Source organism: Maricaulis sp. B-26 (assembly GCF_056857855.1).
This window is the reverse complement of record NZ_JBSXNX010000026.1, coordinates 1-114,506: the sequence shown is the minus strand read 5'-3', so window position 1 is coordinate 114,506 and position 114,506 is coordinate 1. Positions and strand designations below refer to the sequence as shown.

102 protein-coding genes and 3 tRNA genes (1 of these 105 running past the window's edge) are annotated in these 114,506 nt (G+C 63.7%); 79 read left to right on the top strand and 26 right to left on the bottom strand.

The window, feature by feature from the left end; translation table 11 throughout:
• The 3 genes from AC13HB_RS12875 to AC13HB_RS12865 all read right to left on the bottom strand — a co-directional run.
• Positions 1-2,961, bottom strand: partial view of an autotransporter domain-containing protein gene (locus tag AC13HB_RS12875; protein ID WP_482950171.1) — the 5' portion only. 402 nt of this gene lie to the left of the window's left edge; 2,961 of the gene's 3,363 nt are visible here — the first part of the coding sequence; the start codon lies at positions 2,959-2,961; the stop codon falls past the left edge of the window.
• 168 nt (positions 2,962-3,129) lie between these two features.
• On the bottom strand, positions 3,130-4,533 hold the full coding sequence (gene glnA, locus AC13HB_RS12870; RefSeq protein ID WP_482950170.1) for a type I glutamate--ammonia ligase: 1,404 nt from the start codon (positions 4,531-4,533) through the stop codon (positions 3,130-3,132).
• Positions 4,534-4,566: 33 nt separating this feature from the next.
• Positions 4,567-4,905, bottom strand: coding sequence for a P-II family nitrogen regulator (locus AC13HB_RS12865; protein ID WP_482950169.1), 339 nt, complete (start codon positions 4,903-4,905; stop codon positions 4,567-4,569).
• Between the two features lie 109 nt (positions 4,906-5,014).
• Here AC13HB_RS12865 and AC13HB_RS12860 point away from each other — a divergent pair, with 109 nt between their 5' ends.
• The 3 genes from AC13HB_RS12860 to AC13HB_RS12850 all read left to right on the top strand — a co-directional run bounded on the left by AC13HB_RS12860 (position 5,015) and on the right by AC13HB_RS12850 (position 10,443).
• Entirely contained in the window at positions 5,015-6,553 is a 1,539-nt protein-coding gene (locus AC13HB_RS12860; protein WP_482950168.1) for an NAD(P)H-hydrate dehydratase, read from the top strand.
• Between the two features lie 81 nt (positions 6,554-6,634).
• Entirely contained in the window at positions 6,635-8,914 is a 2,280-nt protein-coding gene (locus AC13HB_RS12855) for an NADP-dependent malic enzyme (protein WP_482950167.1), read from the top strand.
• Positions 8,915-9,018: 104 nt separating this feature from the next.
• On the top strand, positions 9,019-10,443 hold the full coding sequence (locus tag AC13HB_RS12850; RefSeq protein WP_482950166.1) for an MATE family efflux transporter: 1,425 nt from the start codon (positions 9,019-9,021) through the stop codon (positions 10,441-10,443).
• A gap of 2 nt (positions 10,444-10,445) precedes the next feature.
• On the opposite strand, the gene AC13HB_RS12845 is transcribed toward AC13HB_RS12850, so the two are convergent.
• On the bottom strand, positions 10,446-11,060 hold the full coding sequence (locus AC13HB_RS12845; protein WP_482950165.1) for a methyltransferase domain-containing protein: 615 nt from the start codon (positions 11,058-11,060) through the stop codon (positions 10,446-10,448).
• A gap of 147 nt (positions 11,061-11,207) precedes the next feature.
• Between AC13HB_RS12845 and AC13HB_RS12840 the strand changes: the two genes are divergently transcribed.
• The 6 genes from AC13HB_RS12840 to pheA all read left to right on the top strand — a co-directional run bounded on the left by AC13HB_RS12840 (position 11,208) and on the right by pheA (position 19,315).
• Positions 11,208-11,292, top strand: a tRNA-Leu gene (locus tag AC13HB_RS12840).
• A 214-nt stretch (positions 11,293-11,506) separates the two neighbouring features.
• A complete protein-coding gene (gene tig / locus AC13HB_RS12835; protein ID WP_482950164.1) occupies positions 11,507-13,081 on the top strand; it encodes a trigger factor in 1,575 nt (524 codons plus the stop codon).
• Between the two features lie 194 nt (positions 13,082-13,275).
• On the top strand, positions 13,276-13,911 hold the full coding sequence (locus tag AC13HB_RS12830) for an ATP-dependent Clp protease proteolytic subunit (RefSeq protein WP_482950163.1): 636 nt from the start codon (positions 13,276-13,278) through the stop codon (positions 13,909-13,911).
• A gap of 160 nt (positions 13,912-14,071) precedes the next feature.
• Entirely contained in the window at positions 14,072-15,343 is a 1,272-nt protein-coding gene (gene clpX / locus AC13HB_RS12825) for an ATP-dependent Clp protease ATP-binding subunit ClpX (protein ID WP_482950162.1), read from the top strand.
• Positions 15,344-15,482: 139 nt separating this feature from the next.
• The gene (lon, locus tag AC13HB_RS12820) at positions 15,483-17,888 is read left to right on the top strand and encodes an endopeptidase La (protein ID WP_482950161.1); all 2,406 of its coding nucleotides are present in this window, start codon (positions 15,483-15,485) and stop codon (positions 17,886-17,888) included.
• A gap of 272 nt (positions 17,889-18,160) precedes the next feature.
• Positions 18,161-19,315, top strand: a complete 1,155-nt coding sequence (gene pheA / locus AC13HB_RS12815) for a prephenate dehydratase (protein ID WP_482950160.1) — start codon at positions 18,161-18,163, stop codon at positions 19,313-19,315.
• Between the two features lie 48 nt (positions 19,316-19,363).
• Here pheA and AC13HB_RS12810 read toward each other — a convergent pair whose 3' ends face one another.
• Both AC13HB_RS12810 and AC13HB_RS12805 read right to left on the bottom strand, forming a co-directional pair.
• Positions 19,364-19,627 carry a YiaA/YiaB family inner membrane protein gene (locus AC13HB_RS12810; RefSeq protein ID WP_482950159.1) on the bottom strand — a complete coding sequence of 88 codons (264 nt, stop codon included), beginning with the start codon at positions 19,625-19,627 and terminating at the stop codon, positions 19,364-19,366.
• A gap of 11 nt (positions 19,628-19,638) precedes the next feature.
• Positions 19,639-20,340, bottom strand: a complete 702-nt coding sequence (locus AC13HB_RS12805; RefSeq protein ID WP_482950158.1) for a PspA/IM30 family protein — start codon at positions 20,338-20,340, stop codon at positions 19,639-19,641.
• A 114-nt stretch (positions 20,341-20,454) separates the two neighbouring features.
• On the opposite strand from AC13HB_RS12805, the gene AC13HB_RS12800 reads away from it, so the two are divergent.
• Positions 20,455-21,093, top strand: a complete 639-nt coding sequence (locus tag AC13HB_RS12800; protein WP_482950157.1) for a TetR/AcrR family transcriptional regulator — start codon at positions 20,455-20,457, stop codon at positions 21,091-21,093.
• 55 nt (positions 21,094-21,148) lie between these two features.
• Positions 21,149-21,224: transfer RNA gene (locus AC13HB_RS12795), tRNA-Val, on the top strand.
• A 60-nt stretch (positions 21,225-21,284) separates the two neighbouring features.
• Here AC13HB_RS12795 and bioD read toward each other — a convergent pair.
• Together bioD and bioF are read right to left on the bottom strand one after the other, a co-directional pair.
• A complete protein-coding gene (gene bioD / locus AC13HB_RS12790) occupies positions 21,285-21,938 on the bottom strand; it encodes a dethiobiotin synthase (protein ID WP_482950156.1) in 654 nt (217 codons plus the stop codon).
• On the bottom strand, positions 21,935-23,113 hold the full coding sequence (gene bioF / locus AC13HB_RS12785; RefSeq protein WP_482950155.1) for an 8-amino-7-oxononanoate synthase: 1,179 nt from the start codon (positions 23,111-23,113) through the stop codon (positions 21,935-21,937). The genes bioD and bioF overlap by 4 nt, the downstream gene beginning before the upstream one ends.
• Before the next feature lie 43 nt (positions 23,114-23,156).
• Between bioF and AC13HB_RS12780 the strand changes: the two genes are divergently transcribed.
• Both AC13HB_RS12780 and AC13HB_RS12775 read left to right on the top strand, forming a co-directional pair.
• The gene (locus tag AC13HB_RS12780) at positions 23,157-24,464 is read left to right on the top strand and encodes an adenosylmethionine--8-amino-7-oxononanoate transaminase (RefSeq protein WP_482950154.1); all 1,308 of its coding nucleotides are present in this window, start codon (positions 23,157-23,159) and stop codon (positions 24,462-24,464) included.
• A 166-nt stretch (positions 24,465-24,630) separates the two neighbouring features.
• A tRNA-Asp gene (locus AC13HB_RS12775) sits at positions 24,631-24,707 on the top strand.
• A gap of 88 nt (positions 24,708-24,795) precedes the next feature.
• Here the strand turns inward: AC13HB_RS12775 and AC13HB_RS12770 are convergent.
• Entirely contained in the window at positions 24,796-25,308 is a 513-nt protein-coding gene (locus tag AC13HB_RS12770; RefSeq protein WP_482950153.1) for a protoglobin domain-containing protein, read from the bottom strand.
• A gap of 369 nt (positions 25,309-25,677) precedes the next feature.
• Between AC13HB_RS12770 and AC13HB_RS12765 the strand changes: the two genes are divergently transcribed.
• Positions 25,678-27,018: a DEAD/DEAH box helicase gene (locus AC13HB_RS12765; protein WP_482950152.1), complete on the top strand. Its 1,341-nt coding sequence runs from the start codon at positions 25,678-25,680 to the stop codon at positions 27,016-27,018.
• 23 nt (positions 27,019-27,041) lie between these two features.
• Here the strand turns inward: AC13HB_RS12765 and AC13HB_RS12760 are convergent, their stop codons facing one another.
• Together AC13HB_RS12760 and AC13HB_RS12755 are read right to left on the bottom strand one after the other, a co-directional pair.
• Complete coding sequence (locus AC13HB_RS12760) at positions 27,042-27,791, bottom strand: EAL domain-containing protein (protein WP_482950151.1); 750 nt, start codon at positions 27,789-27,791, stop codon at positions 27,042-27,044.
• A 135-nt stretch (positions 27,792-27,926) separates the two neighbouring features.
• Complete coding sequence (locus tag AC13HB_RS12755) at positions 27,927-29,462, bottom strand: AbgT family transporter (RefSeq protein WP_482950150.1); 1,536 nt, start codon at positions 29,460-29,462, stop codon at positions 27,927-27,929.
• A 375-nt stretch (positions 29,463-29,837) separates the two neighbouring features.
• Here AC13HB_RS12755 and AC13HB_RS12750 point away from each other — a divergent pair, with 375 nt between their 5' ends.
• The 20 genes from AC13HB_RS12750 (at position 29,838) to AC13HB_RS12655 (ending at position 48,874) form a co-directional block, all read left to right on the top strand.
• Entirely contained in the window at positions 29,838-30,206 is a 369-nt protein-coding gene (locus AC13HB_RS12750; RefSeq protein ID WP_482950149.1) for an NADH-quinone oxidoreductase subunit A, read from the top strand.
• Between the two features lie 3 nt (positions 30,207-30,209).
• Positions 30,210-30,776 (top strand): NuoB/complex I 20 kDa subunit family protein, encoded by a 567-nt coding sequence (locus AC13HB_RS12745; RefSeq protein ID WP_482950148.1) that lies wholly within the window; start codon positions 30,210-30,212, stop codon positions 30,774-30,776.
• Positions 30,777-30,788: 12 nt separating this feature from the next.
• On the top strand, positions 30,789-31,391 hold the full coding sequence (locus AC13HB_RS12740; protein ID WP_482950147.1) for an NADH-quinone oxidoreductase subunit C: 603 nt from the start codon (positions 30,789-30,791) through the stop codon (positions 31,389-31,391).
• Between the two features lie 15 nt (positions 31,392-31,406).
• Complete coding sequence (locus tag AC13HB_RS12735; protein ID WP_482950312.1) at positions 31,407-32,603, top strand: NADH-quinone oxidoreductase subunit D; 1,197 nt, start codon at positions 31,407-31,409, stop codon at positions 32,601-32,603.
• Positions 32,600-33,289: an NADH-quinone oxidoreductase subunit NuoE gene (nuoE, locus tag AC13HB_RS12730; RefSeq protein WP_482950146.1), complete on the top strand. Its 690-nt coding sequence runs from the start codon at positions 32,600-32,602 to the stop codon at positions 33,287-33,289. Before AC13HB_RS12735 ends, nuoE begins: the two co-directional genes overlap by 4 nt.
• Before the next feature lie 3 nt (positions 33,290-33,292).
• Complete coding sequence (gene nuoF / locus AC13HB_RS12725; RefSeq protein WP_482950145.1) at positions 33,293-34,603, top strand: NADH-quinone oxidoreductase subunit NuoF; 1,311 nt, start codon at positions 33,293-33,295, stop codon at positions 34,601-34,603.
• A 76-nt stretch (positions 34,604-34,679) separates the two neighbouring features.
• Positions 34,680-35,069, top strand: coding sequence for a hypothetical protein (locus tag AC13HB_RS12720; RefSeq protein WP_482950144.1), 390 nt, complete (start codon positions 34,680-34,682; stop codon positions 35,067-35,069).
• Positions 35,066-37,171 (top strand): NADH-quinone oxidoreductase subunit NuoG, encoded by a 2,106-nt coding sequence (gene nuoG / locus AC13HB_RS12715; protein WP_482950143.1) that lies wholly within the window; start codon positions 35,066-35,068, stop codon positions 37,169-37,171. The genes AC13HB_RS12720 and nuoG overlap by 4 nt, the downstream gene beginning before the upstream one ends.
• Before the next feature lie 3 nt (positions 37,172-37,174).
• Positions 37,175-38,248, top strand: a complete 1,074-nt coding sequence (gene nuoH, locus AC13HB_RS12710) for an NADH-quinone oxidoreductase subunit NuoH (protein ID WP_482950142.1) — start codon at positions 37,175-37,177, stop codon at positions 38,246-38,248.
• A gap of 5 nt (positions 38,249-38,253) precedes the next feature.
• Entirely contained in the window at positions 38,254-38,742 is a 489-nt protein-coding gene (gene nuoI / locus AC13HB_RS12705; protein WP_482950141.1) for an NADH-quinone oxidoreductase subunit NuoI, read from the top strand.
• A gap of 44 nt (positions 38,743-38,786) precedes the next feature.
• Complete coding sequence (locus tag AC13HB_RS12700; protein ID WP_482950140.1) at positions 38,787-39,398, top strand: NADH-quinone oxidoreductase subunit J; 612 nt, start codon at positions 38,787-38,789, stop codon at positions 39,396-39,398.
• Positions 39,398-39,706, top strand: a complete 309-nt coding sequence (gene nuoK / locus AC13HB_RS12695) for an NADH-quinone oxidoreductase subunit NuoK (protein ID WP_482950311.1) — start codon at positions 39,398-39,400, stop codon at positions 39,704-39,706. Before AC13HB_RS12700 ends, nuoK begins: the two co-directional genes overlap by 1 nt.
• Before the next feature lie 7 nt (positions 39,707-39,713).
• Positions 39,714-41,882 carry an NADH-quinone oxidoreductase subunit L gene (gene nuoL, locus AC13HB_RS12690; protein WP_482950139.1) on the top strand — a complete coding sequence of 723 codons (2,169 nt, stop codon included), beginning with the start codon at positions 39,714-39,716 and terminating at the stop codon, positions 41,880-41,882.
• Positions 41,883-43,397 carry an NADH-quinone oxidoreductase subunit M gene (locus AC13HB_RS12685; protein WP_482950138.1) on the top strand — a complete coding sequence of 505 codons (1,515 nt, stop codon included), beginning with the start codon at positions 41,883-41,885 and terminating at the stop codon, positions 43,395-43,397. It abuts the gene before it with no gap.
• Between the two features lie 12 nt (positions 43,398-43,409).
• A complete protein-coding gene (gene nuoN, locus AC13HB_RS12680; protein WP_482950137.1) occupies positions 43,410-44,852 on the top strand; it encodes an NADH-quinone oxidoreductase subunit NuoN in 1,443 nt (480 codons plus the stop codon).
• A 3-nt stretch (positions 44,853-44,855) separates the two neighbouring features.
• Positions 44,856-45,611, top strand: a complete 756-nt coding sequence (locus AC13HB_RS12675; RefSeq protein ID WP_482950136.1) for a biotin--[acetyl-CoA-carboxylase] ligase — start codon at positions 44,856-44,858, stop codon at positions 45,609-45,611.
• A gap of 50 nt (positions 45,612-45,661) precedes the next feature.
• Positions 45,662-46,438, top strand: coding sequence for a type III pantothenate kinase (locus AC13HB_RS12670; protein ID WP_482950135.1), 777 nt, complete (start codon positions 45,662-45,664; stop codon positions 46,436-46,438).
• 47 nt (positions 46,439-46,485) lie between these two features.
• Positions 46,486-48,102, top strand: coding sequence for a ribonuclease J (locus tag AC13HB_RS12665; protein WP_482950310.1), 1,617 nt, complete (start codon positions 46,486-46,488; stop codon positions 48,100-48,102).
• An 11-nt stretch (positions 48,103-48,113) separates the two neighbouring features.
• Positions 48,114-48,530, top strand: a complete 417-nt coding sequence (gene mce, locus AC13HB_RS12660; RefSeq protein WP_482950134.1) for a methylmalonyl-CoA epimerase — start codon at positions 48,114-48,116, stop codon at positions 48,528-48,530.
• Complete coding sequence (locus AC13HB_RS12655; protein WP_482950133.1) at positions 48,530-48,874, top strand: DUF1467 family protein; 345 nt, start codon at positions 48,530-48,532, stop codon at positions 48,872-48,874. The genes mce and AC13HB_RS12655 overlap by 1 nt, the downstream gene beginning before the upstream one ends.
• 10 nt (positions 48,875-48,884) lie before the next feature.
• On the opposite strand, the gene AC13HB_RS12650 is transcribed toward AC13HB_RS12655, so the two are convergent.
• Positions 48,885-49,364, bottom strand: a complete 480-nt coding sequence (locus tag AC13HB_RS12650) for a DUF1203 domain-containing protein (protein WP_482950132.1) — start codon at positions 49,362-49,364, stop codon at positions 48,885-48,887.
• Between the two features lie 203 nt (positions 49,365-49,567).
• On the opposite strand from AC13HB_RS12650, the gene AC13HB_RS12645 reads away from it, so the two are divergent.
• The 20 genes from AC13HB_RS12645 to lpxB all read left to right on the top strand — a co-directional run bounded on the left by AC13HB_RS12645 (position 49,568) and on the right by lpxB (position 72,153).
• Positions 49,568-49,909 (top strand): 5-carboxymethyl-2-hydroxymuconate Delta-isomerase, encoded by a 342-nt coding sequence (locus AC13HB_RS12645; RefSeq protein ID WP_482950131.1) that lies wholly within the window; start codon positions 49,568-49,570, stop codon positions 49,907-49,909.
• 102 nt (positions 49,910-50,011) lie between these two features.
• Complete coding sequence (gene proS, locus AC13HB_RS12640) at positions 50,012-51,346, top strand: proline--tRNA ligase (RefSeq protein ID WP_482950130.1); 1,335 nt, start codon at positions 50,012-50,014, stop codon at positions 51,344-51,346.
• On the top strand, positions 51,339-52,685 hold the full coding sequence (locus tag AC13HB_RS12635; protein WP_482950129.1) for a lipoprotein-releasing ABC transporter permease subunit: 1,347 nt from the start codon (positions 51,339-51,341) through the stop codon (positions 52,683-52,685). Before proS ends, AC13HB_RS12635 begins: the two co-directional genes overlap by 8 nt.
• Entirely contained in the window at positions 52,678-53,367 is a 690-nt protein-coding gene (locus AC13HB_RS12630; protein WP_482950128.1) for an ABC transporter ATP-binding protein, read from the top strand. The genes AC13HB_RS12635 and AC13HB_RS12630 overlap by 8 nt, the downstream gene beginning before the upstream one ends.
• A 303-nt stretch (positions 53,368-53,670) precedes the next feature.
• Entirely contained in the window at positions 53,671-57,114 is a 3,444-nt protein-coding gene (dnaE, locus tag AC13HB_RS12625) for a DNA polymerase III subunit alpha (RefSeq protein ID WP_482950127.1), read from the top strand.
• 203 nt (positions 57,115-57,317) lie between these two features.
• Positions 57,318-58,178, top strand: a complete 861-nt coding sequence (rpsB, locus tag AC13HB_RS12620) for a 30S ribosomal protein S2 (protein ID WP_482950126.1) — start codon at positions 57,318-57,320, stop codon at positions 58,176-58,178.
• 36 nt (positions 58,179-58,214) lie between these two features.
• Entirely contained in the window at positions 58,215-59,150 is a 936-nt protein-coding gene (tsf, locus tag AC13HB_RS12615; RefSeq protein WP_482950125.1) for a translation elongation factor Ts, read from the top strand.
• A gap of 61 nt (positions 59,151-59,211) precedes the next feature.
• The gene (gene pyrH / locus AC13HB_RS12610; RefSeq protein WP_482950124.1) at positions 59,212-59,991 is read left to right on the top strand and encodes a UMP kinase; all 780 of its coding nucleotides are present in this window, start codon (positions 59,212-59,214) and stop codon (positions 59,989-59,991) included.
• Between the two features lie 15 nt (positions 59,992-60,006).
• Positions 60,007-60,573 carry a ribosome recycling factor gene (frr, locus tag AC13HB_RS12605; protein ID WP_482950123.1) on the top strand — a complete coding sequence of 189 codons (567 nt, stop codon included), beginning with the start codon at positions 60,007-60,009 and terminating at the stop codon, positions 60,571-60,573.
• A gap of 25 nt (positions 60,574-60,598) precedes the next feature.
• Positions 60,599-61,336: an isoprenyl transferase gene (locus tag AC13HB_RS12600; RefSeq protein WP_482950122.1), complete on the top strand. Its 738-nt coding sequence runs from the start codon at positions 60,599-60,601 to the stop codon at positions 61,334-61,336.
• Positions 61,320-62,132 (top strand): phosphatidate cytidylyltransferase, encoded by an 813-nt coding sequence (locus AC13HB_RS12595; protein WP_482950121.1) that lies wholly within the window; start codon positions 61,320-61,322, stop codon positions 62,130-62,132. Before AC13HB_RS12600 ends, AC13HB_RS12595 begins: the two co-directional genes overlap by 17 nt.
• A complete protein-coding gene (gene dxr, locus AC13HB_RS12590; RefSeq protein WP_482950120.1) occupies positions 62,132-63,319 on the top strand; it encodes a 1-deoxy-D-xylulose-5-phosphate reductoisomerase in 1,188 nt (395 codons plus the stop codon). The genes AC13HB_RS12595 and dxr overlap by 1 nt, the downstream gene beginning before the upstream one ends.
• An 18-nt stretch (positions 63,320-63,337) precedes the next feature.
• A complete protein-coding gene (gene rseP, locus AC13HB_RS12585) occupies positions 63,338-64,786 on the top strand; it encodes an RIP metalloprotease RseP (RefSeq protein ID WP_482950119.1) in 1,449 nt (482 codons plus the stop codon).
• A 38-nt stretch (positions 64,787-64,824) separates the two neighbouring features.
• Positions 64,825-67,236: an outer membrane protein assembly factor BamA gene (gene bamA, locus AC13HB_RS12580; RefSeq protein ID WP_482950118.1), complete on the top strand. Its 2,412-nt coding sequence runs from the start codon at positions 64,825-64,827 to the stop codon at positions 67,234-67,236.
• A 2-nt stretch (positions 67,237-67,238) separates the two neighbouring features.
• Positions 67,239-67,835: an OmpH/Skp family outer membrane protein gene (locus tag AC13HB_RS12575; protein ID WP_482950117.1), complete on the top strand. Its 597-nt coding sequence runs from the start codon at positions 67,239-67,241 to the stop codon at positions 67,833-67,835.
• A gap of 12 nt (positions 67,836-67,847) precedes the next feature.
• Positions 67,848-68,879, top strand: a complete 1,032-nt coding sequence (gene lpxD / locus AC13HB_RS12570; RefSeq protein ID WP_482950116.1) for a UDP-3-O-(3-hydroxymyristoyl)glucosamine N-acyltransferase — start codon at positions 67,848-67,850, stop codon at positions 68,877-68,879.
• A 5-nt stretch (positions 68,880-68,884) separates the two neighbouring features.
• Positions 68,885-69,328 (top strand): 3-hydroxyacyl-ACP dehydratase FabZ, encoded by a 444-nt coding sequence (gene fabZ, locus AC13HB_RS12565; protein ID WP_482950115.1) that lies wholly within the window; start codon positions 68,885-68,887, stop codon positions 69,326-69,328.
• Positions 69,328-70,122 carry an acyl-ACP--UDP-N-acetylglucosamine O-acyltransferase gene (gene lpxA / locus AC13HB_RS12560; protein ID WP_482950114.1) on the top strand — a complete coding sequence of 265 codons (795 nt, stop codon included), beginning with the start codon at positions 69,328-69,330 and terminating at the stop codon, positions 70,120-70,122. The genes fabZ and lpxA overlap by 1 nt, the downstream gene beginning before the upstream one ends.
• A complete protein-coding gene (locus AC13HB_RS12555; protein WP_482950113.1) occupies positions 70,115-70,996 on the top strand; it encodes an LpxI family protein in 882 nt (293 codons plus the stop codon). The genes lpxA and AC13HB_RS12555 overlap by 8 nt, the downstream gene beginning before the upstream one ends.
• Positions 70,993-72,153 carry a lipid-A-disaccharide synthase gene (gene lpxB / locus AC13HB_RS12550; RefSeq protein WP_482950112.1) on the top strand — a complete coding sequence of 387 codons (1,161 nt, stop codon included), beginning with the start codon at positions 70,993-70,995 and terminating at the stop codon, positions 72,151-72,153. Before AC13HB_RS12555 ends, lpxB begins: the two co-directional genes overlap by 4 nt.
• Positions 72,154-72,237: 84 nt before the next feature.
• Here lpxB and gltA read toward each other — a convergent pair whose 3' ends face one another.
• A complete protein-coding gene (gene gltA, locus AC13HB_RS12545) occupies positions 72,238-73,542 on the bottom strand; it encodes a citrate synthase (RefSeq protein WP_482950111.1) in 1,305 nt (434 codons plus the stop codon).
• A 30-nt stretch (positions 73,543-73,572) separates the two neighbouring features.
• The gene (gene gltX, locus AC13HB_RS12540; RefSeq protein ID WP_482950110.1) at positions 73,573-75,003 is read right to left on the bottom strand and encodes a glutamate--tRNA ligase; all 1,431 of its coding nucleotides are present in this window, start codon (positions 75,001-75,003) and stop codon (positions 73,573-73,575) included.
• A gap of 67 nt (positions 75,004-75,070) precedes the next feature.
• Here gltX and AC13HB_RS12535 point away from each other — a divergent pair, with 67 nt between their 5' ends.
• Complete coding sequence (locus AC13HB_RS12535) at positions 75,071-77,161, top strand: ComEC/Rec2 family competence protein (protein ID WP_482950109.1); 2,091 nt, start codon at positions 75,071-75,073, stop codon at positions 77,159-77,161.
• A gap of 221 nt (positions 77,162-77,382) precedes the next feature.
• Here AC13HB_RS12535 and lexA read toward each other — a convergent pair whose 3' ends face one another.
• From lexA to AC13HB_RS12515, 4 genes are all read right to left on the bottom strand, one after another.
• A complete protein-coding gene (lexA, locus tag AC13HB_RS12530; RefSeq protein ID WP_482950108.1) occupies positions 77,383-78,084 on the bottom strand; it encodes a transcriptional repressor LexA in 702 nt (233 codons plus the stop codon).
• Between the two features lie 91 nt (positions 78,085-78,175).
• Positions 78,176-78,988, bottom strand: a complete 813-nt coding sequence (gene trpC, locus AC13HB_RS12525) for an indole-3-glycerol phosphate synthase TrpC (RefSeq protein ID WP_482950107.1) — start codon at positions 78,986-78,988, stop codon at positions 78,176-78,178.
• Between the two features lie 3 nt (positions 78,989-78,991).
• On the bottom strand, positions 78,992-80,011 hold the full coding sequence (gene trpD / locus AC13HB_RS12520; protein ID WP_482950106.1) for an anthranilate phosphoribosyltransferase: 1,020 nt from the start codon (positions 80,009-80,011) through the stop codon (positions 78,992-78,994).
• A gap of 354 nt (positions 80,012-80,365) precedes the next feature.
• Entirely contained in the window at positions 80,366-80,956 is a 591-nt protein-coding gene (locus AC13HB_RS12515; RefSeq protein ID WP_482950105.1) for an anthranilate synthase component II, read from the bottom strand.
• 108 nt (positions 80,957-81,064) lie between these two features.
• Between AC13HB_RS12515 and AC13HB_RS12510 the strand changes: the two genes are divergently transcribed.
• Positions 81,065-82,087: a divergent polysaccharide deacetylase family protein gene (locus tag AC13HB_RS12510; protein WP_482950104.1), complete on the top strand. Its 1,023-nt coding sequence runs from the start codon at positions 81,065-81,067 to the stop codon at positions 82,085-82,087.
• Positions 82,088-82,090: 3 nt separating this feature from the next.
• Here AC13HB_RS12510 and trpE read toward each other — a convergent pair whose 3' ends face one another.
• Together trpE and AC13HB_RS12500 are read right to left on the bottom strand one after the other, a co-directional pair.
• Positions 82,091-83,590, bottom strand: coding sequence for an anthranilate synthase component I (gene trpE, locus AC13HB_RS12505; RefSeq protein ID WP_482950103.1), 1,500 nt, complete (start codon positions 83,588-83,590; stop codon positions 82,091-82,093).
• Positions 83,587-85,530, bottom strand: coding sequence for a peptidylprolyl isomerase (locus AC13HB_RS12500; protein ID WP_482950102.1), 1,944 nt, complete (start codon positions 85,528-85,530; stop codon positions 83,587-83,589). The genes trpE and AC13HB_RS12500 overlap by 4 nt, the downstream gene beginning before the upstream one ends.
• Before the next feature lie 190 nt (positions 85,531-85,720).
• Between AC13HB_RS12500 and tpiA the strand changes: the two genes are divergently transcribed.
• The 4 genes from tpiA to AC13HB_RS12480 all read left to right on the top strand — a co-directional run bounded on the left by tpiA (position 85,721) and on the right by AC13HB_RS12480 (position 89,741).
• Positions 85,721-86,461, top strand: coding sequence for a triose-phosphate isomerase (gene tpiA / locus AC13HB_RS12495; RefSeq protein ID WP_482950101.1), 741 nt, complete (start codon positions 85,721-85,723; stop codon positions 86,459-86,461).
• Between the two features lie 78 nt (positions 86,462-86,539).
• Positions 86,540-87,619 carry a response regulator gene (locus AC13HB_RS12490; protein ID WP_482950100.1) on the top strand — a complete coding sequence of 360 codons (1,080 nt, stop codon included), beginning with the start codon at positions 86,540-86,542 and terminating at the stop codon, positions 87,617-87,619.
• A gap of 62 nt (positions 87,620-87,681) precedes the next feature.
• On the top strand, positions 87,682-88,008 hold the full coding sequence (gene secG, locus AC13HB_RS12485) for a preprotein translocase subunit SecG (protein ID WP_482950099.1): 327 nt from the start codon (positions 87,682-87,684) through the stop codon (positions 88,006-88,008).
• Positions 88,009-88,112: 104 nt separating this feature from the next.
• A complete protein-coding gene (locus AC13HB_RS12480; protein WP_482950098.1) occupies positions 88,113-89,741 on the top strand; it encodes a CTP synthase in 1,629 nt (542 codons plus the stop codon).
• Between the two features lie 136 nt (positions 89,742-89,877).
• Here the strand turns inward: AC13HB_RS12480 and AC13HB_RS12475 are convergent, their stop codons facing one another.
• Both AC13HB_RS12475 and AC13HB_RS12470 read right to left on the bottom strand, forming a co-directional pair.
• Positions 89,878-90,567, bottom strand: coding sequence for a CBS domain-containing protein (locus tag AC13HB_RS12475; RefSeq protein WP_482950097.1), 690 nt, complete (start codon positions 90,565-90,567; stop codon positions 89,878-89,880).
• Positions 90,568-90,815: 248 nt separating this feature from the next.
• Entirely contained in the window at positions 90,816-92,216 is a 1,401-nt protein-coding gene (locus AC13HB_RS12470) for a pyridoxal phosphate-dependent decarboxylase family protein (RefSeq protein WP_482950096.1), read from the bottom strand.
• A gap of 138 nt (positions 92,217-92,354) precedes the next feature.
• Here AC13HB_RS12470 and AC13HB_RS12465 point away from each other — a divergent pair, with 138 nt between their 5' ends.
• From AC13HB_RS12465 to AC13HB_RS12440, 6 genes are all read left to right on the top strand, one after another.
• On the top strand, positions 92,355-93,008 hold the full coding sequence (locus tag AC13HB_RS12465; RefSeq protein WP_482950095.1) for a head GIN domain-containing protein: 654 nt from the start codon (positions 92,355-92,357) through the stop codon (positions 93,006-93,008).
• 124 nt (positions 93,009-93,132) lie between these two features.
• Entirely contained in the window at positions 93,133-93,315 is a 183-nt protein-coding gene (rpmF, locus tag AC13HB_RS12460) for a 50S ribosomal protein L32 (RefSeq protein WP_482950094.1), read from the top strand.
• A 176-nt stretch (positions 93,316-93,491) separates the two neighbouring features.
• The gene (locus tag AC13HB_RS12455; RefSeq protein WP_482950093.1) at positions 93,492-93,866 is read left to right on the top strand and encodes a hypothetical protein; all 375 of its coding nucleotides are present in this window, start codon (positions 93,492-93,494) and stop codon (positions 93,864-93,866) included.
• Positions 93,867-94,053: 187 nt separating this feature from the next.
• Positions 94,054-95,325, top strand: a complete 1,272-nt coding sequence (eno, locus tag AC13HB_RS12450) for a phosphopyruvate hydratase (RefSeq protein WP_482950092.1) — start codon at positions 94,054-94,056, stop codon at positions 95,323-95,325.
• Positions 95,326-95,395: 70 nt separating this feature from the next.
• Positions 95,396-95,860, top strand: a complete 465-nt coding sequence (locus AC13HB_RS12445) for a hypothetical protein (RefSeq protein ID WP_482950091.1) — start codon at positions 95,396-95,398, stop codon at positions 95,858-95,860.
• 106 nt (positions 95,861-95,966) lie between these two features.
• The gene (locus AC13HB_RS12440; RefSeq protein ID WP_482950090.1) at positions 95,967-96,317 is read left to right on the top strand and encodes an FtsB family cell division protein; all 351 of its coding nucleotides are present in this window, start codon (positions 95,967-95,969) and stop codon (positions 96,315-96,317) included.
• Between the two features lie 55 nt (positions 96,318-96,372).
• Here AC13HB_RS12440 and AC13HB_RS12435 read toward each other — a convergent pair whose 3' ends face one another.
• Positions 96,373-97,044 (bottom strand): hypothetical protein, encoded by a 672-nt coding sequence (locus tag AC13HB_RS12435; RefSeq protein WP_482950089.1) that lies wholly within the window; start codon positions 97,042-97,044, stop codon positions 96,373-96,375.
• A gap of 150 nt (positions 97,045-97,194) precedes the next feature.
• Between AC13HB_RS12435 and AC13HB_RS12430 the strand changes: the two genes are divergently transcribed.
• From AC13HB_RS12430 to AC13HB_RS12400, 7 genes are all read left to right on the top strand, one after another.
• Complete coding sequence (locus AC13HB_RS12430; RefSeq protein WP_482950088.1) at positions 97,195-97,878, top strand: winged helix-turn-helix transcriptional regulator; 684 nt, start codon at positions 97,195-97,197, stop codon at positions 97,876-97,878.
• Between the two features lie 97 nt (positions 97,879-97,975).
• Positions 97,976-98,992: a pyruvate dehydrogenase (acetyl-transferring) E1 component subunit alpha gene (gene pdhA / locus AC13HB_RS12425; protein ID WP_482950087.1), complete on the top strand. Its 1,017-nt coding sequence runs from the start codon at positions 97,976-97,978 to the stop codon at positions 98,990-98,992.
• A 118-nt stretch (positions 98,993-99,110) separates the two neighbouring features.
• A complete protein-coding gene (locus AC13HB_RS12420) occupies positions 99,111-99,521 on the top strand; it encodes a nuclear transport factor 2 family protein (RefSeq protein WP_482950086.1) in 411 nt (136 codons plus the stop codon).
• 39 nt (positions 99,522-99,560) lie between these two features.
• Complete coding sequence (locus tag AC13HB_RS12415; protein WP_482950085.1) at positions 99,561-100,991, top strand: pyruvate dehydrogenase complex E1 component subunit beta; 1,431 nt, start codon at positions 99,561-99,563, stop codon at positions 100,989-100,991.
• A 5-nt stretch (positions 100,992-100,996) separates the two neighbouring features.
• Entirely contained in the window at positions 100,997-101,404 is a 408-nt protein-coding gene (locus tag AC13HB_RS12410) for a GFA family protein (protein WP_482950084.1), read from the top strand.
• 16 nt (positions 101,405-101,420) lie between these two features.
• Positions 101,421-102,758 carry a pyruvate dehydrogenase complex dihydrolipoamide acetyltransferase gene (locus AC13HB_RS12405; RefSeq protein WP_482950083.1) on the top strand — a complete coding sequence of 446 codons (1,338 nt, stop codon included), beginning with the start codon at positions 101,421-101,423 and terminating at the stop codon, positions 102,756-102,758.
• Positions 102,759-102,766: 8 nt separating this feature from the next.
• Positions 102,767-103,549: an acyl-CoA thioesterase gene (locus tag AC13HB_RS12400; RefSeq protein WP_482950082.1), complete on the top strand. Its 783-nt coding sequence runs from the start codon at positions 102,767-102,769 to the stop codon at positions 103,547-103,549.
• Positions 103,550-103,555: 6 nt separating this feature from the next.
• On the opposite strand, the gene AC13HB_RS12395 is transcribed toward AC13HB_RS12400, so the two are convergent.
• Together AC13HB_RS12395 and AC13HB_RS12390 are read right to left on the bottom strand one after the other, a co-directional pair.
• A complete protein-coding gene (locus AC13HB_RS12395; protein WP_482950081.1) occupies positions 103,556-104,254 on the bottom strand; it encodes a 2OG-Fe(II) oxygenase in 699 nt (232 codons plus the stop codon).
• A gap of 36 nt (positions 104,255-104,290) precedes the next feature.
• Positions 104,291-104,707: an ACT domain-containing protein gene (locus AC13HB_RS12390; RefSeq protein WP_482950080.1), complete on the bottom strand. Its 417-nt coding sequence runs from the start codon at positions 104,705-104,707 to the stop codon at positions 104,291-104,293.
• Between the two features lie 82 nt (positions 104,708-104,789).
• Here AC13HB_RS12390 and AC13HB_RS12385 point away from each other — a divergent pair, with 82 nt between their 5' ends.
• Together AC13HB_RS12385 and lpdA are read left to right on the top strand one after the other, a co-directional pair.
• Positions 104,790-105,161 carry a cupin domain-containing protein gene (locus AC13HB_RS12385; protein ID WP_482950079.1) on the top strand — a complete coding sequence of 124 codons (372 nt, stop codon included), beginning with the start codon at positions 104,790-104,792 and terminating at the stop codon, positions 105,159-105,161.
• A 257-nt stretch (positions 105,162-105,418) separates the two neighbouring features.
• Positions 105,419-106,822, top strand: coding sequence for a dihydrolipoyl dehydrogenase (lpdA, locus tag AC13HB_RS12380; RefSeq protein WP_482950078.1), 1,404 nt, complete (start codon positions 105,419-105,421; stop codon positions 106,820-106,822).
• Between the two features lie 81 nt (positions 106,823-106,903).
• On the opposite strand, the gene AC13HB_RS12375 is transcribed toward lpdA, so the two are convergent.
• Positions 106,904-108,562, bottom strand: a complete 1,659-nt coding sequence (locus tag AC13HB_RS12375) for an AMP-binding protein (protein ID WP_482950077.1) — start codon at positions 108,560-108,562, stop codon at positions 106,904-106,906.
• Between the two features lie 256 nt (positions 108,563-108,818).
• Here AC13HB_RS12375 and AC13HB_RS12370 point away from each other — a divergent pair, with 256 nt between their 5' ends.
• The 4 genes from AC13HB_RS12370 (at position 108,819) to AC13HB_RS12355 (ending at position 114,035) form a co-directional block, all read left to right on the top strand.
• Positions 108,819-109,592 carry a macro domain-containing protein gene (locus AC13HB_RS12370; RefSeq protein WP_482950076.1) on the top strand — a complete coding sequence of 258 codons (774 nt, stop codon included), beginning with the start codon at positions 108,819-108,821 and terminating at the stop codon, positions 109,590-109,592.
• Between the two features lie 58 nt (positions 109,593-109,650).
• The gene (locus AC13HB_RS12365; protein WP_482950075.1) at positions 109,651-110,976 is read left to right on the top strand and encodes a hypothetical protein; all 1,326 of its coding nucleotides are present in this window, start codon (positions 109,651-109,653) and stop codon (positions 110,974-110,976) included.
• Between the two features lie 95 nt (positions 110,977-111,071).
• Complete coding sequence (locus AC13HB_RS12360; protein WP_482950074.1) at positions 111,072-113,507, top strand: M1 family metallopeptidase; 2,436 nt, start codon at positions 111,072-111,074, stop codon at positions 113,505-113,507.
• 21 nt (positions 113,508-113,528) lie between these two features.
• Positions 113,529-114,035 (top strand): DUF6702 family protein, encoded by a 507-nt coding sequence (locus AC13HB_RS12355; RefSeq protein WP_482950073.1) that lies wholly within the window; start codon positions 113,529-113,531, stop codon positions 114,033-114,035.
• Positions 114,036-114,506 lie beyond the last annotated feature (471 nt).

The following is a 114,506-nucleotide window of genomic DNA, read 5'->3' as shown; positions in this document are numbered from 1 at the left end:
CGACAGCGCCGGGCTGACATAGTAGCGGCCGAACTCGAAATTACGCGAAACGCGTGCCGAACCGGTAAGGTGATAGCCGGTCCATTCGGCAGAAGGCGTGGCGTCGAATTCACCGATCAGGACGCGGCGATTATGCTCGAAGCTGTCGAAACCGGCGCCGCCGTAGATATCAAGATTGATACCGGCCGGACCGCGCGCGCCGGCATAGGCGCCGAGCTGAGCCGACAGGGCTGACATCGGATCGTCGACACCGTCGACTTCGGAAACCTCGCTGGCAGAACCAACGAAATTCACGCCCGCGGCGTAGAAGGGACCCGCGGGTCGGTCGAAACCGACGGCTACGCCGATACCCTGACCGCGATAGCCAGGGCCAAAGGACGATCCCGCGCGATCCGCGAAATAACCGAACTCCTGAATCCAGAGACCGCCGGTTTCCTCGGGGCTCCGGCGCACCGCCTCGAGACGGTTCGCCAGGGCGCCGACGGCGCTGTCATTGCTCGCCAGAGCGAACTGGATGGCGCTTGCGGCATATTCCGGAAGCAGCTGGTCGTAAGCCGCGAAAAAATCTTCCTGGGAGGTGAGGGAGGCGATCGCCGCGCCCAGCTCACTGCCTTCCCAGGTGTTGAACGCGGCCTGGTAGGCAGAGGCCTGGTTGGCCGTCATGCCCAGTTCCTCGGCCGTCTTCCGCTCGAGATTGAGGCGGATGACATTGTCGTCGGCCGGGTCGAATTCGAGCGAGGCCGTGTAGAGGTAGGGCGACTCGGCATCGCGCAGCTCGTCGAGGCTGTCCTCGACGGTGAGATTGCCTGCACGGATGAGCTCGAACGAACCGCCATTGCCGATGATATCGGACAGGGAGACAGTCAGGCGAGAGCCGCTCTCGAAGGTGATGTCGCCGCTCGCGACAAGGTTTCCGGCTTCGCCGGTACCCGCGTCGATCCGCAGCACCAGAACGGAACCTTCACCGAAGCGTGCATTGGTCAGACCCAGCTGCTCGGTTCCCTGCAGGTTCAGGGTCGCATTGTCGACCTCGATATCGAGCAGGCCGTCGCTGTCCGTGAGCGCTCCGAGAATTACGGGCAGCTCGGCGTAAAGCTCTTCGGCATCCAGAGCATCGATAAGGCCCTCATCGACGAGCCGGTCGATCTCGGCGCGAACGGTCGTCCCGTCGAGGATCAGAAGATCGGCGCCGTCGCCGAATGCGATGTCGCCCGTGACGTCGCCGGCTTCCACGCGGAACGTGTCCGCGCCGCTTCCCAGACGTACATCGCCGAAGACTCGGATGTTTTCCTGGGTGACATTGAGTGCCGGAATATCGTCGTCCGGATTGCTGTCTTCAGCCTGCACCCAATACTGATGGAAGCTGGTTCCGGTCGTGTTGGCGCTCAGATCGATCGCCACGCGGTCATGGGGGACATCGTCCGGTTCGATCAGATTGCCGTCCTCGTCGACATAGGCGAGCGGCGCTGTGTGTTCCGCGAAAATGGCGCCCGTATTCTCGACGGAACCGAGAGTCCCCGACCGGTCCAGAATTGTAATGCTGCTCGCTCCGCCGGCGCCCGTCGCCGACATGCGACCGTGGTTCGCGAAGGCATTAAGGATCGCGCCCTCGTCGATCAGCAGGCTGTAGGCCGTGCCGTAGGCACCATCGACCGCAACCGTCGTGGTCACGGCATTGACATTGCCGGTATTCGTCAGGACCGGGAGCACGGCGCCTTCGGCCAGGTGCATCGCGGTGGCATCGGCTTCCGTCGTATCAGAATAGGCGGTGACGGTGATGATTCCGTCGTTGAGCATGCCCTCGGACAGGGTGGCCGTATAGAAACCTCCTAAACCATCGTCGGAACCGCCGATCCTGATGCCTGTCGCTGACACATCATTGAGCTCGCCTGCGGCCGTCAGACCCGCGCGGGTCACGAATGAATAGCCCAGCGGGGTCGCCGGGATGCTTTCATCGGTGTCGGTCGTGTCGGGATCGTCCTCGACGGCTGGCTGGATCGCTTCACCGATTACGATGTCGCCATCGGTGGCGGAAATGAACACCGCGGGTGCGCTGCCACGTTGGGAGATAGCTGAATCACTGCCGATCCCGTTGCTGCCCGTCGCGCCCTCGAAAAGAATGCCGTTCGCGATATTCGCCTGAACGAGCACCACTGGCCCGCCTTGGAAAACATCGTCTTCATCAAGCGTTTCGATGTATTCGGGAACAAGCGGGCGACCATTGAACTGGTAGCCTGTGCCCGTTGCGGAGCCAAGCAGGTAAAAACTGCCGCCGAGATCGGCGTTGATATTGATCGCCGACGTGTCTTCGCCTCGAACATTGACCGCGCCGGTAATCTGCACGTCGCCGGAAACCGGTGCCTGTACGTCGAGACCGTAGGATCGGTCGCCGACCATGGTGATCGTACCGTTCGAAATGATATTGCCGGTTACATCGGTAAGAATGCGGATGGATGCCGAGTCATTGCCCCGGACCGCGATGCGGCCGCCATTGGTGATGACGATATCGCCGACGAAAGCGCCCGTGCCGTCGACTAGAATGCCGACGCGGTCGCCTCCCACAGCACTGGGGCCGTCGAGGTCCTGAACGAGTTCGTCTTCGCCGAGGTCCTGCGGATCGCTTTCCGAATCCACGCTCACGCTACCAGATACTTCGAGGCCGCCGGTCGTGCCGCCTTCCAGGAGCACGCCGACGCCGCCGTCATCGTCGCTGGTGACATCCACCGAGCCTTCGACGGAAACCGTATGGTCGCTGTCCGCTGTTACTGCGGTACCCGCGGTCGTCAGCGTCACGCGGCCGGTGCTCGTGATAACGATATTGTCGGCGGTTCCGCCATCCCCGGCGGTAGACGTCGTCAGCGGCGTGGTCACTTCGTCGGTGACTTCGCGATCGGCCAACGCGGCCGGGGCTGCAACGGTCAGTGAAACCAGGGCACTGGCATACAGAAAACGGCGGCGCATACGAACTCCTGACGCGAATTCCCGGTGGGATTTGCCGAACGGTACGGAATTTGTAGCGAAAGCGACGGCGCTCGTCGACCGTGCAAGGTGTGCTTGTGACAAAAGAAAACGGCCGGACATCGCGCCCGGCCGTGATCCGTGTCCTTCAGACGAAGCGAAATGCTCCGGTCAGCAGGAGTAGTACATGTCGAACTCGACCGGGTGGGGATGCATCTCGAAGCGGAGCACCTCTTCCATCTTGAGGTCGATATAGGCGTCGATCTGGTCGTCATCCATGACACCGCCCTTCTTGAGGAAGTCACGGTCGGCGTCGAGCGATTCGAGCGCTTCGCGCAGCGACCGGCAGACTGTCGGGATGTCCTGGAGTTCTTCCGGCGGCAGGTCGTAGAGGTCCTTGTCCATCGGATCGCCCGGATCGATGCGGTTCTCGATACCGTCGAGGCCGGCCATGAGCAGGGCGGCATAGGTCAGGTACGGATTGCCGGCCGGATCCGGGAAGCGCGTCTCGATGCGCTTGGCGTTCGGCGAGGCGACCCACGGAATACGGATCGATGCGGAACGGTTGCGGGCCGAATAGGCCAGCAGGACCGGGGCTTCGAAGCCCGGGACCAGGCGCTTGTAGGAGTTGGTCGACGCATTGGCGAAGGCGTTGATCGCACGCGCATGCTTGATGATGCCGCCGATATAGTGGAGGCAGGTTTCCGAAAGGTCGGCATAGCGATCGCCGGCGAACATCGGCTTGCCGTCCTTCCAGATCGACTGGTGAACGTGCATGCCGGTGCCGTTGTCGTTCCAGACCGGCTTCGGCATGAAAGTGGCGGACTTGCCGTAGGCGTGAGCCACCATGTGGACGGTGTACTTATAGAGCTGCATGCGGTCGGCCATCGTGGTCAGCGAGGCGAATCTCATGCCGAGCTCATGCTGCGCCGGCGCCACTTCGTGGTGATGCTTCTCCGGCTGCAGGCCGAGCTCCTCCATGACGGCGAGCATCTCGGTGCGCATGTCCTGGCCGCTATCGATCGGGTTCACCGGAAAATAGCCGCCCTTGGCGCCTGGACGGTGACCCAGGTTTCCGCCTTCGAACATGGCGCCGGTATTGTGCGGCATCTCTTCGCTGTCGACTGAATAGCCGGTCTCGCCCTGGCTGGTATTCCAGCGGACGTCGTCGAACACGAAGAATTCCGCTTCCGGACCGAAATAGGCCGTGTCGCCGATGCCGCTGGACTTCAGGAAGGCCTCGGCCTTCTTGGCCGTTGTGCGCGGATCGCGGTTATAGGCGTCGCCCGTGCCCGGCTCGAGGATGTCGCAGAGCATGACAAGGGTCGGCTGCTGATAGAAGGGATCCACTTCCGCGAAGCCGGCATCCGGCTTGAGCACCATGTCGGACTCGTTGATGGCTTTCCAGCCGGCGATCGACGAGCCGTCGAACATGATTCCGTCCTCGAAGAAGTCCTCGTTGACCTCGGAACGGTCGAAGGTGACGTGCTGCAGCTTGCCGCGCGGGTCGGTAAAGCGCAGATCGACATACTTGATGTCTTCGTCTTTGAGTTTCTTCAGAATTGCGTCTGACATGGACCAGGCTCCGCTTGGTAGGTCAAGGAATGATCAAAGGGCATCCCGGCCGGTTTCGCCGGTCCGGATGCGGATAACGCTTTCGATCGGGCTGACGAATATCTTTCCGTCGCCGATACGGCCTGTCTGGGCCGCATTCTGGATGGCTTCCACCGCGGCGTCGACGCGCTCGGCAGGCAGGACCAGCTCGATCTTGATCTTGGGAAGGAAGTCGACGACGTACTCGGCGCCGCGATAGAGTTCCGTATGGCCCTTCTGTCGCCCGAAGCCCTTGGCTTCGATGACGGTAAGGCCCTGGACGCCGATTTCCTGAAGGGCTTCCTTCACGTCGTCCAGTTTGAACGGTTTTATGATGGCTTCGATTTTCTTCATCACCGACTCCATGATCTTGCCGCGACGCTATCGCCGGGTCCGGGTGTGACAAGCGAGAAACGGCAGTCCCGATGAGAGGAGCAGGCAATTGCTACTCAATAAGGCAGGCATGCCACACAATGATGCATCCATCCGGCACCCCGTCCGGAACGCGATTCTGAGCACGGGCGACTGCGGTGTGTGCGATCGTCATGCCGCTGAAAAAGGCGTGTCGGGCAAAGCGCTTATGGACCGTGCCGGTCATGCCATGGCGCGGGCCATCATGCAACGTTGGGCGCCTCGACCCGTCAGCGTCCTGTGCGGGCCCGGAAATAATGGCGGCGATGGTTTCGTATGTGCGCGCAACCTGCACGAAGCCGGTTGGACCGTCGCGGTTTTCCTCGCGGGTAAGACCTCGGATCTGAAAGGCGACGCCAGAGCAGCCTGCGAGGCCTGGGGAGGGCCCGTCCAGCCACTTTCACTCGCTGCGCTGGACGGAGCGGGGCTCGTCGTGGACGCGATTTTCGGGGCGGGACTCAACCGGGCGCCGGACGGCGAGATCGCAAGGGTCATCGATGCGGTGGCAAACTCCGACAGGCCCGTGATCGCAGCGGATCTCCCCAGCGGTGTTTCAGGGGACACGGGCCGCCCGCTTGGCGTCGCCGTGAGGGCCGACCTCACCGTGACTTTCCATCGCGCGAAGCCGGCTCACATCCTCGAGCCCGGAGCGGGACTGTGTGGTGAAGTCGTGCTGGCCGATATCGGTATTCCCGATAGCTGGCGGCAGGTCGTCGAGCCGGTGGCCCGTTTGAATACGCCGGATATTTGGAGTGGCCATCTACCTGTGCGGTCGTCGCAAAGCCACAAGCATGGACATGGGCGTCTCGCAGTCTTCACCGGTCCTGCCAGCGCGACCGGTGCGGCCCGCCTTGCGGCTCGGGCAGGGCTTCGGGCGGGCGCAGGTCTCGTCACGCTGGTGAGCCCGCCGGGGGCGGTCCTCGTCAATGCGACAGCGTCGACAGCCGTCATGGTTCGCAGTCGCGCCTCGGAGGTGCGAGCCGGGAATGCCCTGGGAGAGCTGAAGGCGAGCTGTGCCGTCATGGGGCCTGCCATGGGGGTGGGCGAGGACACGCGCGACGCGGTGTTGTCGGCGCTCGGCTCGAACGCATCGCTCGTACTCGACGCGGATGCTCTGACCAGTTTCGAGGCGGCACCCGGACCATTGTTTGCCGCGTTGCGGGCAGAGGATGTGCTGACGCCGCACCCCGGCGAGTTCCGGCGTCTTTTCCCCGATATCGCGGATGAGACCGGGAGCCGGGTCGACGCCGCACGGTCGGCCGTCGAACGGGCGGGTTGCACGATCCTTCTCAAGGGCGCTGATACCGTCATCGCGTCTCCGGGGATATGCCCGGTCGTGAACCGCCATGCGTCCCCATCCCTGGCGACTGCGGGCAGCGGGGACGTGCTGGCCGGCCTTATCGGCGGTCTGATGACGCAGGGGATGAGCGGGTTCGAAGCCGCCTGCGGGGGCGCATGGCTGCACGGCGATACGGCTCTGCGCCTGGGGCAGGGGCTGATCGCGGAAGATCTGGTGGAAGCCACTCCGGCGAGCCTTCAGGCCTTGCACCGGCATCTGCGCCGGAACCGCGCACTTAGCCATCTGCTTTAGCATACGAGCCAAGCGCCTGCGGGGCTTGGCTCAGGCCCCGGCGCGGTTCATGTTCGACCGGATCGAATTCGAAGGCCCTCCATGCCGCAAGACACATCCTACCGCCCCGACCAGCAGCTCGATTTCGATGCGCTGCGCTTCCACATGAAACCGACCCCGGGCAAGCTCGGCGTTACGGCGACCAAGCCGATGGCGACGCAGCGCGATCTGGCGCTGGCCTACAGCCCGGGCGTGGCAGCGCCCGTGCGGGCGATCGCCGAGGATCCGGAGACCGTCTACGACTATACGTCGAAGGGGAATATGGTCGCCGTCGTGTCTAACGGCACGGCCATCCTCGGTCTGGGCAATCTGGGTGCGGCGGCGTCCAAGCCGGTGATGGAAGGCAAGGCGGTCCTGTTCAAGCGTTTCGCCGATATCGACGCTGTCGATGTCGAGGTCGACTACACGGACCCGGACAAGTTCATCGAGTGCGTGCGCGGCTTCGGCAACACGTTCGGCGGAATCAATCTGGAAGACATCAAGGCACCGGAATGTTTCGAGATCGAGCGCCGGCTTCGCGAAGAACTCGATATCCCGGTCTTCCATGACGACCAGCACGGAACCGCGATCATCGCCGCTGCGGGCCTGATCAATGCCTGCGACCTGACCGGCCGCAAGTTCGAGGATCTCAAAGTGGTGCTCTGCGGGGCAGGCGCGGCTGGCCTGTCCGTTCTCGAGCTCATCGAATCGATGGGTGTGAAGTCGGAAAACACCATCGTCGTCGATATCGAGGGCGTGGTGTATGAGGGTCGTCCGGGCTGCCACGAGCGCCTGGCCCGCCATGCGATCAAGACCGACAAGCGTACGCTCGCAGAAGCGGCGGAAGGCGCTGACTGCCTGCTGGGTCTGTCGGCCGCAGGGGCTTTCACCAAGGAGATCGTGGCCTCGCTGGCGCCGAACCCGATCATCTTCGCCATGGCCAATCCGACGCCGGAAATCACGCCGGAAGAGGTCAAGGCGGTTCGCTCCGACGCGATCATGGCCACCGGGCGTTCCGATTACCCCAACCAGGTCAATAACGTCCTCGGGTTTCCTTACATCTTTCGGGGTGCGCTCGACGTGCGCGCGCGCACTATCAATGAGGAAATGAAGATCGCCGCCGCGCGGGCGCTGGCCGCGCTGGCGCGCGAGGATGTGCCGGACGAAGTGGCGCAGGCCTACAAGGTCGAGCGCCTGCGCTATGGCCGCGAATACATCATTCCGACGCCCTTCGATCCGCGCCTCATTTCCTGGGTGCCGCCCTTCGTCGCCCAGGCTGCGATCGATACCGGGGTGGCACGGCGCCCGATCGAGGAGACCGAGGGATACAAGCAGGTCCTCGCCCGTCGTCTCGACCCGACCGCCGCCTTGCAGCAGCGGATATCGGCCTCGATCCGCAACGAGAACAAGCGCATTATCTTCGCCGAAGGCGAGGAACCGTCCGTGATTCGTGCGGCCTATGCCTTCCAGACACAGGGACTGGGACAGGCGGTGCTGGTCGCGCGCGAGGATATCGCCGAAGCGAATATGCGAGAGCTGGGCATTCCCACCGGCGTACTGGAAATCGCCAATGCACGGATTTCCGATCACACGCATGAGTATGGCGACTATCTCTACGAACGCCTCCAGCGACGCGGCTATTTGCGCCGCGATGTGCAGCGCCGGGTCAATAACGACCGGAACGTCTTCTCCGCCTGCATGCTGAAGATGGGGCATGCGGACGGTATGGTGACCGGCGTGACGCGCCACTCGAATGTCTGCATGAACGATGTCGAGCTCGTGCTGGATGCGGTCGATGGAAGTCGTGCGGTCGGCGTGACCGCTGCTGTCACACGCGGCCGGACGCTGGTGATCGGCGATTCGAGCGTCACCGAGTTTCCCGACACCGAGGCTCTGGCCGAGATCGCCGTGGCGACCGCGAATGCCGCTCGCCGGCTCGGGCTGACGCCGCACGTCGCCTTCATGTCCTATTCCAGTTTCGGCAATCCGCCGGGCGAGAGATCGGAAAAAATCCAGCAGGCGGTGGCCCGACTGGACGCGATGGGTGTCGAATTCGAATATGAGGGCGAGATGGCGGCGGACGTCGCGCTCGATCCCGAGCATCATGCGCTCTATCCGTTCTCGCGCCTGAGCGAGCCTGCCAATGTGCTGATCATGCCGGCCGTTCACTCGGCCTCGATCGCCATTCGCCTGCTCAAGGCGGCCGGCGGTGCGACGGTGATCGGGCCGATGCTGGTGGGGCTGGAGAAGCCGGTCCAGATTGCCCGGCTTGGCGCCAGCGTGACCGATATCGTGAACCTCGCCGGAATCGCGGCATTCGACCTCAACAAACCGGCCATATAAGACAGACACATAGCCGCCATTCACAGGGAATTGACGGCATGGGGGTGCAGACAGTGCCCCGGCATCCTATCTAGGCTGTCTTGCGAGGTGAGGGACGAGACAGCATGGCCGGACGATCGACACGCGACATGACCGAAGGTCCTGTCTTCGGGCATATTTTCCGCATGCTGTTGCCCATGAGCTTCGGTATCCTGGCGATGATGCTGGTGGGTATCGTGGATACTTACTGGGTGGGCACGCTGGGTACGGCACAACAGGCTGCCGTGCAGATGAGCTTCCCCGTGACCATGCTGGTGATGAGCGTCTCCATCGGCCTTGGTGCCGGTGCCGTTTCCGCCGTTTCGCGTGCCGCCGGCCGCAAGGATTCGTCCTCCATTCCGCGTATCGCGACCGATGCGATGATGCTCGCCCTGCTTTCGGTCGGTGCAGTCTCGGCGGTGGGCGTGCTGACCGTGGAACAGATCTTCGTCGGGCTCGGCGCCAGCGAGACCATGTTGCCGCACGTGGTCGACTACATGACGGTCTGGTTCGGCGGGATCGTGCTGATCGTGGGGCCCATGGTGGCTAGCAATATCCTGCGCGCGCTCGGCAATGCGATCATTCCCAGCCTGATGATGATCGCTGCGGCCTTTGTGAACCTGATCCTCGACCCGATCTTCATCCTCGACGACGTGTTCGGGATCATGCCCGGTCTTGGCTGGGGCGTGTCCGGCGCGGCGCTGGCAACCGTTGCGGCGAATGCTGTCACCTTCGCTATGGTCGGGTCCTATCTCGTCTTCAAGGAAAAGCTGATCGACTTCAATTTCGAGGACTGGGGCGAGGTCCTGCACCATTGGTACGACGTCGCGCGCGTCGGTGCACCGGCCTGCGTGTCCAATATCTTCAATCCCTTCGCCATGATGGTGGCGATGAGCGGGCTGGGCATGGCCCGCTTCGGAGACGCAGCTGTCGGCGGTCTCGGCGTAGCCGGGCGGGTCGAGGCCTTTGCCATCGTCCCGCTGTTCGCGCTCTCCGCCTCGATCGGTGCCGTGACCGGTCAGAATGGCGGTGCGGAACGGATCGATCGGGTGCGCGAGGCCTTCCGGTCCAGCTTCCTCTTTTCAGTAGGCTGGGGGCTCTTCATTGCCCTGGTGCTCTTCCTGACGTCCGACCTCCTGGCCGCGACCTTCCTGCCCAGCGAAGAAGGACAGGCCATTGCGCGGGCCTATTGGCACATCGTGCCGGTGACGATCGCCGGATACGGCATCACAATCGCGGCGAGCGCCGGGTTCAACGGACTGGGGCGCCCCGGTCGCGGGATGATGATCACGGCCGGCCGGGCGCTGGGCCTGATGGTGCCCTTCGTACTTCTGGGCAGCTGGATGATCGGCGCCCCGATCGGCGTGATCGCGGGCGTGGCTCTGGCCAATCTTGTAGCGGGTCTGGCAACGGTGACTTTCGTCCTCGTCCGGGCGCCCATGACCGCCAAGCACGGACGCGCGCGTCAGCGCAAGACGGTCGAGCCGGCACCGGCCGAAGATCCGGCCTAGTCTCAGGATGCGCGGAGGGTCAGGATTCCGGCCAGTTCCGGCTTGCCGTTGAGAGACGGGTGAGGGCAGGGGCGGAAGTCCGTGTCGGACGGCCAGTCCCATCGATCCGCCGGAAATAGCGAACGCATAGCGTCCAGCGAGCAGCCATAGGGCGGGCCACCCATTTCGTCCTTCTGCATGAACAGGGCAAGCAATTGTCCGCCCGGCTTCAGCCAGCGGCGCAGCGCAGCCTCGTAATCGGTCCGCAGGCTCGGATGAATGGCGCAGAGGAAAGTCTGTTCGTGGACCAGATCGACGGGTTCGTCCGGTGTCCAGGCGAGACTGTCGCCCTCGACGAAATGGCCGCTCAGGCCGAGTTGGTCGAAATGCGCCTTCTGCCAGGCGATGGCGGTTCCGGAGAGGTCCATCGCAGTGACCTCGAGACCAAGTCCGGCAAAGAAGGCCGGCTCCGGCGAACGTCCGCAGCCGGGCACGATAATGCGCCGTCCCGCTTCCAGCGCCCCCGCTTGCTGCCAGAGTGCGATCGCCGGATGCAGGTCGCCTCGTTCCCAGGGGGTCTCATTGTCGCGAAATCGCGCTTCCCAATCGAGAGCGGTCCTGTCCTCGCTCGCACTCATGGCCGCCGTCCTTACTTGCAAAATCGCGAGAATATTTGGCGACCCGGGCGAAAACGTCCAGAGGCGTGCTGCAAGCGGTGTGTTGGGTGCTCTGCCTCAGCCAGCTTGCGCATCGCCGTGCCTCATGCCAATACGCCGGCCCGGCTCGCGGATGTGGCGGAATTGGTAGACGCGCTGGATTTAGGTTCCAGTGCCGCAAGGCGTGGAGGTTCGAGTCCTCTCATCCGCACCAGCCTTCGCCCTTCGGGCTTCGGGTGCAGGCCCCCCGAAGCCTCGGCGAAGGGGGAGGGTTCGAGAATGAAGTACTTCACCATTACTCGTCTCACCTCCATCTGCACACACCAGCCGCTTCCCGGCGTTGCACGTCGCGAATCCGCGTGACATAACGCGCGCTCGATTTTCCATGCGGACCCGTCCGCCTATCTAATGAACGTCAAGGCCAACCCATGAATGTCATCGAGAAAGCCTCCGAAGGCTTGAGCCGCACCTTTGAGATCGTCTTCCCGGCTGACGATCTGCAAGCTCGCCTGGATGCGAAGATCGAAGAGATCCGTCCGGAAGTCCGCCTCAAGGGCTTCCGTCCGGGCAAGGTTCCCTCCAGCCACATCCGCAAGATGTTCGGCGAGTCCATCATGGGCGACCTGCTGAACGAGCTGGTTCCGGAAACCACGCAGAAGACGCTGGACGAAAAGAATATCCGTCCTGCTTCGCAGCCCGATATCGAAGTCACCAGCGAGGCGAAGGACGTGATCGCCGGCAAGGCCGACTTCAAGTTCGAGATCAGCCTTGAAGTCATGCCGGAATTCGAGCCGGCCGACCCGGCCAAGATCAAGGTCGAGCGTCCGGTCGCCGAGGTTGCCGACAGCGATCTGGACGAGACGCTCGAGCGTCTGGCCAATGAAAACCGCGAATTCGCGGCCAAGAAGGGCGGCAAGAACGCCAAGGCGGAAGAGGGTGATGTCGTCGTCGTCGATTTCGTCGGCAAGATCGATGGCGAGGCCTTCGAGGGCGGTTCCGCCGAGGATGCCCGTGTCGCCATCGGCGACGGTGCCTTCATTCCGGGTTTCGAAGAGCAGCTCATCGGTGCCAAGGTCGGCGAAGAGCGCGAGCTCAAGGTGACCTTCCCGGAAGAGTATCAGGCCACGCACCTGGCCGGTAAGGACGCGATCTTCGAGACCACGGTCAAGGCGATCGAGTCCGCCCAGGACGCCAAGGTCGACGACGATCTGGCCAAGCGCCTCGGCCTCGACGATCTGAACGCCCTCAAGGACGCGCTGCGCAAGAATTTCGAAGGCGAGTATGCCAAGCAGTCGCGGATGAAGGTGAAGCGCGCAGTGCTCGATGCGCTGGACACTGAGCACCAGTTCGACCTTCCGCCGAAAATGGTCGATGCCGAATTCGAGAACATCTGGCGTGAAGTCGCTCACGCGATCGAGCACGACCACCTCGAGGAAGAGGACAAGGGCAAGTCGGAAGACGAGCTCAAGGAAGAATATCGCGGTATTGCCGAGCGCCGCGTGCGCCTCGGTCTCGTGCTGGCCGAGATCGGCCGCCGCAACAATATCGAGGTGACGCAGGAAGAACTCTCCCGCGCCATCAATGCCGAAGCGGTCAAGTATCCGGGCCAGGAGCGCCAGGTCGTCGAGTTCTATCAGAAGAACCCGAATGCCGTCGCCCAGATGCGCGCCCCGATCTATGAAGAGAAGGTCGTCGACTACATCCTCGAGCTTGCCGATGTGAGCGAGAAGACGGTTTCTCGCGACGCGCTCTTCGCGGACGAGGACGAAGCGCCGGCCAAGAAGAAGGCTCCGGCGAAGAAGAAAGCCGCAGCCAAGAAGGCTCCGGCCAAGAAAGCGGCTGCCAAGAAGGACGAGGGCGAGAAAAAAGCTCCGGCCAAGAAGCCCGCCGCGAAGAAAACCGCCGCCAAGAAGGATGAGGGCGAGAAGAAGGCTGCCGCCAAGAAGCCGGCCGCCAAGAAAGCCCCGGCCAAGAAGAAGGCTGCAGCGAAAAAGGCCGACTGAGCCGACGCTGATCCGGAATGAAACAACGCCGGCGCTCGATGGGCGCCGGCGTTTTTCTTTGCCGGAATCTTTCCCGGGATTTCACAGGGCTTGCTGCACGGCGCGCCTTGCCTACAACTTCAACGACCGCGATAGTTCGCTATCCCGTCTGATGTGAATCGGCCGAAACCGGCCGAAACCCCAAGGAGCGCGACATGTATGATCCCCAGGACGTAGCGATGAATCTGGTTCCGATCGTCGTTGAGCAAACCAGTCGGGGCGAACGGTCCTTCGACATTTATTCGCGTCTCCTCAAGGAGCGCATCATCTTTGTGACCGGTCCCATCGAGGACCACATGGCGAGCCTGATCGTTGCCCAGCTTCTCTTTCTGGAGTCGGAGAACCCCAAGAAAGAGATCTCGATGTACATCAACTCGCCGGGCGGCGTGGTCTCGGCCGGTCTCGCGATCTACGACACGATGCAGTATATCCGCAGCCCGGTCTCGACGATGTGCATGGGCATGGCGGCCTCGATGGGCTCACTGCTGCTCACGGCCGGCGAGAAGGACATGCGCTATGCGACGCCGAATGCGCGTATCATGGTGCACCAGCCCTCCGGCGGCTTCCGCGGCCAGGCTTCGGATATCGAGCGACACGCAGCGGATATCCAGAAGATCAAGCGCCGGCTCAACGAGATTTATGTGCATCACACCGGACGCAAGTATGACGAGATTGAAACTGCCCTCGATCGGGACAATTTCATGTCGGCAGAAGAAGGCAAGGATTTCGGTCTCATAGACCACGTATTCGCCCGCCGTGGCGAAGGCGATGCGGAATCCGAGAAGGAATAAGGTTCGGTCAGACAAGCGTTTGACGCTTGATCGATGCTGCATCGATATGATCGAATGAACATCGAAAGAAACCTTTCGCTAAAGTTCGGCGCCGATTTTGCGTAGGACGTTAAGCGAAAGCGGGTATGATCCACGACCCGCGGGTTGAATTGGAGCGGTCATGAGTAAGACGACGGGCGGAGACAGCGAGTCGAAAAATACCCTCTACTGCTCTTTCTGCGGAAAGAGCCAGCACGAGGTACGCAAGCTGATCGCCGGACCGACGGTGTTCATCTGCGATGAATGCGTAGAACTCTGCATGGACATCATCCGCGAGGAGAACAAGTCCTCTCTGGTGAAGTCCAAGGAAGGCGTCCCGACGCCGCAGGAGATCTTCAACGTTCTCAATGACTACGTGATCGGTCAGTCGCATGCCAAGCGCGTGCTGGCCGTCGCCGTGCACAATCACTACAAGCGCCTGAACCATGCGGCCCAGAATGCCGATGTGGAGCTGGCCAAGTCGAATATCCTGCTGATCGGTCCGACCGGTTGCGGCAAGACGCTGCTGGCCCAGACCCTGGCGCGGATTCTCGACGTGCCCTTCACGATGGCGGACGCCACGACACTGACCGAAGCCGGTTATGTCGGCGAGGACGTCGAGAACATCGTGCTGAAGCTGCTGCAGTCGGCGGATTACAATGTCGAGCGTGCCCAGCGCGGCATCGTCTATATCGACGAGATCGACAAGATTTCCCGCAAGTCGGACAATCCGTCCATAACGCGCGACGTGTCGGGCGAGGGCGTGCAGCAGGCACTTCTGAAGATCATGGAAGGCACGGTCGCGTCCGTGCCGCCGCAGGGTGGCCGAAAGCATCCGCAGCAGGAATTCCTGCAGGTCGACACGACGAATATCCTCTTCGTGGTCGGCGGTGCATTCGCGGGCCTCGACAAGGTGATCTCCCAGCGCGGGCAGGGCTCCTCCATCGGCTTCGGAGCCGATGTGCGCGAACCCGATGCACGCCGTACGGGCGAAATCCTCCGCGGGGTGGAGCCGGACGATCTTCTGCGCTTCGGCCTGATCCCGGAATTCGTCGGCCGTCTGCCGGTGATCGCGACTCTGGAAGACCTCGACGAGGGCGCCCTGGTCCAGATCCTGACCGAGCCGAAGAACGCACTCGTGAAGCAGTATCAGCGCCTCTTCGACATGGAAGGCGTCGGGCTGACCTTTACCGAGGACGCGCTCAAGGCCGTGGCCACGCGTGCGATCCAGCGCAAGACGGGAGCTCGTGGTCTCCGGTCGATCATGGAGGGCATCCTGCTCGAGACCATGTTCGAACTGCCGAGCATGGAAGGCGTGGAAGAGATTGTCGTCAACGCGGAAGTCGTTGAAGGCAATGCGAAACCGCTGTCCATCTACGCAGAGCGCAAGGACGACAAGCGCACGGGTGCTTGACCTTCGGCTTTCGGATCGCCACCTCATGATCAACCGGACGCTGCTCGGCGGCGGTTGAGCCGACCAAGCGAACGTCCCGAATCGAGTCACGATCTCTTGAAGATCTGAACGCGCCCTGATGGGCGCGAATGGAGAATGAATGTCTACTTCGAAGACACTGCCGCTTCTGCCGCTGCGAGACATTGTCGTATTCCCGCACATGATTGTGCCGCTCTTCGTGGGACGCGAGAAATCCGTCAAGGCACTCGAAGAGGTGATGAAGGCGGACAAGCAAATCCTGCTCGCGGCGCAGCGCACGGCGTCCGACGACGAGCCGTCGCCCGATGCGATCCATTCGACAGGTGTCATCGCGTCCGTCCTCCAGCTGCTGAAACTCCCGGACGGGACGGTCAAGGTCCTGGTCGAGGGCGGCACGCGTGTTGAAATCACGGGTTATGTGGATCAGCCGGAGTATTACGAAGCGGTCTGCGAGCCGGTGATCGAGGATCCGGGCGACGAGGCCGAGCTGGAAGCGCTGATGCGCACGGTGGCGTCGAAGTTCGAAGACTATGTGAAGCTGAACAAGAAGGTTCCGCCTGAGGCGCTCGCTTCGCTGGCCCAGATCAACGAGCCGGGCAAGCTGGCCGATTCCATTGCTGCTCATCTCGCCGTGAAGCTGGATGAAAAACAGTCCCTGCTCGAGGATCCTGATGCCTCCAGCCGGCTCGAGCGCGTGCTCGGCCTGATGGAAGGCGAGATCGGGGTGCTCCAGGTCGAGAAGAAAATCCGCTCGCGCGTGAAGCGCCAGATGGAGAAGACCCAGCGCGAGTATTATCTCAACGAGCAGATGAAGGCGATCCAGCGCGAGCTGGGTGAGGGCGATGACAGCCGCGAGGAACTCGCAGAGCTGGAAGAGAAGCTGGCCGAGGCCAAGCTCTCCAAGGAAGCCCGCACCAAAGCGGAAGCCGAGTTCAAGAAGCTGCGCCAGATGAGCCCGATGTCGGCGGAAGCGACCGTCGTGCGGAATTATCTCGACTGGATCCTTGCGGTGCCGTGGGGCAAGCGCAAACGCCTGAAGAACGATCTGGAGCGTGCCGAAGGCGTGCTCGAGTCGGATCATTACGGCCTGGAGAAGGTCAAGGAGCGTATCCTGGAGCACCTCGCCGTGCAGGCGCGGACCCGCAAGCTCAAGGGGCCGATCCTCTGCCTCGTCGGACCGCCCGGCGTCGGCAAGACCTCGCTCGGCCGGTCCATTGCCAAGGCCACCGGCCGCGACTTCGTTCGCATGTCGCTGGGCGGCGTGCGCGACGAGGCCGAGATTCGCGGACACCGGCGGACCTATATCGGATCCATGCCGGGCCGCATTATCCAGTCCATGAAGAAGGTGAACTCCTCCAATCCGCTCTTCCTGCTCGACGAGATCGACAAGCTCGGCGCGGACTATCGCGGCGATCCGGCCTCGGCTTTGCTCGAAGTGCTCGATCCGGAGCAGAATTCGACCTTCAACGACCATTATCTGGAAGTCGATTACGACCTGTCCGACATCATGTTCGTCACCACGGCGAACACGCTGAACCTGCCGCAGCCGCTCCTCGACCGGATGGAGATCATCCGTATCGCCGGCTACACGGAGGACGAAAAGGTCGAGATCGCCAAGCGTCACCTCATCCCCAAGCAGATGAAAAATCATGCGTTGAAGGATGCCGAATGGACGCTCGAGGAGGACGCGCTGCGCGACCTCATCCGTTACTACACCCGCGAGGCGGGCGTACGTAATCTCGAGCGCGAGATTGCCAATCTGGCCCGAAAATCCGTCCGCCAGCTGCAGACGGGCAAGGCGGACAAGGTCACGCTCACGCCGGAAAACCTTGGTGATTTCGCCGGTGTGCGGAAATTCCGCTTCGGCGAGACCGACAAGGACGACCAGATCGGTATCGTGACGGGCCTCGCCTGGACGGAAGTCGGCGGCGATCTCCTGACCATCGAAGCGGTTCGCATGCCGGGCCGCGGCAAGATGACCGTGACAGGCAATCTGCGGGACGTGATGAAGGAATCCATCTCTGCGGCGAACTCCTTCGTGCAGTCGCGGGCGCCGTCACTCGGCATCAAGCCCACCATCTTCCGGGCCGCGGATATTCACGTCCACGTACCGGAAGGCGCGACGCCGAAGGACGGTCCGTCCGCCGGTATCGCCATGATGACGGGTATCGTATCGGTGCTCACGGGCATTCCGGTGCGCAAGGACATCGCCATGACCGGCGAGATTACCCTGCGTGGCCGTGTCCTGCCGATCGGCGGCCTGAAGGAGAAGCTCCTCGCCGCCCTGCGCGGTGGCGTCAAAACCGTGCTGATCCCGAAGGAAAACGAGAAGGACCTCGCGGAGATTCCGGACAATGTGAAGGAAGGCCTCGAGATCATTCCGGTCGAGACCGCGGACGAAGTGCTCACCCGGGCCCTTGTCGAACCGGTCGAGCCGGTCGAATGGACCGAAGCCGACGAAGCGGCTCTGGCCGCGATGGCCGCACAACAGCCTGGCGACCCGACCAATCCGCAGGTCGCGCACTGATCAGCGTGACATCGAGGACACGATCATGGCCGGAGCAGACAGCTCCGGCCATTTTTGTGCAAGCAATGTGCAATTGTCACGAATATGCGCATTGACCTTGCGTCAAACTCTGCCCAGAGTTCCGTCATGACTTTCGCGAGCCTTTATTTTGCCGGCTACTTTACCAGCGCAACCCGTTCGGGGGCGATGGCCGGCTGACGCGTGCGAAAGCGACGAGTTGAACGGGCCTCCCCTCGGGGAGGCCTTTTTTATTGCCTGGAAGGAAAAGTGACATGTCGACGGTGAAGACACGCGACGAAATCAGGGCGGAAATAGCGGCGATCGACCGGACGATCGTAGAGACCATCGCGCAGCGCTCGGCGCTGGTCGACGATATCGTGCAAGACAAGGTGAGGGCGGGCCATCCGGTCAGAGACCGCGACCGGGAACAGGCCCTGCTGCGCGATGCCGTCGCGCTTGGCCGCGAGAAGGGCCTTGCGCCGCAAATCGTCGAGACTGTCTTCCACACCTTGTTCGAGGACTCCATTCGCCGCCAGCGTCAGCGCTTCGACTCCATGCGCGACGACGAGCTCAACGAGGTCAATGTCGCTTATCTCGGCGGGCCGGGCAGTTACAGCCATATTGCCGCGCAGAAGCTCTTCGAGCGTCGCAACGCCACCGTGGTGCCGGCGCCGAAGCGGGATTTCGTCTCGATCTTCCGGGCGGTCGAGAACGGCGAAGTCGATTACGGCGTGGTGCCGATCGAGAACACGACGACGGGCTCCATCAATGAGGCGCTGGATATTCTCCTGAACGGGCGAACGCATATCGTCGGCGAGTTCATGCTGCGCGTGGACCACTGCCTGGTCGGCCGGGCTGGCGGGCAGGGCCGTGTGACGCGTGTCTACGGCCACCCGCAGGCGCTGGCGCAGTGCAAGCGCTATCTCGGTGCTCATCCGGAGATCGAGACGCATATGGCGGCCAGCACGACTCGGGCCCTGGAGCGGATACTGGAGGAAGACGAAACGGCCGCGGCCGTGGCGGGCGAGGATGCGGCGCGCCTGTTCGGGTATGACATCCTGTCCCGCGATATCGGGGATCACGAGCAGAACATCACCCGCTTCATCGTGATCGCCCGCAAGGCGAAGACGCCGGCGCGAGAAGTGGAGTGCAAGACCTCGATGATGTTTACCACGCGCGACGCGCCAGGCGCCCTTGTCGATGCCCTGCTGGGTTTCCGCGACAATGGCATCAACCTGGTGAAACTCGAATCTCGTCCGATCGCCGGCAATCCCTGGGAGGAGATGTTCGTGATGGATGTCGAGGGACATCTCGACGACACGAAAATCCGGGCCAGCCTGTCCGTGCTCGAGGAACATACGCGGGAGATCAAGATCCTCGGCTGTTATGCGGCTGATGCGGTCGATCCCGTCAGCCTTGCCGAATAATACGGGGGTACCTGCGCCGCGATCCGGGCCGCGGCGCAGGGCCAGACGTCAATCGGTGCTGACATATTCGCTGAGCAGTTTTTCCTGCCGGGCGCGTTCGACCTTCGAGGTGAACTGGTCGTTGATGCGCTGTTCCTGGAGCGTCTTTACCAGCGTGATCAGCGACCCGGTCAGGAAAAGCACGCCCATTGCGACATAGCCCTTGGTCGAGAGATTGACGGGCATGAGGAGGAGCGACAGGCCCAGCATGCCGTAGGCGATGGCTACGCAGGCATAGTTGAAGCTTATCCAGAGTTTAGATTGTCCCAGCATGATGGTCTCCTTCAGGCTGCGGTTTCAGATGTGTCGCCGGCGGTCTTGCGCAAGCGTTCGAGGACGTCTTCCGGCCGCGTTCGCCGGGCATCTCCGAAGCCTTCCTTGGCCATCCGGTCCACCAGGGCATCGCCCGAGAGGCCGTCATTGATCTCGTCGAGAATGTCCATTTCCGCGACCGGATCGGCGCCGTCGAGAACCCGGGCGAGTACGGCTTCACCCTCGGAGATGGCCGCAGCGCCGGCGAAATCAGTGCGGGTTTCGCGCAGGCCGTCGCGCTCAGCCTCCATGGCACGTGCTGTGATCAGGCCCTGTCGCAGATCGACCAGGCGCCGCTCGCTTTTCTCCACCATCAGGCGGAGCCGCTCCACGGCAAGCCGGGTACGGTCGAGGGCGTCCTCTCGCGTCGTTTCCTCATTGCAGAGATCGGCCACGGCCTGGGCGCCTTCCTTCGCGAGCGCATCCATGGATGCAGCGAGAGCCTGACGCGTCCGGTCCTCGAGGTCCTTGCGGCGAGCCTTGAGACCGGACAGGGCGCGGGTCTCGTTGCGCTCGCGCAAGATCAGCGCCGCAAGCGAGCGCTTGGCCCGGTCGTGGCCACGTTCGGCTTCGCGGATTTTCTGCTCGATGATCAAGGCCGCATTGGCCGCCTCGATCCCTTCACGGGCACGTTCGGAACGTCCGCGCATAATCGTTATCAGTGTCGAGAACATGGAACTCTCCTGTTACGAACATTGTTCACTTATTCGACGCTAGAGGGGAATCGCATTCACGCAAGAGAGAAAACGAACGTTGTTCATCGAGCTCGGATCGGTTAGAAGAGACGCATGGATGCCCAGCCGAAAACGAAACGCCCCAGGGGACGACCGGCTCTGGGACAGGATGTGCGCGACGCTGCCTTCAAGGCCTGCGGCGCCTTGCTTGCCGAAAGCGGGCTGGAGGGCATGAAGGCCCGTAACGTCGCCAAACGGACCGGTCTGAGCATCGGTTCGATCTACAAGATGTTCGGCGATATCGACGACCTCATCCGCGAGATCAATCTGGAGACCTATGCGCTGCTCGAGGCGCATCACCGGTCAGCGCTGGATGCCGCCGATCTGCCCGAGAGCGAGGTACAGGCGCGCCTCATGGTGCTGGCCAAGGCCTATATCGAATTCATCATTGCCAATGAGCGACGCTGGATGGCGCTCTTGAGCTTCAACCGGGCCAAGGGCGGAGGGGGCAAGCGCTACGCCCAGACCGAGAATGCGCTCTACGGGATTATCGAGACGGTCCTGGCGCCGGCCCCGGGCTTCGCCGATGCCCGCTTCCGGGCGCGGGCCGCGCGCGCGCTGTGGGCGTCGGTGCACGGCATTGTCACGATCACCCTGCCGAACAAGGCACACAAATATCCGGTCCGCGAAGCGATCGCCCAGATCGACCTGATCGTCGGCGGCGTGATGCGGGATGCAGCGCGCAGCGGGTGACCGCACTTGCCGAGGTCCGGGGAGTTCGACTAGATAGCGGCCTCACCGACGGGACGGGCGGTTAGCTCAGTTGGGAGAGCATCTCGTTTACACCGAGAGGGTCGGGGGTTCGAGCCCCTCACCGCCCACCATCGTCCCGCATGCCGCGTGAACGGCCATACGTGCTCGAACAAGGGTTCGAATCGAGTGGACTAGGATGCTGGGCGGAAGATATCCAGCAGATCGTCGGCATTCCCTTCGCGATAGATACGCACGTCGGTGCGCGGCGCGAAGCGGCGGATGGATTGTACCGTTTCCTCGACCTCAACCGGCGCCTCTCCGTGATCATTGACGATGACGACGCAATTGCTGTCCAGCACGCGCAATGCGGTGAGCGTGTGCGAGATCGTGCCGAGATAGGCGCCTGTTACCAGCACGATCCGGGCGTCGAGCTCGCGGATGAGGTCGAGATTGAGACCATCCTCGGCGAGCGGCGACATGATGCCCCCGGCCCCCTCGATAATGGTCGGCATGTCACGGCTGACATGGTCGAGGCACCAGTTCACCACGGCCTGGATCGGCAGGGATCGTTTCTCGCGCCGGGCGGCCATATCCGGCGAAAGCGGGGCTTCGAACCGCCAGGGCGAGACGGACTGGAGCGCGTCGCCCGTGAGCGCCATCCCGTTGGCGCGCATGAGGCGGATCGTATCCGTCGCGTTGAGGGCAGACTTGTCGAATCCCGAGATTACGGGCTTGAGAATACAGGCCTCGCCACCGGCGGCGCGCCAGGCTTCGAGCATGGCGCAGAGGATATGCGTCTTTCCGACATCGGTTCCGGTGCCGGTGAAGAAGATGGGACGCATCATTCGGCGGCCTCGCATTGTTCCAGGACCGGCGCCAGTGCGGCGGCGAGCCGGTCCACATCCGCCTCATCATGGGATGCCGAGAAGGTGATACGCAATCGCGATGTGCCCCGCGGCACAGTCGGCGGTCGGATGGCCGTCACGAGGAAGCCGTTTTCCTGCAGGTGTTTCGAGGCTGCGAGCGTGGCGTCTTCCCGTCCCAGAACCACTGGCACGATGGGTGAAACAGGCTCGTCGAGTCCCAGCGCCGCCGCGAATCGCCGTGCCAGCGCGACCGGCCGCCCGCACCGGGCCGTGTCCTGTTCGACAATGTCGAGCGCCGCGAGCGCTGCGGCGGCAGAGGCGGGGGGCAAGGCCGTCGTGAAGACGAGCGAGCGCGCCCGCGTACGCAGCAGGTCGCAGACCGCGCGTGAGGCGCACAGATACCCGCCATAGCTTCCCAGAGCCTTGGACAATGTACCCATCTGCAGGGGGGCTCGCGCTGGAGGCGTGAAGGCATGGGCCGAGCCTGCGCCCCGACCGATGACACCGACTCCGTGCGCATCGTCGACGAGTGTCCACGCGTCGTAGCGATCGGCGAGAGCCAGCAATTCCGGTATCGGCGCGATATCACCGTCCATGGAGAAAACCCCGTCCGTCAGGATCAGGGCGTGGCGGCTTTCGGCCCGGTAAGCGTCGAGCAGGCTTCGGAGATTGTCGAGGTCATTGTGCCGGAAGGTCTCGACCCGTGCGCCGGACAGCCGTGCGCCAGCATGGAGGCAGGCATGGCCCAGCGCGTCCACCAACACCAGATCGCCGGGACCGGTAAGGGCGGGCGTGATGCCCAGATTGGCCAGATATCCCGATCCGAACAGAAGTGCGTCTTCGGTGCCTTTGAGCTCAGCGAGGCGGCGCTCAAGCTCGAACAGGAGTGGATGTCCGCCCGTCACCAGGCGTGAGGCGCCGGCACCAGTGCCGTAAAGGGCGACGGCATCGGCCGCAGCCGCCTTGATCGCCGGATCGTGTGCGAGCCCGAGATAGTCGTTGGAACAGAAATTGAGCAGCGTCCGACCATCGCGCTCGACACGAACCGCATCGAACGGGCGTGTTTCGACGGTCCGGCGCCGGAGGTTTCGGCGCTCGAGGCCTGCCAGCTTGGTGGCGGCAAAGCGTTCCAGCGATGCTGCGGTCGATGTCATGACTGCCCTGTTGCACAGAATGCGGGGCTGCTAAAGGCCAAGTATGACACGTACCGCACCCCTGAATAGCCAGCCGGACTGGTTCGAGCCGGAGCGTTATCACCTCTGGCGCCCCTATACCCAAATGAAAACAACGCCGAATGCGATCCCCGTCGTGTCCGGCGAAGGTTGCTGGCTGGAACTGGCCGACGGTCGGCGGCTGATCGACGGCGTCTCGTCCTGGTGGACGGTGTGCCACGGATACCGACACCCGCACATCGTCGAGGCTGTGAAGCGCCAGCTCGACCGCCTGCCGCATGTCATGCTCGGCGGTCTCACGCACGAGCCGGCAGAACGCCTCGCAACGCGGCTCGCCGATCTGGCACCCGGCACGCTCGATCACGTCTTCTTCTGCGAGTCAGGATCGGTCTCGGTCGAGATCGCCATGAAGATGGCGGTCCAGTCCTGGATCAATCGCGGCGAAAGGGGGCGCAGCCGGTTCGTGTGTTTCCGTGGCGGCTATCACGGCGACACGCTGGCCACGATGTCGGTCTGCGACCCGGAAGAGGGGATGCACAGCCTGTTCGCGGGCAGCCTGCAGCGCCAGATCGTGGCCGACTTGCCGGTCGATGCGGACACTATGAGCCGCTTCGAGGCTCTGCTGGACGCACACAGTAACGAGATTGCCGGCGTTATCACCGAGCCGCTCGTGCAGGGCGCAGGCGGGATGCGGTTCCACGCCCCGGAGACGCTGCAGCGGGTCCGTGCCGCCTGCGATTCCCGTGGGCTGCCGCTGATATTCGACGAGATCATGACCGGGTTCGGACGGCTCGGAAAGATGTGGGCGTCGGAAAAGGCAGGCGTCGTCCCGGACATCATGACGGTATCGAAAGCCCTGACCGGCGGCACATTGCCGCTCGCGGCCGCGATCGCCTCTACGGAAATATTCGAGGCGTTCTGGAGCGACGATGCCGGCGCGGCCCTGATGCACGGGCCGACCTATATGGGCAATCCGGCGGCATGTGCGGCGGCGAACGCCTCGCTCGACTTGTTCGAGCAGGAACCCCGGCTGGAGCAGGTGGCCGGGATCGAATCGACCTTCGCTTCGCGTCTGCCCGAAGCGGCCGCGATTCCCGGCGTCGTCGATGTTCGCTGGCAGGGGGCGATCGGCGTGATCGAGATGGCGGACCTGCCGGACCTCGACGGATTGAAGGCCGCCTTCGTGGAGGCCGGTGTCTGGGTGCGCCCCTTCAACAACATCATCTATCTGATGCCGCCCTATGTCATCCCCGACGCGGAATTGACCCGGCTGATCGACGCGGTCCTTGCCGTGACTCGTGACTGGGCGGAACGACATTTCGGCACAACATAGCTGTACTGGCTCTGGTGAAGGAGCGCCGGAAACATCCTGTAGCGGGCACGGCCGGGAGGCGAACTGCAGGGGATGTGCAATCGGGCTGCAAAGCGTGCTGAAACCCGCTTGACCGCCGAACGCTCTGCTCATAAACAACGCACCTCGCTGAGGCGAGACGCATCGAGCGGGTGTAGCTCAGTTGGTTAGAGCGCCGGCCTGTCACGCCGGAGGTCGCGGGTTCGAGTCCCGTCACTCGCGCCACTTTTTTCGAAGTGGTCACACGATGCGCAGAAAAAGCCGCTCCATCCGGGGCGGCTTTTTTCTTTTCGGCCTTCGCGTCGTGCTCTGCTCAGATCTCGACGGTGTGCGCCGTGTCGACCCAGAATTCGCGGATATAGACCGAGATGGCGAAATCCATGTCGAGGCTGATCACCCGGGTGATTGCGCCGAGCATGTCGGGCAGGGCGGAATCGCTGCGATACTTCTCGGAGAGGATGCGCAGGAGCTCGCACTGGAAGAAGTTGTAGCCCGCTATGTAGATATAGGGGGCCACACGGCGCTCGTAGTGGACCTGACCGACGCGCATGGCGCGAAAGACATAATCCGTGTCGAGCGCTCCGCGGAACAGGTTGAGCCAATGTTCGCGCTGGGCGCGTTTCAGCCCTGCCACCATCGCACGGTCGGCGAAGATGCGTCGGCCTTCCGGGAAGGTCTGCATATGGGCGTAGAAGCGATCGACGATGCCGTCCATCTGCGTCTCGACGAAGGGGTGGATGCCACGAAGGGTCGAGAGGACGTGAGGTGTGATCCCCAGCATGCGAATTTTGCGAGCCAGAAGATCCCTATGTTGATCCGTTTTCATGATAATTTACTAGTAGTTATGGGCGTTACTTCATTTCGCGGGGAGTCGGTGGGGGTGTGCAAGACCCCGGGGCCGCGCGGTCATAAGAAATCCCAGTGTGAGCAATCATTTGCCTTTGCCCGTCATTCATGGGACAAGCCGCGCGTGACGTCGGTGGACCGCAACCCATCAACCGGTTCGGTGCCGACGCGCTGGCGCGACAGTCCCGCCGCACTCCTTCAAAGGAGGCGGGACAGATTGCTGCCACCCGGTGCTTCGGCACCGTTCGAGTTGGCAGCTTAGCGACGCAAGCTTCCACAACCTGTTTTTCGTCGTGACGCCCGATCCTTTCGGTTCGGCGCGCGCGACCCCTGATTGAAAGTAATTGTTTTGACCGCATTCAAGGATCTCGGCCTCGCCGAGCCCATTCTCCGAGCGCTCGCCGACGAGGGCTATGACGCGCCGACCCCCATCCAGGCTGAGACCATCCCGGCCATGCTCGCCGGGCGCGATGTTCTCGGCATCGCTCAGACCGGTACCGGCAAAACCGCCGCATTCGTGTTGCCGATACTCAACGGCATAGCTGGTGAGTCGAACCGCCCAGCTCCAAAAACCTGCCGCGCGCTCATCCTGTCGCCGACGCGCGAGCTTTCCGCACAGATTCTCGAGAATCTCCGGGCCTATGCCCGGCATATGCGCCTGTCCTCGACCCTCGTGGTCGGCGGAGTGAAGCCCGGACCGCAAGTGCGCTCGCTCGCCAAGGGCGTGGATGTGCTGGTGGCGACGCCGGGGCGCCTGCTCGATCTCATGCAGTCCGGCTTTGTACGCATCGATCGTACGACGACCCTGATTCTCGACGAGGCCGACCAAATGCTGGATCTCGGCTTTCTGCCGGCGATCCGGCGAATCGTCTCGCATCTGCCCGAAAAGCGACAAACGGCGCTCCTGTCGGCGACCATGCCGAAACCGATCCGTGCGCTGGCGCACGATCTGCTCGACGATCCGAAACAGATTTCGGTCGCTCCGGCTTCCCGGCCGATCGAGCGCATCGAGCAATCCGTCGTCATGCTGCCCAAGGAAAGCAAGAAGGATCTTCTGCTTGAGCTCATGTCCGACCGTGCGGTCGAGCGGGCCATCGTCTTCTCACGGACCAAGCACGGCGCCGACAAGATCAACAAGCATCTCGTGAATTACGGGCTCAAATCCGCCGCCATTCACGGCAACAAGTCTCAGTCCCAGCGCGTAAAGGCACTGGACGGCTTCAAGACGGGCAGTGTGAAAATTCTCGTCGCGACCGATATCGCGGCACGAGGGATCGATGTGGACGGCGTATCCCATGTGATCAACCACGATCTGCCCAATATCGCGGAAGCCTATGTCCACCGCATCGGGCGGACGGCGCGGGCCGGTAAGAGCGGCGTTGCGGTCTCCATGTGCGAGCCGGGCGAGTATGGCTATCTGCGTGATATCGAAAAGCTGACGGGTCTTGACATAGAGCGCGTCTGGTTGGGCGAGGAGGCCGATTTCCTGGCCGAGGCCAAGCGCGCAACGCCGGCCGCGTCGCAGAAGAAGAAATCGCGTCCGCCGCGCCGAAATCGCGACGGCAATTCCGGCGGGCGGCCGCAACGAAACGGCAATTCTGCGCCGGCGCAGGCGCGTGGCACGGGAGGCGGGCGGAAACGGTCGCGCCGGCGATCCGGACAAAGCCGTCCGGGTGCGCTCGCCGGCTAGACCGCAGGGGAAAGGCTGCGCGGCTATCCGGCTGCGCGGTCTTCCTGATCCCCGAAGGCGCACCGGTTATCCGGTGTGTCGACGAAGGCCTTGAGAATTTCGCTGTCGCGATACACGGCTTCGAGGCGTGGCGCGCTGAACAGATAGCCCTGGATAAGGTCGATCCCCAGATCGCGGACTGCGGCCAGCTCGCCGACGGTCTCGATCCCTTCGGCGATCACAGTAATTCCGAGTTCCCGGCACATCTGCGCCGTGTGACTGACGATTGTCTGGCGGCGCTTGTCCTTGTCCAGGTTCCGCGTCAGGGCCATGTCGAGCTTCACATAGTCCGGTTTGAGATCGGCCAGCTTGTTCAACCCGGAATGACCGGCCCCGAAATCATCGATCGCGGTGCGCAGGCCATGCCGGGCATATTCTTCGACGATCGCCTGGAGCTTGCCGGTTTCGGCGACATCCTCGCTTTCGGTAAACTCGAATATGATCCGGTCGAGCGGAAAACCGGTGCGTTCTGCAGTACGCAGGGTCGCCTTGATGCAATTGGCCGGCTCATAGACGGCATTCGGCATGAAATTGATGCTGAGCGGCGTCTCCATGCCGATCCGGCTGGCGGTCGCGATGGCTGTCACCCGGCAGGTCTGGTCGAAACTATACCGGTTCTCGTCATTGACCATGGCGAGGACGTGCCCTGCGCCTTCGCCCTCGGGACCGCGTACCAGGGCTTCATGCGCGAACACCTTTCCCCGGGCCGTATCGACGATGGGCTGGAACGCCATCTGAATGCACGCGCCGAACCGCGTTCTTCCGCGTTGGCTGCACAGCGTGCAGGGTTTTTCCGCTTTGGTCATCGCACTCACCAGGCCAAGTTTTCCTGGAGACTAGCGAAGGAGCATTAAGAGACCGTATTCGAATCAGTCGTTTGGTGCGACAGATTGCGGCATCTCGTAAAGGAAGCTGGCGTCTCCCGGGCCGAGCGGCAGGTCGAAAACGAACCAGACACCGAGCATCGCCATCGAGGTAAGCAGAATGGCGATCGAGTAGGGGAGCATGATCGCGATCAGGCTGCCCAGACCGAACTCAGGTACATAGCGCTGCGCGAAGATCAGGATCAGCGGGAGATAGGGCATGAGCGGCGTGATGATGTTCGTCGCCTGATCGCCCATGCGATAGGCCAGGGTCGCGCCTTCCGGTGAAATCCCGAGCAGCATCAGCATAGGTACGAAAACCGGAGCGAGAAGGGCCCATTTGGCGGATGCGGATCCCATGAAGAGGTTCAGCACGGCGACCAGGAGCACCATGCCGACGATCAGCAACGGCGCGGGCAGGTCGAGTGCACGCAGGCCTTCCGCGCCGCTGATGGCGATGACGGTATCGATCTCCGAGGCCCCGAAGAGTGCGATGAAGTGAGCCATGGCGAAGGCCAGGATGATGTAGCTGCCCATATCCGCCATGGACCGGCTGCCGAGCTGGACGACGTCGCGATCCGACTTCACCTCGCCGACGGCGATACCGTAGAGCGTGCCGGAAACGAGGAAGGCAATCATCAAAATGGCGACGATGGAGCGGAAGAAGGGGCCGAGACCGCCGTTTGCGTCGCGCAGAATGCCGCTCTCCGGGACGGTCATCCAGAGCACGATGGCGGTCATGACGAGGAGAGACCAGCCCGCCCAGGCAAGTCCCTTCTTCTCGGCGGTCGAAAGGCCGTCATCGGAATCGGGGGCGGCGAAGTCGTCGGGGCGGACCCATTCGCCGAGACGCGGCTCGACAATGCGGTTGTTCACGAAAGTGCCGACGAGGACGAGAATCGGCGTCAGGGCCAGTGTGAAGTAGTAATTGTCCAGATTGTTCAGCGTCCAGCCCGGTTCGATGCCCTGGGCGGCGGTCTGGGTAATGCCGAACAGGAGCGGTTCGAGAGCGGTAACGACCAGATTGGCGGAGAAGCCGGCGGAAACGCCTGCAAAGGTGGCGGCAAGGCCCGCGACGGGGTGTCGCCCGGCCGCCATGAAGACGACGGCGCCCAGCGGCACGAGCACGATATAACCGGAATCGACAGCGAGATTGCCCATGACGCCGGCGAAGACGAGGGTCGGGGTCAACCAGGACGCCGGGACACCGCGGACCATGGCACGCAGACCTGCGGCGAGGAGGCCGGTCTTCTCGGCTATGCCGGCTCCGATCATGACCACCAGCACCATGCCGAGCGGGGCGAAGCCGGTGAGTACGCCGGGCATGCCGACGAGAATATTCTGGAGCTGGGAGCCGGTGAGCAGATTCTGGACCGTCACGGAGTCGCCGCTGACCGGGTGCACCACAGAAGTCCCGAGCGCGGCCAGTCCGAACGAGGCGAGGAGAATGATACCGATCAGCGCGACGAATATTGTCACCGGATCGGGCAGACGATTGCCGGCGCGTTCGACCGCATTGAGAATGGACGTTCCGATGCTCATGAAATCCCCCCGAAATTACCGTTCGGCTTACCGGGCCAGAGAGTGCCCGCATTCGCACATGCGACGCAAGCGAGATCGTAGTCATCGTTTTGGCGGTTTGCTTCAACGGGTATCCGATAGCTTCGGCGATGATGATCCGCACGGCACTTGTTGCAAGTCATTCTCAAATATTATTGATTATCCCCGGATCGAGGTGCCGCCAACTGATTTCAGGCCGCTCTTAGGCCTTGCCCGCAGCGCCGCTGCGCTCTAGCTTCCGCGCGAAATCGGGCAGGGGCCCCTTTTGGCGTTTCCGATTCGCCTTTTTGCGTATCGCGCCTACCCTTTTAAAGGGTGTCCCGCACCGAAACGGACACAAGAAGGCGAGGCCCGGCGATGGACGCATTGCTTCTCGATTACCTGCCCATCCTGATCTTTTTCGGAATTGCAGCGGCGATAGGCCTGGGCTTCATGCTCGCGGCCTTCGTGATCGCGCCGTCCAAGCCGGACCCGGAAAAGGTCTCGACCTACGAATGCGGTTTCAACGCCTTCGACGACGCCCGGATGAAGTTCGACGTGCGCTTCTACCTCGTCGCCATCCTCTTCATCATCTTCGACCTCGAGGTCGCCTTCCTCTTCCCCTGGGCCGTGACCCTGAAAGAGCATCTGGGCGTGTTCGAGTTCTGGTCGATGATGGTTTTCCTCGCTGTTCTCACCATCGGCTTCATTTACGAGCTGAGAAAAGGCGCGCTGGACTGGGAGTGATCCATGACCTCTGACCTGACCCCCCATGCCGGCATGGCCGGCCGCGCCGCCGTTCCCGGCTATGATCCGAAGAAGCACGATCCGTTCTTCGACGGCGTCAGCGACGCGTTGGCCGACAAGGGCTTCGTCGTCGCGGCTGCCGACGATCTGGTGACCTGGGCCCGGACGGGCTCGCTGATGTGGATGACCTTCGGTCTCGCCTGCTGCGCGGTCGAGATGATGCAGGCCTCCATGCCGCGCTACGACGTCGAGCGCTTCGGCTTCGCGCCGCGGGCGTCCCCGCGCCAGTCGGACGTGATGATCGTGGCGGGTACGCTCACCAACAAGATGGCTCCGGCGCTTCGCAAGGTCTATGACCAGATGCCCGAGCCTCGCTACGTCATCTCGATGGGGTCGTGCGCCAATGGCGGCGGCTATTACCACTATTCCTATTCCGTCGTGCGCGGTTGCGACCGGATCGTCCCGGTCGACGTCTACGTGCCGGGCTGCCCGCCGACCGCCGAAGCGCTGGTCTACGGCATTCTGCAACTGCAGAAGAAGATCCGCCGTGAAGGCTCGATCGAGCGCTAGGAGAGACTGTCTATGAGCGAAGCTCTCAAACTCCTCGGCGAGCACATCGCATCGGCCCGGGAAGACGCCGTCACCGGATGGCATATCACGCATGGCGAGCTGACCGTGGAAATCCACCGCGATCAGATCGAGGGCATGCTGACCTTCCTGCGTGACGATCCGGCCTGCCGCTTCACCACGCTGATCGATATCTGCGGTGTCGACTACCCGCAGCGCTCCGAGCGTTTCGAGGTTGTCTATCATCTCCTGTCGATGCACCAGAACCACCGCATCCGCGTGAAGCTGTCGACCGATGCCGAGACCGCCGTACCCAGCGTGATCCCGGTCTATCCGGTTGCCGACTGGTTCGAGCGCGAGGCCTTCGACATGTACGGCATCGTCTTCTCCGGTCACCCGGACCTGCGCCGCCTGCTCACCGATTACGGTTTCGAGGGGCATCCGCTGCGCAAGGACTTCCCGCTCACCGGCTTCGTGGAAGTGCGGTGGGACGAGGAGCAGAAGCGGGTGGTCTACGAACCCGTCGAGCTCGTTCAGGAATATCGCGACTTTGATTTCATGAGCCCGTGGGAAGGCGCGAAATACGTCATCCCGGGCGACGAAAAGGCGGAGGGCTGAGTCATGGCTGACGATATGACCAAGGCCCAGGGCGCCGAACGCAATTTCACCATCAATTTCGGTCCGCAGCACCCGGCTGCGCACGGTGTGCTGCGCCTCGTGCTGGAGCTGGACGGCGAGGTTGTCGAGCGTGTCGACCCGCATATCGGCCTTCTGCACCGCGGCACCGAAAAACTGCTCGAGCACAAGACCTATCTCCAGGGCATCGGCTATTTCGACCGTCTCGACTACGTCGCGCCGATGAACCAGGAGCATGCCTTCTGCATGGCGGCCGAGCGGCTCGCCGGCATCGAGGTGCCCAAGCGCGGCCAGTATGTCCGCGTGCTCTATTGCGAGATCGGCCGTATCCTGAACCATTTGCTGAACGTGACGACCCAGGCCATGGACGTCGGCGCCCTGACGCCGCCGCTCTGGGGTTTCGAGGAGCGCGAGAAGCTGATGGTCTTCTACGAGCGCGCTTCCGGTTCGCGCATGCACGCCCACTATTTCCGTCCGGGCGGCGTGCACCAGGACCTGCCGCCGAAGCTGATCGAAGACATCCGCAAATGGTGCGACGAGTTCCCGAAGGCGCTCGACGATATCGACAGCCTCCTGACCGAGAACCGCATCTTCAAGCAGCGCAATGTTGATATCGGCGTCGTGACCAAGGAAGACGTGCTCGCCTGGGGCTTTTCCGGCGTGATGGTGCGCGGTTCGGGCCTCGCCTGGGATCTGCGCCGTTCGCAGCCCTACGAAGTCTATAACGAGCTCGATTTCGAGATTCCGGTCGGCAAGAACGGCGACTGCTACGACCGTTATCTCTGCCGCATGGAAGAGATGCGCGAGTCGGTGAAGATCATGATCCAGTGCTGCGACTGGCTCATGAAGCCGGAGAATACGGGCGAGGTGCTGGCCACCGACTCCAAGTTCTCGCCGCCGCGCCGCGCCGAGATGAAGCGCTCCATGGAAGCGCTCATCCAGCACTTCAAGCTCTATACCGAGGGTGTGCGCGTCGAAGAGGGCGAGTGCTATGCCGCCGTCGAGGCGCCCAAGGGCGAATTCGGCGTCTACCTCATCGCCGACGGATCCAACACGCCTTACCGCGTTAAGATCCGCGCACCGGGCTTTGCCCACCTTGCCGCCATGGATTTCATGAATCGCGGGCACATGCTCGCCGACGTCTCGGCCATTATCGGATCGCTCGACGTCGTCTTCGGGGAGATCGACCGATGAGCGTTCGCCGTCTCGCGAAGGAACAGCCGGACAGCTTCGCCTTCAACAAGAAGAGCGAGGACGAGATCAAGTTCTGGCTGGCCAAATATCCCGAGGGCAAGCAGGCCTCGGCGGTCATCCCGATGCTGTGGATCGCGCAGAAGCAGGAAGGCTGGGTCTCCGAACCCGCCATCCGCGAGATCGCGGACCGGCTGGGCATGCCCTATATCCGCGTCTACGAGGTCGCGACCTTCTACACCATGTTCAACCTGGAGCCGGTCGGCGAGCACCTGATCCAGGTCTGCGGCACCACGCCCTGCATGCTGCGCGGCTCGGACGATCTCATCTCCGTCTGTAAGAACCGCATCGGCAAGCAGCACGAGATGTCCGAGGACGGCAAGTTCACCTGGGTCGAGGTGGAGTGCATGGGCGCCTGCGCCAATGCCCCGATGATCCAGCTCGCCAACAAGGACGGCGACCACTACATCGAGGACCTGGACGGCGAAAAGTTCGAGAAGCTCCTCGACGACCTCGCTGCCGGCAAAAAGGTCGAGTACGGCCCGCAATCGGAGCGCAATGCCTCCGAGCCGCACGGCACCAAGGTCCTCTCCGATCCGTCGCTCTATGACGGCTCCAAGGCCAAGAAGATCAAGCTGCCGAACGCTGCCCCCAAGGGCAAGGCGAAGTCGGCAAAGGCGGAGGGCTAGACCATGACCCAGCTTCTCCAGGACAAGGACCGTATCTTCACGAACCTGTTCGGCCACCACTCGCCGGACCTCGAGGCTGCCAAGCAGCGCGGGGCGTGGAACGGTACCAAGGAAATGCTCGAGCAGGGGCGCGACTGGATCATCGACCAGATGAAGGCGTCCGGCCTGCGCGGTCGTGGGGGCGCCGGTTTCCCGACCGGGCTGAAATGGTCCTTCATGCCCAAGGAAGTGGGCGCCCGCCCGCACTATCTCGTCGTCAATGCCGACGAATCCGAGCCGGGCACCTGCAAGGACCGCGAGATCATGCGGCACGATCCGCATCTTCTCATCGAGGGCTGCCTGCTCGCCTCGTTCTCCATGCAGGCTCACGCCTGCTATATCTATCTGCGCGGCGAATACGTCACCGAACGCCTGGCGATGGAGAAGGCGGTCAAGGAGGCCTATGAGGCCAAGCTGATCGGCGAGAAGAACGTCCATGGCTGGCCGTTCCACGTCTATATCCATCACGGCGCCGGCGCCTATATCTGCGGCGAGGAGACGGCCTTGCTGGAAAGCCTGGAAGGCAAGAAGGGCCAGCCGCGCCTGAAGCCGCCTTTCCCGGCCAATGCCGGCCTCTACGGCTGCCCGACCACGGTCAATAATGTCGAGTCCATCGCCGTCGCGGGCACGATCCTGCGCCGCGGCGCCGAATGGTTCGCCGGCTTCGGCCGCGAGCGCAATGTCGGCACCAAGATCTTCTCGATCTCCGGCCATGTGAACAATCCGTGCAATGTCGAAGAAGTGATGGGCATCCCGCTCAAGACCCTCATCGAGACCCATGCGGGCGGCGTGCGCGGCGGCTGGGACAATCTCAAGGCGGTCATTCCGGGCGGTTCGTCCGTCTCGCTTCTGCCGAAGGACATCTGCGACGACGTGCTGATGGATTTCGACGCCCTTCAGGCGCACAAATCCGGTCTCGGCACCGCTGCCGTCATCGTCATGGACAAGTCCACCGACGTCGTGAAGGCGATCGCGCGGATTTCCTACTTCTACCGGCATGAGAGCTGCGGCCAGTGCACGCCGTGCCGCGAGGGCACCGGCTGGATGTGGCGTGTGCTCGAGCGGATGGCGCGTGGCGAGAGCTCGATCGAGGAGATCGACATGCTGCTCGACGTCGCCGGCCAGGTCGAAGGTCACACGATCTGCGCCCTCGGCGACGCGGCCGCCTGGCCGGTCCAGGGCCTCATCCGCCATTTCCGGTCCGAAATCGAGGACCGCATCAACAATTATCGCGCCGGCAAGCCGGTGTTCGTGTCGCAAGTGGCAGCGGAGTAGGGCGGACGTGAGAACTTTCCTCACATACGTTCTGGCTGCCCTTGTCGCCGCTCTCGTCCTCTCAGGGCCGGAGTTCATGTCTGCATTGACGTCTGGCGATCCGCGTTTGGTTGCCGGCGGGCTCGCAGCGGCGATGGTCGGCTTTCTGATCGATCTGCTCGTCGCGTTTCATGTTTTCGGTCTTGTATGGTTGATCGCGAGCAGCCTCTTCAAGCGCTTCGGGCACGAAGTCAGGAAGATGGGCAATCTCTTTCTGGGAGCGGCAGTCTACGCACTGCCTCCAATGGTCTTTTTTGTGCTCTCAAGGCTCACGACCGTGGAAACGGGCTCCGGGCCGAACTTTATTCCTTTCTCGGACCCCGGCTTTCTGGTTGCGCTGGCCACGACTGTGCTCGCTGGCGCCGCCTGGGGCACAGTTTTTTGGATTCGGGCGCCTAAGCCCACAACAGCAGGGATCGCAGCATGAGCGACGACCTTCGCAAAATCATTATCGACGGCGAGGAAATCGAGGTTCCGAATTCCTACACGCTGTTGCAGGCGGCCGAGGCAGCCGGGCGGGAAATTCCGCGCTTCTGCTATCACGAGCGCCTGTCCGTGGCCGGCAATTGCCGCATGTGCCTCGTCGAGCTCGTCGGCGCGCCGAAGCCGGCTGCGTCCTGCGCGATGAATGTGCGCGATATGCGCGGCGGGCCGAATGGCGAACCGCCGGCGATGAATACGCTCTCGCCCATGGTCAAGAAGGCCCGCGAAGGGGTGATGGAGTTCCTCCTCATCAACCACCCGCTCGACTGCCCGATCTGCGACCAGGGCGGCGAATGCGACCTGCAGGACCAGTCTCTCGTCTATGGCCGTACCGGTTCCCGTTTCCCGGAGAACAAGCGCGCGGTCGAAGACAAGGAAATGGGCCCGATCATCAAGACGGAGATGACGCGCTGCATCCAGTGCACGCGCTGCGTCCGCTTCGTCACCGAGGTCGCCGGCGTGCCGGAGATCGGCATGATCGGCCGCGGCGAGGATGCCGAGATCACGACCTATCTCGAGAACGCGGTGACGTCGGAGCTGTCCGGCAATGTCATCGATCTCTGCCCGGTCGGTGCGCTCACCTCCAAGCCCTATGCCTTCAACGCCCGCCCGTGGGAGCTGAAGAAGACCGAGACCATCGACGTGATGGATGCGGTCGGCTCGAATATCCGCGTCGACGCCCGCAGCGGCGCCGTGCTGCGCATCCTGCCGCGCGTCCATGAGGGCGTGAACGAGGAGTGGATCTCCGACAAGACGCGCTATGCCTGGGAAGGTCTCGGACGTCAGCGTCTCGACAAGCCCTATGTCCGCGAGAACGGCAAGCTGCGTCCGGCGAGCTGGCCGGAAGCGCTCGAGATCGCGTCCAAGCGCCTGTCCGGCGATGCCTCCAGGATCGGCGCGATCGCCGGCGATCTCTGCTCGGCCGAGGAAATGAAGGCCGCCAAGGACCTGTTCGACGCACTCGGCATCGCGTCCTACGACTGCCGTCAGGACGGCGCGAAAGTTGGTGCCAAAAACGGGGACGGCAAGCGCGAAGAGTATCTCTTCAATTCCACGATTGCGGGGATGGAGGACGCCGATGCGATCCTCATCGTCGGTTCCAACCCGCGCACCGAAGCGGCCATCATCAATGCCCGCATCCGCAAGACCTGGCTTCACAACGACACCAAGGTGGGTCTGATCGGCGAGCCGGTCGACCTGACCTATGACTACGAGCATGTCGGCACGTCTGCAGCCGACCTGGCCGGGCTCAAGAAGAAGCGTTCCGGCTTCATCAAGACCCTCAAGGACGCCAAGCGTCCACTCATCCTGCTCGGCGCGGGTGCCCTGACGGGTGCCGATGGCGCCCAGGTGCTGCGCGCGGCGGGCGAGCTGGCTGCCGCCGTCGGCGCCGTGAGCGAAGAGTGGAACGGCTTCTCCGTGCTGCACACGGCTGCCAGCCGCGTGGCGGGTCTCGATCTCGGCTTCGTGCCGGGCGAGGGCGGTCACGATGTGGCGGGCATGCAGTCCACGGCGATGGATACGGTGATCCTGATGGGCGCGGACGAGCTGGACATGTCCAGCTTCGGCGATGCCTTCGTCATCTATGTCGGCAGCCATGGCGACAATGGCGCCCACCGGGCCGACCTGATCCTGCCGGGCGCTGCCTGGACGGAGCAAGACGGTCTCTTCGCCAATACCGAAGGCCGCGTCCAGCTGGCCTTCCGCTCGACCTTCCCGAAAGGCGAGGCGAAGGAGAACTGGGCCATCTTCCGCGCGCTGTCCGACCGGCTCGGCAAGACGCTGCCCTATGACAATATCACCGAGCTGCGTCACAAGCTGTTCGAGGACGTTCCCGTTCTGGGCGGAATCGATCATGCCCCGGGCGCGGCCACGGCTGCGGAGTTCGATGCCAAGACGATCGGTGCCGCCGGCGATGTCGCCGACACGCCGTTCAAGCCGGCCGTCGAGAACTTCTATTTCACGAACCCGATTGTGCGGGCTTCCAGGACGCTGGCGGAATGCTCCGCCATCGCCCAGGGGCCGGCCGAGATGGCTGCGGAGTAAGCGATGAGCGATTTCGTCTCACAATTCGGCCCGCTCTGGGGCACGCTGGCGGTTCTTGGCCAGATCCTGGCCTTCGTGATTGTCCTGCTGATCTCGCTGGCCTTCCTGCTGCTGATGGACCGCAAGGTCTGGGCCGCCGTGCAGATGCGCAAGGGCCCGAACGTGGTCGGCGCCTTCGGTCTGCTGCAATCCTTCGCCGACTTCTTCAAGTTCGTGTTCAAGGAAATCGTCGTCCCCGCAGGCGCGGACCGTTCGCTCTATCTGCTGGCGCCGCTACTGACCCTGATCCTCGCCTTCGTGACCTGGGCTGTCGTGCCGGTCGCGCCGGGCTGGGTGATCGCGGACATCAATGTCGGCATCCTCTATCTCTTCGCCATGAGCTCGCTGGGCGTCTACGGCATCATTATCGGCGGCTGGGCCTCCAACTCGAAATATCCCTTCCTGGGCGCGCTTCGCTCGGCGGCTCAGATGGTCTCCTATGAAGTCTCCATCGGCTTCATCATCGTGACCGTTCTGCTCTTCGCCGGCTCCATGCGCCTGTCGGACATCATCGAGCTGCAGGCGGGCGGGTTCTGGAACTGGAACCTGCTGGCCTTCCACGCCTTCCCGCTGCCCATGTTCCTGGTGATGATCCCGATGGCGGCGATGTTCTTCATCTCCGCGCTGGCCGAGACCAACCGCCCGCCCTTCGACCTTCCCGAAGCGGAATCGGAGCTCGTGGCCGGCTACCAGGTCGAGTATTCCTCGACCCCGTACCTGCTCTTCATGGTCGGCGAGTATCTCAACATCGTGCTGATGTGCGCGATGACGACGATCCTTTTCTTCGGCGGCTGGAACGCGCCCTTCCCGGACGGCTTCGTGGCCGACTGGCCGTACCTGGTGACGCAGGCCTGGTACTTCTTCTGGTTCGCCATCAAGGTCGTCTTCTTCTTCTTCATGTTCGCGATGGTGAAGGCCCTGGTGCCGCGCTACCGCTACGACCAGCTGATGCGTCTGGGCTGGAAGATCTTCCTGCCCGCCTCCCTGGCCGCGGTCGCGCTGGTCGGCGCCGCCGTCGTCTACGGCCCGCAAGGATAAAGCCCATGAGCCGTTTGCAGCAGACCATCCGTGGCGCCCTCCTGATGGACTTCTGGTCCGCTTTCGGGCTGGGCATGCGCTACTTCTTCAAGAAGAAGGCGACGCTGAACTATCCCTTCGAGAAGGGACCGCTCAGCCCGCGCTTCCGTGGCCAGCATGCGCTGCGCCGCTATCCCAACGGGGAAGAGCGCTGCATCGCCTGCAAGCTGTGCGAGGCGATCTGTCCGGCCCAGGCGATCACCATCGAGGCCGAACCGCGCGAGGACGGCTCCCGCCGCACGACGCGCTACGACATCGACATGACGAAATGCATCTATTGCGGCTACTGCCAGGAGGCATGCCCGGTGGATGCAATCGTGGAAGGCCCGAACTTCGAGTTCGCCGCCGAAACCCGCGAAGAACTATTCTACGACAAGGCAAAACTTCTCGAGAACGGCGATCGCTGGGAACGGGAAATTGCCAAGAACCTTGAACTGGATGCGCCGTACCGCTGAGGCGGCACGTTCGCTAAGGACGCATTTGAGAGGAAGAGGGCGCCATGCTCGCAAACCTGGCCTTCTGGGCCTTTTCCGGAGTGGCGATACTGTCGGCCCTGATGGTCGTTATCGCACGCAACCCGGTGAGGTCGGTTCTGTTCCTGATCCTGGCCTTTATCTCGGCCGCGGGACTCTTCGTGCTGCTGGGCGCCGAATTCCTGGCGATGCTGCTCATCGTCGTCTATGTCGGCGCGGTCGCGGTGCTCTTCCTCTTCGTCGTGATGATGCTCGACGTGGACTTCACCGAGCTGAAGCAGGGTTTTCTGAGCTATCTGCCGCTGGGCGGCCTGATCGCGCTCGTGCTGGCGGCTGAACTCGCCATGATCGGCATGACATGGCAGGTCTCCCCGCAGGCTGAAGCGCTGCGCGCGGCTGCCATGCCGGAGGGCATGAGCAATATCGAGGCGCTCGGTCTCGTGATCTACGACCAGTACATCTACTTCTTCCAGACGGCCGGCCTCGTGCTGCTGGTCGCCATGATCGGCGCCATCGTGCTGACCCTCCGCCACAAGCCGGGCGTCAAGCGCCAGAGCGTGACGGCCCAGGTCGGCCGCGACCGCAAGGACGCCATCGAAATGCACGACATCAAGCCGGGACAGGGGATTGGAGAATGATCGAGGTGGGCCTTGGGCATTATCTCGCCGTCGCAGCGATGATCTTCACGATCGGTGTGTTCGGCATCTTCGTGAACCGGAAGAACGTCATCATCCTCCTGATGTCGATCGAGCTCATCCTGCTCTCGGTGAACATCAATCTGGTGGCCTTCTCCAGCTTCCTCGGGGATCTGGCCGGACAGGTGTTCGCACTCTTCGTTCTGACCGTGGCCGCGGCCGAAGCCGCCGTGGGCCTCGCCATTCTCGTCGTCTTCTTCCGCAACCGGGGTGACATCTCGGTTGAGGGCGTCAACCTGATGAAGGGCTAGGGGAACCATGGCACCCATTATCGTCTTCGGGCCGCTCCTGGCCTCGATCTTTGCCGGGTTGTTCGGGAATTATATCGGGCACCGCGCCGCGCAGACCGTGACCACGGCTTCCGTGCTGCTGGCCGCTATACTGTCCTGGATCGTCTTCTTCGACGTCACCATGGGCGGCAATACCCAGACCATCCATCTCGCCACCTGGATGAGCGTCGGGGCCTTCGACGTCTCCTGGGCCATCAAGCTGGACAGCCTGTCCGCGGTGATGCTGGTCGTGGTGACCACGGTCTCCTCGCTGGTGCACGTCTATTCCTGGGGCTACATGTCCCACGATCCGCACCGCGCGCGCTTCTTCTCCTACCTGTCGCTCTTCACCTTCGCCATGCTGGCCCTGGTGACCGCCGACAACTTCCTCCAGCTCTTCTTCGGCTGGGAAGGGGTGGGCCTGGCGTCCTATCTCCTGATCGGCTTCTGGTACAAGAAGAAGTCGGCCAATGACGCGGCCATCAAGGCTTTCGTGACGAACCGCGTCGGCGATTTCGGATTCGCGCTCGGCATCATGGCGCTCTTCCTCGTCTTCGGCTCGGTGAGCTTCGACGACGTGTTCGGCGCCATCGGCGGCCATGGCGAGGATGTGCTGGCCTTTGCGGGCATGCAGTTCAATGCGATCGAGCTGATCGCCTTCCTGCTCTTCATCGGCGCCATGGGCAAGTCGGCCCAGTTCTTCCTCCATGTCTGGCTGCCGGACGCGATGGAAGGCCCGACGCCGGTCTCCGCGCTGATCCACGCCGCGACGATGGTGACGGCCGGCGTCTTCCTCGTCGTGCGCTGTTTCCCGATCTACGAAGCGGCGCCGGCAGCGTCGGCTTTCGTGACGGTGATCGGTGCCGTGACGGCGCTGTTCGCGGCGACGGTCGGCCTGGCCCAGAACGACATCAAACGTGTCGTGGCCTATTCGACCTGTTCGCAGCTCGGCTACATGTTCTTCGCGGCGGGCCTCGGTCTCTATTCGGCCGCCATGTTCCACCTCTTCACGCACGCCTTTTTCAAGGCGCTGCTCTTCCTCGGATCGGGCGCCGTCATTCACGGCCTGCACGACGAGCAGGACATGCGGAAGATGGGTGGTCTGCACAAGATGATGCCCATGACCTGGGGGCTGATGCTGATCGGTACGCTCGCGCTTACCGGCGTCGGCCTGCCGCCCTTCACGCTGTTCGGCGTCGAGCTGGGCGGCATCGGCTTCGCCGGCTTCTACTCGAAGGACATGATCATCGAGGAAGCCTTCATGATGGGGCAGGAAGGTCTCTTCTTCGGCATGCCGGCCTTCTGGATCGGCGTCGTGGCGGCGCTGCTGACCAGCTTCTATTCCTGGCGCCTGATCTTCATGACCTTCCACGGTTCCTTCCGTGGCGAGCAGAAAGACTATGACCACGCCCATGACAGCAACTGGGTGATGACCGGTCCGCTGGTCCTGCTGGCGATCGGTGCGGTCTTCGCCGGTGCCATGTTCAAGGACGACTTCGTCGGCAAGGGCGCGTTCGGTTTCTGGGGCGACGCCGTCCCGGCTGGTCCCTATGCGGAAGGCAATTATCCCGAATATGCCGAAGGTTATGCCGTCGAGGGTACTTATGCCGATGCTGAGCACGCCGCGGACGAGCAAGCGACCGGGGATCATGCTGTCGCAGACGACTCGCACGGTGAGACCAGCACTGCCGATGCCGGGCACGCAGTCGCGGCGCAGGCCGATGATGCGCATGGCGCAGAGGAACACCATGGCGGGCACCATCCGCCCACCTGGGTCCTCTGGGCACCTTTCATCGTGACCTGGGTCGGCTTCTTCGGTGCGGTCTGGTTCTACATCGTCAAGGAAGGCATCGGGGCGCGCATCGCTGCACGTGGCGGCCCGCTGCACAGCTTCCTCTACAACAAGTGGTATTTCGACGAGATCTACCAGTTCGTCTTCGTTCGCGGCGCCAAGGGGCTCGGCGACCTGTTCTGGAAGATCGGCGATGTTCGCATCATCGACGGTCTCGGCCCGGACGGGTTCGCGGGAACCACGCTTGCAGCGGCCCGCCGGCTGGCCAAGGCCCAGTCCGGATATCTCTACCACTACGCATTCGTCATGCTGATCGGCGTTCTGGGCTTCACGCTCTGGATCGTTACCGGCGCAGGAGGCCAATAGATGTTCGGCGAGTTCGAAGCCTTCATTTCGATCCTGACCTTCGTCCCGGCCGTCGGTGCGCTGGTCATTGCGATCTTCCGGTTCGCAGCCCGGTCCGAGGACCAGGCCCTGATCGACCGGAATTCACGCGTCGTCGCCTTCCTGACGACGATGGTCACGCTACTGCTCTCTGTCCTGCTGGTCTTGAACTTCGACCCGGAGAACACCGGCTTCCAGTTCGTGCACGAGATCACCTGGCTCGACCAGATCGGCCTCGGCTACCGCATGGGCGTGGACGGTATTTCGGTGCTCTTCGTGCTGCTGACGGCCTTCCTGATGCCGATCTGTATTCTGGCATCCGGATCGATCCAGAAGCGGGTGGCGGACTACATGATCGCTTTCCTGCTGCTGGAGACGCTGATCATCGGCGTGTTCACGGCACTCGATCTGGTCCTGTTCTACGTCTTCTTCGAAGGCGGCCTGATCCCGATGTTTCTCATCATCGGCGTCTGGGGCGGTCAGAACCGCGTCTATGCGGCCTTCAAATTCTTCCTCTACACCCTGCTCGGCTCCGTGCTGATGCTGGTCGCGATGATCTACATGTTCCTGCAGGCGGGAACGACGGACATCACGGTCCTGCTGGAAACGGAGTTTACGCGTAACGCCCAGATGTGGATGTGGCTGGCCTTCTTTGCCTCCTTCGCGGTGAAGATGCCGATGTGGCCGGTCCATACCTGGCTCCCGGACGCGCACGTGCAGGCACCGACGGCCGGCTCTGTGATCCTGGCCGGCGTGCTGCTGAAGCTGGGCGGTTACGGCTTCCTTCGCTTCTCGCTGCCGATGTTCCCTGAGGCGAGCGACTATTTCGCGCCGCTGGTCTTCATCCTGTCGATCATCGCCATCGTCTACACCTCGCTGGTCGCCTTCCGGCAGACCGACATCAAGAAGCTGATCGCCTATTCCTCGGTCGCCCATATGGGCTTCGTGACGATGGGCCTGTTCGCGATGAACGATGTCGGCGTGCAGGGCGCGATCTTCCAGATGATCTCGCACGGCGTGATCTCTGGCGCGCTCTTCCTCTGCGTCGGCGTGATCTACGATCGCATGCACACCCGCGAAATCGCCTTCTATGGCGGTCTCGTGCACAAGATGCCGGTCTATGCCGCTGTATTCGCCCTGTTCGCCATGGGTAATGTCGGCCTGCCGGGCACGTCGGGCTTTATCGGCGAGATCATGACGATGGTCGGCGCCTTCCAGGTCGACTGGTGGATCGCCACCGGCGCGGCTGCCGGCGTCATCCTGTCGGCTATGTACATGCTGACCGTCTACCGCAATGTGGTCTTCGGCGAGATGACCAATCCGAAGCTGGAGAATATCAGCGACCTCAATCTGACCGAATGGATCATCTTCATTCCGCTCATCATCGGTACGCTGGTTCTCGGCTTCTTCTCGACCCTGATCACCGACGTGACGGCGGCTTCGGTCGACCATCTGATTTCCAACTATGACGCGGCGATCGCCGTGCTGGCACAGTAGGAGCCGCGAGCCATGACGGCGGACATGCTTTCCCAGGATTTGTCGCTTCTCATTCCCGAGCTGATGCTGGCCGGCGGCGCCATGGCGTTGTTGATGCTGGGCGTCTTCCTGAAGGGCGAGGGCGTCAACAAGCTGGTTCAATGGCTGACGGTTGCGCTGCTGGCCGGTGCCGGTTTTGCGACTCTCTTCCTCGTCGGCGGCGAGGGGCAGGCCTTCAACGGCAGCTTCGTCTTCGACGGGCTTGCGCGTTTCTCCAAGGTCGCCGTGACCCTCGTGGCCGCGATCGCCATGCTGCTGGCCATGCCGTATCTGCAGGCGGAGAAGCTCGGCAAGATCGAGTATCCGATCCTGGTCGCGCTGGCCGTCACCGGCATGATCATGATGATCTCGGCCAACGACCTGATCGCCATGTATATGGGCATCGAGCTGCAGTCGCTGGCGCTCTACGTGCTCGCCGCCTTCAACCGTGACAGCCTGCGCGCCTCGGAAGCCGGCCTGAAGTATTTCGTGCTCGGTGCCCTGTCCTCGGGGCTGCTGCTCTACGGTGCGTCCCTGGTTTACGGCTTTACCGGCGCGACCGGCTTCAACGAAATCGCCATTGCGGTTGCCGGCGGCCCGTCCGTCGGCCTGATCTTCGGCCTCGTCTTCGTGATCTCGGGCCTGGCCTTCAAGGTCTCTGCCGCGCCCTTCCACATGTGGACGCCGGACGTCTATGAAGGCGCACCGACCCCTGTCACGGCCTTCTTCGCAACGGCGCCGAAATTCGCCGCCATGATCCTGCTCGCCCGCCTCCTGACCGAGCCCTTCGGCGAGATGGTCGATCAGTGGCGGGACATTGTCTGGGTGCTGGCGGTCCTGTCCATGGCCGTGGGCGCCTTCGGCGCGCTGACCCAGCAGAACATCAAGCGTCTGATGGCCTATTCCTCGATCGGCAATATGGGCTACGCCCTGGTAGCCGTCGCAGCGGCCAGCCAGACCGGTCTGTGGGCGCTGCTCGTCTATCTGACGCTCTACATGATCAGCGTGATCGGTTCATTCGCCGGCATCCTGTCCATGCGGACGCGCGAAGGCATGGTCGAGCAGGTCGATGATCTGGCCGGTCTCGCCCAGCGCAATCCGGGCCTGGGCTGGTCGATCACGGCGCTGATGTTCTCCATCGGCGGTCTGCCCTTCATGGTCGGCTTTTTCGGGAAATTCTTCCTGATCTATGCCGCCGTGCAGTCAGACCTGATGATCCTTGCCGTGCTGGCCGTACTCTTCTCCGTCGTGGGCGCGGCCTATTATCTGCGCGTCGTGAAGGTGATCTGGTTCGACAGCTCCGAGATCGAATTCGTTCCGGCCGCGCCGAGCATCTACTGGGTGACGCGTCTCGCCGGCCTTTCGACCGTGGTCCTGCTGCCGGTTCTTGGCTGGCTGGTCTATCGCGCCTATTCGGTCGGTCTGGCGACGCTCTAGGCCTTGGCCCCGCTCGCGCCCCGTATCGACTGGCTGGACGAGACCGCCTCGACCAACCAGGACGCGCGCGAGCGGGCGATCGGCGGCGAGCGCGGTCCGCTCTGGATTGCCGCGCGCCGGCAGACTGCGGGCCGGGGACGCCGCGGCCGCGCCTGGACCGGCCTCGACGGCAATCTCTTCACTACCGGCCTCTATACGCTGCAGGTCGATGCCGCCCGTGCGTCGGAGCTTTCCTTCGCGGCGGCACTTGCCGTGGCGGCGGTCTGCGACAGAGCGCTTGGCGACACGGCCCGGACCCGTCTGAAATGGCCCAATGACGTGCTCGTGGACGGTCGCAAGGCGGCTGGCATTCTGCTCGAGTCGGGCGAGGCGCCCGGCGGCGGCCTGTGGATCGCCATCGGGATCGGTATCAATCTCGCCGCCGCGCCGCAGGATGTGGAGCGTCCGGCGATCTCGCTCGCCAGTGCTGGCGAAACCCTCGACCGCGAAACCGCGCTGGATGTCCTGATCGACGCCTTCGAGAAAGAACGGGCGGCCTGGCAGCTCGACGGGTTCGGCCCGATCCGCGATCGCTGGCTCAGCCGGGCTCACGGCCTGGGCGATATCTGCGAGGCGCGCCTGTCCAACGAGACGCTTCGCGGCACATTCGCGGACCTCGGTCCGGACGGCGCACTGAGACTGGACTTGGACGGCGGCGGTCGACGGTATATCTCCGCAGGCGAAGTGTTTTTCCCGGACGCCGTGCCTGCGCGCGGCTAGGATCAGCCGGGCCGTCGCTCCGCACCGATGCGGGGCAGGAAAGGACGCACATGCTGCTGGCAATCGATTGCGGCAATACCAATACGCTTTTCGCCATCCATGACGGCAAGAGCTGGGTCGCGCAGTGGCGCTCGGGTACCGACAGCACCCGCACCGCCGACGAGCATGCCGTCTGGCTCTCCCAGCTGATGGCGCTGCAGGGCTTCAAGTTCGACGACATCAATGCGTGTGTGATCTCGACCGTGGTGCCGCAGGCCCTGTTCAACCTGCGCAATCTCTCGCGCCGCTATTGCCATTGCGAGCCTGTGATCGTGGGCGAGCCGGGCGTGAGAATGGATATCGAGGTCCGTCTCGACCGGCCCCAGGATGCCGGTGCCGACCGCCTCGTGAACGCGCTCGGCGCCCGGGCGGCCTATGAGGGCGCGCTGATCATCATCGACAGCGGGACGGCGACGACCTTCGACGTGATCGCCGCGGACGGCGCTTTCGAGGGCGGTGTAATCGCGCCCGGCATCAATCTGTCCATGCAGGCCCTTCACGCCGCAGCGGCGAAACTGCCGCGGGTCGCCATCGCCAAGCCTTCGAACGTGATGGGCAAGGATACGGTCACAGCGATGCAGTCCGGCGTGTTCTGGGGCTATATCGACCTCATCGACGGCCTGGTCGAACGGCTCAAGGCTGAAATCACCGGCCCCGTCACGGTCATCGCGACCGGCGGCGTGGTCTCCCTGTTCGAAGGCGCCTCGCGCACCATCGATCATTACGACGCGGACCTGACAATCCGCGGTCTTCTCGAAGTCTGGAAACGCAATGGCGGTGGTCAGTGACCGATAGCCTCTACTTCCTGCCGCTCGGCGGCTCCGATGAAATCGGCATGAATCTGAACCTCTACGGCTACGGCCCCGAGGATCGCCAGAAATGGGTCATCGTCGATTGCGGCGTCACCTTCGGGGACCTGTCGACGCCGGGCGTCGACCTGATCATGCCGGACCCGGCATTCATCGAGGAGCGCGCGGAAGATCTTCTGGGCATGGTGCTCACGCACGCCCACGAGGACCATATGGGGGCTGTCGCGCATCTCTGGCGCCGTCTGCGCTGTCCGATCTGGGCGACGCCCTTCACCGCCTGGCTGGTCCGCGACCGGTTGCGTGAATACGGCCTGGAGGATGAGGTCGAGCTGCATGAGATCGCGCTCGACAGCCGGTTCGATCTCGGGCCGTTCGATTTCCAGCTGGTCACGCTGACCCATTCCATTCCCGAGCCCAATGGTCTTGCCATTCGCACGCCGGCGGGTCTCGTCCTGCATACGGGCGACTGGAAGATCGATCCCGATCCGTTGATCGGCGAGACGACGGACGTCTCTGCGCTCACGGATCTGGGCGAAGAGGGCGTGCTGGCCATGGTCTGCGACAGCACGAATGTGTTCTCGCCGGGCGAAGCCGGTTCGGAAGCGGGCGTGCGCGAGGAGCTGATCAAGGTGGTCGGCGAGCACAAGGGCAAGGTTGCCATCGCCGCCTTCGCCTCCAATGTCGCGCGTCTGCAATCCGCCATCGAGGCCGCCGAGGCGAATGGCCGGCGTGTCTGCCTGGTCGGGCGATCCATGCACCGCATGACGGCCGCGGCCAAATCCGTCGGCCTGTTGCAGCATGTTCAGGACTTCGTCGGCGAAGAGGAGGCGGGCTTCTTCCCGCCCGAGAAAATTCTCTATCTCTGCACAGGCAGCCAGGGTGAGCCGCGGGCCGCTCTGTCGCGCATCGCCGAGGGCAATCATCGCAATGTGACGCTGGGAGACGGCGATACGGTGATCTTCTCCAGCCGCGTCATTCCCGGAAACGATATCGGGATTTTCCAGCTCCAGAACCGGCTGGCCGAGCGTGGCGTCAATATCATCACCGAGAAGGACCGGCCGATCCACGTGTCGGGCCATCCCTGCCGCGACGAGCTCGCCCAGATGTACCGCTGGGCCCAGCCGCAGGTCTCGATCCCTGTGCATGGCGAGCGCCGTCATCTGATCGAGCACGCGAAATTCGCGCGCGAGCTGCAGGTGCCGGAGGCCGTGACCGTGCGCAATGGCGACATGGTCGAGCTGAAAGCCGGTCAGAAGGCTCGCATCGTCGACGAGGCGCCTGCCGGACGTCTCCATGTCGACGGTAACTTCATCACCGATGCCGACGCACTCTCCATGCGGGAGCGCCGCAAACTCGCCTATGCGGGCCAGATCGTCGTCTCGATGGCGGTCAGCGGGAAGGGCGAGGTCGCCTCGGGCCCGGAAATCCGCTTCTCCGGCGTGGCCGAGGATGCGCGCTACAGCCTCGAGGATTTCGAGGAAGCCCTCGCGGACGCCGCCGAGCGCCGCTACGACAAGCTGGGCCGTCGCGAGCGTCGCGATATCGACGTCGCCGAAGAGGAAATCCGCCGCGCCGTGCGCCGCGAAGCCAACCAGATCTGGGGCAAGAAGCCCTGGGTCGAAGTCATTCTTCTGGAAGTGTGAGGAGATCGGGCATGAAGATCGGACGTCTCAATCATGTCGGCGTGGCCGTACCGGACATCGAGGCCGCCAAGGCGACTTACGCCAATCTCTACGGCGCGGACGACGCGACCGAGACCAAGGATTTCCCGAAACTCGGCGTGCGCGTCGCCTTCGTGAAGCTCGCCAATTCCGAGATCGAGCTGCTCGAGCCGCTAGGCGATGAAAGCCCGGTGCACAAATTCCTCGAGCGCAATCCCAAGGGCGGTCAGCACCATCTCTGCTTCGAGGTGCCCGATATCGTCGCCGCGCGCGACGACATGGTCGCCAAGGGCGCGACGGTGCTGGGTACGGGCGAGCCCTATATCGGGGCGCATGGCGTTCCGGTCATCTTCATCCACCCGAAGAACTCCAACGGCCAGCTCATCGAACTGATGCAGGAGCCGAAGTGATGTCCCGCTGGCTCAAGGCGGCACCGGTCGCCATCGCCTTCCTGCTCTGGCTGACCCGCTTCTTCATCCGCGACAGCGGCGCCGGCATCGCCAATGGCGTCGTGGTCTTCCTGATCGCCTGGTGGCTGGTTTTCTTCACCATGCTGCCGATCGGCGTGCGTTCGCAGGAAGAAGCGGGCGACGTGCTCGAGGGCTCGGAGCCCGGCGCGCCCGAGGCGCCGAACCTCAAGCAGAAGGCCTGGTGGACGACCTCGATCACCTCGGTGATCTGGATAGGCTATTTTATCCTCGTCACCACAGTCGACATCAACGACCTGCTGCCGACCGACGGGTATTGGGGCTAGGCGGGGCGCTTCAGCCAGCCCGTTCCGTGCGGGTCACCCGGGCAGCGAAACATCCGTACGCCGCATTGTGGACGTCGATATAGGCGATCGCGTCCCGTTCCAGCGCACGCTCGATCGCCCCGCGCGGATTTCCGTCGAGAACGAGGTCGGCTCCGGCCAGCATGCCGCGCGCGTCGAAGAGGCGCAGCGCCAGCGGGCGTCCCCTCATGACCGGCGGGATGTCGCCGGTATAGACCGCCGCATCGCGGGCCAGTTCGCGGACATAGATCGCATAAGCGGAGCGGTAGGGCGTCGGTGCGGAATGGCTCTCATGATTGAGCAGAAGCAGGGTTTCGCCCGGTTCGGCATCGTCCAGCGTGACTCGGCAGGGAAAGCCCGGCCTGGATGTCGCTTCCGTGCGGACGATGCCGCGGCGGGCGAGGACCGCATCGCTCAGTTCGAACAGGGGCAGGAAAGGTGCCGGCGAAAGGCCGGAAATCTGGAAGGTCATGGCGAGGCTCCGGTGGTTTGACCGGGCTGTCTTGCCTGACGGGGAAGTTTGAGCCCACCCGCTTCTTGCGGCGACGCGTAATCGCATATCCGCGTGCAGACGCGCGCTTGCAACGGCCTCCGGACGGAGCAACTTAACGCATCCAGGTGTTGCGGGCACGTTCGGGCCCCGACCCATATTTCCGGGACGACAGGGAGACCGTCATGCCTCATGCCATCATCGAACATTCCGGCGCCGGCCGGCTGACCGTTTCCGACCAGGTCCTGGCCGATACGGTTTTCGCCGCCATGGATGTGGCGGGCCTGTTCGACAGCGAAGACATCAAGGTCCGCGTTCACCCGGTTACGGCCAGCCATAACGGCGCCGCCGACTACACCTTCGTACACGTCGATATCCGCATCATGCCGGGGCGAACCTCGCTGCAGAAGAAAGACTGCGCCCGGCGCGTCGCGGACGCGCTCCATGCGTTGGAAGGCGGGGTGAGTTCCATCACCGTGGAAGTCAACGATATCGACGCCGAGGTCTATGGGAAGATCGTGGTCTAGACGGAGATGCCGCGAGGCGGTGAAAAGCTCCGCAGTCGCGCCTTGTAAACGCTTGCCAACCCGGTCTAATGGGGGACGAGTCTCCAGCCCGGATTTGAACCGATGCGCCTGTCCCGCTTTTTCCTGCCCGTCCTCAAGGAAACGCCCGCCGACGCGGAAATCGTCTCGCACCAGCTGATGCTGCGGGCGGGCATGATCCGCCAGCAGGCGGCCGGCATCTATTCCTGGCTGCCGCTCGGCCACAAGGTGCTGAAGAAGATCGAGCAGATCGTCCGCGAGGAACAGGATCGCGCGGGTTCGGTCGAGATGCTGATGCCGACCGTCCAGCCGGCCGATCTGTGGCGCGAGAGCGGACGCTATGACGATTACGGCGCCGAGATGCTGCGCATCACGGACCGCCGCGAGCGCGACATGCTCTATGGGCCCACCAATGAGGAAATGATCACCGAGATCTTCCGGGCCTATTGCCGCTCCTACAAGGATGTTCCGAAACTCCTCTACCACATCCAGTGGAAGTTCCGGGACGAGATCCGTCCCCGTTTCGGCGTCATGCGCGGCCGCGAATTCCTGATGAAGGACACCTATTCCTTCGATCTCGACGAGAGCCAGGCGCGCAAATCCTACAACCGCATGTTCGTGGCCTATCTCAACACCTTCGCCCGGCTGGGCCTGAAGGCGGTGCCGATGCGCGCGGACACCGGTCCGATCGGCGGCGATCTTTCCCATGAATTCATCGTCCTCGCCGAAACCGGCGAGAGCGAGGTCTTCTGTCACGCCGATCTCGTCGAGATGGGCGCGCCGGGACCGGACGTCGATTTCGAGGGCGATCTCCAGCCGCTCGTCGACAAGCGCACGGCGCTCTACGCCGCGACCGAGGAAATGCACGATGCCGACGCCTTCGCGCAGGTGCCGGCGGATCGGCAGCTCTCCGCGCGGGGTATCGAGGTCGGCCACATCTTCAATTTCGGCACCAAGTATTCCGAGCCCATGAAGGCTTTGGTGACCCATCCGGACGGCAAGGACCGCCCGGTGCATATGGGCTCCTACGGCGTCGGCGTGTCGCGTCTGCTCGGGGCCATCATCGAGGCGCATCACGACGAGAAGGGCTGTATCTGGCCCGAGAGCGTCGCGCCCTTCGGCGTGGGCATCATCAATATGCGTACGGGCGACGAGGCTTGCGATGCGGCCTGCGAGGACGCCTATGCGAAGCTGACCGGAGCCGGGCTCGATCCGCTCTATGACGACACGGACAATCGCGCCGGCGCCAAATTCGCCACGGCGGACCTGATCGGTCTGCCCTACCAGCTGGTGATCGGGCCGCGCGGCCTGAAAGAGGGCAAGGTCGAGCTCAAGATCCGTCGCACCGGCGAGACGCACGAGCTTTCGCCGGAAGACGCCGTGAACCGCCTCGCAGAACGGGCCTTTGCCGATGGCTGAGGCGGACGCGCAGGCCGCACCGGAAACGCCGGGTGAGGGCAGGTCCCGCGGGGCCATGCCCTTCAGCCCGTTCGAGTTCACCATTGCCCTGCGCTATCTGCGCGCCAAGCGGCGTCATGGCGGCGTCGCCCTGATCGCGATCATCTCTTTCCTGGGAATCATGCTGGCCGTGACGGGCCTGATCGCCGTCATGTCGATCATGAATGGTTTCCGCAATCAGCTCTTCGACCAGCTTCTCGGCTTTCAGCCGCATGTCTATGTGGATACTCGCTATCTCGACCCTGGCGATATCGACGATCTGGTACGCGACCTGGAAGCCATGCCGGGCGTGAAGAGCGCCGATCCGGTCGTCCAGGGCCAGGTCATGGCGACAGCCGGCAGCTACCAGACTTTCCTCCAGGTGCTCGCCATCGCGCCGGAAGATCTTGCGGCTCTGGATGTGATCCGCAGCGGCGATGACCCGCAAAGTCCCACCGGTCTCACACATGGCGATCTCGCCGAGTTCGGGGCCGGGCGCAATGGCGGCGATGTCATCGTTCTCGGCGCCGGCGTGGCTAGGCGTCTTGCGGTCAATGTCGGCGACAGCGTGACCTTTACCTCGGCCCGGGCGGCGCCGACCGTCTTCGGGGCGCGCCCGCAGCAGAAAGCCTATTATGTCGGGGCGATCCTGGCGGCCGGCGTCTCCACCATCGACGACAGCGTCGCCTTCATGCCGCTGGATCAGGGCCAGCTCTTCTTCGTGCGCAATGGCGCCGTCGACATGGTCCATATCCGCCTGGACAATCCGGACGTGGCGGCGAGTTTCGTCGAGCCGGTGAGCGCGCGCGCCGGCCCGAACGCCTCCGTCTACGATTACACGCGGCTCGATCCGGCCTTCTACAACGCGCTGCAATTCGAGCGGACGGCAATGCGCCTCATCCTCACCATCGTGGTGGCGATCGCGGCGATGAACATCATCTCAGGCCTGGTCATGCTGGTGAAGAACAAGGGGCGGGATATCGCCATCCTGCGGACCATGGGCGCGACCCAGTCTTCCATCCTGCGTATCTTCCTCATCGTCGGCGCGGCGATCGGCATGGCGGGCACGTTCGCCGGGATCGTTCTCGGCATTCTCTTCGTCATCAATATCGGCCCGATCCAGGACCTGATCACCTTCGTGACCGGAGCGCAGGTCTGGGATCCGAGCGTCTATTATCTCTATCGCATTCCGGCCGAGCTCGACTGGGGCGAGGTGGTTTTCATCTCCGTCTTCGGATTCCTGATTTCCCTGCTCGTAACGCTACCGCCGGCCTGGCGCGCGGCCCGTCTCGATCCGGTGGAGGCGCTGCGCTATGAGTGAGGCCGTTCTCCAGCTCCAGGCGATCGAGCGCACCTATGTGACGGAAGCGGGCGCGCTGCCGGTGCTCCGGGGCATCGATCTGGACTTGCGGCCGGGCGAGATCGTCGGCCTCGTCGGTCCGTCCGGGTCGGGCAAGTCCTCGCTGCTGCACGCGGCGGGGCTTCTGGAGCGACCTGACAGCGGCGACGTGGTCGTTAGCGGCGTGGCGACGCGGGCTTTGACCGATCGGCAACGCACCGCCATCCGGCGCTGGGAGATCGGTTTCGTCTATCAGTTCCACCATCTCCTTCCGGAATTCGATGCCTGCGAGAACATCATGCTGCCGCAACAGATCGCCGGCATGTCACAAGCCGTGGCGCGGAAGCGGGCGAACCAGCTGCTCGACATGCTCGGCCTGGGCGATCGCGCCTTGCATCAGCCCTCCCAGTTGTCCGGCGGCGAGCAGCAGCGTGTCGCCATAGCGCGGGCGCTCGCCAATCGGCCGCATGTCCTGCTAGCCGACGAGCCCACAGGCAACCTCGATCCCGCGACTGCGGATACGGTGTTCGAAGCCTTCCAGCGCAGCGTGCGGGAGGAGGGCGCTGCGGCGCTGGTCGCAACGCACAATCACGAACTCGCCTCGCGCATGGACCGTGTCGTCACCTTTGCGGACGGGCATCTGACCGCCTACACGCCGGACTGAAACCACACGGAACACAAGCGGAACATTTTGCTTGACCCCTGACGTGGGAATAATTAGAACAAAACGCGAACTCGAATTGGGGAGTGAGTTATGCGTCAGGTTCTTCAGGATGTTTCCGCCGCCACCGCCATTCTCGGCTTTGCCTGGATGATCGCCATGTGGGGATCGGTTCTCGGGCCGGTCTGATCGCGTTAGTCTGGCTGCTTGCGACTCGCCGTCCGGCGAGGGGCGCGGCCGGCGGTTAAACAATCCGGCGAGGGCGCGCCGACAGGAATTATCCGGGCAGCAGGAGACAGCCGGGTCATGAGCGCCAGTCATCCCTTCGTGCATTTGCGGGTCCGCTCGCCTTACTCGCTACTCGAGGGGGCTATCCGAATTCCGCAAATGGTGGAGGCCTGCCGGAATTACGGCATGCCCGCCATCGCTCTGACCGATACCAATAATCTTTTCGGCGCCCTCGAATTCTCTGAAGTCATGGCCGGTGCGGGAATCCAGCCCATCATCGGCTGCACGCTGTCCATTCGTACTTCCCAGCCGCACCCGGGCGAGCGGGCGGAGCCGGAGGGGACGCTGGTTCTTTTCGCCCAGAACGAGGCCGGCTATCAAAATCTCATGGCGCTTTCCAGCGCCGCCTATCTGGATGTGGACGGGGCGGAAGAGGCTCATGTCCCGCTTTCCCTCGTTCTCGATCATGCCGATGGCCTGATCGCACTGACCGGAGGTCCTGACGGCGCGCTCAACCGGATGATCACCGGTGGCCGTCACCCGGAGGCGAGCGGCCTGCTCAAGGCGCTCGAACGGGCTTTCGGCGACCGGCTCTATGTCGAGCTCCAGCGTCACGGATTGCCGGAAGAACTGGAGGCCGAGAACTGGCTGGTCGAACAGGCCTATGCGCGCCATCTGCCGCTGGTCGCAACGAACGAGGCCTATTTTCCGGATGCCTCCATGCACAAGGCTCACGACGCCTTGCTGTGCATTTCCCAGAGCTCCTACGTCTCCGTAACGGACCGCCGGCGGGTTACGGCGGACCATTACCTGACCTCGCGCGAGGAAATGGCAGAGCGTTTTGCCGATCTGCCGGAGGCCCTGGCCAATACGGTCGAGATCGCGCGGCGTTGCGCCTTCCGGGTGCGGACGCATCCGCCGATCCTTCCCAGTTTCCCGACCGAGGGCGGCCGCGACGAGGCCGAGGAGTTGACGGCCCGGGCCCATGAAGGACTGACCGAGCGGCTGGCAGCAGGGACGAACGCCGCGCCGGAAGAGGAATACCGCGAACGGCTCGATTTCGAGCTGGGCATCATCAAGCAGATGGGCTTTCCCGGATACTTCCTGATCGTTTCGGATTTCATCCAGTGGGCCAAGTCGCACGACATTCCGGTCGGTCCCGGGCGGGGTTCGGGTGCTGGCTCGCTCGTCGCCTATGCGCTGACCATCACCGATCTCGATCCGCTCCGTTTCGGTCTGCTCTTCGAACGCTTCCTCAATCCGGAACGCGTTTCCATGCCCGACTTCGACGTCGATTTCTGCCAGGAGCGGCGCGGCGAGGTGATCCGCTACGTCCAGGAACAATACGGGCATGATCGAGTCGCGCAGATCATCACCTTCGGCACCCTCCAGGCCCGGGCCGTGGTGCGCGATACAGGCCGCGTCCTGCAATTGCCCTTCGGTCTCGTCGACAAGCTGGCCAAGCTCGTCCCGTCCAATCCGGCCAATCCCGTCACACTCGCCGAAGCGCTCGAGATCGAGCCTCGCCTGCAGGAAATGCGGCGCGATGATGATGCGGTGGACAGCCTTTTGACGATCGCGCTCAAGCTGGAGGGCTTTTTCCGGAACGCCTCCACACATGCCGCCGGCGTTGTGATCGGCGACCGGAAGCTTTCCGAACTCGTTCCGCTCTATCGCGATCCGCGCTCCGACATCCCGGCGACCCAGTTCAACATGAAATGGGTCGAGCCGGCCGGCCTCGTGAAATTCGACTTTCTCGGCCTGAAGACGCTCACCGTGATCGCGCGGGCGCTGCAATACATCGAATCCGCCGGCAAGGAAGTGCCCGATATCGAGGGCATCGATTTCGACGACAAGCCCACTTTCGAACTGCTTCAGTCCGGTCATGCGATCGGCGTGTTCCAGCTGGAAAGCTCGGGCATGCGCGATACGCTGAAGAAGATGAAGCCGGATGCGATCGAGGATCTGATCGCGCTCATCTCGCTCTACCGTCCCGGCCCGATGAAGAATATCGACGTCTATGTCGACCGGAAGTTCGGCCGGGCCGAGGTCGATTGCCTGCATCCCGACCTGGAAGGCGTGCTGTCGGAAACCTACGGCGTCATCATCTACCAGGAACAGGTGATGCAGATCGCGCAGATTCTGTCCGGCTACTCGCTCGGCGAAGCCGACCTGCTGCGCCGCGCCATGGGCAAGAAGAAGAAGGAGGAAATGGACAAGCAGAAGGTCCGTTTCCTCGAAGGCGCCGAAAAGAAGGGCGTGAGCCGGGAGAAGGCGTCCTACATCTTCGAGCTGGTCGCCGAATTCGCCGGTTACGGCTTCAACAAGTCTCACGCTGCCGCCTATGCCGCGATCGCCTACCGGACGGGCTATCTCAAGGCGAACTACCCCGTCGAGTTGATGGCGGCCCTGATGTCGCTCGACCGGGCCAATACCGACAAGCTGGCCGCCTTCTTCCAGGAAATCCGTCGCATGCAGATCGAGGTGCGTCCGCCGGACGTGAATGCCTCGCAGGCCGATTTCTCGGTCGAGGAGGGCACGATCCGCTTCGCCCTCGGCGCCATCCGCAATGTCGGCTTTCTGGCCATGGAGCACATCGTCGCCGAACGCGATGCGAACGGTGCCTTCAAGGACCTCTATGATTTCGCCGAGCGCATCGATCCGCGTCACGTCAACAAGCGCACTTACGAGAATCTCGCCCGTGCCGGCGCTTTCGACACTCTTGATCCCGATCGGGCACGCGTCTTCGCCTCCGCCGAAACGCTTCTGTCCATGGCCCAGCATGCCGCCCAGCAGCGCGAAAGTGCGCAGGCCAGCCTGTTCGGCGGGGGCGGGGAGGAGGCTCAGCTCGAGCGGCCGCGCCTGCCCGAGCCCGATCCCTGGACCGCCACCGAACGCCTCGACAACGAGCTTGCCGCCATCGGCTTCTATCTCTCGGGCCACCCGCTCGACGATCTGGCCGAGCATCTCGCGGATCGCGGTGTGGTCTTCTTCGCCGAGGCGCCTGCCCGGGTGGCGGACGGCGCCACCGCCGCGCGTCTGGCCGGCATGGTCCGGCGGCGCCAGGAGCGCGTCTCAAACAAGTCCGGCGAACGCTTTGCCTGGGTGACGCTGTCCGATCCGACCGGCGAATTCGAGGTCTTCGTGGCGCCGGAATTGCTGCGAACCGAGCGCGATCTGCTGGAAAGCGGGCAGGCCATTCTGGTCAATTGCCGCGTCGACGAGCGCGAGGAACAGATTTCCTTCTTCGCGGACCGGATCGAGGCGCTCGACACGCGGGTCATGGCGGACAAGCTGCGCATTCGCGTCGACGATGCGTCGGCCCTCCCGGCGATCCAGTCTCGTCTGGAGCGGGCGAACAATCGCGCCGATGCGTCCCGCAATGCGGTAATCGATCTTTTCCTGCCGCTGGAGGACGGCGGCGAGGTGGAATTGCGCCTGCCGGGACGGCACAGTGCAGACAGTGCCCTTCAGGCTGCCCTCAAAGGGGTTTCAGGCGTCGCATCCGTGGAAAGCGCCTGATCCGGGTGCCTGCTATCGCCAGACGCATGGCCGGGCTGCATCGGCAGCGGTCTGCACCGCTTGCCAAACAGGCGAAGTTGGGCCTATAAGCCGCGCCATTACGCACACGGGGCTACGGCCTGTCTTCGGACAGTCCGCTCCGGTGTCGCCCGGCGGTTCGGGTGACTCCGCTCCGTGGAGGCCAACCGGAAAAGGACACATCGATGGCTCTCCCTGAATTCAGCATGCGCCAGCTGCTCGAAGCTGGCTGCCACTTCGGCCACCAGACCCACCGCTGGAACCCCAAGATGAAGGATTTCATCTTCGGCGAGCGTTCCAACATCCACATTATCGACCTCTCCCAGTCGGTTCCGCTGCTTCACCAGGCCCTGGTGAAAGTGCGCGATACGGCTGCCAAGGGTGGCCGCATCCTCTTCGTCGGCACCAAGCGACAGGCGCAAGAGCCGCTCGCGAACGCTGCCGGCCGTTGCGCCCAGTACTACATGAACCAGCGCTGGCTCGGCGGTACGCTGACCAACTGGCGCACCATCTCCAACTCGATCGCCCGTCTGCGCGAGCTGGAAACCATGTTCGAGAGCGAAGGCGGTCTGTCCGGCCTGACCAAGAAAGAACAGCTGATGCTGACGCGCGAGCGCGAGAAGCTCGACCGTTCGCTCGGCGGTATCAAGGATATGGGCGGTACGCCTGACCTGATGTTCGTGATCGACACGAACAAGGAAGGCATCGCCATCCAGGAAGCCAAGAAGCTTGGCATTCCGGTCATCGCCGTGGTCGACACCAACTGCGACCCGGATCCGATCGACTTCCCGATCCCGGGCAATGACGACGCCAGCCGCGCCATCGGCCTGTACTGCGACCTGATCGCCGACGCCGTCCTCGACGGTATGGCCGACAGCCAGATGGCGATGGGCGTGGATCTGGGCGCTTCCGAAGCGCCGGTCGAGACGCTCGTCGAAGCCGAGGCTCCGGCCGAGGAAGCCAAGGCCGAGGAAGCCAAGGCCGAGGAAGAAAAGTCCGGGGATGCCACGGAAGCGTCGTCCGACACTGACAAGACCGAAGCGTAAGCTTCGATTTCACAGCGAGAATCCCAGGAGATACCGATGGCTGCGATTACTGCCGCTCTCGTGAAGGAACTGCGCGAAAAGACCGGCGTAGGCATGATGGACTGCAAGAAGGCGCTGAACGAGACGGACGGCGACTTCGAAGCCGCCGTTGACTGGCTGCGCAAGAAGGGCCTGTCCAAGGCTGCCAAGAAAGCCGACCGCGTCGCCGCGGAAGGCCTGGTGGCGGTTGCCACCGAAGGCGGCAAAGGTGCTGTCGTCGAGGTCAATTCGGAAACCGATTTCGTGGCCCGGAACGAGAAGTTCCAGTCGGCCGTGACGGAAATCGCCGGCCTTGCCATCGGCACGGGTGCCGATGTCGAGGCGCTCAAGGCCGCCAAGACGGCGTCCGGCGAAAGCGTCGACGAAAAGCTGACCAATCTGATCGCCACGATCGGCGAGAACATGTCCGTGCGCCGCGCCGCCGTCGTGACGGCCGAGCCGGGCGTGGTCGCCAGCTATGTCCACAATCCGGCCGCCGACAATATGGGTGCCATCGGCGTTCTGGTCGGCCTCAAGTCGGACGGTGATTCCGCCAAGCTGGCCGATCTCGGCCGCAAGCTGGCCATGCACGTCGCTGCCGGTTCGCCGGCCGTGGCCGTCGCCGTCGACGTTGACGGTGTGGACAGCGCGATCGCCGACAAGGAGCGCGAAGTCTTCGCCGACCAGGCCCGTCAGTCAGGCAAGCCGGAAAACATCGTCGAGAAGATGGTGGAAGGCCGCATGCGCAAGTTCTACGAGGAAGTCGTGCTGCTGAAGCAGGCTTTCGTCATGGACCCGGACAAGACCATCGAGCAGGTGCTCGCCGACGCGTCCAAGGACCTCGGCAGCCCGGTCGAGATCGCCGGCTTCGTGCGCATGGCGCTCGGCGAAGGCGTCGAGAAAAAGGAAGAGGATTTCGCTGCCGAGGTGGCTGCTGCCACCGGCCAGGCGTGATCGTTCTGACAATGAGCGGCGGCGCTTCCCAGCGCCGCCGCTTTCTATATGCTGTGGCGCCGTGACTGATTCATCTGCATCCGAGCCGTCAGGGCCTGAGAAATCGCCGAAATACCGGCGTGTTCTCCTCAAGGTTTCCGGTGAAGCCCTGATGGGATCCCAGAATTACGGGATCGATCTGGAAACCGCCAATCGAATTGCCAGGGAAGTCGCGCAGGCGGTCGAAGCGGGCACCGAGATGTGCCTGGTTATCGGCGGCGGGAATATCTTCCGCGGACTCTCCGGGGCCGCCAAGGGCATGGACCGCGCCGCTGCCGACTATATGGGCATGCTGGCGACCGTGATGAACGCCCTGGCCATGCAGACCGCGCTGGAGAGCATCGGCGTACAAACGCGCGTACAATCCGCCATTCCCATGACCACGGTCTGCGAGCCCTATATCCGGCGGCGCGCGACGCGGCACATGGAAAAGGGCCGGGTGGTCATTTTTGCGGCCGGCACCGGCAATCCGTTCTTCACGACCGATACGGCCGCGGCGTTGCGCGCGGCTGAAATGGGCTGCGACGCGCTGCTCAAGGGCACGCAGGTCGACGGCGTCTATTCGGCCGATCCGCGCACCAATCCGGATGCCGATCGCTACGACCATCTCGATTATCTCGACGTCCTCACGCGGGACCTCAAGGTGATGGATGCGTCGGCGGTGACGCTGATGCGCGAAAATGCGATACCGATTGTCGTATTCGACATCCACAAGACCGGGGGCCTCGCCCGCGTGCTCGCCGGGGAGGGCGTGTGCACCGTGATCGGAACCGATCCGTCCAAGGCACGCGCAGGCGAATAAGGGAAAAGACAAGCCATGAGCGACGAAACCGATTTCGACGAAGCCGACCTCAAGCGGCGCATGAATGGCGCGATCGATGCGCTGGGCAAGGAATACGCCGGCCTGCGCACCGGCCGTGCGAGCGCCAGCCTGCTCGACCCGATCAAGGTCGAGGCCTATGGCAGCCCGACCCCGCTCAACCAGGTCGGTTCGGTCTCCGTGCCGGAGCCGCGCATGATTTCGGTCCAGGTCTGGGACAAGACCATGGTGCCGGCCGTCGACAAGGCCATCCGCAATTCCGGCCTGGGTCTGAACCCGGTCGTGGAAGGCCAGCTCCTGCGCATTCCGATCCCGCCGCTCAACGAGGAGCGCCGGGCCGAGATCGCCAAGCTCGCCGGCACCTATGCCGAGCATGCTCGCGTCGCGGTTCGCAATGTCCGTCGCGACGGAATGGAAGCCTTGAAGAAGATGGAAAAGGATGGCGTCCTGTCAGAGGATGAGCACAAGTCCTTTGCCGATGACGTTCAGAAACTCACCGACGACGCGATCAAGCGCATCGATGAGTCGCTGAAGACCAAGCAAGAAGAGATCATGCAGGTCTGATCACCCCGATTGGCGGAGCGAGACCATGAGCGAAGACGCTTCCGCTGACCAGCCGGGTCCGTGGCACGTTGCCATCATAATGGATGGCAATGGCCGCTGGGCGAAGCAGCGCGGACGGCCGCGGGCCTTTGGTCACAAGCGCGGCGTCGAAGCCGTGCGCCGGGCCGTCGAGGCGGCCGGCGAGTTGGGCGTGCGCTATCTCACCCTGTTCAGCTTTTCGACCGAGAACTGGAACCGTCCGGCCGAGGAGGTCGGCGCGCTCTTCGAACTGATGCGCAATTATGTCGAGGCGGACCTTGAAAAGCTGGCCGCTCGCGGCGTGCGCGTCCGTATCGTCGGGCGACGGGACGACCTCTCCAAGGATTTGCTGACCCTGATCGAGCGTGCCGAGGCGCGAACCCGCGAAAACACCGACTTCCATCTCACCATCGCTTTCAATTACGGCGGTCGCGACGAGATCGTCCGGGCCAGCCGCAAGCTGGCCCAGGCCGTCCAGTCCGGTCTCATGGAGCCCGGCGATATCGATGATACTGCCTTCCAGAACTCGCTCGACACGGCCGACCAGCCCGATGTCGATCTTCTGGTCCGCACGAGCGGCGAGCAGCGCATTTCCAATTTCCTGCTCTGGCAGGCGGCTTATGCCGAACTCGTCTTCCTGGACGTGTTGTGGCCGGATTTCGCGCCGTCTCATTTCGAGGCCGCGATCGAAACCTACAAACAGCGCAACAGGCGCTATGGAGGCCTAGATGCCGGTGCGGCGTGATCCAGTCTTCCTGCGCCGCCTGGTCTCAGCCCTGATCCTCGGTCCGCTGGCCCTCGCTCTGCTCTGGCTGGGCGATCTTGTCTTTACCGCCTGGGTCGCGGCCTTTGCCGCCGCGATGGCGTGGGAATGGACGCAGATGTCCGATCGCGGCGCGCCGCCCGTGGCCTATGCGATCGCCTGTTCGACGGCGACCGGTGCGGTACTGCTGGCCGGTCAGACGAGTTTGCACGATGCCCTGTTCTGGGGAGCGGCAGGCACGCTCGCCGCAGGCGTTGAGCGCTGGCGGCGGGGCTGGTCGATCGACGTGCTGGGCGTCCTTTACGTGGCCTTGTCGGCCGGTCTTCTCGCCGGTCTCCGGGCGGAACCCGGTATCGGGCTGCAATCGGTCATCCTGCTTTTCGCCATCGTCTGGGGGGCGGATAGTCTGGCCTATCTCGCCGGGACCTGGATCGGCGGCCCCAAACTCATTCCGCAGGCTAGCCCGAACAAGACCTGGGCCGGACTGCTCGCCGGACTGGCAGCCGGTATCGCCGCCGGTGTCGCTGCCGGGATTCTCTTCGGACTGGACCTGCCCAATGTGGCCATCCTCGCAGCGCTGGTCGCGATCGCGGCCGTGCTCGGCGATCTGGCGATGTCGCTCTTCAAGCGCAGCTTTGGCGTGAAGGATTCCGGGACGCTTATTCCGGGCCATGGCGGCGTGCTCGACCGGGTGGATGCGCTCATGCTCGCCGTGATCGTCTTTGTGCTGGCCCAGCGATTCATACCGCTCGGTTGGCCGGCACCGGGAGGCGTGTGATGACGGCCCGGCGCATAAGTGTGCTCGGCGCGACCGGTTCGGTCGGCCTCGCCACGCTCGACCTCATCGCGCGGGCGGAGCCGGGCGCGTATGACGTCGTCGCACTGACCGCGCGGCGCAATGCCGGGGAGCTCGCCCGGCAGGCCATCCGTTTTCGTGCGCAATGCGTCGCGATCGCCGAAGAAACGGCAGGCGAGGCTCTGAAGGCAGCGCTGAAGGATCATCCGGAGATCGAAATCGGCATCGGCGACGCTGCAGTCATCGAGGCGGCATCCCGGACGGCCGACTGGACCATGGCGGCCATCGTCGGTGCGGCCGGACTTCGGCCGACGCTTGCAGCCCTGCGGCAAGGCAATGCGCTCGCCTTTGCCAACAAGGAGTGCCTGGTCTGCGCCGGGCCGCTTTTCATGGCCGAGGCCGCGCGCTGCCGGACCGAACTCCTGCCGGTCGACAGCGAGCACAATGCCGTCTTCCAGGTTTTCGACAATGCGCAGCGCTCCACCATCAAATCCATCACGCTGACCGCATCCGGCGGACCGTTCCGGACCTGGACGCTCGAGCAGATGCGCGCGGCACGCCGGTCCGACGCTCTGGCGCACCCGACGTGGGAGATGGGCGCCAAGATCACCATCGACAGCGCGTCGATGATGAACAAGGGGCTGGAGATCATCGAAGCCTGCTGGCTGTTCGATCTGCCGCCGGAACAGGTTGAGGTGGTCGTCCATCCCCAGTCCATCGTCCATGGCATGGTCGAGTACGCGGATGGCAGCCTGCTGGCACAGCTCGGCTCGCCGGACATGCGCACGCCGATCGCCAGCGCGCTGGCCTGGCCGGAACGCATGCCGGCCCCTGTTGAGCGGTTGCGACTCGCGGAGATCGGCCGTCTTGAATTCGAAGCGCCTGATCTGGAACGCTTTCCGGCGATCCGTCTCGCGCGGGAGGCGATCCGGGCCGGCGGGATCGCACCGGCCGTACTCAACGCGGCCAACGAGATTGCCGTCGCAGCCTTTCTTGATGAGCAGATCGGTTTCCTTGACATCGCTGCCAGCGTTGAAGAGGTTCTTCGCCGCAGCGCATCGGACGCCGATATGCCGCAGGAATTGTCGGCTTTCGACGACGTTTTCGCGATCGATGCACGGGCCCGGGAACTGGCACGGGACTTGATTGCGATGCGTGCGACGGCCTGACACGACGAAAGCGAGTTTATGAGCCTTATCGGTACGCTACCCCTGACACTGTTCTCATTCGTGTTCCTGATCTCCATCGTGGTGGTCATTCACGAGCTGGGTCATTATTGGGCAGGGCGCTGGTGCGGTGTTCACGCCGAGGCGTTTTCGGTCGGTTTCGGCCCCACGCTCGTCTCATGGCGGGACAAGCACGGTACCGTGTGGCGCATCGCGGCACTGCCGCTGGGCGGCTATGTGAAGTTCCTCGGCGATGCGGGCGCGGCGAGCGAACCGGATGCCGACAAGCTGGACGAGATGCGCGCCCGCATGGGGCCGGACGCTGAAAAATGCTATCATTTCAAACCGGTATGGCAGCGCGCCATCGTCACGGCAGCGGGCCCGGTCGCGAATTTCATTCTCGCCATCGCGATTTTTTCTGCGCTCGCCCTGTCTTTCGGTAGCCAGCCCTATCTCCCGCCTGTCGTCGGTGCCGTGGCGCCGGACAGCGCCGCTGAAGAGGCAGGCTTCCAACCGATGGACGAGGTCGTGTCCATCAATGGAAATGCGGTAGATTCCTTCCAGGATATTCCTGCAGAAATCGTCTGGCGGCCCGGCGAGCTGCTTGACGTGACGGTCATGCGGGACGGTTCGCCCGTTCTCCTTCGCGTGGCGGCGCGCGCGGTCGAGGTCGAGGACCGTTTCGGCGGTACGCGGACCATGGGCCAGCTCGGTCTCGCCTCGCTTCAATTGCCGGTTATCCGCGCCCCGCTGGCGGACAGCGCGGCCGAACAGGCCGGGTTCGAGGCGCTCGACCGTATCATCTCGGTGAATGGCCAGGACATTCGCGGCTTCCACGAAGTCGACGCCCTGCTCGCCGAAGCCGGTGACAGTCCGATCGATTTTGTCGTTCGGCGCGAGGAGACGGAGATCGAGCTGACGGTAACGCCATCGCCGGCGCCCGTGGGTATGGCGCGTGACGATGCCGCAACGGTGCGGCTCGGCCTCATTTCAGTCGGTGGTGAATCACGGCGCGATTATTTCAATCCCGTCACTGCTGTCGGATACGGAATGGAACAGACCTGGATGGCGGTTTCCACGACCGGCCGCTATGTCAGCCGCGTCGTGACGGGCCGCGTTTCGCCGGAATTGCTCAACGGACCTCTGGGGATCGCGACGACCGCCGGACAGACAGCACTGTCGAGCGTGGAGGCGGGTAGCAATGCCGGCGAGAGCACGTTTCTGCTTGTCATCAATCTGATTTATTTGGCTGGTTTTCTGTCCGTGGGACTGGGTTTGGTGAATCTTTTACCGATACCCATCCTCGACGGCGGACATCTGGTGTATTACGCCTATGAAGCGGTTGCACGGCGTCCGCTGAGCATGAAGGCGCAGGCTCTGGGGTTCAGGGTAGGGCTTGCACTTGTGCTCGGTATGATGCTTGTAGCGACTTGGAACGACTTGAATTACCTGCTCGGGCAGATCTTTTGACAGAGATTCTGACCGGGCCCAGAGAGCGGCGATCTTCCATGGCGAGAGTTCTGCGTGTGCTATTCGCAGCCTTGATGACTGTGAGCCTGTCGACCATGGTGTCGGCTCAGGAGCCGGGTGCGGGGAGCACCCAGGCGACAGGCCCCGAGGGCCAGACCGAGGCTCAGACTGTGCTGACCCAGGAGGTCCAGGCACAACCGGTCATCCGGCAAATTCTGGTTGAGGGGAACCAGAGGGTCGAGCCGGACACCGTCCGCTCCTACCTTCTCATCCAGCCGGGTCAGACCTTTGACTCGCGCCTGGTGAACCTGTCCATCCAGACCCTGTTTGCGACGGGGCTTTTCTCCGACGTCCAGATCGAGGACCGCGGCGAGCTGGTGCTCGTACGCGTCCAGGAGAACCCGATCATCAACCGCGTCATCCTGGAAGGGAACAGCGCGATCGATGACGACAAGATCACCGACGAGATCCAGGCCCAGCCGCGTGCGATCTTCACGCGTGCCCGGGTCCAGTCCGACGTTCAGCGCATTATCGAGGTCTATCGCCGGTCCGGCCGCTTTGCCGCGACCGTGACGCCGAAGATCGTCGAGCAGGAACAGAACCGCGTCGATCTCATTTTCGAGATTTCCGAAGGCCCGGTCACCGGCGTGCGCCGTATCAACTTCATCGGCAATGACAGCTTCTCCGACCGGCGTCTGCGCCGGGAACTGGTGACGCGCGAGTCGCGCTGGTGGCGTTTCTTCGGATCGAACGACAATTACGATCCGGATCGCCTCGAATACGACCGCGAGCTGCTGCGCCAGTTCTACATGAACCAGGGCTTCGCCAATTTCCGCGTTCTTTCCGCCGTCGCGGAACTGACGCCGGACCAGCGCTCCTTCTACATCACCATCACGGTGGATGAGGGCCAGATCTATAATTTCGGCGAAATCAACGTTCGCACCGAAATTCCGGATCTCAACGAGGATTATCTCGCGGCCATCCTGCCGGTGCGTGAGGGCGATCTCTTCCAGGGCCAGCTGATCGAGGACAGTATCGATGCGCTGACCTTCGCAGCCGGTGCTTCGGGCTATGCCTTCGTCAATGTCCGTCCGCTGACCGACCGCAATCGTGAAGACCAGACCGTCGACGTCGAATTCGTCATCGACGAGGGCCCGCGCGTCTATATCGAGCGCATCGACATCACCGGCAATACGCGGACGATCGACCGCGTCATTCGCCGCGAGCTCGACATCGTCGAAGGCGATGCCTTCAACCAGGTCCTGCTGGATCGCTCGCGCAACAATATTCGCCGTCTCGGCTTCTTCGAGGAAGTCGAAGTGGAGGAATCCCCGGGTTCCGCCCCGGACCGCGCCCGCGTCAATGTGCAGGTCACGGAACAGCCTACAGGCGAGCTGGCCTTCGGTGCCGGATTCTCCTCCACCGATTCCTTCCTGGTCGACCTGTCGATTTCGGAGCGGAACCTCCGCGGTCGCGGCCAGTTCCTCCGCTTCCGGATTTCGGCCAGCTCGAACCGGGAGTCGATCGATATCCGTTTCACCGAGCCGCGCTTCATGGATCGCAACATGGCGGCCGGTTTCGACCTCTTCCGGGTCAATTCGGACTTCATTACCGAAGCGTCGTTCCAGACCGAGTCGACGGGTGCGAGCCTGCGTCTCGGCTTCCCGGTCACCGCTTCGACCAATCTCCAGCTGGGCTACACGCTTCGCTCGGACAATGTGCTGGTCTTCCGGTCTGCATCGAATGCGCTCCGGAGCCAGGCGGGATCCCGTACGACGTCGCTGTTTACCTATACGTTCAACTGGAACCGGGTGAACGACCCGATCGAACCGAGCGACGGCTATCGTCTCCAGTTCAGCCAGGGTGTGGCTGGCATTGGCGGCGATGTCCGGTATCTTCGCTCGGAGGTCGATGCCTCCTTCTACCGGGGCGTTCTGCCGAGCATTTTCGGCAATGAGGTGGTCGCCAGCTTCTCCATGAATGGCGGGTTCATCCTGCCCTGGGGCGGCGATAGCGTTCGCATCAATGACCGCTTCTTCAAGGGTGGCAACTCCTTCCGCGGCTTCGAGGTCGCGGGTATTGGTCCGCGAGCAGTCACTCGCGATGACAACGGCGATCTTGTACGGGGTGACTCCCTGGGCGGCCGTCTCTATGGCGTTGGCGCCTTCGAGGTTACATTCCCGCTCGGATTGCCGGAACAGTATGGGGTGCGCGGTAGTGTGTTCACGGAGTTCGGCACGCTCGGCCTGCTCGATTCCGAGGACCAAATCCAGGAAACGCCCAACGGGGTGTTCACTGTCGACGATCTGGCGCTGCGTGCGTCGGCCGGCGTGAGCATCTTCTGGGATTCACCATTCGGACCGGTGCGATTCGACTTTGCAGAGGCCTTCATCAAGGAAGACTATGACAGAGCTGAATTCTTCCGGTTCAGTACGCGAACAGGGTTCTAGTTATGAAATTCTTCAAGACACTCCTCCTTCTCCCGGTTCTGGTTGCGGGCTTCGCCGCACCGTCCATGGCTCAGGACGTCAATATTGCGGTGTTCAACGAGGAACGTGTTCTTCGTGAGAGCGCCGTCGGCCAGCACATCGCGACCCGGATGCAGGCCATCGGCCAGGAAATCCAGGCCGAGATGCAAGCCATGAATGCGCCGATCCAGCAGGAAACCGATCGTCTCAACGCCGAAGTGTCGTCCATGACGCCGCAGGCGGTGCAGGAACGCCCGGACCTGATGCAGCGCATCCAGACGCTCAGCCAGCAGACCCAGCAGCTCGAAGTCGAGCGCCGTGTCCGCCAGCAGGAAGTCGCCGCGACGCAGCGACAGGCGATGGCACCGGTCTACCAGATCCTCCAGCCGATCCTGGAAGAAGTGGTCGAGCAGCGCGGTATCGACATTCTCGTCGATCGTTCCAACCTCGTCTTCGCTTCCGAGCGTGTCGATATCACGGATTCGGTGATCGAGATCCTGAACCAGCGCCTGCCGTCGGTTACGGTGACGCGCGTGCGCGTGCCGCGTGGCGACGAAGCCGCGGCTGCCCAACAGCAGTAACGGGACAGGCAATTGGCTGATCCGCGTTTCTACGACCGGCTAGGCCCGCTTACGATTGAAGAGATCGCCGCGCTTTCGGGTGCGGCGATTTCCGATTCCGGGAGCGGTGACATCGCCATCGAGCAGGTCGCGCCGATCGGTGAGGCTGCTCCGGGCTTTTTGAGCTATCTCGAGCGGGCGGACATCCTTGAAGGTGTGGACGTTTCTGCCTTCGCCGGTGCCACGATCCTGACAACCGGGGAGGCTGCTTCGCGTTTGTCCGGTCAGGGCGTTGCCGTGCTCGTTCATGAACGTCCTCGTGCCGCCTTCGCCCGAGCAGCGGCCGGCCTGGCACGCCCGCGCACAATGGCGGGGAGAGATGCGATTTCCCCCGAGGCCCGCATCGCTCCGGACGCCGAGATCGGCCCGGGCGTCGTGATCGGCGCCGATGTGGAGATCGCGCAGGACGTGCGCATCGGTGCCAATGCCGTCATCGCGCCGGGATGCCGGATCGGACGCGGAACCCGGATCGGCGCGCGCGCCAGTCTGGCCTGCTGCGATATCGGCGCCGACTGCAACATTCTTGCGGGAGCCGTGATTGGCGAAGCCGGGTTCGGCGTCGCAATATCCTCGGACGGGACGGTGGATGTCCCGCATCTGGGGAGCGTCATGATCTCGGACCGCGTGACCATCGGTGCCAATTCCTGTGTCGACAGGGGCGTTTTCGGTGCGACGCGTATCGGTGCCGGCAGCAAGATCGACAATCTCTGCCATGTCGCCCACAACGTCGAAATCGGGGAGAACTGCATGTTCGCCGCCTATGCCGGTATCTCCGGCAGTACGCGGATCGGCGATAATGTGGTCTTTGGCGGACGCGTCGGCGTGGGAGACCACTTCACGATCGGGAATAATGTTCAGGTCGCCGGCAATTCGGCGGTCCTTTCCGATCTGGAAGGCAATGCCAGCTATGGCGGTGCTCCGGCGCAGCCGCTTCGAAAATATTTCCGTGAAATCGCCGCGATCCGCCGTATGGCGCAAGGACCGGCCAAGAAGAAAAAGGACTGATCCGCGTGTCCGACCGGATTGAAAACAACGAAATTCTCACCCTGCTGCCGCACCGCTATCCCTTTCTGCTGATCGATGCGGCGGAGGACTATGTCGCGGGGCAATCGATCGTGGGCATCAAGGCCGTCACGGCGAACGAACCCTTCTTCCCGGGGCATTTCCCCGGCAATCCGGTCATGCCGGGCGTGCTGATGATCGAGGCCATGGCGCAGGCCGGGGCCGTGCTGATGTACAAGACGCTCGGCGCCTCGCCGGATGCGGCGACCGTTTTCTTCATGGGCACGGACAAGGTTCGCTTCCGCTCACCGGTGCGTCCGGGAATGATGCTGCGCATGCCGGTCGAGGTCGTCGCCGCCCGGCACGGCGTGTTCAAGTTCAAGGGCGAGGTTTATGCCGACGGCGTTCGAGCCGTGCAGGCCGAGTTTTCGGCAAAGGCGATCGAGCACTGATGAGCAGCGCGCAGATCCACCCCACCTCGCTGGTCGACCCGGCTGCGGAGATCGGCGAAGGCGTCGAGATCGGCCCGTTCTGCATGATCGGACCGAAAGTGAAGCTGCACGATCGCGTTCGCATTCATTCCCATGTGACGATCGCGGGGAATACGACGATCGGTGCCGATTGCGTGCTCTATCCGAACGTCCATCTCGGCCACCCGCCGCAGGACTTCAAATACCAGGGCGAGGATACCGAACTCGTCCTCGGTCAGCGCAATATCCTGCGCGAGAACGTGACCATGCACCCGGGGACCGCTTTCGCGCGGGGCCGGACGGTCGTGGGCGATGACGGCTACTTCATGGTCGCCTCCCACGTGGCCCATGACTGTGTCATCGGGGACCGTGTGGTCTTCGCCAATTCCGCTGCGGTCGCCGGCAATGCGACGATCGGCGATCACGTAATCCTTGGTGGTTTTTGCGGCGTGCACCAGAATACCCGCGTCGGTCCGCACGCCTTCATTGGTGGCATGGCCAAGGTCGTGGCCGATGTGATCCCCTTCGGGTCCGTGGTCGACAATCCGGCCCATCTGGCCGGGCTGAACGTAATCGGTCTCAAACGCCGAGGCATGCCGCGTGAAACGCTGCGCGATCTTCGGGCGGCCTATCGCATGCTCTTCGCCCGCGAAGGCACGTTCGAGGAACGGCTCGAGGATGCGGCGCGGCTCTACTCCGAGAACGAACCGGTGATGGAGATCGTCAACTTCATCCGCGACGACGCGAAACGCCCGCTCTGCATGCCCGATGACTGAGAAGACGACACCGGACTGGACCCGGCTGGGCCTGATTGCCGGCGGCGGCGACCTGCCGGTCGAGATCCTGCGGGGCCTCGAAGGCGAGGCGCCCTTCGTGGTGAGCCTGAAGGGCATGGTCGACCGCGATTTCGGCGATGTCGACGGTGTGAGCCTGTCCATGGGAGAGATCGGCGGCGCCATCAAGGCTTTCAGGAAAGCCGGCTGCGACGCTGTCTGTTTTGCCGGATATGCGACCCGTCCGGACTTCAAATCCCTGCGCATGGACGCGCGCGGGCTCGCCATGCTGCCGCGTGTGCTGGCAGCTGCCAAATCGGGTGATGACGCGCTTCTTCGTGTCGTAATCGGCGAGTTCGAGCGCGATGGTTTCCGCGTTCTGGGTGCCGATGAGGTGCTGGCCCATCTGACACCGGAAGCGGGTCTGTTCGGTGCCGAAACGCTGACCGGTGAGCAGGAGGCGGATGCGGCCAAGGCGATGCATGTCGCCGCCGAGATCGGCCGTCTGGACATCGGGCAGGGGGCAGTCGTGGCCCATGGCGTGGTGCTCGCTGTCGAAGCCCAGGAAGGCACCAACGCCATGCTGGAACGCGCGGGGAGCCTCCCGCGGGAATTGCGCGGCCCGGAGGGCGAGCGCTGCGGCGTGCTGGCCAAATGCCCCAAACCTATTCAGGAGCGCCGCATCGATCTGCCGACGATCGGGGTGGATACGGTGAAGCGCTGCGACGCCGCCGGCCTTGCCGGGATCGTGCTGGAGGCGGGCGGTGCGCTGATCGTCAATCGCCCGGCCGTGCTCGACGCGCTCGAGCGGGCCGGCCTCTTCCTGCTGGTGCGTGCCCCGGAGACGCCCGCCATCACGGGACCGGAGGCCGCATGACCGGCGCGCCGCACATCTATCTGGTGGCGGCGGAGCGGTCCGGCGATCTGCTCGGCGGCGCGCTGATGCAGTCCCTGCGCGAGCGCTGTCCGGATGTCCGCTTTTCCGGCGTCGGCGGGCGGGCGATGAGCGAGCAGGGCATCGTCTCAGCGATCGATATTTCCGGCCTCGGCATTCTCGGCTGGATCGACGGGATCAAGGCCTATTCCCGGGTCAAACGGGATGTAGCCGCCACCGTCGCCGACATTCTCGAAGCCAGGCCCGATGCCGTGGTGCTGATCGACAGCTGGGGTTTCACTCTGCGCGTCGCCCAGGGCGTGCGTGAGGCCGACCCTTCGATCAAGCTGGTCAAATATGTAGGGCCGCAAGTCTTCGCGACCCGGCCCGGGCGTGCCGCCACGCTCGCCGGGACGGTGGACCATCTGCTCTCTATCATGAGCTTCGACGCGCCCTATTACGAACAGCACGGCCTGCCGGTCACATTTGTGGGCAATCCGACCCTGGAACGCCTGCCCGACGGAGACGGTCCCGCCTTCAGGGCGCGTCACGGCATTGCCGCGGACGCCGAAGTGCTCGTTCTACTCTTCGGCAGCCGACCGTCCGAGATCAAACGCATGTTCACCGCCTTTACCCGCGCCGTTGAACGTTTGCGGGCCGAGCGGCCGGACCTCGCCATCGTCATCCCGATCGCCGATCCGGTCGATGAAATGCTGCGCAATCGACTGGCCACGGAATCCGTTTTCGAGGGCTGCGTCCTGGTCGACGAGACCGAGAAGGCCGACGCTTTCGCCGCGGCCACCGTATCTCTGGCCTGTTCGGGCACAGTGGTGATGGAACTGGCTACGGCGGGCGTCCCCACGGTAACCGCCTATCGGCTGGGCTGGATCACCTGGGCTCTGATCCGGGGCTTCAAGCTCTTCAAGGCCCGTTTCATCACCATCGTGAACATGGTGGCCGACGAGGAACTGGTCGAGGAATACGTCCAGACCCGGGCCACCGGGGCCAATCTGGCGGCAGCCGTGATCCGGATGCTCGACGATCCTCAGCGACGCGATACCCTGCGGCGCAGGATGATCGAGGCGACGGGCGAGCTTCGCGGTGAGGGTCGGGCCAGCGAGAAGGCCGCCCAGGCCGTGCTCGAAACCCTGGACGGCTGAGCGTGCCGGCTGACTTTCACACGCCGGAATGAATAAGGCCGCCCAATCGGGGCGGCCTTTTCCATGTTGTCGATCTGGAGGCTGTCAGCGCTTGGCCAGCGGGACGTAATCGCGCGGCGTGGCGCCGGTGAAGATCTGGCGCGGACGCCCGATTTTCTGGCTCGGATCCTCGATCATCTCCGACCATTGCGCGATCCAGCCGACAGTGCGGGCCAGGGCGAAGAGCACGGTGAACATCTCGGTCGGGAAGCCCATCGCCTTGAGCGTGATGCCCGAATAGAAGTCGATATTCGGATAGAGCTTCTTCTCGACGAAATACTCGTCTTCCAGCGCGATACGCTCGAGTTCCATGGCGACCTGCAGGGTCGGGTCGTTGCGCACGCCCAGCACGTCGAGAACTTCGTGGCAGGTCTCGCGCATGACCTTCGCGCGCGGATCGTAATTCTTGTAGACGCGGTGACCGAAGCCCATCAGGCGGAACGGGTCGTTCTTGTCCTTCGCCTTGCGGACATATTCCGGGATCTGGTCCACGGAACCGATCTCGTTGAGCATGTTGAGCGCGGCTTCGTTGGCACCGCCGTGAGCCGGACCCCAAAGCGAGGCGATACCCGCAGCGATACAGGCGAAGGGATTGGCGCCCGACGAGCCGGCGAGGCGGACCGTCGAGGTCGAGGCGTTCTGCTCGTGATCGGCGTGCAGGATGAAGATCTTGTCCATCGCCTTCGCGAGAACGGCATTGCTCTCGTAATCCTCGGCCGGAACCGCAAAGCACATGCGCAGGAAATTCGCGGCATAGTCGAGATCATTGCGCGGGCTGATGAAGGGCTGGCCGATGGCGTATTTGAAGGCCCGGGCCGCGATGGTCGGCATTTTGGCGATCATGCGGTGGCTGGCGATCGTGCGCGCTTCCGGATCATTGACGTCCGTGGAGTCGTGATAGAAGGCGGAGAGGGCACCGACGGTGCCGACCATGATGGCCATCGGGTGCGCGTCGCGGCGGAAGCCGCGGAAGAACTGGTCGAACTGGTCGTGCAACATGGAGTGACGGCGGATCGTCCAGTCGAAGTCCTCAAGCTCCTTGGCTTTCGGGAGCTGCCCGTTCATCAGCAGATAGCAGACCTCGATGAAGCTGGAATCGTCGGCCAGCTGATCGATCGGGTAGCCGCGATAGAGCAGGGTGCCTTCGCCGCCGTCGATATAGGTGATCTGGCTTTCGCAGCTCGCGGTCGAGGTGAAGCCCGGATCATAGGTGAACATGCCGGATTGCGCGTAGAGCTTGCGGATGTCGATGACATCCGGGCCGATCTCGCCGCTCAGCACCGGCAGTTCGAAGGACTTGCCGTTATAGTTGAGGGTCGCCGATCCGTTCGGCTTGGCTTTGTTTTCCATCACGTCATCCCCTTGTTTCGCGGCTGCGGTTTACGCGGCCGGCGTCATCTGATCCTTGATGCGATCCAGTGCTTCCTCACGGCCAAGGAAGGCCATGACCTGCGCCAGATCCGGGGCCGGTGCCCCACCGGTCAGGGCCGCTCGCAGCGGCTGTCCGACCTTGCCGAAACCGACCTCTTCGGCCTCGGCGAATTCCTTCAGGGCCGCGCCGAGAGTCTCTTCTTCCCACGCGCCTGTCTCCTCGAGACGCGTGAACAGCCGGTAAAGCCGTTCGCGCGCTTCGTCGTTCAGCGGCTTGGCGGCTTTGCCTTCGAGATGGAAGGGACGCGGTTTGAGGAGAAAATAGCTTTGCCGGGCCAGTTCTTCCAGCGTCGAAGCGCGGCCTTTCAGCGCAGGCATGGCCGATTTCAGCCGGTGCGCGGTCAGTTCGGCATCGTCGATACGGTTTTCCAGCTTTTCCAGGAAGGGCGTGACGAGCTCGACGAGGCGCGCATCCTCCGCCTGGGCGATATGGTGTGCATTGATGTGATTGAGCTTGTCGATGTCCATCCGAGCCGGCGCCTTGTTCAGCCCCTTCAGGTCGAAGGCGGCGATCGCCTCGGCATCGGTGAAGATTTCCTGGTCGCCATGGGCCCAGCCGAGGCGCAGGAGGTAATTGCGCAGGCCTTCCGGCAGATAGCCCATATCGCGATAGGCTTCCGCACCCAGCGCACCATGGCGCTTGGAGAGCTTCTTGCCGTCCTGGCCGTGGATGAGCGGAATGTGCGCGAAGACCGGGCGGTCCCAGCCGAGCGCATCATAGATCTGGCTCTGGCGGCCGCCATTCACGAGGTGGTCGTCGCCCCGCACGATGTGAGTGATGCCCATATCGTGATCGTCCACGACGACGGCGAGATTATAGGTCGGCGTTCCGTCGGAGCGCAGCAGGATGAGATCGTCGAATTCCTTCGCGGCCCATCGCACCTGACCCTGGACGGCATCGTCCAGCACCACATCGCTACCCGGCGCGCGGAAACGTACCGTGTAAGGCGTATCGGCCGGCGCCTCGGACGGATCGCGGTCGCGCCAGGGCGAACGCAGGGCGCGGCCTTCCTTGAAGGCGGCATCGCGCAATTCCTGGACTTCCTCCGGCGTGCAATAGCAGCGGAAGGCCTGGCCCCTGGCGAGGAGTTCGTTGGCGATTTCGACATGGCGGTCGGCACGGGCGAACTGGGAGACGACATCGCCGTCCCATTCCAGGCCCAGCCAGGACAGGCCGTCGAGAATCGCGTCGATCGCTTCCTGCGTGGAACGGGCGCGGTCGGTATCCTCGATACGCAGGTAGAATTCGCCGCCGTGATGGCGGGCGAACAGCCAGTTGAACAGCGCCGTGCGGGCACCGCCGATATGAAGGAAACCCGTTGGCGATGGCGCGAAGCGGGTTCGAATTTGTTTTTCTGTGTTCTGCACTTGCGAAATCATGCTGCGCTGCAAGAAGGGAAATGCGTCCTAGCATGAATAACAGCTTTTGCGATAGACCGAAGGCTGCATGGTGCCGGAACGTGATGCACGCCTGCCGCAACGCGAGCGGCGTGGGACTGGAGTATGGGGGCTGACACCGGATCGCCTGACCCTGCCGGGGTCGGCGATCTTTCCCGCTTTGGCGTTCGCGACCGGGACGGCCATCTATTTTGCCAGTCCCGTCGAGCCTCTCGCCTGGCTGGCACCGGCTCTCGCACTTCTGGCCGGACTAGCCTGGTTCTGGTTGAGAGGGCGCGGACGATCCGCGGCCGGTCTCATGGCGGTTCTCGTCGTACTCGGACTCGCCGCCGGTGTCTGGCGCGCCCAGGCCCACACGCAGGCCCGGTCTCGCCTCGAACCTATCGATACGCACGACCGCATCGGACAATTCGAAGGCTGGCTGGAAGCCATCGAAAGCGATGCCAATGGACGCCCGCGCCTTCTTGTCAGGCTGAGGGTTTCGGAGGATGGAGCGGATCGTCCGGCCGCGCGGATACGCGTCCGCGCCCGGCCCGGCGATTTACGGCCGGGCGATACGATCTCCATTGCCGCCGTTCTCGCCCCGCCGCGCCGGGCCCCGGTCGCCGGTGCCTATGACTTTGCCTTCCACGCGCTTTATGCGGGTCTCGCCGGGACCGGCTATGCCATCGCGGATCCGGAGCCTGGCCCCGAACTGGATCAGGATCGCTGGGAGCGAAGCCTCGCGGCCTTGCGGTGGCGGATGGCCGAACGGATACGCTCGCATCTGCCCGAGCGCAGCGGCGCGCTGGCCGCGGCCCTTCTGACCGGTGACCGGTCCGGCCTGCCGCCGGAGGACACGGACGCGCTGCGGCGAGCGGGTCTGGGACATCTGCTCGCCATTTCCGGTATGCATATGGCCTTGATAGCCGGTGGCGTGTTCTTTGCGCTGCGAGCCGCTTTCGCCGGCTTCATTCCCTGGGCGCGGCGGCATGATCCCGCCCGCCCGGCCGCGCTCATCGCTATGCTCGCAGCAGCGGGCTATCTCGCGCTGTCGGGCGGCGCCATTCCGACGCAGCGCGCCTTCATCATGACCCTTTCCGTGCTGGGGGCGGTGGTGCTCGGCCGGCGCGCCCTGTCCCTGCACACGCTTGCGCTGGCCATGCTGGCGGTCCTCGCCATGAGACCGGATTCCATCGTCACGCCGGGCTTTCAGATGTCCTTCGCCGCCGTCGCTGCCCTGATCGCCGCTGCAGACCTCTGGCAGGCGCGCAAGCCGGATCCGGCGCCTTTTGCCCCGTTTCGCGGGTTGCGACGTTTTCTGGGCGGGCTGAGCATGACCAGCGGCGTCGCCGGATTTGCGACGGCGGGCTTTTCCGCTTTTCATTTCCACCGGCTCGCGAGCTTCGGCTTGCTCGGAAATCTTCTTGCCATGCCGGTCTTTTCTCTCCTGGTCATGCCCGCCGGAGCGCTGGCGCTGTTCCTGATGCCGCTCGGCCTGGAGGGACCGGCACTTTTCGTCATGGGCTGGGGGCTGGAGCGCGTGCTCGAAATCGCCCATTTCGTGTCCGGGCTGGGCGGTTCGGAGCAGGCCGTCGCGGCCGCACCGGGCGGCTGGCTTGCCGTCTATGCGGTCGGCTTCGCAGGCCTGGTCGTTTTGCCGCGCCTGATGAAAGCCGCCGGTGCAACTGTCATGATAATTGCGGTCTTCGCCGCCGGGCTGACGTCGCGTCCCGATCTATTCGTGAGCGAAGGCGCGGTGGTGGTGGCACAGGACGGGGAGGATGGCTGGGCCGTCAGCGACCGCCGCCGCGACCGTTTCGCCGCGCGTGTCTTCCTCGAGCGTCAGGGCGAGCGCGATCGCCCCCGACGTTTCGACTGGCCCTGCGACAGTCTCGGCTGCGCGGGTGAGGCCGCAGGCTTGCAGGTGGCCTCGCTGACGTCGCTGGAGGCAATCGGGGAAGATTGCCGGCTGAATGCCCTGATCGTGACGCGCCGGACGCTGCCCGCGCATATCAGGCGCCGTTGCGAGGCGCTCGTGCTCGACGCCGGGCAACTGGCCCGCCGGGGCGGGGCCCTCATCTGGACCGAGGGCGGCCGCATCCGGCGTATCCGGCAAGTCGCGCCCGTCAGACCCATGCGCCCCTGGCAGCAGCGCTAGCACCGGGCCGGAAACTCGCGCGGTCGGTCCGGACATATACGCGTATGCTCGCAGGTTGGCCCTACAGAACGCGTATGTTCCCATATTGGACCCGCAGTGTGGGATTGATGTCGCCAGTTTGCGTGCCCGCACTTACCTGCACGCGCGCGCGCCTCGCAAGGGGCACAGAACGGAAAGAAAAAGTGCCTGACCGGGGGACAAGGCTTCGATCAGTGATGCTCTCAATGATACTGGCGGAGCAGGCCGATGAGGCGTCCCTGGACCTTCACGCGGTCCGGACCGAAAATTCGGGTTTCGTATTCCGGATTGGCCGCTTCGAGCGCGATCGAGCCGCCTTTCTTGCGCAGGCGCTTCAGCGTGGCTTCCTCGTCATCGACGAGCGCGACGACGATATCGCCGGTATCGGCGGATTCGCAGCGACGGATCAGGACGGTGTCGCCGTCCAGAATACCGGCCTCTATCATCGAGTCGCCCTTGACCTCGAGCGCGAAATGTTCGCCTGAGCCGAGCATGTCGACGGGTATGGGCAGGCGATTGGTCTCGTGCTGGATGGCGGAAATCGGTACGCCAGCGGCGATCCGGCCGAGGACAGGTACTTCGATCGTGCCCTCATGCGTTTCGTCTTCCGCAGGCTTCTTGAAGTCGGCGCGGACGACATTCGGACCGAGATCGCCCTTGGGCACGGTTTTGTCGGCCACGGCCGCCGCGGATTCGGGCAGTTTCAGCACTTCCAGCGCCCGGGCCCGGTGGGCGAGGCGGCGGATGAAGCCGCGCTCTTCCAGGGCCGTGATAAGGCGGTGAACGCCGGATTTCGAAGCGAGTTGAAGCGCTTCCTTCATTTCGTCGAAAGAGGGCGAGACGCCCGTTTCCTTGATCCGCTTGTGGATGAAGAGCAGGAGCTCATTCTGTTTCCGGGTCAGCACGGGTCGGCCCTCTCGGCAGCGTTCCGGGCGAAAAAGCCCTGGGAACAAATCAGGAATACCGCGCTTGTTCTACAAGTGTTCCTGAATCGCGTCAAGCGGAGCCGGAGCGCGCCATGAGCGCCCGGGTCGCGGCCGTGACATCCTCCTGGCGCATAAGACTTTCCCCGACGAGAAGGGCACGCGCGCCAGCCCGTTCCAGCCGCTGCGCATCCGCAGGCGTGAAGATACCGCTCTCACCCACGAGAAGTTGGCCGTTCCCCACCATCGGTGCGAGCGATTCGAAGGTCTCCAGAGAGGTCTCGAAGGTTCGCAGATTGCGGTTGTTGATCCCGATGAGCGGCGCTTCGAGTGCCAGGGCACGGTCCATCTCCGGCGCGTCGTGAACCTCGACCAGGACATCCATCGACCAGCGTGCGGCTTCCTCGATCAGGGCGCGCGCCGTATCGTCGTCGACGGCGGCGAGAATGACGAGAATGGCGTCGGCGCCGAGCATCCGGGCTTCGGCGACCTGATAGGGGTCGTAGAGGAAATCCTTGCGCAGGACGGGAAGTGCGCAGACCTCGCGTGCGGCGCCCAGATAGGCGTCCGCACCCTGGAAGCTGGGCGTGTCGGTGAGAACGGAGAGACATGTCGCGCCGCCGGCTTCATACGCCCGAGCGAGCGCGGGCGGGTCGAAGTCGGGCCGGATCAGCCCCTTGGACGGGCTGGCCTTCTTGATCTCGGCGATGAGGCCGAGACCGTTATCGACCGCGGCACGTTCCAGCGCCGCGCGAAAACCGCGCACCGGCGAAACATCGCGGGCGGCAGCGGCTATGTCTTGATAGGGACGGGCCGCCTTGCAGGCAGCAATATGGTCGCGCTTGTAGGCGCCGATACGGGCCAGCGTGTCAGGGGTCGTGGTCATGGGTCAGGCCTCGCCCTGGGAAATGGCGGCCATGCGGACAAGGGCCTCGCGCGCCTGACCGTTGTCGATGGCTTCGCGCGCGAGCGTGATCCCGGTTTCCAGATCGCCCGCCTTGCCGGCGACGGTGAGGGCGGCGGCGGCATTGATCAGCACGATATCCCGGAATGGTCCGGGTTCGCCGTCGAGCAGGCGGCGGATGGCGGCGGCGTTGTGGGCAGGGTCGCCGCCCTTGAGTTCGGCCTCGGTCGCGCGGGGCAGGCCGAAGACGCCCGGATCGATGACACGCTGGTTGATCTCGCCGTCGCGAAGCTCGACGACATCGGTCAGCGTGGTGGTGGTGATCTCGTCCATACCGTCCTGGCCGCAGATCACGAGGGCATGTTCGCAGCCCAGATCGCGCAGCGCTTCGGCCATGGGGACGAGCCAGCGCGAATGATAGACGCCCAGAAGCTGGCGCTTGACGCCTGCCGGATTCGCGAGCGGTCCCAAAAGGTTGAAGACGGTTCTTACACCAAGGCCCTTGCGCGCGCTGGCGACATGGCGGACCGCCGAGTGGTGAGCCGGGGCAAAGAGGAAGCCGACGCCGGCCTCGGTCAGCGAGCGTTGTACAGCACTGCGCGGGCAGTCGAGTTTCACGCCAAGTTCGCCGAGCACGTCCGACGAGCCGGACTGGGACGACGCAGCGCGATTGCCGTGCTTGGCGACGATGGCCCCGGCCCCGGCCGCGACGATGGCGGCTGCGGTGGAGATATTATAGGCGCCCTTGCCGTCGCCGCCCGTGCCGCAGGTGTCTATGGCACCGTCCGGCGCCGTGATGGTCTGCATGCGACCGCGCAGGACGCGGGCGCCCGCGGCGATGTCCGACGGGCGCTCGCCAAGAGCGGCCAGACCCATCAGGAAGCCACCGATGGCAGCATCGGGTGCATCGCCGTCCATAAGTTGGTCGAAGGCGCCGGAAATGGCGTCGCCGGTGGGGCGTTCGCCCTGGCTGAAAGCCTGCAGGCATTGGGCAAGATGACTCATGCCGGTTGTCTCTTCATGTCTGGATCGCGTGTTGCTGGTCTCGCGATGATATCGGGTCGGCGGTCGCAACTGGTGCGGCGGCGGGCCGCTTCAAGCCGAGACGGGATCGGGTCACGCCCTGCAGGCGCGCTGTCAGGCGATCCCGCGCCATCGCCCGCCGGGAGCGGACATCGCGACCGGTGCGGAGTATCGAACGCGCGACCCGTCCACACGCCGATCGCACACGTCCAGCGGACGTGCGGCGTTTGCGGCGATGTGCATCAGGATCGGCATACTTCAGGCATCCGGAACTGAACCAAGCGAACCCTCTGGCTCTAGCCTGCACGGACGGCGATTTCAATCGCCACGCGCGGTTCAGGCAGCGGCACTGCGGGGAAGGCCCGTGAAGTCGAGGAAATTGCGCAGGAGATCATGCCCGTGCTCGGAGGCGATCGACTCGGGATGGAACTGGACGCCGTGCACCGGGCGGTCGCGATGGGCGAGGCCCATGATCTCACCATCTTCGGTGTGCGCCGTCGCGATCAGGCAGTCGGGCAGCGTCTCAGGCTTGACCGCGAGGCTGTGATAGCGCGTCGCGGTGAAAGGCGAGGGCAGGCCGGCGAAAATCCCGGTTCCGTCGTGACGAACCGGGCTCGTCTTGCCGTGCATGATCGATTTGGCGGAAATCACATCGCCGCCGAACGCCTGGCCGATCGACTGGTGGCCGAGGCAGACGCCGAGAATGGGCAGCGTCTCGGGCGCCTCGGAGATGAGGTCGAGGCAGATGCCGGCGCGGTCCGGATCGCACGGCCCCGGCGACAGGACGACGCCGGACGGCCGGAGTTCGAGGGCTTCAGCAACGCTCAGGGCATCATTGCGAACGACGTGCGTGGCCGCGCCCAACTCCTGGAAGTAGTGGACGAGGTTGAAGGTGAAGCTGTCGTAATTATCAATGATCAGAAGCATGGGTCTCTCCGTGTGCGCAGGGTAATCGGCTTTCCCGGGACTGGCCATTGCGGGTGGCAGACGCAGAGGTTTAACGCGTGATTAACCGGGCTGTCGCGAGGTGATGCCATGTCTTCCCGTCACCTGCGCCCGATTCGTAAGCCCAATACCGGCGTTCCGGCCCTGGCCGGCGCGGTGGCGGCGCTTGTCTGCGTTGCAGGCGGGATGGCGCTGTCCGGTTTCGTGGCGGCCGACCCGGCCGCGGAGACCGCGCGACCGCAGGCGCGGCAGTCAATCGCGACCCGTTCGCTTCGCGTGCTCGAGACCCGCGCGGCCGAACCGCTCATGAGCGCCGGGACGGCGCCCGCAGAGGTCCAGCTCGCTGCGAACTCCGATACCAGCCTCGCCCTGGCGCCGGCGCTGGTAACCGAAAACCTGCCGCGTCAGCCGCTGCCGCCCCGCATTGCGGTGGTCATCGACGATGTCGGCCTGGATTTCGACGCGGCGCGCCGCGTCGCGGCGCTCGAGGCGCCGGTAACCGTCGCCGTGTTGCCTTATGCGCAAAGAGCGGCGGAGGTTTCCGCGCTTGCCGATGCGGCGGGCCACGACGTGCTCCTGCACATGCCGATGGAGCCCGTCGGCCTCGCCGATCCGGGGCCCAATGCCCTGCGCCTGGATCTTTCCGACAGCGATATCGAAGCACGCCTGCATTGGTCCATGGCGCAGGTTCCGCATGCGATCGGGCTGAACAATCATATGGGAAGCCGCTTCACCCGCGATCCGCGCGCCATGCGCGTGGCCCTGTCGGCCGTCGCCGATCGTGAACCGCTTTTCCTCGACTCCGTTACCACCGGCGAGAGCCGCGGCCGCGCCGTCGCCGACGGTCTGGGGCTGCGCACGCTGGAGCGTGACATTTTCCTCGACCACGTCATCAGCGCCGACGATATCGCCGCGCGCCTGGACGATGCCGAGGCCCTCGCCAATGAGCGTGGCTGGGCCGTCGTGATCGGCCACCCGCATGATGTCACGCTGGACCAGCTTGAAAGCTGGATCGATGCCGTCGAGGCCCGCGGGGTGGAACTCGTCTCCGTGTCCACACTCGCCGACCAGCTCTCCGTGAGCATTCCCGCCATGGCGGCGGTCAGGGAGTAAATCTCAGCTGCCCAGCGAATCTTCCGCGGCCCGGAAGAGGGCGGCGGCCTTGTTGACGGTTTCGACGCGCTCGGATTCCGGATCGCTGTCCAAGACGACGCCGGCGCCGGCCTGGACGTGCATGCGGCGATCCTTGAAAACGGCCGTGCGCAGGGCGATGCAGGTATCCATGCCTCCGTCTGCACTGAAATAGCCGACCGCGCCCGCATAGACGCCACGGCGGTGCGGTTCCAGCTCGTCGATGATCTCCATCGCCCGCACTTTCGGCGCGCCCGAGACCGTGCCAGCCGGGAAGCCCGCGAAGAGGGCCGAGACGACGTCTTCGCCTTCGCTCAGCTCGCCCGTCACATTGGAGACTATGTGCATGACGTGGCTGTAGCGTTCGACGATTTCGCGCGAGGTGATTTTCACGCTTCCGGGTTTTGATATCCGCCCGACATCATTGCGGCCCAGATCGAGCAGCATGAGGTGTTCGGAGCGTTCCTTAGGATCGGCCAGAAGGTCGGCTTCCAGCGCGTCGTCCTCGGCCGGCGTACGGCCGCGCGGACGGGTTCCGGCGATCGGGCGGATGGTGACCTCGCCATCGCGCAGGCGAACGAGAATCTCCGGACTGGAACCAGCGATCTCGAAACCGTCGAAGCGGAAGAAAAAGAGGAAGGGCGAAGGGTTGAGCCGGCGCAGGGAGCGATAGAGGCAGAAAGGATCCGCCGGATAATCGGCGGAAAAACGCTGGCTGGGGACGATCTGGAAGGCGTCGCCCGCGCGGATATAGCGGCGGGCTGTCTCGACGGCGTTGCGGTACTGGTCCTCGGACTGGTTCGAGACTCGGTCGCCGAGCGCGCCTTCCGGTGCGGCCACATCCGGTGTCGCAGCGGCGAGCTTGCGGAGCGTCGCGTGAAGACGTTCGGCAGCCGCGTCATAGGCTTCGCGTGCGGAATACTCGCCCGGACGGACCGGGCAATAGATCGAGATTTCCTGCTTCAGCGCGTCGAAGACGACCATCACCTTGGGACGGATCAGGCAGGCTTCCGGAACCTCGAGCGGATCCGCTGCGGCCTTTTCCGGGAGGCGCTCCAGATAGCGGACCATATCGTAGCCGACATAGCCGAACAGGCCGGAGGCGAGGGGCGGCGCGCCTTCTGGAAGTGGGCAGCGTGCATCCTCAATGACCGTGCGCAAGGCGGTCATGGGAGCGGCGTCCAGCGGCGTGAAGCGGCGGCGGTCCACATCCATGCCGCGGGCCTCGCTGGCGACGCCGTCGCGGCACTGCCAGATCAGGTCCGGGTCGAAGCCGATAGCGGAATAGCGCCCGCGCCAGGCGCCGCCCTCGACGGATTCGAGCAGGAAGGTGTTCGCATCGCTCGCGGCAAGCCGGAGATAGGCGGCGACCGGTGTGAGCAGATCGTCGACGCGCCGCGTGTATAGGACCGAAGTTTCCCCGCGTTCATAGGCCGCCGCGACCGTCTTGAAGTCGGGCGCTATGGCCGGAATCGACGCCGTCATTGAGGATTATTCGGGTCTTGGCCCACAGCCGTCGCGAGCAGTCGTCCGTCGACCGCGTCGGCGCCCACTTCGTATTCCTGCAGGAGCGCCGCCTGGAGCGCGATCAGGATGTCGGACGACATTTCCGTGGTCAGCTGGTCCTCGACCGGATCCACAGCGGCGGCCGTCAGCTCCGCCTCACCGGCCGGGATGACCTCGTCGACGGTGATGATGGCGTACTGGCCGTCGCCCGAGGGCGGCACCATGGCCCACTCGCCGGGTGCGAGGGTGAAGGCGCGGCTGACGATATTGCGGCCGAAATTATCGGCTGTCTCGCCGCGGCTCAGGGTCGCGCTTTCATTGCGGCCGCCGGCCGTGAGCGCGACGATCTCCATGTCTTCGCCGGTTTCCAGCTGGGCGAGCGCGCTTTCCGCCGCCGCCAGGAGCTGGGTGTCGACCTGGATGGCGCGCCAGCGAGCTTCCGCCTCGTCGCGCACATCGGCAAGCTCGCGCGGCCGCGACGGGATGATTTCGTCGACCCGGACAGTGAAATAATCGGTCTCGTTGTAATCCTGAAGATCGGTAGCGAAGCCCTGCACCTGATCGAAGGCGGTCGGCAGAATGGTCTGGCCCATGGTCTGGTAACGCTGGAAGTCCAGCTCCAGGCTCTGGTCGCGGCCGTAAATGTCCAGCGGGGCGAAGATTTCGATCGGCGTACCGGCGATGCGGGCTGCCTCTTCCAGCGAGGCACCGCCGGCGCGGGCGCCTTCGAAGGCTTCGATCTTGTCGAACATCGCGTCCTGCGCCTGTTCGCGCGCCGCGGCGGCGCGAAGTTCCGGCAATTGCTCCTCGAAGCTGGGCAGTTCGGCGTCCTGACCCGCCGTAACGACGACGGCAGACCAGCCGAAGCGGCCTTCGACGGCGCGGGCCTCGCCCGTCGCCATGGCAAAGACGGCTTCCGACAGCGTCTCATCGGGAACTTCATAGGCCTGCACGTCTTCCTGGACGAGCGGCGTATCGAGGCCGAGGGCTGATGCGACGTCGGCCGCATCCACGCCTTGCGACAATTGCTCCACAGCGGCATTGGCGGTTGCTTCGTCGGCAACGGTAAGCTGCTCGAAGCTGCGGATGGCGGGCGTGCCCAAAGCCCCGGTCTCGACCTGATAGTCGTAGATCTCGCGCAATTCGGATTCGTCGACCTCGATATCGCGGCTGAAATCCTCGAGACGGAAGCGCACGAGCGTAATGGCGCGGAATTCCGGCGCGGTGAACAATTCCAGACCGGTCAGCGGGTCGCGCATCTCGGCATTGTTCTCGATAAAGGCCTGGAGGGTTTCGTCGCTCGGCGCCTCGACATCGGTCGCGGCGGACGGATCGATCAGCATGGCGCGGATACGGCGGCGCTCTGCAGCGACGCCGACGCGGGTCTCGGCGAGGAAGCGCGGCACGTCGATACCACCGGCGAGGCTGACGATGAGCTGGCGGCGAAGCATGTCGCCCTCGACGTCGGACTGGAAGCTTTCCGGCGTAATATTCGCGCGCGCTAGCGCCGCCCGGGCTGTCTCAGGATCGTACTGATTGGTCACCGGATTGCGGAAAGCCGGAATCTCGGAAATTTCGGCCAGCACGGCATCCTCGGAGACGGCGAGACCCATTTCCTCGGCCTTGGCCGCAAGGCTGGCGAAGGTGATCAGGCGCTGCATGACCTGGTCCTGCAGTCCCATCTCATAGGCCTGTTCACGGGTGAAGCCGGGGTTTTCCGTCTGGATGCGGCGCAGCTCGCTGTCGAAGGCCTGCCGCGTTTCCTGAACGCTGATCTGCTGGTTGCCGACCACGGCGACGGCCGTGCCGCTGCCGGTGAAGATACCTCCGACACCGTAAACGGCGAAGCTCAGGACGAGCAGGACGATGATCACCAGGGCGAGCGGCGATTGGGCGAAAGCGCGAAAATTCGTCAGCATGAGTCGGTGGTGCTCCAGACAATATTGCGCGGAAGGTAACGGGGGGGATTCAGTGTCGCAAGCGTCAGCATCGGCAGGCGCTGAAGCGATGTCAGGTTGCGACCGGCCGCAGCTGGGGAATTGCCCGCCGCGAATTTGCTCCTTACACCTCCCGGGCACAAGGACAGCGGATGATCACCGGGGAGGGCAGATGTCGCGGCGCAGCCTTATTGCGGGCAATTGGAAAATGAACGGCAAGCGGGAAAGTCTCGGCTTTTTCGAAGCGATCGCCGGTGCGGCCGAGGCCACGCCCGCCGAAGTGCTTATCTGTCCGCCGGCCACGCTTCTGGCCGCTGCCAGCGAGGCCTGCAGTGCGAGTGTGGTGAAGACCGGCGGGCAGGACTGCCATGCCGAGGCGACGGGCGCGCACACGGGCGATGTGTCCGCGTTTATGCTCGCGGATGCGGGCGCTGCCTATGTCATCGTCGGACATTCCGAGCGCCGCGCCGATCACGGCGAAACCAGCGCCGTGGTGAAGGCGAAGGCCGAAGCGGCCGTTGCGGCCGGTCTGGTCCCGATCGTCTGTGTGGGCGAGACGCTCGAGGAGCGCGAAGCCGGCAAGGCGACCGAGATCGTCACGCAGCAGGTCAGGGACTCCATCCCTCAAAGTGATGAACTGGTAATAGCTTATGAGCCGGTCTGGGCGATCGGCACGGGCCGCACGGCATCCCCGGACGATGTTGCCGAGATGCATGCCGCGATCCGTTCGGTGCTGCCGAATAGTGCGGATACCCGCATTTTGTATGGTGGATCGGTGAAACCGGCGAATGCGCGCGAGCTGCTGTCCCTTGAGGATGTCGACGGCGCCCTGGTCGGCGGAGCCAGTCTGAAGTCGGCGGATTTCGCTGCTATCATTGGCGCGGTTGGTCCCGAATCCGAACTGTCCCGGTAAGCGGATCGAAACTTCTTCCTGCAAGGCTGTTCAACTGGGTTTCAGTTGTCAGCAGTTTTCGCAGGAGCAGTTCCGAGTATGGCCGATATCGACTACGCCCGGGCTTCCGTCCTCCTGTTTGACCCCGTTCACGTAAATCAGCGCACCACACGGTACGCGCTGTTCGAGATCGGTTTCAGGCAGATCGAGTGCGTCTCATCGCTCGCCGAGTTCAAGACCGTGCTCGCCGATTCCGCACCCGCGCTCGTCGTCGCGGAATCGAGCGCGACCGACTCCGATATTTTCAACATCGTGCGCCAGGTCCGCCGCAGCGAGCTGGGCGCCAATCCGTTCGTCGTATTCCTGCTGACCACGTGGAGTCGCGATACCACGCATATCCGCCGCGCCATCGAATGCGGCGCGGACGACCTCATCGTACGTCCTTTCTCGACCAGTTTCGCCGAGGAGCGGGTCAAGACGCTGATCAAGGGGCGCAAGGATTTCGTCGTGACTTCGGACTATATCGGTCCGGATCGCCGCAAGGATTCCGAGCGGGCGTCGGACGCGCCTGCGCTGAAAGTCCCGAATTTCCTTCAGGCGACAGTGGAGAACGACCAGGAAGCGCTCAACGACGCCAATAACTGGATCCGCGAAGCCAAGGAAACGGTGGTGGCCGAGCGACTGCGACGGATTGCGATGCGGATCGTGATCACGGCCGAGCTGCACATCTCGAAGCACACCGAGGGCGGACTTCCGGTGCCGCTGGATTCCGCCGACATGATGCGCTCGGCGCGCGAGCTTCGCGCCCAGCTGGTCAAGGCGAGCCGGCGCGAGGCGGCGGAAGTCGCCGAGGCGCTGATCGACCAGGTCCAGACCATCAGCAAGGCAGAGAACCCGGCTCCAAGCAATCTCCGGCTCATCAAGGAACTCGCCATGGGCGCCTACGCGGCCTTCGCGAACGGAGACTCGCTCGAGCGGTCCTCCGACGAGATCGGCCGGACGGTCACCAATCTGCGCAAGCGCCTCAAGGCGAAGGCAGAGGCGGCGCAGCGCAAGGCGGACCTGGCGGCCCAGCAGGCCGAACAGGACGCCGAGGACGCCGCCGCGGAAGCTGCGTCCGGAGGAGCAGACGAGACTGGCCAAGACGGCGAGCCTGGTATAAAACGCGCCGCCATGTGATCGGGCGGTCGTTCGGACCGTGATCCCGGTCCGGCGTATCCCGAAGCGACGGCGGTTATTTCATGGCGAACGTACTTCTCATCATCCAGCTCCTGGTCGCGCTCGGCCTGACGGGGGTCATCCTCCTGCAGCGATCCGAAGGTGGCGCTCTGGGTATTGGCGGCGGCGGTGGTGCCGGCGGCATGATGAGCGGTCGCGGCGCGGCGACGATGCTGTCGCGCGTCACCATGGTGCTGGCTGCGGCCTTCATCGCCAATTCAATCCTGCTGGCGATCGTCTACAGCGTCGATTCGAGCGGCCGGAGCGTTTTCGACCGGACGCTCGAGGATCCGGCCACGACCATCCTTGACGAGGATGAGACCGGCGCGCCTGTCCCCACTGACGGCTAGGGCCTCGACAGCCCGGGCGCCTTTTGCGCCCGGCACACCTGAATCATCAAAAATTTCATCGCGCGTCTTTCGACGCGCCCGAATCTGGGATAATCAGACGGCCCATGCCGCGATATATCTTCATTACGGGCGGCGTGGTCTCCTCACTTGGAAAAGGCCTCGCCTCCGCCGCAATTGGTGCGTTGCTTCAAGCGCGTGGATACAAGGTCCGCCTGCGCAAGCTCGACCCCTATCTCAACGTCGATCCGGGCACGATGTCGCCCTATCAGCATGGCGAGTGCTACGTCACCGATGACGGGGCGGAGACCGATCTCGATCTCGGTCACTACGAGCGCTTCACGGGCGTGCCCGCCAGCCAGGCGGACAACATCACGACCGGCCGGATCTATCAGCGCATCATCGAGCGCGAACGCCGGGGCGATTATCTCGGCGCGACCGTGCAGGTGATCCCGCACGTCACCGACCAGATCAAGCAATTCGTCCTGTCCGATGCGGGCGATGTCGATTTCGTGCTGTGCGAGATCGGCGGCACAGTCGGCGATATCGAAGGCCTGCCTTTCTTCGAGGCGATCCGCCAGCTCGGCCAGGAGCTGGGCGAGGGCAATGCCGTCTTCCTTCACGTGACCTTGCTGCCCTTCATCAAGGTGGCCGGCGAGATGAAGACCAAGCCGACCCAGCACTCGGTGAAGGAGCTTCGCTCGATCGGCATCCAGCCGGACATCCTGCTCTGCCGCTGCGAGATTCCGATCCCGCCGAGCGACAAGCGGAAGATTGCGCTGTTCTGCAACGTCAAGGAAAGCGCCGTCATCGAAGGCCGCGACGCGTCCTCGCTCTACGACGTTCCGCTGGAATATCACCGCCAGGGCCTGGACACGGAAATCCTCGACTGTTTCGGCATCGACGATGCTCCGGCGCCGGACCTGACCCGCTGGAATTCGATTTCCGACACCATCGCCAATCCGGACGGTGAAGTGACGATCGGCGTGGTGGGCAAGTATGTCGGCCTGCTGGACGCCTACAAATCCCTGATCGAGGCGCTGGCGCACGGCGGCATCGCCAACGGGGTGAAGGTCAATCTCAAATGGCTCGACAGCGAGCAGTTCGAGAAGGACGACCCGTTCGAACCGCTCGAGGACGTGCACGGCGTGCTCGTACCGGGCGGGTTCGGCGAGCGGGGCGTCGAGGGCAAGATCGCCGCGGCGAAATTCGCGCGCGAGCGAAAAGTGCCGTTCTTCGGTATCTGCTACGGCATGCAGATGGCGGTGCTCGAAGCGGCACGCAATCTCGCCGGCGTATCCAATGCCGTCTCCTCGGAATTCTCCAATGAGGGCGAACTGGTCATCGGTCTTCTGACCGAGTGGACGCGCGGAAACGAAGTCGAGACGCGGTCGGCCGAGGGTGATCTGGGCGGCACGATGCGCCTGGGCGCCTATCCGGCGGTGCTCAAGGACGGCAGCCGTGTGCGCGAGATCTACGGGGCAGCCCATATCGAGGAGCGCCATCGTCACCGCTATGAGGTGAATGTCGCCTACAAGGACAAGCTGGAAGCCTGCGGCCTGACCTTCTCCGGGCTGTCGCCGGACGGCGTGCTGCCGGAAATCGTCGAGATCGAGGACCACCCCTGGTTCATCGGCGTGCAGTTCCACCCGGAGCTGAAATCGCGTCCCTTCGAACCGCACCCGCTCTTCGCCAGCTTCATCGCCGCGGCGCTGCACCAGAGCCGGATGGTCTAAGAGCAGGTCCTCGCCCTTGATGGGCGAGGGGGACCACGCCAAAGGCGTGGTGGAGTAAGAGAAAAAGGGGACGGGTGGAATTGGCGCTAGAATGCGCCTGTCCCCGTCATTCCCTTGGCGCTCGTTCCGCCGGCCCTCAATAGGGTTGCAGCACAGTGCGTCTGTCGTGAAGTTCTGCGACTTCGGGCAGGTTTGCCGCAGCCTCGCGGGACGGAATGAGGGCAGTTTCGTCCTCGACCAGTCCGTCCAGTTCCACGACGCCCCTGGCGACCGTCACGCTGGTGAGCCAGGGACTGGCACCGGGAAAGCGCATCAATGCGTCGATGACGGCGAGGCGAAGGATGTCGTCGTCCGATGTCAGTGGCGCATGCGGAGCATCGGGGCGTGCAGCCAGCGTCCGCACGATGTCGGCGCGACTGACGATGCCGGCTAGGTGCCGCCCGTCGACCACCGGCAATCGCCTGATGTTTTTCGATTGCATGAGGCGGGCGATCTCGCGCAATGGCGTATCGGGGCCGATGGTTACGACGTCGCGGGTCATGACATCAGCGGCTCTGGGCCCGTCTTGCGCATTCCTCCGGTCGGTCCGGATCGTTCCCAGCTCCTCGCGCCGGATAATGTCGGCTTCAGATACGATGCCGACAATCTTCCCGTTATCCAGAACGGGAACCGCGCTGATGTGGAGACGGGCGAGAAGGGACGCGATTTCGTGGACGGGCAGATCCGGCTTAACCCAGATCACATCCGTCGACATGATCTGCCGCGCAAGGATTTCGGCAGGTGTTCCGGAGAATCCGGTTTTCGCTTCGATCGTTCGGGTTTTCATCTCGATCACCTCCGTATTGTCCGAGCAAACCCTCTTTCCGGATGGTCTCGGTTGTCGACGGGGCTCGAGGCCGGTTTGTCAGGCGATCTGCAGCACTTGCTTCGAGGGCTGGTCCCGGAACGTATCACGACGCCCGATCAAGTCCGGAAAGACCATATCCAATATATAGGTATTGCCTGCCCGGTCTTCAAACGAGGTAGGGAGGAGGGGCGGAATCAATGTTTCAGGCATGCAGGTGTGCCGTTGATCTAATCCAAGGCCAGTTCCGCAATCACCCGCACCGCCGTCATCACATCCTCCCGCGTGCAGTCGAATTGTCCCACCTGGAAGCGGATGACGAACTGGCCCTCATGCCGTGTCTGGGTGAGATAGGTGCGGCCGTCGGCATTGATTCTCTCAAGCAGATCAGCGGTTGCCTGGTCGGCGTCCTGGCCCTCCGGTTCGTAGCGGAAGGTGAAGAGGCTGAAGCGGCCGTCGGTGACGATGCGGAAGCCGGGCAGGACGGCGATGGCGGTCTCGGCCTCTTTCGACCAGGCAATATGATTGCGGATGCGTTCCCTAAGTCCTTCAAGGCCATAGGCGCGCATCAGGAACCAGAGCTTGAGGGCGCGGAAGCGCCGCCCCAGCGGGATCGTCCATTCGGAATAATTGACGATATCGTCGAAGCCCGGCGTCTCCAGATAGTCGGGGCGCAGGGTGAGGGATTTGAGCTGGTCGGTCGGGTCCCTGAGGAACTGGATAGAACAGTCGAACTGGGCGCCGAGCCATTTGTGCGGATTGAAGACGATGCTGTCGACGCGCTCCGCACCGGCCCAGATATCGCGAAACTCTTGGCAGATCATGGCAGAACCGGCCCAGGCTGCGTCGATATGGGTGTAGAGGCCTTCTTCCTCGGCGATATCCATGATCTCGGCGACCGGATCGCAGGCGCCGATGGCGGTACCGCCGATGCAGATCACGATGCCCGCAGGCAGGTGACCGGCAGCCCGGTCAGCGGCGATGGCGGAGCGCAGCGCGTCCGGGTCCATGCCGTAATCGTCCCGGGTCGGAATCTTCACCAGATTGTCCTGCCCGATCCCGGCGACCCAGACCGCCTTGTCGACCGAGGAATGGGTCTGGGCGGAGGCATAGATGCGCGGTGCGGCCTCGCCCGACAGACCCGAGCGGATGCCGCGCCAAGAGAGGGCGCGTTCGCGCATGGTCATGACGGCGGAGAGGGTGGCCGAGGATGCGCTGTCCTGGATCACGCCGCGCCAGCCTTCGGGCAGGCCGACCGCCTGGCGCATCCAGTCCACCATCCGCGTCTCCATCTCGCTTGCCGCGGGCGAGGTCTGCCAGAGCATGCACTGGGCCGCGACGGTATTGGCGAGCTGTTCGGCCAGCATGGAGGCGGGTGCCGCATTGGCGGGGAAATAGGCGAAGAAGCGCGGATGCTGCCAATGGGTCATGGCATCGGGCACGATGCGCTCGAAATCGCCGAAGATCGTCTCCATGCTCTCGGCACGCTCCGGCGGCGTTTCGGGAAGCCGGTGGAGCACATCGCCGGGCGCCACGCGCGGTCGGACAGGGCGGTCGCGAAGGGTGGAGAGATACTCCACCGACCAGTCTGCGATGCGTTTAGACCAGGTGCCGAATTGTCCGAGATCCATATCTCATCCCCGCGATTGGCGTTGTCTCTGTGGAACTTCTATCCTGCGTCTGCATCCAAACCCACCGTGCGAGGCATCTGGTGAGTAAAGGCAGAGGCCGGCTCCATGTGCGGGGCCCGGTGGAACAGGGAGTGACGCATGCAAACCAGATCACTGAGGACGGCCGTCGCGGCCGTGATCGGCGCCGGCCTGCTGGCCGGGAGCGCCGTTGCGCAGGATACGCAGAGTTTCGATCTTTCCGGCTTCCGGGGAGTCGATGCCGGCGGCGGCTACAATATCGTCGTTACCCAGGGCGATGCCTACTCCGTGGTGCTGGAAGGCGATGCAGAGGATTTCGAGGATATCGAGCTTCGCGTCCGTCGCGACGAACTGAAGGTCGATCAGGATACGCACTGGTTCTCCCGACGCCGCTGGCTGGACGTGACGGTCCGCGTCACCCTGCCGGACATCGACAGTCTGGAATTCAGCCGCGGGATCGAGGCGCAGGCGTTCGAGATAGATTCGGATAATCTCGAGCTGGACGTATCCACGGGCGCCGAAGTCGAGCTGTCCGGCCGCTGCGGGATGCTCGATCTCGACGGCAGCACTGGCGCGCTACTCGATGCCGGCGATCTCGTTTGTGCGAATGTCAGCATTGATTCCTCGACGGGCGCGGAACTTCGTGTGCATGCAACCGAAAGCATAACGGCGTCCGCTTCGACGGGAGCGGAAGTTCGCGTTTCGGGCGCGCCGCCGAACCATGAATTGCGCTCTTCCATGGGCGGAAGCGTCCGGCTCGACCGAAACGGCTAGGCGTTTGCCTGCATTCCGTCGGCCTGCAGTGCTTGCACGCGTGACGGGAAGCCTGTATACGGCGCGGCTCAAACGGATGGCGCTGGCTGTCCGGACCCGTGATTCATAACCTGTGGAGAGGCTCATGGCCGTCCCTAAGAGAAAAACGACGCCGAGCAAGCGCGGCATGCGCCGGGCCCACGACAAGCTGGACAACCCGGTCTACGTCGAAGACCAGGATTCCGGTGAACTGCGCCGTCCGCACCATGTCGACCTGAAGTCCGGCATGTATCGCGGCCGCCAGATCCTGGAGCCGAAAGAGGACTGATCCTCTCCCGGCAGCCGGCAAACGGCACACGAATTCTGGAGACGCGCCCGGTGATTGCCGGGCGCGTTTTCGTTTGAATGGCCGGTATGAGTGGCGGAGCCAGTCGGCGGCACAACCCCAGGCTGGTTCGAGCTGGGGCGTAAACAGTTTATCGTCTGCTTTCACAAGGAAGACATATGGGCATCAAACTCGAACCCACTGCTTATCCGGGGTGTTATCGCGCCCGCATCGAAGATGTCGCCACCTATGCGGAACACGGGGCCCTTATAGCCCGTGTGGAGGAGTTGATTCGCGACGGCTCGCTGACCGCACTGCTCGTCGATGCCCGCCGGGCGGTCGCGCCGGAACGCGACAGCTTCTCGCGCACGATCTGGGACGATGCCATGTCGGTCCTGAGTCAGGTTTCATTGGCCTATATGGCGCCTGCTGATTTGCCGGCCGAACGGATGGCCATGATCCGCACGGTAATCGCGGACTGGGACGGGACGTGCGAGGAGTTGCAATCCGACAGCGCTGCCGAAGCCTGGTGCCGTGCACAGGGAGGCGAGTGAGGTTTCAGCGTCCGCCACCCTGGAACTGCCATGAGCGGCCCGGAGACGGGTTCGTCTCGCCACCTGAATCTGCAAGCCGGCCCCCCGTCCATGCCCTTGCTTTGAGGCGCCCATTGGTTATGAAGCGCAGCAGGATATTCCGGCGCCCGCCGAAGCGATGCGGGCTGCCCAGCCAGAGAGCGACTTCATGACCGCCATTACCGATATCATCGCCCGCGAAATTCTCGACAGCCGCGGCAATCCGACCGTCGAAGTCGATGTCCTGCTGGAGGACGGCAGCTTCGGCCGCGCGGCCGTACCGTCTGGTGCCTCAACGGGCGCCCATGAAGCGGTCGAGATGCGCGATGGCGGCGAGCGCTATGGCGGCAAAGGCGTCCAGAAAGCCGTCGAGTCGGTCGAGGGCGAAATCTTCGAGGCCATTGCCGGCATGGATGCGGAAGACCAGCGCCGCATCGACGAGACCATGATCGAGCTCGACGGATCGGCCAACAAGGCCAAACTCGGTGCGAACGCCATTCTCGGCGTCTCCATGGCGACGGCGAAGGCCGCCGCCGAAGCCCAGGGCGTGCCGCTCTTCCGTTATGTCGGCGGGCTCAATGCGCGCGTTCTGCCGACGCCGATGATGAATGTCATCAATGGCGGTGCCCATGCCGACAACCCGATCGACTTCCAGGAATTCATGATCATGCCCGTCGGCCTGCCGAGCTTTTCCGAAGCCCTGCGCTGCGGTGCGGAGATTTTCCACGCGCTGAAATCGGGCCTGAAGGCGGACGGTCTCAACACGAATGTCGGCGATGAGGGCGGTTTCGCCCCGAATCTGAGCTCGGCCGAGCAGGCGCTCGACGTCCTCATGTCCGCCATCGAAAAGGCCGGCTACAAGCCGGGCGAAGACGTCGCGCTGGCCCTCGATGTCGCCTCGACCGAATTCTACAAGGATGGGCGTTACGTGCTGGAAGGTGCCGGCGAGAGCCACGACTCGGCCGGATTCGCGCAATATCTCGAACAGCTGGTCAGCCAGTATCCGATCATCTCCATCGAGGACGGCATGGCCGAGGACGACTGGGACGGCTGGCGCGCCCTGACCGAGCGCCTGGACGGCAAGTGCCAGCTCGTCGGCGACGATCTCTTCGTGACCAACCCGGAGCGTCTGGCCCAGGGCATCGAGACGGGCGCGGCGAATGCGATCCTCGTCAAGGTCAACCAGATCGGCACGCTCTCGGAAACGCTCGATGCCGTCGATATGGCGCTGCGCTCGGGCTATGGCGCGGTGATGTCTCACCGTTCCGGCGAGACCGAGGATTCGACCATTGCCGACCTCGCCGTCGCCACGAATTGCGGTCAGATCAAGACGGGCTCGCTGGCGCGCTCGGATCGTACCGCCAAATACAACCAGCTCCTGCGTATCGAATCGCTGCTCGGCGAGACGGCGCTTTACGCCGGTGACGCCGGGATCAGCTGATCCGGAGCGCGCTCTCTTGCGCTCTGCACGGTGTAGGTGAATCCTGTGCCGTGCAGAGTTGGAGGGGCATTTGAGACGACATTGGGTAGCAGCGGCGCTCATTTGGGTCGGCTGCAGCGAGCCGGCCATCGCGACAAACACCGGCGATGCTTTGCGGAGCAGCGTTGAGCACCTCCGTATCGAAATGGGGGATGAGGCGCACGCGCAATCCGAACAGAATGGACCGACAGCGGCAGGAACACTCACAGAATTATCCCAGATACGCTTGGGAGATCTTTATGCAGACCGCTTGCAATGGCAGCAACTGGTTGACGTCACTGCACAGGAAATCGTCGCTATAGAAGAAGAATTAGACGCAGCCGAGGAGCTCGATTGTGAATTGACCGCTGTGTCGAGTATTAAAGCTCGGCTGGCGCCATTGTATGAGGCGCTTGAGGAGCGGCGAGCAGGCTTGCGGAATGTCAATGATGCGATTGAGCGCCTGGAATTTGAGCGAGCTCCCCGGCGTGGAAGCGTCCGCCGTGACAGTGATTAGTTCAAGCCGCGCTAGCGACGGCTCTTTGCCCGGTTAAGTGTAGCGCTGCTGCACCATAACGGGACGATTCATCAATCCTAAACGCTGATCGTGTTCACTGCGCACCATGACAAGGCCAGCCATAGCGCTGCCGAAGAACAAGGTGGTGATGGTGGACGCGATCAAGCGTTGGGTTCCGAGCTTCTTTCTCGCGGTGGCGATTGCCTATTTCGGCTATCACGCGCTCACCGGCGAGCAGGGCGTGCTGAACTGGCTTGTCGTGAAGAACGAGATTCGCGAAACGGAAATCGCGCTCGCCGAGGCCCGTGCCGAGCGCGAGCGTCTCGAAGCCACCGCTGCCCGGCTGCGTTCCGACAGCCTCGATCTCGACTATGTCGAGGAACGGGCCCGCGACATCCTCAATGTCGCGCATCCGCGTGAATTCATCGTGGAAATCGAACCCGAGCCGCAGCGCTAGGCGTTTGCCGATATTCCCCGACGCCGATTAGCCCGGTCCCTTCCGTATCCGGCCCCTAGTTCAACCCCAGACGCTGGTTCTCCGCCTCGAATAGCGCCGCGATGGCGGCTCCGTCCGAGGGGCCTTCCTCGAGTGTCTCCGGTTCCCACTGATGCCGTTCGGCGGCGAAGAAATCCCCGCCGTAAATATGCAGTCCGGCCGTAAAGCGGGGCAGCGGATTGGTGACCGAGTGAATGACGCTGTCCGGCAAACGGGCGACGTCGCCGGCAAACAGGCATTGGGCGCCGGTCGCGCGAATGCCGTCCGGACCGCGCCGCCACAGGATATTGTCTTCCCGCCCGGTATAGAGGCCGATCGAAGCCCACATCGCATGATCGTGGGGCAGGAGCGTCATGTTCGGCGTCCAGTGGGCGGCGAAGATGGTCAGGGTCGGCGACGCGACCAGCACATCAAGTCCGGCACGTGAGGGCTCTCCGAGCGCGCGAAGAACGGCGTCCGGCGTGCTGACCGCGCGTGCCAGGACTTCGCTGACGGCGGCCTGGGCATCGCTCTCCAGTGCGGCGGCCTGGCAGTCGGAAACGAATTGCTCGCGGTCGAAGCGGGGCTGGCGGCCGGATGAAGATGGTCCGGACGAGGCGTTGGCTGTACTGGTGGGCAGGGCCATGCTGGCTACTCCGGTGATGAGGGCCTGACGGCGCGTCAGGCGCAGGGCGGGACGAGCTGTCATGATCGGCGCTCCATTGTGGACTGATGCCCGCGACGGGCAAGACACGCACAGACTGGCGGAATGGTGCAGGCATTCCAGTCCTGAATCTGGACCGCGGACCTCGCGCGGTTCATTCTGCCTGTTACGGGACGAACGCCAAGGGAGCGCGGTATGACGCAGCGATACGGTCAGTTTTGTCCTGTGGCACTGGCATCCGAAGTCCTGGCCCAGAAATGGATGCTGCTCGTAGTGCGGGAGCTGGCTGCCGGCGCATCGCGCTTCAACGATATCCGGCGCGGTGTTCCGCGTCTGTCTCCGACGCTGCTGAAACAGCGGCTCGACACGCTGCAACGGGCCGGTGTGGCGGAGCAATTGCCGGAGGGCGGCTACGCGCTGACCGAAGCCGGAGAGGCGTTGCGGCCTGTCCTGGCGGCGATCGGAGGCTGGGGACAGCGCTGGAGCCGGGATATCGACCCGGACGATCTCGACCCCGGCTGGCTCGTCTGGAATATTCATCGCCGTCTGGATGTCGGCACATTGCCGTCAGGTTCGCTCGTCATCGGTTTCGTGTTCAGCGATCAGCCGGCCAGTCAGCGATGTTTCTGGATACGGTGTACCGACGGCGAGGCGGAGGTCTGTCTCAAGCCGCCGCCCCGGCCTGCCGATGTCACACTTCGGACACCGCTCCTGGTGATGGCGGAGATATGGCGGGGACTGCGTGATTTTCAGACGGAACGGAATGGACGACGCCTTGTTCTGGAAGGGCCGGAACACCTGTGCCGGGCCGTTCCCGACTGGTTTCTTCTGTCCGTTTATGCGTCGATCGACCGGCCCCGCGACCGCGCCGCACGGTGATCTTGTCCATTGCAGAGCTTGCCGCGAGCGGGGTGATCCTGCTATGGGGCGAACAACGTCAGATGGGAGCGCGAAGCTTTATTTCGCGTGCGAATAAATGGCTAGCAAGCGTACCAGCAAGTCCACGAGCTCGAAATCCTCGACCAAGGCGGCCTCGAAAGAGGCGCTGCTGGACTATTATCGCGAGATGCTGCTGATGCGGCGTTTCGAGGAGAAGGCCGGCCAGCTTTACGGCATGGGCCTGATCGCCGGCTTCTGTCACCTCTATATCGGGCAGGAAGCGGTCGTGTCCGGCGTCCAGGCAGCGCTGGAAGAGGGCGACCAGGTCATCACTGGCTATCGCGACCACGCCCACATGCTCGCCTGCGGCATGACCCCGAAAGGCGTCATGGCCGAGCTCACCGGCCGCGAGGGCGGTTATTCGCGCGGCAAGGGCGGCTCCATGCACATGTTCTCGCGCGAGAAGAATTTCTATGGCGGCCACGGTATCGTCGGCGCCCAGGTCTCGCTCGGTACCGGTCTCGCCTTCGCGGACCGCTACAAGGAGAACAAGAAGGTCGCTGTGGCCTATTTCGGCGACGGTGCCGCCAATCAGGGCCAGGTCTATGAGAGCTTCAACATGGCCAAGCTCTGGGACCTGCCTGTCGTCTACGTGATCGAGAACAACCAGTACGCCATGGGCACGGCGGTAAAGCGCGCCTCGTCCGAGATCGAGCTCTATAAACGCGGCAATTCCTTCGGCATTCCCGGCGAACAGGTCGACGGCATGGACGTCGAGGCCGTTAAGAAGGCTGCGGCCAAGGCCATCAAGCACGCTCGCGACGGGAAGGGCCCCTACATCCTCGAGATGAAGACCTATCGCTATCGCGGCCACTCCATGTCCGACCCGGCGAAATACCGCACGCGCGAGGAAGTCGACGATATCCGCTCGCACCACGACCCGATCGACCTGATCAAGAAGCGTCTCATCGAGGGCAAGCATGCCACCGAGGAGGAGCTCAAGGCGATCGACAAGGAGGTGAAGGCCGAGGTCAACGAGGCGGCCGAGTTCGCCAAGTCCTCGCCCGAACCCGATCCGTCCGAACTCTACACCGACGTTCTGGTGGAGGTGTAGGCTTGCAGCATCCGTTTTCCCTCATGTCCGGCCCTCGCGCTCGTGCCACTGTACAAGGCGGTCGCCTTGTCGGCGCAGGTGTGCGCGACTGCCAGGGTCGATAAAGGGGAGAGATGAAATGACACCGCAAGTGAAGCACTTCCTCGCCGAATGGCACCAGGCCGTCCGCGAGCGCGACGAGGACCGGATCCGGTCGATCATGGCCGAGGGGTGCGAACTGCACTCGCCGGTCGTGTGGAAGCCCTCCAGCGATACCCGCTACATCCTTCACATCCTGATGGGCGTGATCTCGACGGTCGAGAATTTCGACTATCGCAAGGAATGGGTCGACGGCGACGATCTCATGCTGGAATTCACCGGCACGGTCGACGGCAAGGGCCTGGTCGGTCTGGACCGGATCACGCTGGACGAAGCCGGCCGGATGACCCGTCTTGAAGTCTTCATCCGCCCGCTCAACACGCTGGTGGATTTCGCCGAAAAAATGCGCGAGCACGCGCTGCGCTACAAGCCGGAGGCGGCCAATGGCTGACATCCGGAAACCCGTTATCTGACATAGGGATACGCACTCATGTCGATCGAAGTTCTCATGCCTGCCCTGTCGCCCACCATGGAAGAGGGCACGCTGGCCAAATGGCTGATCAAGGAAGGCGATACCGTGGAGAGCGGTGACGTCATTGCCGAGATCGAAACCGACAAGGCGACGATGGAAGTCGAAGCCGTCGAGGAGGGCGTGGTCGCCAAACTCCTCGTCGATGAGGGCACGGAGAACGTGAAGGTCAACTCGCCGATCGCGATCCTCGCTGAAGAGGGCGAGGACGCCGACAGCGTCGAGGCGCCGTCCCCCTCCGTCAGCTCTGCTGACACCTCCCCCGAGGGGGGAGGACAAGACGAGGAATCGTCTTCCCCCGACGGGGGAAGTGGCCGCGAAGCGGACGAAGGGGGAGAGGGCGATGTGCGCGTGATCGATTACAGCGCGCCGTCGGCCAGCGATCCCGATATTCCGTCCGACGCCAAGATGGTCGAGACCACGGTCCGCGATGCGCTCCGCGACGCGATGGCCGAGGAAATGCGCCGCGACGACACGGTCTTCGTGATGGGCGAGGAAGTCGCCGAATACGAAGGCGCCTACAAGGTGACGCGCGGCCTGCTCGCCGAATTCGGGCCCAAGCGCGTCGTCGACACGCCGATCACCGAGCACGGTTTTGCCGGCCTCGGCGTCGGTGCGGCCTTCAACGGGCTGAAGCCGATCGTCGAATTCATGACCTTCAACTTCGCCATGCAGGCGATCGACCAGATCATCAATTCGGCGGCCAAGACGCTCTACATGTCCGGCGGACAGATGGGCTGTCCCATCGTCTTCCGCGGCCCTAACTCGGCCGCCAGCCGGGTCGGCGCCCAGCACTCCCAGGACTATTCCGCCTGGTACGCCAATGTGCCCGGTCTCAAGGTGATCGCGCCTTATGACGCGGCCGACGCCAAGGGCCTGCTCAAGGCCGCCATCCGCGACCCGAACCCGGTCGTCTTCCTCGAGCACGAGCTGATCTACGGCGAAACCTTCGACGTCCCGGACGTGGACGACTGGGTGCTGCCGATCGGCAAGGCCAAGGTGCGCCGCGAAGGCAGCGACGTGACGATCACCGCGCACTCGCGCATGGTCGGCTTCGCGCTGGAAGCGGCCGGGAAACTGGCGGAGGAGGGGATCGAGGCCGAGGTGATCGACCTGCGCACCCTGCGCCCGCTGGACACCGATACGGTCGTGGAATCGGTCAAGAAGACCAATCGCATCGTCTGCGCCGAGGAAGGCTGGGGCCGGATGGGCGTCGGCGCGGAGATCGCCGCCGTCGTCACCGCCGAGGCCTTCGACTATCTCGACGCCCCGCCCGCCCGCGTCCACCAGGCCGACGTTCCGCTGCCCTATGCCGGCAATCTGGAAAAACTCTCCCTGCCGGGAGTCGAGGATATCGTGAAAGCGGCGAAAGCCGTCTGTTACGCGGAGTAGATCGGATGGCATCTCCCCAAAAATCCTGGCGAACCGGCGAGTGTCATTGCGGGGAGGTTACCTTTGCGGTGAACCTGCCGGACAGCGTGGTGGCGGTGTCGTGCAATTGTTCGATGTGTTCGAAGACCGGCTTCATCCATCTTTTCGTCGAGAAGGACGATCTGAAGATCGAGCGCGGTGCCGAGAGCCTGACGACCTATACGTTCGGCACGCATACGGCCAAGCACACCTTCTGTTCCAAATGCGGCGTGAAGCCGTTCTATGTGCCGCGATCCCATCCCGACGGCTGGTCCGTCAATCTGCGCTGCCTCGACGAGGATGCCAATCTTCAGCTCCGCTTCCAGGAGTTCGATGGCGCGAACTGGGAAAAGAATATCAACGAGATCAATCCGGACCTCGCGAACGAGGCCTGATAGAGGACTGACCGTCATGTCGATCGAAATCCTGATGCCCGCCCTGTCGCCCACCATGGAAGAGGGCACGCTGGCCAAATGGCACGTCAAGAAAGGCGATACGGTCGAGAGCGGCGATGTGATCGCCGAGATCGAGACCGACAAGGCGACGATGGAAGTCGAGGCCGTCGACGAGGGCGTCGTCGGCAAGCTCCTCGTCGACGAGGGGACGGAAGGCGTGAAGGTCAATGCCGTCATCGCGATCCTGCTCGAGGACGGCGAGGACGAGAGCGCGCTGGACAAGGCCGGATCGTCGGATGGCAAGGCCGAGGAAAAGTCTGAAGCCAAGGCTGACGAAAAGTCAGGGACCAAGTCAGAGGACAAGCCGGCAGCGTCCAAATCGTCCGGCAAGCGTCCGCTCGAGGACAAGCCGGCCGAGAGCAAGGCGCCGCCCCCGCCGTCCAAGGATGGCGACCGCATCAAGGCCAGCCCGCTGGCGCGCCGGATCGCGGACGAGAAAGGCCTGGACCTGAAAACGATCGAGGGCTCGGGCCCTTACGGACGGATCGTGAAGCGTGACGTGATCGATGCCGAGCCTGCCGCGAAGACCTCCGGGGCGTCGGAGGCGGCGGCTGCGCCGGTGGACATGGACGATCCGCTGGCCGCCTATGGCATTGCCCGCGACCGCTACGATCTCGAAAAGGCCGACAATATCACCAAGATCTCGGCCAAGCGTCTCTCGGAGAGCTTCCGGGACATCCCGCACTTCCCGCTCAATGTGGATTGCCGGATCGATGCGCTGCTCGACTTCCGCAAGCGCGTGAACGCTGCGGCGGAGAAGGACGGCGCCAAGGTCTCGGTCAACGACATCCTGATCAAGGCGGCGGCCATGGCGCTGAAGAAAGTACCGGCTGCCAACTCGTCCTGGATCGAGGGCGGCATGATCGCGCGGCACAAGCATGCCGACGTCTCGATGGCGGTGGCCATCGAAGGCGGTCTCATCACGCCGATCATCAAGGACGCGGACACCAAAGGCCTGGTCGATATCTCCATCGAGACCAAGGACCTCGCGACGCGCGCCCGCGACCGCAAGCTGAAGCCGGAGGAGTTCCAGGGCGGAACCTTCTCGCTCTCCAATCTCGGCATGTTCGGGATCGACAGCTTCTCCTCCATCATCAACCCGCCCCAGGGCATGATCATGTCGGTCGGCCAGGGCGAGCAGCGCCCGGTGGTCAAGGACGGTGCGCTGGCCATCGCCACGGTGATGACGGTCACGCTGACCTGCGATCACCGCGTGGTCGACGGCGCCACCGGCGCGAAATGGCTGCAGGCCTTCAAGACCTTCGTCGAAGACCCGATGACCATGCTGATGTAGGTGGGATCGTGACCCAACCTGCACACCTCGCCGAGATCCGGCATACCGATCTCGTCTTTCCGCACCAGACGAACCACCAGGGTTCGTATTTCGGTGGGGCGGCGATGGCGGAGATGGACAAGATCGCCTTCCTGATCGCGGCGCGTCATGCCCGCCGGCCATTCGTGACGGCGTCCTGCGACAAGCTGGATTTCGTGGCGCCGGCCCATGTCGGCGATCTGGTCGAACTGACCGGGCAGGTGCGTATGGTCGGCCGGACCTCCATGATCGTGGATGTCGAGCTGGCGGCGGAAAATCTGCGCACCGGCGCGCGACATGTGTGTACGCGCGGGGCCTTCACCATGGTCGCCGCCGACCGCAAGACCAATCCGGACCGTCTGCCGCCTTCGCCGGACGCGAAGCCGGATTTCGCGGCCTCGCCGGCGGGCTATGCCCGCACGCTCCAGCTCGTCTTTCCGGGCGATACCAATCATCTCGGCCAGCTCTTCGGCGGGAATGCCATGTCCGTGATGGGACGGGCCGCCTATATCGCGGCCTCGCGCCATACGCGTACGGATGTCGGCATGGCCGCGTCGGACAAGATCGACTTCATCGCCCCGACCAGGGAAGGCGAGCTGCTCGACGTGATCGCCGAGGTGTCGTCCGTCGGGCGTACCTCTATGACGGTGGACGTCACCGCCGATGCCGAGGACATGATGAGTGGCGAGCGCCGCAAGGTCGGCGCGGCGCAATATGTCATGGTCGCGTTGGACGATGCCGGCCGCCCGACGCCGGCCCGTCCGCTCGCCTGAGCCGCGCTATGACGGTGCGATCGGAAGGGTGCGCGCCTGCAGGGCAGGTGCGCGACCCAGATCATTGCAGCGGTGCCAGCCCGCGATCGAGAAGCGTTCCCGGTGAGATAGCGCGACTTCGTGGGGAATTTCCTCGCTCAGGAAGGCGGCGAGCGTTCCGAATTCCGGCAGGACTTCCGCCTCCGTGACACCGCTCTCGGGATCGAAGATACGCAAGAGCCCGCCATCCTCACGCGACCAGTCGGGATTGAGATAGAGCACCGTGGACAGCACGCGATTGCGAGCGCCGCGGAAACTGTCGACATGCTGTTTGTAGAAGGCGCCGGGCTCGTAGACGGCGTAGTGAGCCTCGAAGGCGAAGAGGCCCAGCATGAGCCGGGCATTCACGCTCAGGCGAAGGTCTTCGGCGAAATCGAGGTAGAGCCTGTCCGTCTCCTGGCCCGGATCGAGCCAGCGCGTCTTGTCGCGCCGGATGCGGGTGGTCAGTTCGTGATCATCGGCGCGCCCGATCCCCGCCGGGGTAAGCGCCTCGCTCTCCGAGAGGCTCCGGACCTGTTCGCGGAGCGCCGCCAGCATGCCGGTGTCCTGAAGGCGCATGACGGCCCATCCACGCTCGGCGATCATGCCGCACAGCTGGTCCGTATCGAAACAGGGCAGGCCCGTCAGGGCCGGGGCGAGGTGCGTCAAATCCGTGGGTCCGCTCAAGAGGAGCGCGGCTCTTAGGCTCGCCCCCGCGGCCCGTCAATCGAATTCGCCGCCATGACGGCCGGAGAGCGCCTGCAGACAGGCGAGGGCACGCTCGGCGTCCGCCTCCGGCACGAAGATGTGGTCGTGAAAATATCCGGCGACCGCATTGCAGCTGATTCCGTCCTCCGCCAGTGCACCGGAAATCGCGGCCATGAAACCGACTGCGTCGAGCGAGGAGTTTATGGTCAGGGAGAGGCAGCGGCAGGGAAAGCTGGTCTCCAGCCCGGCCGCGGCTGCGGCACCGGCCTCGACGATCAGTGTCGTGCCTTCGGCTTCCCTGAACTGCATGCGCGCTTCGAGACCGTAAGGCACTGGCAAGCCCGGATCGAGCGTGGCGAAGACATAGCGCTCCGCTTCCAGCACGGGGCGCATATGTCTCAACAGGTGATCGAGATCGCTGTTCCGTCCCATTCCCGTTTCCCCGCGAAACCGTGTAGCGTCCCATGCGCGTGCCGGCCGGTGCGTCGCCAGTATAGCAGACCCGGAGCTTGCCATGACCGTGCCTGTTGTGTCGCTCAGCGACAAGCACGCCCAATTCGACGACACCTGGTCGCCCAAACGTATTGCCCGTATGGATGATTACGAGGTCAAGCTGGCGAAGGCGTCAGGGAGTTTCGACTGGCACAGCCATGAAGGCGAGGACGAACTCTTCCTGGTCACGCGCGGGATATTGCGGATCGAGATCGAGGGCGACGAACCGGTGCTTCTCGGGCCTGGCGAGCTGTGCGTGATCCCGAAGGGCGTTCGGCACAGGCCCGTCGCGAAGACGGAGGTCGTGCACATGCTGCTGATCGAGAAATCCGGGGTCGTGAACACCGGCGATAATCCTGACAGCGCTCTGACAACGGAAGTCGAGGATATCTGACGGACGACCGTACGGCATACGGCTTGACCCGCGGTGAGGGCGGGCAGAAACGCCGTGTGTGATTCCGCAACCGCTACCAGAACCGCAATGTCTGACGGAAAAACAGGGCGGCGTGCGCCTGGATGGGCAATACCTGGCCACCGGACGTTATTGGCGAAATCCCACAACGTGCAGCAGCATTGCTAAGCCGGCGGCCCGCTGGTAAGCGTCACTCATTCGCCAGCTGTATATTTCGCATGTGAAATAAGAGGTGCCCCATGGCTGAGGACAAGGCTTACGACGTCATCGTGATCGGAAGTGGACCGGGCGGCTACGTCACGGCGATCCGTGCTTCCCAGCTCGGTTTCAAGACGGCGATCGTCGAGCGCGCCGAACTCGGGGGCATCTGTCTCAACTGGGGCTGTATCCCCACCAAGGCCTTGCTGCGAACAGCCGAGGTCTACCATCTCATGCAGAATGCGAAGGATTTCGGTCTTTCGGCGGAGAAGGTCGGGTTCGACGTCGAGGGAATCGTGAAGCGCTCGCGCGGCGTTGCCGGACGGTTATCGGGCGGGATCGGCATGCTCATGAAGAAGCACAAGATCACGGTGATCGAGGGCGAGGCCAAGCTCGAGAAGGGCAAGGATGCCCCGGCCGTCGTGGTCGGCAAGGACCGCTACAACGCCAAACACGTCATCCTCGCGACGGGCGCCCGCGCGCGGACCGTGCCGCAGGCCGGGCTCGAGCCGGACGGCGACAAGATCTGGACCTATCGCGAGGCGATGACGCCGAAGGAAATGCCGAAATCGATTCTGGTGATCGGCTCCGGCGCGATCGGGATCGAGTTCGCCAGCTTCTACCGCACGATGGGTGCCGAGGTGACCGTCGTCGAGATGATGGATCGCGTCCTGCCCGTCGAGGACGAGGAGATTTCCAGCTTCGCCGGCAAGAGCTTCAAGAAGCAGGGCATGAAGCTGATGACCTCCGCCCAGGTCGAAAAGCTCGACAAGTCTGGCAAGACCGTGAAGGTCCAGGTGAAGACCGCCAAGGGCAAGACCGAGACCGTCGAGGTCGAGAAGGTCATCCTCGCCATCGGGATTACCGGCAATGTCGAAAATCTGGGCCTGGAATCGCTCGGCGTGAAAATCGAGCGCGGCCATGTCGTCAATGACGGCTTCGGCAGGACGAACGTAAAGGGGCTCTACGCCATCGGCGACGTCGCCGGGCCGCCCTGGCTGGCACACAAGGCGAGCCATGAGGGCATCGTCTGCGTTGAGAAGATCGCCGGCGAAGACGTACATGCCTTCGAGACGTCGAATATCCCGGGCTGCACCTATTGCCACCCGCAGGTCGCCTCCGTCGGTCTGACCGAAGCCAAGGCGAAGGAAGCCGGGCATGAGGTGAAGGTCGGCCGCTTCCCCTTCGTCGGAAACGGCAAGGCGATCGCGCTGGGCGACGATCAGGGCCTGGTGAAGACCGTATTCGACGCCAAGACGGGCGAGCTCCTCGGCGCCCACATGGTCGGTCCGGAAGTCACGGAGATGATCCAGGGCTATGCGATCGCACGCGAGCTGGAGAGCACCGAAGCCGAGCTCATGCACACCGTCTTCCCGCATCCGACCCTGTCGGAAATGATGCATGAAAGCGTGCTCGACGCCTACGGCAAGGTGATCCACATCTAGCGTTTGCCGTTCAGGGCCGGACAAAAAGAAAGCGCCGCGTAGGCCCCACGCGGCGCTTATTTCTGCAGGTTCTTGTCCTTACTACTGCGCCGGTTCAGGCGCGGCCTTTTCCGTCATCATGGCCTCGACCGTCTTCTGCACATTGCCGTAATCGGTCTTGCCGGTACCGAGAACCGGGATCGAGTCGACATGGACGATCTTGCGCGGGATGGCGAGCTCGCTGATGCCGTGATTGCGGGCAAACGCGACGAGGTCGGCCCGGTCGGCCTTGGGGTAGTCGGTGAGCAGGATGATCTGCTCGCCCTTGCGCTTGTCCGGGATCGCCGCAGCGGCGTGCATATTGTCCGGCCAGAGCGAGGTGGCGCAATTCTCGACCACGGCCAGCGAGACCATTTCCCCGCCCAGTTTGGCGAAGCGCTTTACCCGGCCGCGAATACGCAGGAAGCCCTCATCATCGATGGTGACGATATCGCCCGTATCGTGCCAGCCTTCGACCGGTTCCTCGATCTCGAGCGGGGCGGTCGGCCGGATATAGCCCTTCATGATGTTCGGGCCCTTGATGTGGAGCTGGCCGCCATCATCGATGCCCGGTACCGGGACCAGCCTGGCCTGGCAGCCCGGCATGAGCTGGCCGACCGTGCCCGGATGGTTGTTCTGCGGCTGATTGACCGAGAGCACTGGAGCCGCTTCGGTCAGGCCGTAGCCCTCGACGATTTCAAGATTGAACCGTCGGCGGAGGGCCGAGCGGGTTTCGTCCTTGACCCGTTCCGCGCCGCACACGGCGAAGCGCAGGGAGGAGAGGTCTCCTTCGTCTGCGGCACGGGCATACTGGTTCATGAAAGTGTCTGTCGCGAACAGGATCGTCGCCTTGGTCTCCGCGATCCGCTTCACGATCGTCTTGGCCTGCAGGGGCGTGGGGTGGCAGATCGCCGGAATGCCCAGGCCGAGCGGGACCAGCACGCCGCCGGTCAGACCGAAACAGTGGAAGGTGGGCAACGGGTTGAACAGGATGTCCGTGGGCAGGATCTCGATATGGTCGCGGACCTGTTCGACATTGGCGAGCAGGTTGGCATGCGAAAGCACGACCCCCTTCGGATCGCCCTCCGTGCCGGAGGTGAAGAGATAGACCGCGGCCGAATCGGGATCCGGGTGGGCGCGCACGGCGAAGGGCAGGACCATGCCGACGGCGGCGGCGATCTTGTCCATTGTGGTCAGGTTCTCGCGCACATCCTCCAGATAGATCAGCTCGTGATCCTTCTTCAGCTCGGCCTCGAGCTCCTGAAGTTCGCCCAGTTCGATGAAGCGGCGCGCGGTCACGATCTTCTTCGCCTTGCATGCCGTGCAGGCCGCCTTGAGCGCGCGGGGGCCGGCGGTGAAATTGAGCATGGCCGGCACACGGCCATAGGCAGAGAGGGCGTAGAAGGCGATGATCGCGCCCACGCCGGTCGGCAGAAGGACACCAAGAGCTTCGCCCGGCTCCGTGCCCGGCTTGAGCGCATGACCGAGCGCGAAGGCGCCCTTGGTCAGGTCGCCGAAGCTGACCTCGCGGCCGTCCGCATCGATGGCTGCGATCTTCTTGCCGCCGTACCGGCGCTTTGAATCAAGCAGGGCGGCGAAGACCGACTTGCGGATTCTGGCCAGGTTGAACGGGGCGCCGTGATAGATCGTCTCATCCGTGTTTCCGGATGCAGCCGTAACGGCCTCGGCCGGCGTGGCGCCGGCGGCTGAAGTGTCAGCCATTTACTCCTCCCAAGTGCGCCCCTTATGGCCGGGGCGTGCTGTGAGGCGGAGTTTAGCTGGGTATTACGTATAGGGAAGGGGAGGCAGTGCAGCTTGTCTTCCAAGCCCGGTCTTTCATCTCGTATTACAGCAAAAATTTATCGAAAAACGAAAAAACTGCTTGATATCGAAAATCGATAATGTAAGCTCTGGGAGAACGCTGGGGAGCGTAGACCCGATGCTGCAATCGGCGGTTCGGGCGAATTGGGAGACTGGCATGCACAAGGCATGGCTTCTTGCTGGCGGCGTAACGACCGCCCTGATGACGTCCGGATGCGTGGTCGTCGTGGCCGATGACGGCGATGATTCGAAAATCTTCCGCCAGGAGCACCGCGAAGGCGGCTATATCGTGCTCGACCGCGACGGCGATTACAGCCGGCTGGCGGGCGACATGAATCTGCGCGGCCGCCTGGGCGGCGATCTCAGCCTGGTGGCTGGCGATGTCGATATCGACGGACTGACTGTCGGCGGCGAGGTCTCTATCGCCGGTGGCGACATCGACTTCCGCGGCAGTGCCGACGGCGAAATCTCGATCGCCGGCGGCGATGTGGAATTCGACGGCGAGGCGGGCGACGAACTGAGTATCGCCGCGGGCGATCTCGATGTGGCGGGCCGGGTCCGGGGCGAAGCCTCCCTGGCCGCGGCCGACATGAACCTCACCGCACGTTTCGAAGACGGCCTGGTCGCACAGGCGGATCATGTCGAATTTTCCGGCGACGTCGCCGGCCGGTTCAAACTGGTCGCAGCGGAGGAATTGAAGCGCCGGCGGATGGGCGACCCTGAACACGGCCTGGTCGTGATTTCGGGCACGGTTCGCGACGGCGGTGATGTTTGCGCCCGCACGGTGCGCTTCGAAAACGGCGCCAATATCGGCGGCGCGCTGAACGTCTGGGCGGAAAACGCTCCGGAGATGTCCGGCAACGCCTCCGTGCCCGGGCTGAATTTCGTGCCGCGCGACGGTCGCGATTGCGACGACATCCTCGACGACTGAGCCGGTAACGGCTTGCTTTTTCTCAACCTGACCGCCGGGGGGCGCAGGGAGTAGGACAATGACGATCAAGACAATGATCATGGCCATGGGGCTGGCCGCTACGATGTGGGCGGGCTCCGCCCAGGCTCAGGTTATCGGCGGTGATGTCGTCATCGACGGCAGCCGTCACGACGTGATCTTCCTCGGAGGCGAACTTGATGTCTCCGGGGAAATCGACGGCAATATCCACGCCGTGGCCGGTGAGGGCGATATCGATGCTGTCGTGCATGGCGATATCGAATTCCTCGGCGGCGATCTGAATATCCGCGGCACGGTCGATGGCGATGTCGATATCGCTGGCGGCGACGTGGATATCGATGCGGATGTCGCAGATGACGTGAAGGTCGCCGGTGGCGATGTAAACGTCGGCGGCGAGGTCGGTGGTTCGCTCAAGGCGGCCGGTGGCATGGTCACGGTCGACGCCCGGGTGCAGGGAGATACGCATCTGGGCGGCGGCGAGGTCCGCGTCCTGTCTTCCAGCGAATTTTTCGGCGAAACCGAGATGGTCGGTGGTGAGGTCTCTTTCGAAGGAGTCCAGCACGGCCGGATCGAGCTCGAGGGCGGCGAAATCACGCTTTCCGGCACTTTTCACGGCGATGTGGAGGTGATGGCCGAGGAAATCTACGTGCTCGACAGTGCGGTCATTACCGGACGTCTCGTCAGCTTCGCGCCGGTCGAGCCGGTGATCGCCGAAGGTGCCACGATCGGCGGCGGCTCGGATTACACCTTCGAGGACTTCAATTTCGGCGCCAAGGACTGGGACGACCTCGATATCGAAATCGACGGTCCCTGGGAGCTGATCGGCGCACCCTTCCGCTTTATCGGTATCGCCTTTGCCGCGAGCGCCTTCCTGCTCGGCATGCTCGCTGTGCTGGTCGCGCCGCAGGGCGTGGGCGGAATTGCCGGTGCCTTCCGCCGGCGTCCGCTGAGCTCGGGCCTCGTGGGTTTCATCGCCGTGCCGATGTCCGTCATCCTGGTCAGCGTGATGACCGTCATTCTGGCTCTGACCGTGGTCGGCGCATTGCTGATCCCGCTGCTCTGGCTGGCAATCTATCCGCTGGTCATGTGGCTGGCCTTCGCCTTCGGCGGGATCGCGGTCGGCGATCTGATCTTCAACCGCCAGCGCAATGACGGCCGGATGGGCCTCGGCATGCGGGCGCTGTCCTTCCTGCTGGTCATGGGAATCGTCGTCGCGCTCGGCGTCATCCCGGGACTCGGCACCGTAGCCGGCCTCATCGTCTGGTTTATCGGCATGGGCGCCTGGATCCTGTGCCTCGTGAACCGCGGATCGGCTCCGGCCGAACCGGCGCCGGAACCGGTGGCAGCCGAAGGCGAGGCCGTCTGAATTCTTACAATTCAGCAAGCGTGGGTGACGATACCTGCACGGAACGCTACATATTCTCCCGAATGAATCCCGAATAACGGGGAATGGGGAATGAGATGCGTACGCTGAACATGATTGTCATGGCAGGCGCGGTTGCGAGCTTCAATGTCGCAGCCGCGCAGCCGATTCAACAGACCGTGAACGACTGGCGCGATGCCTTCCGCCAGCTCGAGGACGAGGACTGGCCCTCGCCGAATGACGAGCGCCGGGCCACCGGTGCGCCGGGTCACGAATACTGGCAGCAGCAGGTCGATTACGATATCGACATCCGGCTCGACGAGACCGAGAAACACCTCTTCGGCACCGAGACGATCACCTATACAAACAATGCGCCGGACGAGCTGGATTTCCTCTGGTTCCTGCTCGACCAGAACCGTTTCCGCGCCGATTCCATGGCCGTGATGACCGCGACGGTCGGGGGCGGTGGCCGCTCCTCCAGCCGTGTCGGCGGCACCATGCCGGAGGGCATTTCCGCCCGCACCCTCCGCCGTCATCAGCAAATGTCGGAAGACGGGTACGGCTTCAACATTACCGCCGTCACCGATGCCGACGGCAATCCGATGGATCACACCATCGTCGACACGCTGATGCGCATCGATCTCGACGACACCCTCGAGACCGGCGAGAGCGTGACCTTCACGATCGAGTGGGATTACCGCCTGATCGAGACCCAGGTCATCGGCGGACGCGCCGGCTGGGAATGCTTCGAGGAAACCGAGGATACCGGCGGCGACTGCATCTACCAGATCGCACAATGGTTCCCGCGTGCGGCGGCCTTTTCCGATTATGAGGGCTGGCACAACAAGGCCTTCCTCGGCCGCGGCGAATTCACACTCGAATTCGGCGATTACGACGTCTCGATCACCGTGCCGCAGGACTTCATCGTCTCGGCCACGGGCGAGCTGCAGAATCCCGACGAGGTGCTGACACAGGCCCAGCGCGATCGTCTGGAAGAGGCCCGCACGGCCGACGAGCCGGTCTTCATCGTGACCCCGGCGGAAGCCCGCGCAAACGAGCGCCGCGGTACCCGCTCGCCTGCCACCTGGGAGTTCCGTGCTGAAAACGTCCGTGACTTCGCCTGGGCCGGCAGCCGGAAATTCATCTGGGATGCCGTGGGCGTCGAACAGGACGGGCAGGGCGACGCGCCCGACCTCGTCATGGCGATGTCCTTCTATCCAAACGAGAGCGAGCCGCTCTGGTCGACCTTCTCGACCCGGGCCGTCGAGCACACGCTGGACGTCTACAACTCCTTCGCGTTCCCGTACCCGTACCCGGTGGCGCAATCCATCGCCGGTCCGCAGGGCGGCATGGAGTATCCGATGATCACCTTCAATGGCGGCACCTATGGCCGTCCGGTGGTCGATGATGACGGCAATCTGTCCTATTCGCGCACGGCGAAGCGCGGCCTGATCGGCGTGATCATTCACGAGATCGGCCACATCTATTTCCCGATGACGGTGAACTCCGACGAGCGCCAGTGGACCTGGATGGATGAAGGCCTCAACACCTTCCTGCAATTCCAGGCCGAGCGTCAGTGGGAGGAGGACTTCCCGTCCCGCCGCGGCGATCCGGACCTGATCGCGGACTACATGGCATCCTCCACGCAGATGCCGATCATGACGCAGTCGGACTCCATCCTTCAGTTCGGCAGCAATGCCTATGGCAAGCCGGCGACGGCGCTGGTCGTGCTGCGCGAGACCGTGCTGGGCCGCGAGCTCTTCGACGAGGCCTTCCGCACCTATGCCGAGCGCTGGCGCTTCCGCCGGCCGACGCCCTACGACTTCTTCCGCACGATGGAAGAGGTGTCGGGCGTCGATCTCGACTGGTTCTGGCGCGGCTGGTTCTACTCGACCGACCATGTCGACATTTCGCTCGACCGGGTCATCGAGGGCACGCTGGATACGGAGAATCCGGAAGTCGAGAATGCCCGCGAACGCGTCGCCGACGCGGCCGAGCCGGAAAGCCGGACCCAGCTGAACAATCGCCGGGACGGCATCGCAACCTATGCCGAGCGCAATCCGGAAGTGATCGATTTCTACTCCGAGAACGATGCGTTCACCGTCACCAATCGCGAGCGCGAGGCCTATGAAGGCGTCCGCGAGGATCTGGAAGACTGGGAAGCGGAGATCATGGATAGCGATACGCGCGTCTATTATCTCGACTTTACCAATCAGGGCGGCGTGGTGATGCCGATCATCCTCGAATTCACCTTCGCGGACGGCGGCACGGACATGGTCCGCATCCCGGCGGAAGTCTGGCGCTATAATCCCGACGAGGTCACCTGGACCTATGTGACGGACCGCCAGGTCGTCTCGGTAGAGCTCGACCCGCTCTGGGAGACCGCCGATGCCGACCGTTCGGACAATTACTTCCCGCCGCGCATCGAGCCGACCCGGCTCGAGGTCTACCGGTCCAGCGACCGCAACCAGACCATGATGGACGATATGGACCTGCGCGTGACGCGCGACTCGGTCCGTACGCGTCCGCAGTAAGCGGGACGCAGGGGAGCCCGGATGAAACCGGTTCGTATCCTCATCGCTGCTCTGGCGGGGCTGCTCATCGCGGCAGCCCCGTCATTCGCACACCGGGTGCATGCCGGTGTCACCGAGATCGCGGTCAATCCGCGCACCTCGGAAATGGAAATCTTGCACCGCCTCTATGCCCACGACCTGATGGAGGCCCTAGATCGTCTGGAGGAGGAAGCGTCCGATTTCGTCGCCACGGACGAGGGGCTTGAAGCGGTCGGCGACTATGCCGGCGCGCATTTCCGCGTAGCCGACGGCGAAGGCCGGGTCATGGCGATCGACTATGTCGGCGCCGAGATCGACGGCGAATTCATCTGGATCTATTTCTCCGCCCCCGAGCCAGCCTCGCAGGATGCCTTCATCGTCGACAACGCTCTCCTCGCCGAGACCTTCGACGACCAGGTCATGATGACCAATTTCCGCTTCCACTCCCAAGTCCGCACAGCCATGCAGGGCCCGGGGCGGCGCACGCCGGTCCGGGTGCGGTTCGAGTAGGGACGGCGACCGACCGGGGAAACGTGAAACCGGGGGAAACGTGAAACCGATTGACGGGGTGGCGCTATTGGAAATGGTGTGTGTCCCCGTAGATTCCTCCGTATTTTCCTGTTCCCGTGTTTTTCAACGGGACTTGACGAAAGCCGGCTCCCTATCCACGCGGCGCCTGCTTCCGGCCGGCACCGGGCGTATGGGTCCCGGATCTCCGCCCGGCTCAGGGCCGGGCATGTGTCCGGGATGACAAGTCTGGCGCGTTTTGAATCGAACTTATCCCCACCCTTAAAACCCGGCTTAGACTCACTCCCGTTCTCGCACCGCTCGAGGCCCGGCCTGGTTCGCCGGGGGTGCGGGGAGTACGGAGCCTGCCCGTCCCTGTCGGCTGACCGCGACAGGGCCCGGTGGTGGCCATCGGTTCGGAGAGGCAGCAAAAGCGCTGACTGTCTGTCCAGACCGGTTTCGAGAGGGAGCCCG

Coding starts and splice junctions, on each gene's coding strand:
- AC13HB_RS12575 (WP_482950117.1), top strand. CDS start 67,239: ATGAAATTCTTCAAGACACTCCTCCTTCTCCCGGTTCTGGTTGCGGGC.
- mce (WP_482950134.1), top strand. CDS start 48,114: ATGAAGATCGGACGTCTCAATCATGTCGGCGTGGCCGTACCGGACATC.
- AC13HB_RS12475 (WP_482950097.1), bottom strand. CDS start 90,567: ATGAAAACCCGAACGATCGAAGCGAAAACCGGATTCTCCGGAACACCT.
- rseP (WP_482950119.1), top strand. CDS start 63,338: ATGAGCCTTATCGGTACGCTACCCCTGACACTGTTCTCATTCGTGTTC.
- AC13HB_RS12855 (WP_482950167.1), top strand. CDS start 6,635: ATGCCGCAAGACACATCCTACCGCCCCGACCAGCAGCTCGATTTCGAT.
- AC13HB_RS12780 (WP_482950154.1), top strand. CDS start 23,157: ATGACACGTACCGCACCCCTGAATAGCCAGCCGGACTGGTTCGAGCCG.
- AC13HB_RS12555 (WP_482950113.1), top strand. CDS start 70,115: ATGACTGAGAAGACGACACCGGACTGGACCCGGCTGGGCCTGATTGCC.
- AC13HB_RS12440 (WP_482950090.1), top strand. CDS start 95,967: ATGACAAGGCCAGCCATAGCGCTGCCGAAGAACAAGGTGGTGATGGTG.
- AC13HB_RS12410 (WP_482950084.1), top strand. CDS start 100,997: ATGGCATCTCCCCAAAAATCCTGGCGAACCGGCGAGTGTCATTGCGGG.
- AC13HB_RS12470 (WP_482950096.1), bottom strand. CDS start 92,216: ATGGATCTCGGACAATTCGGCACCTGGTCTAAACGCATCGCAGACTGG.
- gltA (WP_482950111.1), bottom strand. CDS start 73,542: ATGGAAAACAAAGCCAAGCCGAACGGATCGGCGACCCTCAACTATAAC.
- pdhA (WP_482950087.1), top strand. CDS start 97,976: ATGGCTAGCAAGCGTACCAGCAAGTCCACGAGCTCGAAATCCTCGACC.
- AC13HB_RS12595 (WP_482950121.1), top strand. CDS start 61,320: ATGCCGGTGCGGCGTGATCCAGTCTTCCTGCGCCGCCTGGTCTCAGCC.
- AC13HB_RS12755 (WP_482950150.1), bottom strand. CDS start 29,462: ATGAGCATCGGAACGTCCATTCTCAATGCGGTCGAACGCGCCGGCAAT.
- AC13HB_RS12600 (WP_482950122.1), top strand. CDS start 60,599: ATGAGCGAAGACGCTTCCGCTGACCAGCCGGGTCCGTGGCACGTTGCC.
- nuoE (WP_482950146.1), top strand. CDS start 32,600: ATGAGCGTTCGCCGTCTCGCGAAGGAACAGCCGGACAGCTTCGCCTTC.
- AC13HB_RS12435 (WP_482950089.1), bottom strand. CDS start 97,044: ATGACAGCTCGTCCCGCCCTGCGCCTGACGCGCCGTCAGGCCCTCATC.
- AC13HB_RS12635 (WP_482950129.1), top strand. CDS start 51,339: ATGGCTGAGGCGGACGCGCAGGCCGCACCGGAAACGCCGGGTGAGGGC.
- AC13HB_RS12455 (WP_482950093.1), top strand. CDS start 93,492: ATGGGCATCAAACTCGAACCCACTGCTTATCCGGGGTGTTATCGCGCC.
- lpxA (WP_482950114.1), top strand. CDS start 69,328: ATGAGCAGCGCGCAGATCCACCCCACCTCGCTGGTCGACCCGGCTGCG.
- AC13HB_RS12830 (WP_482950163.1), top strand. CDS start 13,276: ATGTATGATCCCCAGGACGTAGCGATGAATCTGGTTCCGATCGTCGTT.
- proS (WP_482950130.1), top strand. CDS start 50,012: ATGCGCCTGTCCCGCTTTTTCCTGCCCGTCCTCAAGGAAACGCCCGCC.
- pheA (WP_482950160.1), top strand. CDS start 18,161: ATGTCGACGGTGAAGACACGCGACGAAATCAGGGCGGAAATAGCGGCG.
- trpE (WP_482950103.1), bottom strand. CDS start 83,590: ATGACGGCGTCGATTCCGGCCATAGCGCCCGACTTCAAGACGGTCGCG.
- bioD (WP_482950156.1), bottom strand. CDS start 21,938: ATGATGCGTCCCATCTTCTTCACCGGCACCGGAACCGATGTCGGAAAG.
- rpsB (WP_482950126.1), top strand. CDS start 57,318: ATGGCTCTCCCTGAATTCAGCATGCGCCAGCTGCTCGAAGCTGGCTGC.
- bamA (WP_482950118.1), top strand. CDS start 64,825: ATGGCGAGAGTTCTGCGTGTGCTATTCGCAGCCTTGATGACTGTGAGC.
- bioF (WP_482950155.1), bottom strand. CDS start 23,113: ATGACATCGACCGCAGCATCGCTGGAACGCTTTGCCGCCACCAAGCTG.
- secG (WP_482950099.1), top strand. CDS start 87,682: ATGGCGAACGTACTTCTCATCATCCAGCTCCTGGTCGCGCTCGGCCTG.
- lpdA (WP_482950078.1), top strand. CDS start 105,419: ATGGCTGAGGACAAGGCTTACGACGTCATCGTGATCGGAAGTGGACCG.
- AC13HB_RS12510 (WP_482950104.1), top strand. CDS start 81,065: ATGTCTTCCCGTCACCTGCGCCCGATTCGTAAGCCCAATACCGGCGTT.
- trpC (WP_482950107.1), bottom strand. CDS start 78,988: ATGACCACGACCCCTGACACGCTGGCCCGTATCGGCGCCTACAAGCGC.
- trpD (WP_482950106.1), bottom strand. CDS start 80,011: ATGAGTCATCTTGCCCAATGCCTGCAGGCTTTCAGCCAGGGCGAACGC.
- AC13HB_RS12685 (WP_482950138.1), top strand. CDS start 41,883: ATGTTCGGCGAGTTCGAAGCCTTCATTTCGATCCTGACCTTCGTCCCG.
- tsf (WP_482950125.1), top strand. CDS start 58,215: ATGGCTGCGATTACTGCCGCTCTCGTGAAGGAACTGCGCGAAAAGACC.
- gltX (WP_482950110.1), bottom strand. CDS start 75,003: ATGATTTCGCAAGTGCAGAACACAGAAAAACAAATTCGAACCCGCTTC.
- AC13HB_RS12720 (WP_482950144.1), top strand. CDS start 34,680: ATGTCTGCATTGACGTCTGGCGATCCGCGTTTGGTTGCCGGCGGGCTC.
- nuoF (WP_482950145.1), top strand. CDS start 33,293: ATGACCCAGCTTCTCCAGGACAAGGACCGTATCTTCACGAACCTGTTC.
- AC13HB_RS12490 (WP_482950100.1), top strand. CDS start 86,540: ATGGCCGATATCGACTACGCCCGGGCTTCCGTCCTCCTGTTTGACCCC.
- AC13HB_RS12665 (WP_482950310.1), top strand. CDS start 46,486: ATGAATCTGAACCTCTACGGCTACGGCCCCGAGGATCGCCAGAAATGG.
- AC13HB_RS12655 (WP_482950133.1), top strand. CDS start 48,530: ATGTCCCGCTGGCTCAAGGCGGCACCGGTCGCCATCGCCTTCCTGCTC.
- AC13HB_RS12650 (WP_482950132.1), bottom strand. CDS start 49,364: ATGACCTTCCAGATTTCCGGCCTTTCGCCGGCACCTTTCCTGCCCCTG.
- dnaE (WP_482950127.1), top strand. CDS start 53,671: ATGAGCGCCAGTCATCCCTTCGTGCATTTGCGGGTCCGCTCGCCTTAC.
- glnA (WP_482950170.1), bottom strand. CDS start 4,533: ATGTCAGACGCAATTCTGAAGAAACTCAAAGACGAAGACATCAAGTAT.
- nuoL (WP_482950139.1), top strand. CDS start 39,714: ATGGCACCCATTATCGTCTTCGGGCCGCTCCTGGCCTCGATCTTTGCC.
- eno (WP_482950092.1), top strand. CDS start 94,054: ATGACCGCCATTACCGATATCATCGCCCGCGAAATTCTCGACAGCCGC.
- AC13HB_RS12805 (WP_482950158.1), bottom strand. CDS start 20,340: ATGTTCTCGACACTGATAACGATTATGCGCGGACGTTCCGAACGTGCC.
- AC13HB_RS12355 (WP_482950073.1), top strand. CDS start 113,529: ATGAAACCGGTTCGTATCCTCATCGCTGCTCTGGCGGGGCTGCTCATC.
- clpX (WP_482950162.1), top strand. CDS start 14,072: ATGAGTAAGACGACGGGCGGAGACAGCGAGTCGAAAAATACCCTCTAC.
- AC13HB_RS12845 (WP_482950165.1), bottom strand. CDS start 11,060: ATGAGTGCGAGCGAGGACAGGACCGCTCTCGATTGGGAAGCGCGATTT.
- dxr (WP_482950120.1), top strand. CDS start 62,132: ATGACGGCCCGGCGCATAAGTGTGCTCGGCGCGACCGGTTCGGTCGGC.
- lon (WP_482950161.1), top strand. CDS start 15,483: ATGTCTACTTCGAAGACACTGCCGCTTCTGCCGCTGCGAGACATTGTC.
- AC13HB_RS12700 (WP_482950140.1), top strand. CDS start 38,787: ATGCTCGCAAACCTGGCCTTCTGGGCCTTTTCCGGAGTGGCGATACTG.
- AC13HB_RS12645 (WP_482950131.1), top strand. CDS start 49,568: ATGCCTCATGCCATCATCGAACATTCCGGCGCCGGCCGGCTGACCGTT.
- AC13HB_RS12375 (WP_482950077.1), bottom strand. CDS start 108,562: ATGGCTGACACTTCAGCCGCCGGCGCCACGCCGGCCGAGGCCGTTACG.
- AC13HB_RS12740 (WP_482950147.1), top strand. CDS start 30,789: ATGAGCGAAGCTCTCAAACTCCTCGGCGAGCACATCGCATCGGCCCGG.
- AC13HB_RS12365 (WP_482950075.1), top strand. CDS start 109,651: ATGACGATCAAGACAATGATCATGGCCATGGGGCTGGCCGCTACGATG.
- lpxB (WP_482950112.1), top strand. CDS start 70,993: ATGACCGGCGCGCCGCACATCTATCTGGTGGCGGCGGAGCGGTCCGGC.
- AC13HB_RS12480 (WP_482950098.1), top strand. CDS start 88,113: ATGCCGCGATATATCTTCATTACGGGCGGCGTGGTCTCCTCACTTGGA.
- AC13HB_RS12745 (WP_482950148.1), top strand. CDS start 30,210: ATGACCTCTGACCTGACCCCCCATGCCGGCATGGCCGGCCGCGCCGCC.
- frr (WP_482950123.1), top strand. CDS start 60,007: ATGAGCGACGAAACCGATTTCGACGAAGCCGACCTCAAGCGGCGCATG.
- AC13HB_RS12390 (WP_482950080.1), bottom strand. CDS start 104,707: ATGGGACGGAACAGCGATCTCGATCACCTGTTGAGACATATGCGCCCC.
- AC13HB_RS12750 (WP_482950149.1), top strand. CDS start 29,838: ATGGACGCATTGCTTCTCGATTACCTGCCCATCCTGATCTTTTTCGGA.
- AC13HB_RS12360 (WP_482950074.1), top strand. CDS start 111,072: ATGCGTACGCTGAACATGATTGTCATGGCAGGCGCGGTTGCGAGCTTC.
- AC13HB_RS12500 (WP_482950102.1), bottom strand. CDS start 85,530: ATGCTGACGAATTTTCGCGCTTTCGCCCAATCGCCGCTCGCCCTGGTG.
- nuoN (WP_482950137.1), top strand. CDS start 43,410: ATGACGGCGGACATGCTTTCCCAGGATTTGTCGCTTCTCATTCCCGAG.
- rpmF (WP_482950094.1), top strand. CDS start 93,133: ATGGCCGTCCCTAAGAGAAAAACGACGCCGAGCAAGCGCGGCATGCGC.
- AC13HB_RS12420 (WP_482950086.1), top strand. CDS start 99,111: ATGACACCGCAAGTGAAGCACTTCCTCGCCGAATGGCACCAGGCCGTC.
- AC13HB_RS12760 (WP_482950151.1), bottom strand. CDS start 27,791: ATGGCGTTCCAGCCCATCGTCGATACGGCCCGGGGAAAGGTGTTCGCG.
- AC13HB_RS12630 (WP_482950128.1), top strand. CDS start 52,678: ATGAGTGAGGCCGTTCTCCAGCTCCAGGCGATCGAGCGCACCTATGTG.
- AC13HB_RS12770 (WP_482950153.1), bottom strand. CDS start 25,308: ATGAAAACGGATCAACATAGGGATCTTCTGGCTCGCAAAATTCGCATG.
- AC13HB_RS12430 (WP_482950088.1), top strand. CDS start 97,195: ATGACGCAGCGATACGGTCAGTTTTGTCCTGTGGCACTGGCATCCGAA.
- AC13HB_RS12850 (WP_482950166.1), top strand. CDS start 9,019: ATGGCCGGACGATCGACACGCGACATGACCGAAGGTCCTGTCTTCGGG.
- AC13HB_RS12465 (WP_482950095.1), top strand. CDS start 92,355: ATGCAAACCAGATCACTGAGGACGGCCGTCGCGGCCGTGATCGGCGCC.
- AC13HB_RS12735 (WP_482950312.1), top strand. CDS start 31,407: ATGACCAAGGCCCAGGGCGCCGAACGCAATTTCACCATCAATTTCGGT.
- AC13HB_RS12860 (WP_482950168.1), top strand. CDS start 5,015: ATGCCACACAATGATGCATCCATCCGGCACCCCGTCCGGAACGCGATT.
- AC13HB_RS12670 (WP_482950135.1), top strand. CDS start 45,662: ATGCTGCTGGCAATCGATTGCGGCAATACCAATACGCTTTTCGCCATC.
- AC13HB_RS12385 (WP_482950079.1), top strand. CDS start 104,790: ATGACCGTGCCTGTTGTGTCGCTCAGCGACAAGCACGCCCAATTCGAC.
- AC13HB_RS12865 (WP_482950169.1), bottom strand. CDS start 4,905: ATGAAGAAAATCGAAGCCATCATAAAACCGTTCAAACTGGACGACGTG.
- nuoG (WP_482950143.1), top strand. CDS start 35,066: ATGAGCGACGACCTTCGCAAAATCATTATCGACGGCGAGGAAATCGAG.
- tig (WP_482950164.1), top strand. CDS start 11,507: ATGAATGTCATCGAGAAAGCCTCCGAAGGCTTGAGCCGCACCTTTGAG.
- AC13HB_RS12405 (WP_482950083.1), top strand. CDS start 101,421: ATGTCGATCGAAATCCTGATGCCCGCCCTGTCGCCCACCATGGAAGAG.
- AC13HB_RS12370 (WP_482950076.1), top strand. CDS start 108,819: ATGCACAAGGCATGGCTTCTTGCTGGCGGCGTAACGACCGCCCTGATG.
- AC13HB_RS12415 (WP_482950085.1), top strand. CDS start 99,561: ATGTCGATCGAAGTTCTCATGCCTGCCCTGTCGCCCACCATGGAAGAG.
- tpiA (WP_482950101.1), top strand. CDS start 85,721: ATGTCGCGGCGCAGCCTTATTGCGGGCAATTGGAAAATGAACGGCAAG.
- AC13HB_RS12810 (WP_482950159.1), bottom strand. CDS start 19,627: ATGCTGGGACAATCTAAACTCTGGATAAGCTTCAACTATGCCTGCGTA.
- AC13HB_RS12535 (WP_482950109.1), top strand. CDS start 75,071: ATGGTGCCGGAACGTGATGCACGCCTGCCGCAACGCGAGCGGCGTGGG.
- nuoI (WP_482950141.1), top strand. CDS start 38,254: ATGAGCCGTTTGCAGCAGACCATCCGTGGCGCCCTCCTGATGGACTTC.
- AC13HB_RS12800 (WP_482950157.1), top strand. CDS start 20,455: ATGGATGCCCAGCCGAAAACGAAACGCCCCAGGGGACGACCGGCTCTG.
- AC13HB_RS12515 (WP_482950105.1), bottom strand. CDS start 80,956: ATGCTTCTGATCATTGATAATTACGACAGCTTCACCTTCAACCTCGTC.
- nuoH (WP_482950142.1), top strand. CDS start 37,175: ATGAGCGATTTCGTCTCACAATTCGGCCCGCTCTGGGGCACGCTGGCG.